General features: G+C 67.0%; 91 protein-coding genes, 1 tRNA gene, 1 other RNA gene, 1 pseudogene and 1 riboswitch. Of the genes and pseudogenes, 49 read left to right on the forward strand and 45 right to left on the reverse strand.

Annotation, left to right across the window (positions count from 1 at the left end):
* The 6 genes and pseudogenes from VK92_RS43175 to VK92_RS30305 all read right to left on the reverse strand — a co-directional run.
* A pseudogene (locus tag VK92_RS43175) lies at window positions 1-561 on the reverse strand (hypothetical protein); the annotation flags it as partial.
* Window positions 562-847: 286 nt separating this feature from the next.
* A complete protein-coding gene (locus tag VK92_RS30290) occupies window positions 848-1870 on the reverse strand; it encodes a HoxN/HupN/NixA family nickel/cobalt transporter (RefSeq protein WP_197092534.1) in 1023 nt (340 codons plus the stop codon).
* A gap of 162 nt (window positions 1871-2032) precedes the next feature.
* The gene (fusA, locus tag VK92_RS30295) at window positions 2033-4144 is read right to left on the reverse strand and encodes an elongation factor G (RefSeq protein WP_048022609.1); all 2112 of its coding nucleotides are present in this window, start codon (window positions 4142-4144) and stop codon (window positions 2033-2035) included.
* A gap of 223 nt (window positions 4145-4367) precedes the next feature.
* Window positions 4368-4868 carry a DUF192 domain-containing protein gene (locus VK92_RS30300; protein WP_027786657.1) on the reverse strand — a complete coding sequence of 167 codons (501 nt, stop codon included), beginning with the start codon at window positions 4866-4868 and terminating at the stop codon, window positions 4368-4370.
* A 160-nt stretch (window positions 4869-5028) separates the two neighbouring features.
* Window positions 5029-5244, reverse strand: coding sequence for a hypothetical protein (locus VK92_RS40895; protein ID WP_011352970.1), 216 nt, complete (start codon window positions 5242-5244; stop codon window positions 5029-5031).
* 280 nt (window positions 5245-5524) lie between these two features.
* The gene (locus VK92_RS30305) at window positions 5525-6103 is read right to left on the reverse strand and encodes a pseudouridine synthase (protein WP_048022608.1); all 579 of its coding nucleotides are present in this window, start codon (window positions 6101-6103) and stop codon (window positions 5525-5527) included.
* A 277-nt stretch (window positions 6104-6380) separates the two neighbouring features.
* On the opposite strand from VK92_RS30305, the gene icd reads away from it, so the two are divergent.
* Window positions 6381-7637, forward strand: coding sequence for an NADP-dependent isocitrate dehydrogenase (icd, locus tag VK92_RS30315; protein ID WP_006478026.1), 1257 nt, complete (start codon window positions 6381-6383; stop codon window positions 7635-7637).
* Between the two features lie 280 nt (window positions 7638-7917).
* Window positions 7918-10146, forward strand: a complete 2229-nt coding sequence (locus VK92_RS30320; protein ID WP_048022607.1) for an NADP-dependent isocitrate dehydrogenase — start codon at window positions 7918-7920, stop codon at window positions 10144-10146.
* Between the two features lie 123 nt (window positions 10147-10269).
* Here VK92_RS30320 and VK92_RS30325 read toward each other — a convergent pair whose 3' ends face one another.
* Window positions 10270-10494, reverse strand: coding sequence for a hypothetical protein (locus tag VK92_RS30325; protein WP_006490888.1), 225 nt, complete (start codon window positions 10492-10494; stop codon window positions 10270-10272).
* Between the two features lie 672 nt (window positions 10495-11166).
* Between VK92_RS30325 and VK92_RS30330 the strand changes: the two genes are divergently transcribed.
* A complete protein-coding gene (locus VK92_RS30330) occupies window positions 11167-12765 on the forward strand; it encodes a multicopper oxidase family protein (protein ID WP_048022606.1) in 1599 nt (532 codons plus the stop codon).
* Between the two features lie 182 nt (window positions 12766-12947).
* Here VK92_RS30330 and VK92_RS30335 read toward each other — a convergent pair whose 3' ends face one another.
* A complete protein-coding gene (locus tag VK92_RS30335; protein WP_006488945.1) occupies window positions 12948-13151 on the reverse strand; it encodes a cold-shock protein in 204 nt (67 codons plus the stop codon).
* A 545-nt stretch (window positions 13152-13696) separates the two neighbouring features.
* Between VK92_RS30335 and clpS the strand changes: the two genes are divergently transcribed.
* From clpS to VK92_RS30355, 4 genes are all read left to right on the forward strand, one after another.
* Window positions 13697-14011: an ATP-dependent Clp protease adapter ClpS gene (gene clpS / locus VK92_RS30340; RefSeq protein ID WP_006398529.1), complete on the forward strand. Its 315-nt coding sequence runs from the start codon at window positions 13697-13699 to the stop codon at window positions 14009-14011.
* Window positions 14008-16308: an ATP-dependent Clp protease ATP-binding subunit ClpA gene (gene clpA, locus VK92_RS30345; protein WP_048022605.1), complete on the forward strand. Its 2301-nt coding sequence runs from the start codon at window positions 14008-14010 to the stop codon at window positions 16306-16308. Before clpS ends, clpA begins: the two co-directional genes overlap by 4 nt.
* Before the next feature lie 103 nt (window positions 16309-16411).
* On the forward strand, window positions 16412-17791 hold the full coding sequence (locus VK92_RS30350) for an amino acid permease (protein WP_048022612.1): 1380 nt from the start codon (window positions 16412-16414) through the stop codon (window positions 17789-17791).
* Between the two features lie 138 nt (window positions 17792-17929).
* Complete coding sequence (locus VK92_RS30355) at window positions 17930-18700, forward strand: COG4705 family protein (RefSeq protein ID WP_048022611.1); 771 nt, start codon at window positions 17930-17932, stop codon at window positions 18698-18700.
* Window positions 18701-18752: 52 nt separating this feature from the next.
* Here VK92_RS30355 and dut read toward each other — a convergent pair whose 3' ends face one another.
* From dut to VK92_RS30380, 5 genes are all read right to left on the reverse strand, one after another.
* Complete coding sequence (dut, locus tag VK92_RS30360) at window positions 18753-19199, reverse strand: dUTP diphosphatase (protein ID WP_048022604.1); 447 nt, start codon at window positions 19197-19199, stop codon at window positions 18753-18755.
* Window positions 19200-19254: 55 nt separating this feature from the next.
* Entirely contained in the window at window positions 19255-20466 is a 1212-nt protein-coding gene (gene coaBC, locus VK92_RS30365; RefSeq protein ID WP_048022603.1) for a bifunctional phosphopantothenoylcysteine decarboxylase/phosphopantothenate--cysteine ligase CoaBC, read from the reverse strand.
* Between the two features lie 67 nt (window positions 20467-20533).
* Window positions 20534-21034 carry a signal peptidase II gene (lspA, locus tag VK92_RS30370; protein WP_021160743.1) on the reverse strand — a complete coding sequence of 167 codons (501 nt, stop codon included), beginning with the start codon at window positions 21032-21034 and terminating at the stop codon, window positions 20534-20536.
* A 2-nt stretch (window positions 21035-21036) separates the two neighbouring features.
* Window positions 21037-23874 carry an isoleucine--tRNA ligase gene (gene ileS, locus VK92_RS30375; protein ID WP_048022602.1) on the reverse strand — a complete coding sequence of 946 codons (2838 nt, stop codon included), beginning with the start codon at window positions 23872-23874 and terminating at the stop codon, window positions 21037-21039.
* 102 nt (window positions 23875-23976) lie between these two features.
* Complete coding sequence (locus VK92_RS30380; protein ID WP_021160745.1) at window positions 23977-24969, reverse strand: bifunctional riboflavin kinase/FAD synthetase; 993 nt, start codon at window positions 24967-24969, stop codon at window positions 23977-23979.
* Between the two features lie 122 nt (window positions 24970-25091).
* Between VK92_RS30380 and purN the strand changes: the two genes are divergently transcribed.
* The 6 genes from purN (at window position 25092) to nadC (ending at window position 32085) form a co-directional block, all read left to right on the forward strand.
* Window positions 25092-25754, forward strand: coding sequence for a phosphoribosylglycinamide formyltransferase (purN, locus tag VK92_RS30385; RefSeq protein ID WP_021160746.1), 663 nt, complete (start codon window positions 25092-25094; stop codon window positions 25752-25754).
* The gene (locus tag VK92_RS30390) at window positions 25751-27016 is read left to right on the forward strand and encodes an RsmB/NOP family class I SAM-dependent RNA methyltransferase (protein WP_021160747.1); all 1266 of its coding nucleotides are present in this window, start codon (window positions 25751-25753) and stop codon (window positions 27014-27016) included. Before purN ends, VK92_RS30390 begins: the two co-directional genes overlap by 4 nt.
* 18 nt (window positions 27017-27034) lie before the next feature.
* Window positions 27035-28399, forward strand: a complete 1365-nt coding sequence (locus VK92_RS30395) for a mechanosensitive ion channel family protein (protein WP_048022601.1) — start codon at window positions 27035-27037, stop codon at window positions 28397-28399.
* Between the two features lie 221 nt (window positions 28400-28620).
* A complete protein-coding gene (locus VK92_RS30400) occupies window positions 28621-29814 on the forward strand; it encodes a DesA family fatty acid desaturase (protein WP_027786669.1) in 1194 nt (397 codons plus the stop codon).
* 253 nt (window positions 29815-30067) lie between these two features.
* Window positions 30068-31204: a quinolinate synthase NadA gene (gene nadA, locus VK92_RS30405; RefSeq protein WP_021160750.1), complete on the forward strand. Its 1137-nt coding sequence runs from the start codon at window positions 30068-30070 to the stop codon at window positions 31202-31204.
* On the forward strand, window positions 31201-32085 hold the full coding sequence (nadC, locus tag VK92_RS30410; protein ID WP_021160751.1) for a carboxylating nicotinate-nucleotide diphosphorylase: 885 nt from the start codon (window positions 31201-31203) through the stop codon (window positions 32083-32085). The genes nadA and nadC overlap by 4 nt, the downstream gene beginning before the upstream one ends.
* Before the next feature lie 90 nt (window positions 32086-32175).
* On the opposite strand, the gene nadB is transcribed toward nadC, so the two are convergent.
* From nadB to radC, 4 genes are all read right to left on the reverse strand, one after another.
* On the reverse strand, window positions 32176-33762 hold the full coding sequence (nadB, locus tag VK92_RS30415; protein ID WP_048022600.1) for an L-aspartate oxidase: 1587 nt from the start codon (window positions 33760-33762) through the stop codon (window positions 32176-32178).
* A gap of 160 nt (window positions 33763-33922) precedes the next feature.
* Window positions 33923-34090: a 50S ribosomal protein L33 gene (gene rpmG / locus VK92_RS30420; RefSeq protein WP_006478046.1), complete on the reverse strand. Its 168-nt coding sequence runs from the start codon at window positions 34088-34090 to the stop codon at window positions 33923-33925.
* A 17-nt stretch (window positions 34091-34107) separates the two neighbouring features.
* Complete coding sequence (gene rpmB, locus VK92_RS30425; RefSeq protein WP_004186391.1) at window positions 34108-34341, reverse strand: 50S ribosomal protein L28; 234 nt, start codon at window positions 34339-34341, stop codon at window positions 34108-34110.
* Between the two features lie 237 nt (window positions 34342-34578).
* Window positions 34579-35352 carry a RadC family protein gene (radC, locus tag VK92_RS30430; protein WP_048022599.1) on the reverse strand — a complete coding sequence of 258 codons (774 nt, stop codon included), beginning with the start codon at window positions 35350-35352 and terminating at the stop codon, window positions 34579-34581.
* A gap of 135 nt (window positions 35353-35487) precedes the next feature.
* Between radC and VK92_RS30435 the strand changes: the two genes are divergently transcribed.
* The 8 genes from VK92_RS30435 to VK92_RS30470 all read left to right on the forward strand — a co-directional run bounded on the left by VK92_RS30435 (window position 35488) and on the right by VK92_RS30470 (window position 42700).
* The gene (locus VK92_RS30435) at window positions 35488-35943 is read left to right on the forward strand and encodes an FKBP-type peptidyl-prolyl cis-trans isomerase (protein ID WP_021160755.1); all 456 of its coding nucleotides are present in this window, start codon (window positions 35488-35490) and stop codon (window positions 35941-35943) included.
* Window positions 35944-35945: 2 nt separating this feature from the next.
* Window positions 35946-36926 carry a 4-hydroxy-3-methylbut-2-enyl diphosphate reductase gene (gene ispH / locus VK92_RS30440; RefSeq protein WP_021160756.1) on the forward strand — a complete coding sequence of 327 codons (981 nt, stop codon included), beginning with the start codon at window positions 35946-35948 and terminating at the stop codon, window positions 36924-36926.
* A gap of 204 nt (window positions 36927-37130) precedes the next feature.
* Window positions 37131-37874 (forward strand): amino acid-binding protein, encoded by a 744-nt coding sequence (locus tag VK92_RS30445; protein WP_197092533.1) that lies wholly within the window; start codon window positions 37131-37133, stop codon window positions 37872-37874.
* Window positions 37875-38085: 211 nt separating this feature from the next.
* Window positions 38086-39036: a branched-chain amino acid ABC transporter permease gene (locus VK92_RS30450; RefSeq protein ID WP_021160758.1), complete on the forward strand. Its 951-nt coding sequence runs from the start codon at window positions 38086-38088 to the stop codon at window positions 39034-39036.
* Between the two features lie 18 nt (window positions 39037-39054).
* Window positions 39055-40224 (forward strand): ABC transporter permease subunit, encoded by a 1170-nt coding sequence (locus VK92_RS30455; RefSeq protein WP_027786675.1) that lies wholly within the window; start codon window positions 39055-39057, stop codon window positions 40222-40224.
* 24 nt (window positions 40225-40248) lie between these two features.
* Entirely contained in the window at window positions 40249-41025 is a 777-nt protein-coding gene (locus tag VK92_RS30460) for an ABC transporter ATP-binding protein (protein WP_021160760.1), read from the forward strand.
* Window positions 41025-41741: an ABC transporter ATP-binding protein gene (locus tag VK92_RS30465; RefSeq protein WP_042975782.1), complete on the forward strand. Its 717-nt coding sequence runs from the start codon at window positions 41025-41027 to the stop codon at window positions 41739-41741. Before VK92_RS30460 ends, VK92_RS30465 begins: the two co-directional genes overlap by 1 nt.
* 287 nt (window positions 41742-42028) lie before the next feature.
* Complete coding sequence (locus tag VK92_RS30470; RefSeq protein ID WP_048022597.1) at window positions 42029-42700, forward strand: DUF2278 family protein; 672 nt, start codon at window positions 42029-42031, stop codon at window positions 42698-42700.
* Between the two features lie 24 nt (window positions 42701-42724).
* Here VK92_RS30470 and VK92_RS30475 read toward each other — a convergent pair whose 3' ends face one another.
* The 3 genes from VK92_RS30475 to VK92_RS30485 form a co-directional block, all read right to left on the reverse strand.
* Window positions 42725-43180: a GNAT family acetyltransferase gene (locus VK92_RS30475; RefSeq protein ID WP_021160763.1), complete on the reverse strand. Its 456-nt coding sequence runs from the start codon at window positions 43178-43180 to the stop codon at window positions 42725-42727.
* A 13-nt stretch (window positions 43181-43193) separates the two neighbouring features.
* Window positions 43194-44378: an acetylornithine transaminase gene (locus VK92_RS30480; protein ID WP_027786679.1), complete on the reverse strand. Its 1185-nt coding sequence runs from the start codon at window positions 44376-44378 to the stop codon at window positions 43194-43196.
* Between the two features lie 293 nt (window positions 44379-44671).
* Window positions 44672-45703 (reverse strand): CDP-6-deoxy-delta-3,4-glucoseen reductase, encoded by a 1032-nt coding sequence (locus VK92_RS30485; protein ID WP_021160764.1) that lies wholly within the window; start codon window positions 45701-45703, stop codon window positions 44672-44674.
* Window positions 45704-45810: 107 nt separating this feature from the next.
* Between VK92_RS30485 and VK92_RS30490 the strand changes: the two genes are divergently transcribed.
* A complete protein-coding gene (locus tag VK92_RS30490; protein ID WP_048022596.1) occupies window positions 45811-46848 on the forward strand; it encodes an NAD-dependent epimerase/dehydratase family protein in 1038 nt (345 codons plus the stop codon).
* On the opposite strand, the gene VK92_RS30495 is transcribed toward VK92_RS30490, so the two are convergent.
* On the reverse strand, window positions 46831-47019 hold the full coding sequence (locus VK92_RS30495) for a hypothetical protein (protein WP_021160766.1): 189 nt from the start codon (window positions 47017-47019) through the stop codon (window positions 46831-46833). The genes VK92_RS30490 and VK92_RS30495 overlap by 18 nt on opposite strands.
* 106 nt (window positions 47020-47125) lie before the next feature.
* Window positions 47126-47842, reverse strand: coding sequence for a pseudouridine synthase (locus VK92_RS30500; RefSeq protein ID WP_048022595.1), 717 nt, complete (start codon window positions 47840-47842; stop codon window positions 47126-47128).
* A gap of 114 nt (window positions 47843-47956) precedes the next feature.
* Here VK92_RS30500 and copC point away from each other — a divergent pair, with 114 nt between their 5' ends.
* The 4 genes from copC (at window position 47957) to VK92_RS30520 (ending at window position 50994) form a co-directional block, all read left to right on the forward strand.
* On the forward strand, window positions 47957-48331 hold the full coding sequence (gene copC / locus VK92_RS30505; protein ID WP_048022594.1) for a copper homeostasis periplasmic binding protein CopC: 375 nt from the start codon (window positions 47957-47959) through the stop codon (window positions 48329-48331).
* A 68-nt stretch (window positions 48332-48399) separates the two neighbouring features.
* Window positions 48400-48900 carry a DinB family protein gene (locus VK92_RS30510; protein ID WP_048022593.1) on the forward strand — a complete coding sequence of 167 codons (501 nt, stop codon included), beginning with the start codon at window positions 48400-48402 and terminating at the stop codon, window positions 48898-48900.
* Window positions 48901-49079: 179 nt separating this feature from the next.
* Window positions 49080-49853 carry an SDR family oxidoreductase gene (locus VK92_RS30515; protein WP_021160770.1) on the forward strand — a complete coding sequence of 258 codons (774 nt, stop codon included), beginning with the start codon at window positions 49080-49082 and terminating at the stop codon, window positions 49851-49853.
* A 211-nt stretch (window positions 49854-50064) separates the two neighbouring features.
* Window positions 50065-50994, forward strand: a complete 930-nt coding sequence (locus VK92_RS30520; RefSeq protein WP_048022592.1) for a LysR family transcriptional regulator — start codon at window positions 50065-50067, stop codon at window positions 50992-50994.
* A 98-nt stretch (window positions 50995-51092) separates the two neighbouring features.
* Here the strand turns inward: VK92_RS30520 and VK92_RS30525 are convergent, their stop codons facing one another.
* Window positions 51093-51989 (reverse strand): LysR family transcriptional regulator, encoded by an 897-nt coding sequence (locus VK92_RS30525; protein ID WP_048022591.1) that lies wholly within the window; start codon window positions 51987-51989, stop codon window positions 51093-51095.
* 106 nt (window positions 51990-52095) lie between these two features.
* On the opposite strand from VK92_RS30525, the gene VK92_RS30530 reads away from it, so the two are divergent.
* Entirely contained in the window at window positions 52096-52986 is an 891-nt protein-coding gene (locus VK92_RS30530; protein ID WP_048022590.1) for an alpha/beta fold hydrolase, read from the forward strand.
* Window positions 52987-53023: 37 nt separating this feature from the next.
* On the opposite strand, the gene VK92_RS30535 is transcribed toward VK92_RS30530, so the two are convergent.
* Both VK92_RS30535 and VK92_RS30540 read right to left on the reverse strand, forming a co-directional pair.
* The gene (locus VK92_RS30535) at window positions 53024-53923 is read right to left on the reverse strand and encodes an SDR family oxidoreductase (protein ID WP_048022589.1); all 900 of its coding nucleotides are present in this window, start codon (window positions 53921-53923) and stop codon (window positions 53024-53026) included.
* Window positions 53924-53963: 40 nt separating this feature from the next.
* On the reverse strand, window positions 53964-54701 hold the full coding sequence (locus VK92_RS30540; RefSeq protein WP_048022588.1) for an SDR family oxidoreductase: 738 nt from the start codon (window positions 54699-54701) through the stop codon (window positions 53964-53966).
* A gap of 117 nt (window positions 54702-54818) precedes the next feature.
* On the opposite strand from VK92_RS30540, the gene VK92_RS30545 reads away from it, so the two are divergent.
* Window positions 54819-55721, forward strand: a complete 903-nt coding sequence (locus VK92_RS30545; RefSeq protein WP_048022587.1) for a LysR family transcriptional regulator — start codon at window positions 54819-54821, stop codon at window positions 55719-55721.
* Window positions 55722-55757: 36 nt separating this feature from the next.
* Here VK92_RS30545 and VK92_RS42630 read toward each other — a convergent pair whose 3' ends face one another.
* The 4 genes from VK92_RS42630 to VK92_RS30560 form a co-directional block, all read right to left on the reverse strand.
* Window positions 55758-55925: a hypothetical protein gene (locus tag VK92_RS42630; protein ID WP_021160775.1), complete on the reverse strand. Its 168-nt coding sequence runs from the start codon at window positions 55923-55925 to the stop codon at window positions 55758-55760.
* Between the two features lie 148 nt (window positions 55926-56073).
* Window positions 56074-56158: transfer RNA gene (locus VK92_RS30550), tRNA-Leu, on the reverse strand.
* 96 nt (window positions 56159-56254) lie between these two features.
* Window positions 56255-57412 carry an ABC transporter substrate-binding protein gene (locus VK92_RS30555; RefSeq protein WP_021160776.1) on the reverse strand — a complete coding sequence of 386 codons (1158 nt, stop codon included), beginning with the start codon at window positions 57410-57412 and terminating at the stop codon, window positions 56255-56257.
* A 70-nt stretch (window positions 57413-57482) separates the two neighbouring features.
* Window positions 57483-58424, reverse strand: a complete 942-nt coding sequence (locus tag VK92_RS30560; RefSeq protein WP_014896306.1) for a CysB family HTH-type transcriptional regulator — start codon at window positions 58422-58424, stop codon at window positions 57483-57485.
* Window positions 58425-58638: 214 nt separating this feature from the next.
* On the opposite strand from VK92_RS30560, the gene VK92_RS30565 reads away from it, so the two are divergent.
* The 6 genes from VK92_RS30565 (at window position 58639) to cobA (ending at window position 64855) form a co-directional block, all read left to right on the forward strand.
* Window positions 58639-60318 (forward strand): nitrite/sulfite reductase, encoded by a 1680-nt coding sequence (locus tag VK92_RS30565; protein ID WP_021160777.1) that lies wholly within the window; start codon window positions 58639-58641, stop codon window positions 60316-60318.
* Window positions 60319-60343: 25 nt separating this feature from the next.
* Window positions 60344-60895, forward strand: coding sequence for a DUF934 domain-containing protein (locus VK92_RS30570; RefSeq protein ID WP_021160778.1), 552 nt, complete (start codon window positions 60344-60346; stop codon window positions 60893-60895).
* Window positions 60892-61641 (forward strand): phosphoadenylyl-sulfate reductase, encoded by a 750-nt coding sequence (locus VK92_RS30575; RefSeq protein ID WP_048022586.1) that lies wholly within the window; start codon window positions 60892-60894, stop codon window positions 61639-61641. The genes VK92_RS30570 and VK92_RS30575 overlap by 4 nt, the downstream gene beginning before the upstream one ends.
* Before the next feature lie 76 nt (window positions 61642-61717).
* Window positions 61718-62680, forward strand: coding sequence for a sulfate adenylyltransferase subunit CysD (gene cysD, locus VK92_RS30580; protein WP_021160780.1), 963 nt, complete (start codon window positions 61718-61720; stop codon window positions 62678-62680).
* Between the two features lie 22 nt (window positions 62681-62702).
* On the forward strand, window positions 62703-64019 hold the full coding sequence (locus tag VK92_RS30585) for a sulfate adenylyltransferase subunit 1 (protein ID WP_021160781.1): 1317 nt from the start codon (window positions 62703-62705) through the stop codon (window positions 64017-64019).
* A gap of 86 nt (window positions 64020-64105) precedes the next feature.
* Window positions 64106-64855, forward strand: a complete 750-nt coding sequence (cobA, locus tag VK92_RS30590) for a uroporphyrinogen-III C-methyltransferase (RefSeq protein WP_048022585.1) — start codon at window positions 64106-64108, stop codon at window positions 64853-64855.
* Between the two features lie 106 nt (window positions 64856-64961).
* Here cobA and VK92_RS30595 read toward each other — a convergent pair whose 3' ends face one another.
* Genes VK92_RS30595 through lptF form a run of 3 tightly spaced genes read right to left on the reverse strand, consistent with a single transcriptional unit; the run spans window position 64962 to window position 67616 of the window.
* Window positions 64962-65345: a sirohydrochlorin chelatase gene (locus tag VK92_RS30595; protein ID WP_048022584.1), complete on the reverse strand. Its 384-nt coding sequence runs from the start codon at window positions 65343-65345 to the stop codon at window positions 64962-64964.
* Between the two features lie 27 nt (window positions 65346-65372).
* Window positions 65373-66521 (reverse strand): LPS export ABC transporter permease LptG, encoded by a 1149-nt coding sequence (gene lptG / locus VK92_RS30600; RefSeq protein WP_048022583.1) that lies wholly within the window; start codon window positions 66519-66521, stop codon window positions 65373-65375.
* Between the two features lie 3 nt (window positions 66522-66524).
* The gene (gene lptF, locus VK92_RS30605) at window positions 66525-67616 is read right to left on the reverse strand and encodes an LPS export ABC transporter permease LptF (RefSeq protein WP_021160785.1); all 1092 of its coding nucleotides are present in this window, start codon (window positions 67614-67616) and stop codon (window positions 66525-66527) included.
* A gap of 122 nt (window positions 67617-67738) precedes the next feature.
* Between lptF and VK92_RS30610 the strand changes: the two genes are divergently transcribed.
* Genes VK92_RS30610 through VK92_RS30620 form a run of 3 tightly spaced genes read left to right on the forward strand, consistent with a single transcriptional unit; the run spans window position 67739 to window position 70500 of the window.
* Window positions 67739-69250 carry a leucyl aminopeptidase gene (locus tag VK92_RS30610; protein WP_021160786.1) on the forward strand — a complete coding sequence of 504 codons (1512 nt, stop codon included), beginning with the start codon at window positions 67739-67741 and terminating at the stop codon, window positions 69248-69250.
* Between the two features lie 34 nt (window positions 69251-69284).
* The gene (locus VK92_RS30615) at window positions 69285-69701 is read left to right on the forward strand and encodes a DNA polymerase III subunit chi (protein WP_021160787.1); all 417 of its coding nucleotides are present in this window, start codon (window positions 69285-69287) and stop codon (window positions 69699-69701) included.
* Window positions 69702-69726: 25 nt separating this feature from the next.
* The gene (locus tag VK92_RS30620) at window positions 69727-70500 is read left to right on the forward strand and encodes a DUF2486 family protein (protein WP_048022582.1); all 774 of its coding nucleotides are present in this window, start codon (window positions 69727-69729) and stop codon (window positions 70498-70500) included.
* A gap of 142 nt (window positions 70501-70642) precedes the next feature.
* Here VK92_RS30620 and VK92_RS30625 read toward each other — a convergent pair whose 3' ends face one another.
* Together VK92_RS30625 and ilvD are read right to left on the reverse strand one after the other, a co-directional pair.
* Window positions 70643-70969 (reverse strand): c-type cytochrome, encoded by a 327-nt coding sequence (locus VK92_RS30625; protein ID WP_021160789.1) that lies wholly within the window; start codon window positions 70967-70969, stop codon window positions 70643-70645.
* A gap of 127 nt (window positions 70970-71096) precedes the next feature.
* On the reverse strand, window positions 71097-72770 hold the full coding sequence (gene ilvD, locus VK92_RS30630) for a dihydroxy-acid dehydratase (protein ID WP_021160790.1): 1674 nt from the start codon (window positions 72768-72770) through the stop codon (window positions 71097-71099).
* A 135-nt stretch (window positions 72771-72905) separates the two neighbouring features.
* Between ilvD and VK92_RS30635 the strand changes: the two genes are divergently transcribed.
* A complete protein-coding gene (locus VK92_RS30635) occupies window positions 72906-73820 on the forward strand; it encodes a LysR substrate-binding domain-containing protein (RefSeq protein ID WP_048022581.1) in 915 nt (304 codons plus the stop codon).
* An 89-nt stretch (window positions 73821-73909) separates the two neighbouring features.
* Window positions 73910-74800 (forward strand): prolipoprotein diacylglyceryl transferase, encoded by an 891-nt coding sequence (gene lgt, locus VK92_RS30640; protein ID WP_048022580.1) that lies wholly within the window; start codon window positions 73910-73912, stop codon window positions 74798-74800.
* A 109-nt stretch (window positions 74801-74909) separates the two neighbouring features.
* Here lgt and VK92_RS30645 read toward each other — a convergent pair whose 3' ends face one another.
* From VK92_RS30645 to VK92_RS30660, 5 genes are all read right to left on the reverse strand, one after another.
* Entirely contained in the window at window positions 74910-75650 is a 741-nt protein-coding gene (locus tag VK92_RS30645) for an SIMPL domain-containing protein (protein WP_048022579.1), read from the reverse strand.
* A gap of 189 nt (window positions 75651-75839) precedes the next feature.
* Complete coding sequence (locus tag VK92_RS30650) at window positions 75840-76301, reverse strand: EVE domain-containing protein (protein WP_021160795.1); 462 nt, start codon at window positions 76299-76301, stop codon at window positions 75840-75842.
* A gap of 71 nt (window positions 76302-76372) precedes the next feature.
* Window positions 76373-76554: non-coding RNA, 6S RNA (gene ssrS, locus VK92_RS39245), on the reverse strand.
* 81 nt (window positions 76555-76635) lie between these two features.
* A complete protein-coding gene (locus VK92_RS30655) occupies window positions 76636-76950 on the reverse strand; it encodes a cell division protein ZapA (protein ID WP_011352906.1) in 315 nt (104 codons plus the stop codon).
* A complete protein-coding gene (locus VK92_RS30660) occupies window positions 76947-77297 on the reverse strand; it encodes a hypothetical protein (RefSeq protein ID WP_021160796.1) in 351 nt (116 codons plus the stop codon). Before VK92_RS30660 ends, VK92_RS30655 begins: the two co-directional genes overlap by 4 nt.
* 154 nt (window positions 77298-77451) lie before the next feature.
* Window positions 77452-77705, forward strand: a riboswitch (cobalamin riboswitch).
* A gap of 65 nt (window positions 77706-77770) precedes the next feature.
* Between VK92_RS30660 and VK92_RS42115 the strand changes: the two genes are divergently transcribed.
* The 6 genes from VK92_RS42115 to cobC are packed head-to-tail and all read left to right on the forward strand — an operon-like array spanning window position 77771 to window position 82242.
* Window positions 77771-77992, forward strand: a complete 222-nt coding sequence (locus VK92_RS42115) for a hypothetical protein (protein WP_131723238.1) — start codon at window positions 77771-77773, stop codon at window positions 77990-77992.
* On the forward strand, window positions 77989-78987 hold the full coding sequence (locus VK92_RS30665) for a FecCD family ABC transporter permease (RefSeq protein ID WP_021160798.1): 999 nt from the start codon (window positions 77989-77991) through the stop codon (window positions 78985-78987). Before VK92_RS42115 ends, VK92_RS30665 begins: the two co-directional genes overlap by 4 nt.
* Window positions 78984-79799, forward strand: a complete 816-nt coding sequence (locus VK92_RS30670; RefSeq protein WP_048022578.1) for an ABC transporter ATP-binding protein — start codon at window positions 78984-78986, stop codon at window positions 79797-79799. Before VK92_RS30665 ends, VK92_RS30670 begins: the two co-directional genes overlap by 4 nt.
* 52 nt (window positions 79800-79851) lie before the next feature.
* Window positions 79852-80907, forward strand: coding sequence for a nicotinate-nucleotide--dimethylbenzimidazole phosphoribosyltransferase (cobT, locus tag VK92_RS30675; protein WP_042975791.1), 1056 nt, complete (start codon window positions 79852-79854; stop codon window positions 80905-80907).
* Entirely contained in the window at window positions 80897-81673 is a 777-nt protein-coding gene (locus tag VK92_RS30680) for an adenosylcobinamide-GDP ribazoletransferase (RefSeq protein WP_042975792.1), read from the forward strand. Before cobT ends, VK92_RS30680 begins: the two co-directional genes overlap by 11 nt.
* Window positions 81658-82242 (forward strand): alpha-ribazole phosphatase, encoded by a 585-nt coding sequence (cobC, locus tag VK92_RS30685; RefSeq protein ID WP_048022577.1) that lies wholly within the window; start codon window positions 81658-81660, stop codon window positions 82240-82242. The genes VK92_RS30680 and cobC overlap by 16 nt, the downstream gene beginning before the upstream one ends.
* A 103-nt stretch (window positions 82243-82345) precedes the next feature.
* Here cobC and VK92_RS30690 read toward each other — a convergent pair whose 3' ends face one another.
* From VK92_RS30690 to cobU, 4 genes are read right to left on the reverse strand one after another with little or no spacing between them, the layout of a single operon-like run.
* Window positions 82346-83263 (reverse strand): cobalamin-binding protein, encoded by a 918-nt coding sequence (locus VK92_RS30690; protein WP_048022576.1) that lies wholly within the window; start codon window positions 83261-83263, stop codon window positions 82346-82348.
* On the reverse strand, window positions 83260-84279 hold the full coding sequence (gene cobD / locus VK92_RS30695; RefSeq protein WP_048022575.1) for a threonine-phosphate decarboxylase CobD: 1020 nt from the start codon (window positions 84277-84279) through the stop codon (window positions 83260-83262). Before cobD ends, VK92_RS30690 begins: the two co-directional genes overlap by 4 nt.
* Window positions 84272-85216: an adenosylcobinamide-phosphate synthase CbiB gene (gene cbiB / locus VK92_RS30700; RefSeq protein ID WP_048022574.1), complete on the reverse strand. Its 945-nt coding sequence runs from the start codon at window positions 85214-85216 to the stop codon at window positions 84272-84274. Before cbiB ends, cobD begins: the two co-directional genes overlap by 8 nt.
* Entirely contained in the window at window positions 85210-85764 is a 555-nt protein-coding gene (gene cobU, locus VK92_RS30705; protein ID WP_048022573.1) for a bifunctional adenosylcobinamide kinase/adenosylcobinamide-phosphate guanylyltransferase, read from the reverse strand. Before cobU ends, cbiB begins: the two co-directional genes overlap by 7 nt.
* A gap of 74 nt (window positions 85765-85838) precedes the next feature.
* Here cobU and VK92_RS30710 point away from each other — a divergent pair, with 74 nt between their 5' ends.
* The 4 genes from VK92_RS30710 (at window position 85839) to VK92_RS30720 (ending at window position 88953) form a co-directional block, all read left to right on the forward strand.
* Entirely contained in the window at window positions 85839-87341 is a 1503-nt protein-coding gene (locus VK92_RS30710; protein ID WP_048022572.1) for a cobyric acid synthase, read from the forward strand.
* Between the two features lie 81 nt (window positions 87342-87422).
* A complete protein-coding gene (locus VK92_RS42635) occupies window positions 87423-87563 on the forward strand; it encodes a hypothetical protein (protein ID WP_165589108.1) in 141 nt (46 codons plus the stop codon).
* A gap of 149 nt (window positions 87564-87712) precedes the next feature.
* Window positions 87713-88126, forward strand: a complete 414-nt coding sequence (locus VK92_RS30715; RefSeq protein WP_048022571.1) for a DoxX family protein — start codon at window positions 87713-87715, stop codon at window positions 88124-88126.
* A gap of 158 nt (window positions 88127-88284) precedes the next feature.
* On the forward strand, window positions 88285-88953 hold the full coding sequence (locus tag VK92_RS30720; RefSeq protein ID WP_048022570.1) for a ParA family protein: 669 nt from the start codon (window positions 88285-88287) through the stop codon (window positions 88951-88953).
* Between the two features lie 155 nt (window positions 88954-89108).
* Here VK92_RS30720 and panD read toward each other — a convergent pair whose 3' ends face one another.
* Complete coding sequence (gene panD, locus VK92_RS30725) at window positions 89109-89495, reverse strand: aspartate 1-decarboxylase (RefSeq protein ID WP_021164250.1); 387 nt, start codon at window positions 89493-89495, stop codon at window positions 89109-89111.
* Between the two features lie 44 nt (window positions 89496-89539).
* The gene (panC, locus tag VK92_RS30730; protein WP_048022569.1) at window positions 89540-90379 is read right to left on the reverse strand and encodes a pantoate--beta-alanine ligase; all 840 of its coding nucleotides are present in this window, start codon (window positions 90377-90379) and stop codon (window positions 89540-89542) included.
* Window positions 90380-90629: the final 250 nt, after the last annotated feature.

Consider the following 90629-nt stretch of genomic DNA (forward strand, 5'->3'; position numbering starts at 1 on the left):
GGACGAACCACCACCGGACGAACCGCCGCCGGAAGAACCACCACCGGAAGAACCGCCACCGGAGGAAACCCCACCGGAAGAACCACCCCCGGAAGAACCACCCCCGGAAGACCCTCCCGAACCACCGTTACCAGACGCGTTGCCACCGCGGCCCGAGCCACCCGAACCGCTCGTGCCGCCGGATGTTCCGCTCGTCGTTCCGCCGACGCCGGCAGGTCCGACGGTACCGTTCCCGTTGCTGCCGCTTCCGCCGCCATTGCCATTTCCGCTACCGGGGCTGCTGCCGCTGCCATTGCCGGTCGCACCTGAGCCATTCCCCCCGGCGCGCCCACCGGCGAAGACGTGCACCGAGCACGCAGCCGGATTCGCTGCGCACGGCGAAGCGTCGTCGACCAGCATCATGACGGCGTCCGCGCCGGCAACGGCATCGGGCGCGGAGTCCGGTGTCGCGTCCTGTGCGACGGCATACGAGCAGCAGCACGCGAACGCGGCTGCGGCGAACAAGGTTGCGCGATGGCACCGTCCCGTCGTGCGGAACGGTCGTTTCGACTTGAGCATCATGGCCTCCCCATGCGCGCGATGCCTCGTCGCCGCGCGGCAATCTACGTGTAGTGCAGGGGGCCGGTAAAGGTTCGTAGTCCTGTCGGCAGCCGATCGCCTTCGGGCCGGCGCTGGACGCCAGCCTCGATCGCGGAGCGGCATGCGGGCCCGCCGTGCGAAGCCCTAGCTGCCAGATTCGTGCCATCGGCCGCTTGAGCCCGCGGCACAAGGCGCGCGCAGCGCGCGACGGCGCATGCAACGTCTTTGGTAGGAGTTTTGTTTCCGGAATGAAACGTCTGAGCTAAGTTCAGCGCGCGGGCGCATCGGCCGCGCGCTGCCAGCGGTGGAAGAGGATTGATGCGATCCAGCAGACGAGGAACAGGGCGACGATGCCGTAGCCGATCGAGCCGAAGCGCTCGCCGACCGCATCGAGCGCGTCGCGCACGGGGCCCGTCAGCGACAGCTTGTCGGCCAGCAGGCCGGCTGCCTCGATCCCGCCGATCGCCAGCGCGACGGCCGCCGACACGAACGTGATGCTCGCGTTGTAGAGCAGCTTGCGCTGCGGATCGTCCATTGCCCAACCGTACGCGTGAATCATCAGCACGTTATCGGTCGAGTCGATCAGCGTCATGCCGGCGGTGAAAAGCGCGGGAAACAGCATGACCGCATAGACCGGCAGCCCCTGGCTCGCCTGTGCGGCCGCGATCGCGAGCAGGCCGATTTCGGTTGCAGTATCGAAACCGAGCCCGAACAGCACGCCGACCGGATACATGTGCCAGCTCTTCGACACGAACCGGAACAGCGGACGCAGCAGCCGGGACACGAGCCCGGCCGGGCGGTGCACATGCGCCGCATCGTGCGCGTGCCCATGCCCATGCCCGTGCGTGCCGCGATAGCGCCGCCACACGTCGCGCAGGATCGCCAGGTTCACGCACGCGAGCACGAGCAGGAAGGTGGCCGACACCGCCGTGCCGATCGTGCCGCCGATCTCGCGGAACGCATCGAACCGGTCGCGCAGCGCGAATGCCGTCAGCGCGATGCCGAGCGTCGCGGCGATCACGATCGTCGAATGGCCGAGCGAGAAGAACAGCCCGACGCTCACCGGACGCTGGCCGTCCTGCATCAGCTTGCGCGTCGCAACGTCGATCGCGGCGATGTGATCGGCGTCGACCGCGTGACGCAGCCCGAGCCCGTAAGCGATCGCCGCGGTGCCGAGCAGCAGTGGATGATCGCGCAACACGGCGAGCGCCCACAGCCAGACGGAGGCGTTCGCGGCGATCAGGCCGGCATAGAGGATCAGCAGGCGGCGCAGGGCAGGGGTGGGCGGCATCGGGATGGTTCCATCTGACGAATCGCGCTGCATTGTGGCACGCGAAAAAAATACCGGTCGTGCCGATCAAAAAGCCGCGCGCACGGCATGCACGCATGAAAAAAGGCCCGTCCGGTTCCGGACGGGCCTTGCTGCGTGCGACAGCGCGAGATCGCGCCGCGCTTACTTCACTTTCGCGCTGATCACGCCTTCCGATACGTTGGCCGGCGTTTCCGCGTACTGCTTGAACTCCATCGTGTAGGTTGCGCGGCCCTGCGTGGCCGAACGCAGCGATGTCGAATAGCCGAACATCTCCGCGAGCGGCACCTCGGCGCGCACGAGCTTGCCGCCGCCGCCCGCGATGTCTTCCATCCCCTGCACGATGCCGCGACGGCTGGACAGGTCGCCCATCACGTTGCCCATGAATTCCTCGGGCGTCTCAACCTCGACCGCCATCATCGGCTCGAGCAGCACCGGCTTCGCACGGCGCATCGCTTCCTTGAACGCCATCGAGCCGGCCATCCGGAACGCGTTTTCGTTCGAGTCGACGTCGTGGTACGAGCCGAACGTCAGGTGCACCTTCACGTCGACGACCGGGTAGCCCGCGAGCACGCCGCTCTTCAGCGTTTCGGTGATGCCCTTGTCGACGGCCGGGATGAATTCACGCGGAATCACGCCGCCCTTGATCTCGTCGAGGAACTCGTAGCCCTTGCCGGGGTTCGGCTCGAGCGTGATCACCGCATGGCCGTACTGACCGCGGCCACCCGACTGCTTGACGAACTTGCCCTCGACGTCGGACGCCGTCGTGCGCACCGTCTCGCGATACGCGACCTGCGGCTTGCCGACCGTCGCTTCGACGCCGAATTCACGCTTCATCCGGTCGACCAGGATTTCGAGGTGAAGCTCGCCCATCCCCGAAATGATCGTCTGGCCGGACTCTTCGTCGGTCTGCACGCGGAACGACGGATCTTCCTGCGCGAGACGGTTCAGCGCGAGGCCCATCTTTTCCTGGTCGGCCTTCGTCTTCGGCTCGACGGCCTGCGAGATCACCGGTTCCGGGAACTCCATCTTCTCGAGGATGATCGGCTTCGCCGGGTCGCACAGCGTGTCGCCGGTGGTCGCTTCCTTCAGGCCGACGGCCGCCGCGATGTCGCCGGCGCGCACTTCCTTGATTTCCTTGCGCTCGTTCGCGTGCATCTGCAGGATCCGGCCGAGCCGTTCCTTCTTGTCCTTGGTCGCGTTCAGCACCGTGTCGCCGGATTCGACGACGCCCGAATACACACGGAAGAAGATCAGCTGGCCGACGAACGGGTCGGTCATGATCTTGAACGCGAGCGACGAGAACGGCTCGTCGTCGCTCGGATGACGTTCCGCCGGCTTTTCCGGATCGTGGAAGTCGTGGCCGAGGATCGCGGGCACGTCGACGGGCGACGGCAGGTAGTCGATCACCGCGTCGAGCATCGCCTGCACGCCCTTGTTCTTGAACGCGCTGCCGCACAGCATCGGCACGATCTCGTTCGCGATCGTGCGCTGGCGCAGCGCGGCCTTGATCTCGTCCTCGGTCAGTGATTCATGGTCGTGCAGATACTTCTCGAGCAGTTCCTCGCTCGCTTCGGCCGCGGCCTCGACCATCTTCTCGCGCCATTCGTGCGCGAGCTCGACGAGGTTCGCGGGGATGTCCTCGTACGTGAACTTCACGCCCTGGCTTTCGTCGTCCCACACGATCGCCTTCATCTTCACGAGGTCGACGACGCCCTGGAAATGATCCTCCGCGCCGATCGGAATCTGGATCGGCACGGCGACGCCTTTCAGGCGCTCGCCGATCTGCCGCTGCACGCGGAAGAAATCGGCGCCGATGCGGTCCATCTTGTTGACGAACGCGATGCGCGGCACCTTGTACTTGTTGGCCTGGCGCCAGACGGTTTCGGACTGCGGCTGCACGCCGCCGACCGAGTCGTAGACCATGCACGCGCCGTCGAGCACGCGCATCGAGCGCTCGACTTCAATCGTGAAGTCGACGTGCCCGGGCGTGTCGATGATGTTGATCCGGTGCTCCGGATAGTTGCCGGCCATGCCCTTCCAGAAAGCCGTGGTCGCGGCCGACGTGATCGTGATGCCGCGTTCCTGCTCCTGCTCCATCCAGTCCATCGTGGCCGCGCCGTCGTGCACTTCACCGATCTTGTGGCTCACGCCGGTGTAAAACAGGATGCGCTCGGTCGTCGTGGTCTTGCCGGCATCGATGTGAGCACTGATCCCGATATTGCGATAGCGCTCGATGGGGGTTTTGCGGGGCACGTGAACCTCCTTAGGTTCGGATCGTAAGCGGGCCGGCTGGGCCGGCCCGGGCTGGACTAGCGAGATTTAAAGGATAGCGCTTGTCCGTGGCTTTTGCAGATGCGGGCAGTGTTTGCCGAATCAAGGCGGGCGCCGGCGGCGGCAGGCGAAAAAAAAGCCGGCGCGCAACGGGCGGCCGGCTTCGGTCGGTACGCGGCGCCGGTCGGCGGCGCGGCGATATCCGTTACTGGGCTTGCGGCAGCCCTTCGAGTTTCATGCCGGGCTTGATGCCCTTCGCCGCGAACCAGCCCTTGCTCATTTCGAGGGCATAGACGCCGTTGTTGCGCGGGCAGTGGTTGTCGGTCGTCTCGGCCTTCATCTCGTCGATGTCGGTGATCGTGCCGTCCGCGCGGATGAACGCGATCGACAGCGGGATCAGCGTGTTCTTCATCCAGAAGCAGTGCACCGCGTTCTCGTTGAACACGAACAGCATGCCTTCGTTCGGCGCGAGCTGCGAACGGTACATCAGCCCCTGTTCGCGGTCGGGGTCGTTCGCGGCGACGGCCGCGTCGATCACGTACATGCCGGCGCGCAGCTTCACGCGCGGGAATTCGCTCGGCTGCTTGGCGCCGGGCGGCACTTGCGCGCTGGCGGCCTGCATGCCGAGCGCGAGGACGGCGAGCGCGGCGGGAAACACGGCGGCGCGCGCAAGGCGGCCGAGCGACGAGCGCAGGGAGAATTGCACAGCAAGGCTCCTATCTGGAAAACAAGACCCGCATGGTACGCGATGCGCGCCGACGGGCACAAAAAAGAAAAAGGCAGATCGCCTTGCGGTGATCTGCCTTTCAACGCCGTAAGAACGGCAAGACTGCGTGTTCTTGACTGCGTTATTACAGCAAGCTTACTTAGTTCGAAGCAGCTGCCGGTGCTGCTGCGTCGCTTGCTGCAGCCTTCTTCGATGCCTTGTGGTGCTTCTTGGCTGCGTGGTGCTTCTTGGCAGCGTGCTTAGCCGGTGCCGAAGCAGCTTCAGCAGCAGCCGGAGCAGCTTCCGGAGCCGATGCTTGTGCGAATGCAGCCGTTGCGAAGAGGCCAGCGACCAGAGCGGCGATCAGTTTGTTCATGTTGTGTTCCTCAGCTTTAGTTAATTAACCAAATGACCCGGCAATAGGAGTCATGTCGTCTAACGGTGCCATCCACCTTTCGGTTGACAGACGCTTCGAGAAATTTCTCATTGCGCTGCGGGCGCCGAATCGTATTCGATAAAAACGTCGCTTTCGTGACGCAAACACGGCTCGGCTGCCAATGCCGGATAGCTAAGGTTGGCATCTGCGTGGTTTAACGCGCGATCTTCGCGGGCGGTTGACGAAAAAGATGACGAAAAATTCGCACGTCCCGAATCCGTCATCCGGCGGGCGCGAAACCGTCCCACGGCGCGCGCGGCGGCAGTGCGATTGTTTCTCCCGGTGCAATGTCGAGCGCGAATATATCCAGTGCGCCGATGCCGACGCGTACCAGGCGCAACGTCGGGAAGCCGACGGCCGCCGTCATCCGGCGCACCTGCCGGTTCTTGCCTTCGGTGATCGCGAGTTCGATCCACGTCGTCGGGATCGCGGCGCGGTAGCGGATCGGCGGGTTGCGCGGCCACAGCGTGTCGGGCGGTTCGATGAATTCGGCGCGGCATGGCCGCGTCACGTAGTCGCCGAGGTCGACGCCGCGCGCGAGCGCCTTCAGGTCGGCGGCGCCCGGCGCGCCCTCGACCTGTGCCCAGTAGCGCTTCACGAGCTTGTGGCGCGGCTCGGCGATGCGCGCCTGCAGCGCGCCGTCGTCGGTGAGCAGCAGCAACCCCTCGCTGTCCGCGTCGAGCCGGCCGGCCGCGTAGACGCCGGGCGTTTTTACCCAGTCGCCGAGCGACGGGCGCGTCTCGTGCGCGGAAAACTGGCAAATCGTGCCGAACGGCTTGTTGAGGGCGATCAGGTTCATGGCGGGTCGCGCGCCCGGCGCGCCGCGGGAGGCGGGGGCGGGCGGTCTATGGCAAATGGCGGAATCTTAATGCATAATACGGAACGCCAAGTCCTCTGTCTTATATAAGACATAAGTGGGGTCTTGATACGCAGTGCCGCGCTTCATGCCGAAGTGCCCGGTTGGGGCGCTAGAATAGCGGCTCGCTGTTGCCGTCACGGGGTGGCCATGCCGCGCCCCCGCCGCGCGCGCAGCTTCGACCAGCATCACCTGCTCAGCCACGTCACTGGAGTCGATCATGCCGTATCAGCACATCAAGGTTCCGGAAGGCGGTGACAAGATCACCGTCAACAAGGACTTCTCGCTCAACGTTTCCGATCAGCCGATCATTCCCTATATCGAAGGCGACGGTACGGGCTTCGATATCACGCCGGTCATGATCAAGGTTGTCGACGCGGCGGTCGCGCATGCCTACAAGGGCAAGCGCAAGATCCACTGGATGGAGATCTTCGCGGGCGAGAAGGCGACGAAGGTGTACGGTCCGGACGTGTGGCTCCCGGACGAAACGCTGCAGGTGCTCAAGGAATACGTGGTGTCGATCAAGGGGCCGCTCACGACCCCGGTCGGCGGCGGCATCCGTTCGCTGAACGTCGCGCTGCGCCAGGAACTCGACCTGTACGTGTGCCTGCGCCCGGTGCAGTACTTCAAGGGCGTGCCGTCGCCGGTGCGCGAGCCGCAAAAGATCGACATGGTGATCTTCCGCGAGAACTCGGAAGACATCTACGCGGGCATCGAATGGGCCGCGGGCTCCGAGCAGGCGAAGAAGGTCATCAAGTTCCTGCAGGACGAGATGGGCGTGAAGAAGATCCGTTTCCCGGAAACTTCGGGCATCGGCGTCAAGCCCGTGTCGACCGAAGGCACCGAGCGTCTCGTGCGCAAGGCGATCCAGTACGCGATCGACAACGATCGCAAGTCGGTCACGCTGGTGCACAAGGGCAACATCATGAAGTTCACGGAAGGCCTGTTCCGTGACGCCGGCTACGCGCTGGCGCAGAAGGAATTCGGCGGCGAGCTGATCGACGGCGGCCCGTGGATGCGCGTGAAGAATCCGAAGACGGGCAACGAGATCGTCATCAAGGATTCGATCGCCGATGCGTTCCTGCAGCAGATCCTGCTGCGCCCGGCCGAATACGACGTGATTGCCACGCTGAACCTGAACGGCGACTACATCTCTGACGCACTGGCCGCGCAGGTCGGCGGCATCGGGATCGCACCGGGTGCGAACCTGTCGGATTCGGTCGCGATGTTCGAGGCGACGCACGGCACGGCACCGAAGTATGCGGGCAAGGATTACGTGAACCCGGGTTCCGAGATCCTGTCGGCGGAAATGATGCTGCGCCACCTCGGCTGGACGGAAGCAGCCGACACGATCATCGCCGCGATGGAGAAGTCGATCCTGCAGAAGCGCGTCACGTACGACTTCGCGCGCCTGATGGAAGGTGCGACGCAGGTGTCGTGCTCGGGCTTCGGTGAAGTGCTGATCGAGAACATGTAAGTCCCCTTCCGGGGTGGGCCGGCAGGTTGCCGGCCGCCCCGGCGCTGACTGCCGGCGCCGGAGCGTTTCGTGGATGGCAGGTTTGTTGGCAGGGCGGTCCGGCGTGCGGGCCGCGGCGCCGCGATGCGGCCCGGAGGCCCTGCAAGGTAGAACATGACGGCCCTCGCAACACCACCGCCCGGCTGAGCCGGCGCGCCCCTTTCGCGACCGACCCGGTCGCTCCCCGCCGGTTACCGCCGGCGCTCCTCAGTCCAAATTTTCACGTAGCAACGCATCGACCATGTCCACTTCGCCCAAGATCATCTACACCCTCACTGACGAAGCGCCCGCGCTCGCGACCTATTCGCTGCTGCCGATCGTCAAGGCCTTCACGCGTTCGTCCGGCGTCGCCGTCGAAACGCGCGACATCTCGCTCGCCGGCCGCATCGTCGCCGCATTCGCAGACGACCTGCCGCCCGAGCAGAAGGGTTCCGACGATCTGGCCGAACTGGGCCAGCTCACGCTGAAGCCGGAAGCGAACATCATCAAGCTGCCGAACATCAGCGCATCGGTGCCGCAGCTCAAGGCCGCGATCGCCGAACTGCAGGCGCAGGGCTACGCGCTGCCGGCCTACCCGGAAGATCCGTCGACGGACGAAGAGAAGGCGGTCAAGGCCCGCTACGACAAGATCAAGGGCAGCGCGGTGAACCCGGTGCTGCGCGAAGGCAACTCCGACCGCCGCGCGCCGCTGTCGGTCAAGAACTACGCACGCAAGCATCCGCACAAGATGGGCGCCTGGAAAGCCACGTCGAAGGCGCACGTCGCGCACATGAGCGAAGGCGACTTCTACGGCAGCGAGAAGTCGGCGCTGATCGCCGAAGCCGGCAGCGTGAAGATCGAACTCACGACGACCGACGGCGCGAAGAAGGTGCTGAAGGAAAAGACGGCCGTGAAGGCCGGTGAAGTCATCGACGCATCGGTGATGAGCCGCAACGCGCTGCGCAGCTTCATCGAAGCGCAGATCGCCGACGCGAAGGCGCAGGACGTGCTGTTCTCGGTGCACCTGAAGGCGACCATGATGAAGGTCTCGGACCCGATCCTGTTCGGTCACTTCGTGTCGGTGTTCTACCGCGACGCGCTTGCGAAACACGCAGACGTGCTGGCGCAGGCCGGTTTCAACCCGAACAACGGGATCGGCGACCTGTACGCGCGCCTGAAGGACCTGCCGGCCGACACGCGCGAAGCGATCGAAGCCGACATCAAGGCCGAATACGCGGTGCGTCCGCGCCTTGCGATGGTCAACTCGGACAAGGGCATCACGAACCTGCACGTGCCGAGCGACGTGATCGTCGACGCATCGATGCCGGCGATGATCCGCGATTCGGGCGGCATGTGGGGCCCGGACGGCCAGCTGTACGACGCGAAGGCCGTGATTCCGGATCGTTGCTACGCCGGTGTCTACCAGGCCGTGATCGAGGACTGCAAGCAGCACGGCGCGTTCGATCCGGTCACGATGGGCAGCGTGCCGAACGTCGGCCTGATGGCGCAGGCGGCTGAAGAATACGGTTCGCACGACAAGACGTTCCAGATTCCGGCGGATGGCGTCGTGCGCGTCACCGACGAAGCGGGCAACGTGCTGCTCGAGCATGCGGTGGAATCGGGCGACATCTGGCGCATGTGCCAGACGAAGGACGCACCGGTGCAGGACTGGGTCAAGCTCGCGGTCAACCGCGCGCGCGCGACCGGCGCACCGGCCGTGTTCTGGCTCGATCCGGCACGCGCACATGACGCGCAGATCATCGCGAAGGTCGAGCGTTACCTGAAGGATCACGACACGAACGGCCTCGACATCCGCGTGATGACGCCGGTCGACGCGACGCGCTTCTCGCTCGAACGCATCCGTGCGGGCAAGGACACGATCTCGGTCACGGGCAACGTGCTGCGCGACTACCTGACCGACCTGTTCCCGATCATGGAACTCGGCACCAGCGCGAAGATGCTGTCGATCGTGCCGCTGATGGCCGGCGGCGGGATGTTCGAAACGGGTGCGGGCGGCTCCGCGCCGAAGCACGTGCAGCAGTTCGTCGAGGAAGGCTTCCTGCGCTGGGATTCGCTCGGCGAATTCCTCGCGCTCGCGGCATCGCTCGAACACCTCGGCAACGCGTACCAGAACCCGAAGGCACTCGTGCTCGCGAAGACGCTCGACCAGGCGACCGGCAAGTTCCTGGACGAGAACAAGTCGCCGGCGCGCAAGGTCGGCGGCCTGGACAACCGCGGCAGCCACTTCTACCTGTGCCTGTACTGGGCGCAGGCGCTGGCCGAGCAGACCGAGGACGCGGCGCTGAAGGCGCAGTTCGAAGGCGTGGCGAAGTCGTTGTCCGACAACGAAGCGCGCATTCTGGAAGAACTGGCTGCCGCGCAGGGCAAGGCGCAGGCCATCGGCGGCTACTACCGTCCGAACGTCGACCTGACGAGCCAGGCGATGCGCCCCAGCGCGACGCTGAACGCCATCGTCGACGCGGTCGCCTGACGCAGGCCGCGCGATCGCGCGGGTCGAAGCAAGTGACGGCGCGGCGGGCCAGGCTGCCCTCCGCCCGTTACAAGAAAAAAACGCCCCGGTCGCCCGGGGCGTTTTTTGTTGCAGGCTTGCCATTCAGACGTGAACGATTTCCCATTCGGCGATTTCGTGCGGCACTTCGAGCGTTGCCGTGTCCAGTTCGGACAGTTGCTCGCAGTCGCCGCGGGAGATGTGGTCGGCCGCCACTTCGGGGCACGAGAATGCGCCGAGCAGGGCGTTGCCGAACGTCGCTTCCCAGCCGCCGTTACCCGGCAGGATGTAGAACGACCCGAGCGCTGAACCAAAGCGAAATCCCTTCATTTCCGTTCTCCCTTTCTGATCACAAGCGATTCTGTTGTGCCGCCTGCCGGTTCGACCGGCTGTGGCCCGACCGGCTGCTTGCGCCGCGTTCCGTATCGAACGTCGTGGCGAAGCGTCAGTGCATGGGACAAAGTCTACGTCCGCGACCCGGTTGGATGGTGCATGTTGAACGGCTCCACTAAACAAAAATTCTCGTTAAAAAACAAATATTTATATTCGCCGTTTTGTATTGCGGAACGTTTTTTGGCATCGCGAAACGGGAAATTTGTGCCCTGCACCACGAATTTTTACAACGCAGAGACTTGTTCCGCATCGTGAAATATTGACGGGTTTGCGACCCGGTGACGCGTCCGACGCCGGGGCGCGGCTGAACGGCAGGCGCCGGGCGGCCGCCTGGAGACTGGATGGGGCGGGCGGCGACTGCTGTTGGGGGAGTGAGTCAAGGGCTGCGGATCGCCGATCGACGATGCTGGGCGATGCGTGCTGAATCCAGCGCGGCGTTGTCGATTGTGCGGCGTATCGCCGCCCGCCCGGCGGCGAAGCGTCTCGATATGAGCCTGCGGTTATGATGACGCGGGCATCAGGATTGGCGTCGCGCATCGGCGCTTCAGCCGGCCGGCGCGGGTGTCGCGGCGGCCGCGCGACGCAGCATGGATAACGAGGAACGATTTGATGATACGGAGAACCTTCCTGTCGCGCGCCATCGGAGTCGCGGCCGCGTCGCTGTTCGCCCGCACCGCGTGGGCGCAGCATGCCGGTCACGCCGGCATGGAATCGATGGACGACATGCCCGGCATGTCGTCCATGTCAGGAATGGCGGGTCACGGGCAGCACGGCAAGTCCGCCCCGGCCGCGCTCGCTGCCGCCGACGCGCTGCCGGCCGGCGCGCCGCTCGCGGCGCTGCGTACGCTCGCGAACGAAAGCCGCGAGCCCGGCACGTTCCGGGCCACGCTGGTGGCGCAGCCGGTGGCGCGCCCGATGCTGCACGGTGCGGGGCCGACCACGTTCTGGCAGTTCGGCGCGGGCACGCAGGGCCCCGTCGTGGGTCCGCTGATCGACGTGCGCGAGGGCGACACGGTCGAGATCAAGTTCGTGAACAAGCTGCCGCAACCGTCGACGATCCACTGGCACGGCCTGCCGGTGCCGCCCGACCAGGACGGCAACCCGTCCGATCCCGTCGCGCCCGGCGCGTCGCGCGTGTACCGCTTCACGTTGCCGAAGGGGAGCGCCGGTACCTACTGGTACCACCCGCATCCGCACATGATGACGGCCGAGCAGGTGTTTCGCGGGCTCGCCGGCCCGTTCGTCGTGCGCGCCGCGGACGATCCGCTGGCGGGCTGGCCCGAGCGCAACCTGTTCGTGTCGGACCTGAAGCTTGCGCGTGACGGCACGATTGCACCGAACGACATGATGGACTGGATGAACGGTCGCGAAGGCCAGTTCGTGCTGGTCAACGGCGCGCGCCGGCCGCGGATCGACGTCGCGGGCGACGAGCGCTGGCGCGTGTGGAACGCGTGCAGCGCGCGCTACTTGCGTATCGCGTTCGACGACGGCCGTGCATTCGAGCACGCGGGCACCGACGGCGGGCTGTTCGACGCGCCGCGCCGCGTCACGTCGCTGCTGATCGCGCCGGGCGAGCGTGCGGAATTGCTGGTGCGCGCCGGCGATCGCGCGTCGCGCGCGGTGCTGCAGGCGGCCGAATACGACCGCCGCAAGATGTCGATGTCGCACGATGACGGGCACGGCAGCCTGCCGGCCGATCCGGCATTGGCGCTGGCCGACGTCGCGTTTGCGCCGGCCACCGCACGTGTGTTGCCGACGACATTGCGTGCGGTGCCGCCGCTGGGCGAGCCGGTTGCGCACAAGACGGTCGCGTTCGGCGAGGAAATGGACATGGACGCGATGATGAAGGGGCCGGCGCACGGCCGTCCGGCCGGCATGCGTTTCACGATCAACGGCGAAACCTACGCGGCGCACCGCGCGACGCTGACGAGTCGTCGCGGCGACGTCGAACGCTGGGAGATTCGCAATACCACCGACATGGATCACCCGTTCCACCTGCACGGCACGCAGTTCCAGGTGATCGAGCGGGCATCGGGCGATTCGCGCACGAGCGAACCGTTCCGTGCATGGCGCGATACCGTGAACGTGCGCAGCGGCGAAACCGTGACGATTCTCGTCACGCAGGACATGCGTGGAGAGCGCATGTTTCATTGCCACATTCTCGAACACGAGGATCTCGGCATGATGGGCACGCTGAAGGTCGTGTAACGAAGTGACGATTATGTTTCACGTGCCGGATGAGTATCCGATCTGCGTGTGTGACAAGACAATACGTGTTCAATTATCGGGATTGAACGAAAAGGCCGGCCAATCGATAATCGACTGGCCGGCCTCGAAAAAAAAGAAACCCGGCGCAATGCGCCGGGTTTCTTCGTCTGATATCCGGTGCCTTATACGGCCTGGATGTTCGACGCTTGCTTGCCCTTCGGCCCTTGGACGACGTCAAAGCTCACCTTCTGGCCTTCCTTCAGCGTCTTGAAGCCATTCATGGTGATAGCCGAGAAGTGCGCAAACAGATCCTCACCGCCCTCATCGGGAGTGATGAAACCGAAGCCCTTCGCGTCGTTGAACCACTTAACGATACCAGTTGCCATTTCCTACTTCCCCTGTCACACAGTCGCTGCTACTTACCACGAGCACGCTCGAAAAGCTAAACGACCGGAAAATGCAGCCGTTCCCCCCTCACAAGCTCACCTCGGCCTCTTTCAACTTGCCAACCGGCGAATTGAAAAAAGTGCCAGCTTGATTGTTGGCGCTCTTTATTGGAGTGTCAAGCGGAATTTTTAGACGTTTAGAGGGACGTTGTAAAGAACCCATTTTCAGGGTTTTTCCGGCTTTGCTTGGCAGCACGCGGCCAAGCGCGAGGACTTGAAAAGCCGCATAATCGGCTCATATACCAGGCTCGAGTGACACGCGTTCGAGTCGTCCCGGCTTGTGGGATACTGGATGCGGACACGACGTTCCGGTGCGGTTCCCCCTGACGGTTCGTGTTCTGCGCCACGCGTGAAAGCCGGCACCGCAGCCGGCTTTCGTATGGCACGAAGAAGATCGCGTGTTCCGGGATACCGGGGAGGGCGCCGGCCGGTCGGTCGGGTAATGGCAGGATTGCGGGCCTGTCCGAGTTGTTTAGAATGGGTGTATGGCGATTATCCCGGACAAGCAGGACAGCACCGTCCTGGAACGCAAGCAGCAGAAGCTCAAGCCGCCTTCGATGTACAAGGTGGTGCTGCTGAACGACGACTTCACGCCGATGGAATTCGTCGTGATGGTGGTCCAGGAGTATTTCAAGAAGGATCGCGAGACGGCCACGCAGATCATGCTGAAGGTCCATCGCGAAGGGCGAGGGGTTTGTGGGGTCTATACGCGGGACATCGCGTCGACCAAGGTTGAGCAAGTCGTTACCCATGCGCGGCAGGCCGGGCATCCGCTGCAGTGCGTGATGGAGGAAGCATGATTGCCCAGGAATTGGAAGTCAGCCTGCACATGGCGTTCATGGAAGCACGCCAGGCGCGCCATGAGTTCATTACGGTCGAGCATTTGCTGCTGGCTCTGCTGGATAATCCGACGGCGGCCGAGGTGTTGCGCGCGTGCGCGGCCAACATCGAGGACTTGCGTCAGAACCTGCGCAATTTCATCCACGACAACACACCTACCGTCCCGGGCACCGACGATGTCGATACCCAGCCGACGCTCGGTTTCCAGCGCGTGATCCAGCGCGCGATCATGCACGTCCAGTCGACGTCGAACGGCAAGAAGGAAGTGACCGGCGCGAACGTGCTGGTCGCGATCTTCGGCGAGAAGGATTCGCACGCCGTGTACTACCTGCAGCAGCAGGGCGTCACGCGCCTCGACGTGGTGAACTTCATTTCGCACGGCATCGCGAAGACGAACAGCGGCGAAGCCGCGAAGTCGACCGACGCGAATGCGGAAAGCGAAGACGCGAACGCGCAGAAGGAAACGCCGCTCGCGCAATTCACGCAGAACCTGAACCAGATGGCGAAGGACGGCCGCATCGATCCGCTGATCGGTCGCGAGCCCGAAGTCGAGCGTGTGGTCCAGGTGCTGTGCCGGCGCCGCAAGAACAATCCGCTGCTCGTCGGCGAGGCCGGCGTCGGCAAGACGGCGATCGCGGAAGGGCTCGCCTATCGCATCACGCGCGGCGAAGTGCCGGACATCCTTGCGAACGCGCAGGTCTACTCGCTCGACATGGGCGCGCTGCTCGCGGGCACCAAGTACCGCGGCGATTTCGAGCAGCGTCTGAAGACGGTGCTGAAGGAGCTCAAGGAGCGTCCGCACGCGATCCTGTTCATCGACGAAATTCATACGCTGATCGGCGCGGGCGCCGCGTCGGGCGGCACGCTCGATGCGTCGAACCTGCTGAAGCCGGCGTTGTCGTCGGGCACGCTCAAGTGCATCGGCGCGACCACGTTCACCGAATATCGCGGCATCTTCGAGAAGGACGCGGCGCTGTCGCGGCGCTTCCAGAAGGTCGACGTGAGCGAGCCGACCGTCGAGCAGACGGTCGCGATCCTGCGCGGGCTGAAGTCGCGCTTCGAGGAGCATCACGGCGTCAAGTATTCGTCGGGCGCACTGTCGGCCGCGGCCGAACTGTCGGCGCGCTTCATCACCGACCGTCACCTGCCGGACAAGGCGATCGACGTGATCGACGAGGCGGGCGCCGCCCAGCGCATCCTGCCGAAGTCGAAGCAGAAGAAGACGATCGGCAAGAGCGAGATCGAGGAAATCATCTCGAAGATCGCGCGCGTGCCGCCGCAGAGCGTGTCGCAGGACGATCGCAGCAAGCTGCAGACGCTCGACCGCGACCTGAAGAGCGTCGTGTTCGGCCAGGATCCGGCGATCGACGCGCTTGCGGCCTCGATCAAGATGGCGCGCGCGGGCCTCGGCAAGATGGACAAGCCGATCGGCGCGTTCCTGTTCTCCGGCCCGACGGGTGTCGGCAAGACCGAAGTGGCGCGCCAGCTCGCGTTCACGCTCGGCATCGAGCTGATCCGCTTCGACATGTCGGAATACATGGAGCGTCATGCGGTGAGCCGGCTGATCGGCGCGCCGCCGGGCTACGTCGGGTTCGACCAGGGCGGCTTGCTGACCGAAGCCGTCACGAAGAAGCCGCACTGCGTGCTGCTGCTCGACGAAATCGAGAAGGCGCATCCGGACATCTTCAACGTGCTGCTGCAGGTGATGGACCACGGCACGCTGACGGACAACAACGGCCGCAAGGCGGATTTCCGCAACGTCATCATCATCATGACGACGAATGCGGGCGCCGAGTCGATGCAGAAGGCGACGATCGGCTTCACGACGCGCCGCGAGACGGGCGACGAGATGACCGACATCAAGCGCCTGTTCACGCCGGAGTTCCGCAACCGTCTGGATTCGATCATCAGCTTCCGCTCGCTCGATGAGGAAATCATCATGCGCGTGGTCGACAAGTTCCTGATCCAGCTCGAGGAACAGCTGCACGAGAAGAAGGTCGACGCGCTCTTCACCGACGCGTTGCGCAAGCATCTCGCGAAGCACGGCTTCGACCCGCTGATGGGCGCGCGGCCGATGCAGCGGCTGATCCAGGACACGATCCGGCGCGCGTTGGCCGACGAGCTGCTGTTCGGCAAGCTGCTGAACGGCGGGCACGTGACGGTCGATGTCGACGAAAACGACAAGGTGCAGTTGTCGTTCGACAAGCTGGCGAATCCGCCGCACAAGCCGAACGAAGAGACGGTCGAAGTCGAGTAAGCGATAATTCGTTGTTCATGCGAACGGCGCGGGAAGTTCTCCGCGCCGTTTCGTTTTATCCGGCGCCGGCGGCGCGATGGTGGTGCAGGGGAGTGGCAAGGCAGTGACACAACAACAACGGACGTTCGACGACATCGTCGCGCGCGAACAAGGGTTGCGCCATGCGCTGACGTCGGGGCAGATGGCGATGATCGCGATCGGCGGCGCGATCGGCACGGGCCTGTTCCTCGGCAGCGGGTTCGCGATCGGGCTCGCCGGCCCGAGCGTGCTGGTCTCGTATGCGATCGGCGCGCTGATCGCGCTGCTGCTGATGGGCGCGCTCGCGGAAATGACGGTCGCGCATCCGACCGCCGGCTCGTTCGGCGCGTATGCCGAGCACTACGTCGGCCCCCTCGCCGGCTTCCTGGTGCGTTATGCGTACTGGTTCGCGGTGGTGTTCGCGATCGGCACCGAGATCAGCGCGATCGCCGTGTTCATGAAGTACTGGTTCCCGGCCGTGCCCGGCTGGTACTGGGTGATCGGCTTCTCCGCGCTGCTGATCGCCGTGAATCTCGCGAGCGTCACGCTGTACGGCTCGGTCGAATACGCATTCTCGCTGCTGAAGATCGCGGCGATCGTCGTGTTCATCGTGCTTGGCGCGTATCTCGTGTGGTCGGCGCCGGCCGCATCCGGCATCGGGTTCGCGAACTACACCGCGCACGGCGGCTTCATGCCGAAGGGGCCGTGGGGCACCTGGGTCGCGGTGATCGTCGCGATCTTCAGCTACATGAGCATCGAAGCCGTCGCGATCGCGGCCGGCGAGGCGCGCGATCCGCAGCACGCGGTCACGCGCGCATTCCGCTCGACCGTGTTCCGGCTCGTCCTGTTCTACCTGCTGACGTTGTCGCTGATGCTCGCGATCGTGCCGTGGACGCAGGCCGGTACCGACGAAAGCCCGTTCGTGAAGGTGATGGCCGCGACCCACGTGCCGTACGCGGCGGGCGTGATCAACTTCGTGTTGCTGATCGCGGCGCTGTCGGCGATGAACAGCCAGCTTTACGTGACGACGCGGATGATGTTCAGCCTGTCGCGCGCGCGGCTCGCGCCCGCGGTGTTCGGCCGGCTCGGCACGAACGGCGTGCCGCGCGCGGCGCTGTGGATCTCGACCAGCGGCGTCGCGGTCGCGGCCGTGCTGGTCGCGCTCGCGCCCGACACGGCATTCACGGTGATGATGGCGATCGCGATGTTCGGCGCGCTGTTCACATGGTTGATGATCTTCGTCACGCACCTGCGCTTCCGTTCGCGGTACCGCGGCCCCGCGCTCGCTTTCCGGATGTGGGGGCACCCGTTCGGCAGCCTGCTCGGTGCGGGGCTCGTCGCGGCGATCCTGTTCACGACCGCGTTCACGCGCGAATTCCGGATGACGATGGTGGTCGGCGTCGTGTTCGTCGTGCTGCTCACGCTCGCGTACGCGCTGCATTACCGGCACCAACACGCTCGTTGACGGTACCGGCGCGGCCGCCCGCGCCGTTTTTTCCGGTCGCTAAGGTTCCGTTAAGCCCGCGACGACTACATTCGATCCTGCCTGCAAGGCGGGCGCGGCATGCGCCGGCTCGCCGCTTTCCTGCAAAAAGGGGTGCGAATGAACAAACTTCCCGAAATCACGCTTGCGTTCTGGATCATGAAGATCTGCGCGACGACGCTCGGCGAAACCGGCGGCGACCTGCTGTCGATGACGCTGAACGTCGGTTATGCGGTGAGCTCGATCCTGCTGTTCGGTTTCTTTCTCGTGACGCTGGGCGCGCAGCTCAGGACGACGCGTTATCGCCCGGCGATCTACTGGGCCGTGATCGTCGCGACGAGCACGGCCGGCACGACGATGTCCGATTTCATGGATCGCACGCTCGGCCTCGGTTATGCGGCCGGCTCGTCGATCCTGGTCGCGATCCTGCTGGCCATCTTCGCCGTGTGGCGGCTCAGCGGCGAATCGCTGTCGGTCGACCTGATCCGCACGCGCAAGGTCGAGCTGCTGTACTGGATCGCGATCCTGTTCTCGAACACGCTGGGCACCGCGCTCGGCGACTTCCTCGCGGACAGCTCGGGGCTCGGTTTCGGCGGCGGCGCGCTGCTGATCGGCGGGTTGCTCGCGGCGATCGTGCTTGCGCACTATTTCACGCGAATCTCGGGCGTGCTGCTGTTCTGGGCCGCGTTCGTGCTCACGCGGCCGTTCGGTGCGACGGTCGGCGATCTGCTGACGAAGCCGGTTGCGAAGGGTGGCCTCGCGCTCGGGACGATCGGTTCGTCGGCGGTGCTGCTCGGCGTGCTGGTCGCACTGGTGATCTACGCGATCGTCGCCCAGGCGCGGCAGCGCGACCTTGCGCCCGCGCGGATCGCGCAACCCGTCGAAGAGTGACGGAGACGGACAGGAAAAAAGGGGCCGCGAGGCCCCTTTGTCATTGCGCCGTTCAGTGACGGCCGGTGCTGCCGAAGCCGCCTTCGCCGCGATCGCTTTCCGCGAAGTCGTCGACGATGTTGAACTGCGCCTGCACGACCGGCACGATCACGAGTTGCGCGAGCCGCTCGAACGGATTCAGCACGAACTCGGCCTGGCCGCGGTTCCACGTCGAGACCATCAACTGGCCCTGGTAGTCGGAGTCGATCAGGCCGACGAGGTTGCCGAGCACGATCCCGTGCTTGTGGCCGAGGCCCGAGCGCGGCAGGATCAGCGCGGCGTAGCCCGGATCGGCGAGGTGAATCGCGAGGCCGGTCGGCACGAGCGTCGTTTCGCCCGGCTGCAGCGTGACCGGCGCGTCGAGGCATGCGCGCAGGTCGAGGCCCGCGCTGCCGGTGGTCGCATAGGCGGGCAGGTAGTCGCGCATGCGCGCGTCGAGAATCTTCAGGTCGAGTTTCATGCGGTCGTCGAATCGGTCGGGAAGGGCGCGGCAGCAAGCACCGCCGCGCGGGAGATCAGATCAGGCGGTTGTCGGGCAGGCGTTTCGCGATTTCCGCGACGAGCGTGTGCGCGAGTTCGTCTTTCGGTGCGCGCGGCAGGCGCGTGAGGCCGGTTGCCTCGAACAGCACGACTTCGTTGTCGTCGCGGCCGAACGTCAGCGGGCCGAGGTTGCCGACGAGCAGCGGCACGTTCTTGCGTTTGCGCTTCTCGTCGCCGTGCACGTCGAGGTCGCCGCTTTCGGCCGCGAACCCGACGCAGTACGGCGGATCGGGCAGCGCCGCGACCGACGCGAGGATGTCCGGGTTCTCGACGAATGCGAGTGCGGGCATCTTGCGGTCGGCCGTCTTCTTCATCTTGTGCTCGGCAGGCTGGGCGACGCGCCAGTCGGCGACCGCGGCCACCGCGATGAAGATGTCGGCGTCGTTCACGGCCTGCATCACCGCGTCGTACATCTGCTGGGCCGTCTGCACGTCCTGGCGGTAGACGCCCCACGGCGTATCGAGCGCGACCGGCCCCGCGACGAGATGCACGTCGGCGCCGGCCTGCTGCGCGGCGCGCGCGAGCGCGAAACCCATCTTGCCGCTCGAGCGGTTCGTGAGGCCGCGTACCGGGTCGAGCGGCTCGAACGTCGGGCCGGCCGTGATCAGCACGCGCCGGTGCGCGAGCACCTTCGGCGCGAAGTGCGCGACGATCGCTTCATAGATCGCCTCGGGCTCGAGCATGCGGCCGTCGCCGACTTCGCCGCACGCCTGCGCACCTGAATCCGGGCCGAGCACCGACACGCCGTCCGCGCGCAGTTGCGCGGCGTTGCGTTGCGTGGCCGGGTTCTGCCACATCTGGCGGTTCATCGCGGGGACGACGAGCAGCGGGCAATCGCGCGCGACACACAGCGTCGACAGCAGATCGTCCGCGAACCCGTGCGCGAGCTTCGCGAGGAAATCCGTCGACGCCGGCGCAATCACGATCGCGTCGGCTTCACGCGACAGGTCGATGTGCGCCATGTTGTTGTCGATGCGGGCGTCCCACTGGCTCGTATAGACGGGCCGGCCGGACAGCGCCTGCATCGTGACGGGCGTGATGAACTGGGTAGCGGCTTCTGTCATCGCGACCTGCACGGTCGCGCCTGCCTTCACGAGCAGCCGCGTGAGCTCGGCGATCTTGTAGCAGGCGATGCCGCCCGTCAGGCCGAGAACGAGGTGTTTTCCTGCGAGTTCTGCTTGTGCCAACTCAGGCCTCCAAGGGTCGAACGGAACGGCCGGCGCGAAGCCGACCGTCGACGCCGAGTATGCGCGCTTAGCGCGAGCCGCGCACGCGACGCAGTTCGTCGTAGATCAGCAGCACCGCGCCGATCGTGATCGCGGAATCGGCGAGGTTGAACGCCGGGAAGTGCCAGGCGCCGAGGTGGAAATCGAGGAAGTCGATCACGTGGCCGTAGACGAGCCGGTCGATCACGTTGCCGAGCGCGCCGCCGAGGATCAGCGCGAGCGACACGCTGAACAGCCGCTGGTGGCCGTGGCGCTTCAGCAGGAAGCAGATCACGAGCGTCGCGCCGATGCCGAGCGCGGTGAACGCCCAGCGCTGCCAGCCGCTCGCGGTCGACAGGAAGCCGAACGCGGCGCCGCGGTTGTACACCAGCACGAGGTTGAAGAACGACGTCAGCGCGTGCTGCGCGCCGTACACGAACGTTTTCAGGATCGCGATCTTCGACAGCTGGTCGAACAGGATCACGATCAGCGAAATGCCCAGCCAGGGCGCAAGCGCGCCGCTGGCCGGTTTCGACAGGGTTTTCGCCATATTCAAGCAGCGCTCCGGATTTCGCCGTTTTCGAACAGGTTGGAGAAGCAGCGGCCGCACAGCGTCGGGTGATCGGCGTGCGCGCCGACATCTTCGCGGTAGTGCCAGCAGCGTTCGCACTTCTGGTACTTCGACGCTGCGACGTCGACGCTTTCCTGCGCTTCGTCGTCGACCTTGACGACCGTCGCGGCCGACGTGATCAGCACGAACTTGAGATCGTCGCCGAGGCTCGTGAGCGCGTCGTAGCGTGCGCCGCTCGCATGCACGGCGACTTCGGCCTGCAGCGACGAACCGATGCGGTTCGCGGTGCGCGCTTCCTCGAGCGCCTTCGTCACGTTGCCGCGCACGTCGCGCAGCAGCGCCCACTTCTCGATCAGCGCGGCCGAGCCGGCGACTTCCGGATACGCGTAGTAGGTTTCCGTGAAGATTGTGTCGCTGGCCGGCTGGAACACCTTCCACGCTTCTTCCGCCGTGAACGACAGGAACGGCGCGAGCACGCGCAGCAGGCCGTGCGTGAGGTGGTACAGCGCGGTCTGCGCGGAGCGGCGCGCGCGCGAATCGGCCGCGCTCGTGTACAGGCGGTCCTTCAGCACGTCGAGGTAGAAGCCGCCGAGATCTTCCGAGCAGTACGTCTGCAGCTTCGCGACGACCGGGTGGAATTCGTACTTCTCGTAGTGGCCGAGCAGTTCCGTCTGCAGTTGCTGCGAGAACGCGACCGCATAACGGTCGATCTCGAGCCAGTCCTCGACGGGCACCGCGTGCTGCGCGAAGTCGAAGTCCGACAGGTTCGCGAGCAGGAAGCGCAGCGTGTTGCGGATGCGGCGATAGCCTTCGGTCACGCGCTTCAGGATTTCCTCGGAGATCGCGAGCTCGCCCGAATAGTCGGTCGATGCGATCCACAGGCGGATGATTTCCGCGCCGAGGCGGTTCGCGACTTCATGCGGATCGATGCCGTTGCCGAGCGACTTGCTCATCTTGCGGCCTTCGCCGTCGACCGTGAAGCCGTGCGTGAGCAGGCCCTTGTACGGCGCACGGCCGTCGATCATCGACGCGGTCAGCAGCGACGAGTGGAACCAGCCGCGGTGCTGGTCCGAGCCTTCGAGGTAGAGGTCGGCCGGGAACTGCAGCTGATCCTTGTGCGAGCCGCGCAGCACGTGCCAGTGCGTCGTGCCCGAGTCGAACCACACGTCGAGCGTGTCGCGGTTCTTTTCGTACAGGTTCGCGTCGTCGCCGATCAGCTCGCGCGGGTCGAGCGTTTGCCATGCTTCGATGCCCGACTGCTCGACGCGCTTCGCGACTTCCTCGAGCAGCTCGAGCGTGCGCGGGTGCAGCTCGCCGGTTTCCTTGTGCACGAAGAACGCCATCGGCACGCCCCATTGGCGCTGGCGCGACAGAGTCCAGTCGGGACGGTTCGCGATCATGCTGAACAGGCGCTGCTTGCCCCACGACGGGTAGAACGCTGTGGCGTCGATGCCTTCGAGCGCGGTTTCGCGCAGCGTCTTGCCGCCGTCGCGCGGCGTCACGTCCATGCCGGCGAACCACTGCGACGTCGCACGGTAGATGATCGCCGTCTTGTGACGCCAGCAGTGCATGTAGCTGTGCTTGTAGTGCTCGCTGCGCAGCAGCGAGCCGGCTTCGCGCAGCGCGTCGACGACCTTCGGGTTCGCGTCCCAGATCGACAGGCCGCCGAACAGCGGCAGCGATTCGATGTAACGACCGTCGCCCATCACCGGGTTGATGATGTCCGAGTCGGTCATCCCGTGCGCCTTGCACGACTGGAAGTCCTCGATGCCGTATGCCGGCGACGAGTGCACGACGCCGGTACCCGTGTCGGTCGTCACGTAGTCGCCGAGGTAGACGGGCGCGGTGCGCTTGTAGCCGGGGTGGGCCGATGCGAGCGGGTGGTGGAAGCGCAGGTTCGCGAGCTTCACGCCCGGCGCGGTTGCAACGACGCGGCCGGTCAGCTTGAAGTCGGCCATGCAGGCTTCGACGCGTTCTTCCGCGATGATCAGCAGCCCGCGCTCGGTGTCGACCAGCGCGTAGACGATTTCCGGATGGAGGTTCAGCGCCTGGTTCGCGGGGATCGTCCACGGCGTGGTGGTCCAGATCACGATGCCGCCGTCGGCGCGCGGCAGCGCCGGCAGGCCGAACGCCTGCGCGGTCTTTTCCGGTTCCGCGAACGCGAACATCACGTCGATCGTCGGGTCGGTGCGGTCCTTGTACTCGACTTCCGCTTCCGCGAGCGCCGAGCCGCAGTCGAAGCACCAGTTCACTGGCTTCAGCCCGCGATACACGTAGCCCTTCTCGATGATCTTGCCGAGCGCGCGGAGCTCTTCCGCCTCGTTGACGAAGTTCATCGTCTTGTACGGGTCGGCCCAGTCGCCGAGCACGCCGAGTCGCTTGAAGCCGACCTTCTGCTTCTCGATCTGCTCGGTCGCGTACGCGCGCGCCTTGCTCATCACTTCGGCCGCCGGCAGCGACTTGCCGAACTGCTTCTCGATCTGGATCTCGATCGGCATCCCGTGGCAATCCCAGCCGGGCACGTACGGCGCGTCGAAGCCGGCCATGTTGCGCGACTTGACGACGATGTCCTTCAGGATCTTGTTGACGGCGTGGCCGAGGTGGATGTCGCCGTTCGCATACGGCGGGCCGTCGTGCAGGATGAACTTCGGCCGGCCCTTGCTGGCCGCGCGGATCTTCTCGTAGAGGCCGCGTTCTTCCCATTCCTTGACCCACTGCGGCTCGCGCTTGGGCAGGTCGCCGCGCATCGGGAACGGCGTGTCGAGCAGGTTGACCGGATACTTGGCCTGCGGTTTCGAATCGGCTTTCTTGTTGCTCATGATGGGATCGCTATCTAAATCGGGAGACGCGCGAGCGTCGTGAATCGGGGATGCGCGCGAGTGAGCGGCGCGAGGGTGCGGCGCCAGGCGCCGCCGTCCGGATCAGCTAATTCGGTCGGTGGCCGACGTCGAGAAGCCCGTGGCGCGGCTGCCCGGCGCACGGTCGCGCTCGATGAAGTACGCGCGTGCATTCGCGACGTCCAGCGCGATCGCGCGCGACAGCGCCTCGAGATCGTCGAATTTCGCCTCGTCGCGCAGCTTTTTCAGGAATTCGACGCGGATGAGCTTGCCGTACGCGTCGCCGTGCCAGTCGAGCAGGTGGACTTCGAGCAGCACGCGGCCGGAATCGTCGACGGTCGGGCGCAGCCCGAGGCTCGCGACGCCCGGCAGCGGGGTGGGGCCGAGGCCGTGCACCTGCACGACGAAGATGCCCGCGAGCGCCGGACGCTTGTGCGCGATCGGCAGGTTCAGCGTCGGGAAGCCGAGGTCGCGGCCGAGCTTCAGCCCGTGCGCGACGTGGCCGCTGATCGCATAGCCGTGGCCGAGCGCCTGCGCGGCCGCGTCGAGATCGCCCGCGGCGAGCGCGGCGCGCACGCCCGAGCTGGAGATGCGCGTGCCGTCGCTGCCCGCGACCGTACCCATTTGCTCGACCTCGAAGCCGTACTGTTCGCCGGCCGCCTTCAGCGTGTCGAAGGTGCCTGCGCGCTTCGCGCCGTAGCAGAAATCGTCGCCGACCATCATCCAGCGCGTGTGCAGCCCGTTCACCAGCGTGCGCTCGACGAACGCCTGCGGCGACTGGCTCGCGAACGTGTGATTGAAGTGCTCGACGACGACGCGGTCGACACCGTGGTCGCGCAGCGCTTCGAGCTTGTCGCGCAGCATCGCGATGCGCGGCGGCGCGCCGGCGGGGTTGAAGAATTCGCGCGGGTGCGGCTCGAACGTCATCACGCACACGGGCAGGCCGCGCGCGTCCGCTGCCGCGCGCACGCGCGCGAGCAGGGCCTGGTGGCCGCGATGGACACCGTCGAAGTTGCCGATCGTCAGCGCGCACGGGGCGCGGCTCTCGGCGTTGGGCAGGCCGCGGAAGACTTTCACGATAGCGGATGCAGCGTCGGGGAATGGGCGGTGGGATGCCGCAAAGCAGAAGATTATAAACGTTCGGGCGGGCCGGCGGCCGAGAAGGCGGGAAACGCGGGGGCGAATGGTAAAATTCGCGGATGAAAAAACTCGTGATCCTGATTTCCGGTCGCGGCAGCAACATGGAGGCCATCGTCCGCGCGTGCGCGCAGGAACGCTGGCCGGCCGAGATTGCCGCCGTGATCGCCAACCGGCCCGACGCGGCCGGACTGGCTTTTGCCGCGTCGCACGGGGTGGCGACGGCGGTGGTCGACCACCGCTCGTTCGACGGCCGCGACAGCTTCGACGCGGCGCTCGCCGCCGAGATCGACCGGTTTGCGCCCGATCTCGTCGTCCTCGCCGGCTTCATGCGCATCCTCACGCCCGCATTCGTCAGACGATACGAAGGCCGGTTGCTGAACATCCATCCGTCGCTGCTGCCGAGCTTCAAGGGCATCCACACGCATCAGCAGGCGCTCGACGCGGGTGTCGCGCTGCATGGCGCGAGCGTGCATTTTGTCATCCCCGAGCTCGACAGCGGCGCGATCGTCGCGCAGGGCGCGGTGCCCGTGCGCGCGGGCGACGACGCGGCGGCGCTCGCGCAGCGCGTGCTGGCGGTCGAGCATGTGCTGTATCCGCGCGCGGTGCGCTGGTTCATCGAGGGCCGTTTGCGCCTCGAGAACGGCCGCGCAGTGGTGGCGCCGGAAGAGGCGCGCTGGATTTTCGCGGATCAACCGCATACCGAAACGAGTGAGGGCGTATGAAGCTGCACGGATTCCTGATCGGCCAGACCGAGACTTTGCTGGCCGAGGTGCTGAAGTTCGCCGGCCCCGCCGACGCGACGACGAGCCGGTTCTTCCGCGCGCACCCGAAGCTCGGGCATGCCGAACGCGGCGTGATCGCCGAGGCGGTGTTCGCGGTGCTGCGCCGGAAAATGGAGTTTTCGCACCTCGCCGAGAGCGGCACGGGTACGCCGGCACGACGCCTCACGCTGCTCGGCCTGATGCAGACGGTCGGCCGCAATGCGCTGAAGCCGTTCCTGTCGGACACCGAGTCGGCCTGGCTCGAGCACGTGTCGAAAATCGACCCGGCGAGCCTGCCGGTGCGCATTCGCACGAACCTGCCTGACTGGATTCACCAGGCGCTGTCGGCCCGTTTCGACGCCGACGAGCTCGCGCAGCTCGCCGCCGCGCTGAACTATCCGGCGCCGCTCGACCTGCGCGCCAATGCGCAGAAGGCGAGCCGCGACCAGGTCATCGACGGGCTGCGCGCGAGCGGCATCGACGCGGGCGCGACCCCGTTCGCGCCGTTCGGCGTGCGCGTGGTCGGCAAGCCGGCGCTGACGCGCCTGAAGCTGTTCGAGGAAGGCGCGATCGAGGTGCAGGACGAAGGCAGCCAGCTGCTGTGTTCGCTGGTCGCGCCGCGCCGCGGCGAGATGGTCGTCGATTTTTGCGCGGGCGCGGGCGGCAAGACGCTCGCGCTGGGCGCGATGATGCGCTCGACCGGGCGCCTCTATGCGTTCGACGTGTCGGAGAAGCGCCTCGCGAAGCTGAAGCCGCGTCTCGCGCGCAGCGGGCTGTCGAACGTGAACCCGGTGCTGATCGACAGCGAGCACGACGCGAAGATCAAGCGGCTCGCCGGCAAGATCGACCGCGTGCTGGTCGACGCGCCGTGCAGCGGCCTCGGCACGCTGCGCCGCAATCCGGACCTGAAGTGGCGCCAGACGCGCACCGCGATCGACGAACTCACGCCGAAGCAGGCGTCGATCCTCGCGAGCGCCGCGCGCCTGGTGAAGAAGGGCGGCCGGCTCGTCTACGCCACCTGCAGCGTGCTCGACGCCGAGAACGAACGCATCGTCGAGCAGTTCCTGGCCGATCATCCCGAGTTCGTGCTGGTGCCGGCGCAGAAGGTGCTGGATGACCAGCGCATCGCGCTCGAGACCGGCGACTACCTGTCGTTGTGGCCGCACCGTCACGCGACCGACGGCTTCTTCGCCGCGGTTCTCGAACGGCGCGCCGCGCAGTAACGACTGCACGGACTGACGATGGAAAACCTGCAGAGCCGCCTGCTGTCGCACCGGCTGGAATCGGTCATTCGTGACTTCCACCAGCCGGTGATGATCTGGCAGGCGGCGATCCTCGTCGGCGCGCTGTGTTTCGCATGGGTGACCGCGCGCTTCGTGCACGGCCGCATCGATGCACGCCGCCGGGCAGCCGGCCGCGCGCCCGGCGCGGGCGCGCAAAGCCTGAAGCGCGCGCTGTTCCCGTTGTTCGGCAGCGTCTTCGTCGGCGCCGCGCAACTCGCGTTCGACCCGTTCATGTCGACGTCGCTGCTGTCGCTGGCGCTCGTGCCGCTGTTCGGCATCGGGCTGATCTACGTGCTGTTCTTCTTCGCGCGGCGCGTGTTCGCGCGCGACGGCCACACGCATGCGTGGCTGTCGATCGTCGAGAAGATCGTGTCGACCGTCGTGTGGGCCGCGATGGTGCTGACCGTGCTGGGCATCCAGCGCGACGTGCTGGGCTGGCTCGACAGCGTGCAGTTCCGCGTCGCCAACGCGCACCTCACGCTGCTGTCGGTGATTTCCGGCGCGCTGTGGGTATGCGTGACGCTGATGGTCGCGATGTGGCTGGGCTCGGTGCTCGAGGACCGCCTCACGCGCGCAAGCACGCTCGACGCGAACCTGAAGGTCGTGCTGTCGCGGGTCGGCCGCGCGCTGCTGGTATTCGCGGCGATCCTGATCGGGCTGTCGCTGGTCGGCATCGACGTGACGGTGCTCGGCGTGTTCGGCGGCGCGGTGGGTGTCGGCCTCGGTTTCGGGCTGCAGAAGATCGCCAGCAACTACGTGTCGGGTTTCATCATCCTGCTCGACCGTTCGCTGCGGCTCGGCGACGCGATCAGCGTCGGCGGGCTGCAGGGCGTCGTCACGCAGATTCGCACGCGCTACACGGTCGTGCGCGGCCTCGACGGCAACGAGACGCTGATTCCGAACGAGAAACTGATCACCGACGTCGTGCAGAACCAGTCGTCGTACCTGACGCGCGGCTACGCGAAGGTCGCGGTGCAGGTCGCGTACACCAGCGATGTCGAGCACGCGCTCGTGTTGCTCGCCGAGGCGGCCAGGGACGTGCCGCGCGTGCTGGCGGAGCCGGCTCCGACCCCGTATCTGGTGGGTTTCGGTGCGGACGGGATCGACCTGGAGCTCGGTTTCTGGATCGAGGACTCGGCGAAAGGGACGTCCGGCGTGCGTTCGACCGTGAACCGCAATATCTGGCGGCTGTTCAGCGAGCACGGGGTTTCGATCCCGTTCCCGCAGCGCGAAGTGCGGGTCGTGGGGCTGCCGGACAGCTTTCCTGCCGCGGGCGTGGCGGCCGGCAACGGCGCGGTGGACGGGCGCGCACCGGCTGCGTAGCGCAAGCTGGCCGCCAAACGTATCGACCCCGCGGTCGAAACCGGATCGCGGGCCGTTCCGAGTCCGCCCATGGACTGCGCTGGTTGCGTCAGGGCAAGAAAATGTTCATTTTTTACAAAGACTTGGAACGGTTGAAGTAAAATTCTGGTCTACACGCGGTATGCTTTCATTTTTCTGACGCTTGGCGCGGGCCGGCGTCGCTCTCATCACAGGTAACTGCCTTGTTGAATTCCCTGCTCGATTTTCTTTCCCACGGGCTCCTGCATTTTTCGTGGTGGCAGGTCGCGCTGTTCGCGCTCGCCGTCACGCACGTCACGATCATCGGCGTGACGGTCTACCTGCACCGCTGCCAGGCGCATCGCGCACTCGAGCTGCATCCGATCGCGAGCCACTTCTTCCGCCTCTGGCTGTGGATGACGACCGGCATGCTGACGGGCCAGTGGGCCGCGATTCACCGCAAGCACCATGCGAAGTGCGAGACCGAGGAAGATCCGCACAGCCCGCAGACGCGCGGCATCTGGAAGGTGTTCCTCGAGGGCGCCGAGCTGTATCGCGCGGAAGCGAAGAATGAGGAGACGATGCGCAAGTTCAGCCACGGCACGCCGAACGACTGGATCGAACGCAACATCTACTCGAAGTACCCGATCCTCGGCGTGAGCCTGATGATGGTGATCGACGTCGCGCTGTTCGGCGTGCTCGGCCTGACCGTCTGGGCCGTGCAGATGGTCTGGATTCCGTTCTGGGCGGCTGGCGTCGTCAACGGCTTCGGTCACTTCTGGGGTTATCGCAACTTCAACTCGGCCGACGCGAGCACGAACCTGTTCCCGTGGGGCATCGTGATCGGCGGCGAAGAGCTGCACAACAACCACCACACGTTCGCGACGTCGGCGAAGCTGTCGAACAAGTGGTACGAGTTCGACATCGGCTGGATGTACATCCGCATCATGTCGGCATTCGGTCTCGCGAAGGTGAAGAAGGTCGCACCGACGCCGCGCCTGAACAAGCCGAAGACGGTGCTCGACCAGGAAACGCTGCAGGCCGTGCTGTCGAACCGCTACGAAGTGATGGCGCGCTACGGCAAGGCCGTGAAGCGCGCATACCGCCAGGAGCTTGCGCACCTGAAGGAAATCGGCGGCGAGAAGTACCAGCTGATGCGTGGTGCGCGCAAGTGGTTCCACAAGGATGCCGACGGCCTCGACGAGCCGCAGAAGAAGCTGCTGCCGGAAATCTTCGCGAACAGCCAGAAGCTGCACACGTACTTCCAGCTCCGCCAGGATCTGGCCGCGATCTGGGATCGTTCGACCGCATCGCGCGAACAGCTTCTCGCGCAATTGCAGGATTGGTGCCATCGCGCAGAACAAAGCGGCATCAAGGCGCTGCAGGAATTCGCGACGCGCCTGCGCCGCTACGCCTGATTCGAAATCGATTAGAATCTAAGGACGTCAAAAACCCCGCGTTGGCGGGGTTTTTTATTTGGACTTCCGGTTTTTGAAGGTGACCGGTTGGGCCGGATTTGTATGAGGCTTGGGGCGGCGGCGAATGGTTGCCCCGGGGCGAGCACAGGGGTGAGGCCGGAGGGGGCGCGAAGGCGCTGATGCTGGTCGACCGCGAAGCATGGGATCCAAGTAAGCGCTAAAGCGCTAACTTGGATCGACAGGAGATATGGAGATGCAATCGACGATCAAACCCGTCGAATACGATCGGCCCGTCGCAGCAGGGACCGTGTGCGGCGTGGGGCAGGCATGGGCCAAGGTGCCCGACGCACCGTCCGCCGAAGAGCGCGCTGCACTGAAGGCACGTATCAAGGCGCTGCTCGTGCGTGAAAAGGCCGTCCTGGTCGCGCACTACTACGTCGACGCCGAATTGCAGGAACTGGCCGACGAAACGGGCGGCTGTGTCGCCGACTCGCTCGAAATGGCCCGCTTCGGCCGCGATCACGACGCGCAGACACTGGTCGTCGCCGGCGTGCGCTTCATGGGCGAAACCGCGAAGATCCTGAGCCCGAACAAGCGGATCCTGATGCCCGACCTCGATGCGACCTGCTCGCTCGACCTCGGCTGCCCGGTCGACGAATTCTCGGCGTTCTGCGATGCGCATCCCGACCGTACCGTCGTCGTCTACGCGAATACCAGCGCCGCCGTGAAGGCGCGCGCGGACTGGATGGTCACGTCGTCGATCGGCCTCGAGATCGTGGCCGACCTGCATGCGCGCGGCGAGAAGATCATCTGGGCACCGGATCGCCATCTCGGCAGCTACATCCAGAAGAAAACCGGCGCGGACATGTTGTTGTGGCAAGGCTCGTGCCTCGTCCACGACGAGTTCAAGGGCATCGAACTCGACCTGCTGCGCGCCGAGTATCCGGACGCGAAGGTGCTCGTCCACCCCGAATCGCCGGAAAACGTCGTCGCACAGGCGGACGTCGTCGGCTCGACGACGCAATTGATCGACGCAGCCGTGAAATTCGACGCGACGCGCTTCATTGTCGCGACCGATCTCGGCATCCTGCACAAGATGCAGCTCGCGGCGCCGGGCAAGACCTTCATCGCCGCACCGACGGCCGGCAACAGCGCAACCTGCAAGAGCTGCGCACATTGCCCGTGGATGGCGATGAACGGCCTCGCGAACCTCGCCGACGTGCTCGAACGCGGTCACAACGAGATCTTCGTCGATCCCGCGATCGGCGAGCGTGCACGTCTGCCGATCGACCGGATGCTCGATTTCGCAGCGGCCCACAAGAAGCGCGTGCAGGCGAGCGGCGATCTGCAGCGCGACCAGCAACTGTTTGCGAACGTGGGGGCTGCATGACGAACGCAGCCGTATCCCCGCTGTTCGACGTCGTCCGTGAGCAATACGGCGCGGCATTCGACGACGCGATTGCGCGCAACGTGGCCGATGCGATCGCGGAAGACGTCGGCACGGGCGACCAGACCGGGCGGCTCGTGCCGGCCGGCGGGCGTCGCCGGGCGCGCATCATCGTGCGGGAAGACGCCGTGCTGTGCGGTGTACCGTGGTTCGAGGCCGTGATTGCGCGAATCGATCCGGCGATCGTCGTGCAATGGCGCTATCGCGAAGGCGACCGGATGACGCCCGATTCGACCGTCTGCGAACTCGAAGGGCCGGCGCGTGCACTGCTGACGGCCGAGCGCAACGGACTGAACTTCCTGCAATTGCTGTCGGGGGTCGCGACTGCGACGCGCCGTTACGTCGAGCGCGTCGAAGGCACGCGCGCGAAGATCCTCGATACGCGCAAGACGCTGCCGGGCCTGCGGCTCGCGCAGAAATACGCTGTGCGTGTCGGCGGCGGCGAGAACCAGCGCCTCGCGCTGTATGACGGCATCCTGATCAAGGAGAACCACATCGCAGCGGCAGGCGGTGTCGGCGAGGCGCTCGACGCGGCGTTCGCGCTGGAGTCGGGCGTGCCCGTGCAGGTCGAAGTCGAGACGCTCGCGCAACTCGATACGGCGCTCGCGCATCGCGCGCAGTCGGTGCTGCTCGACAACTTCACGCTCGACATGATGCGTGAAGCGGTGCGTGTCGCGAACGGCAAGGCTGTGCTCGAAGTGTCGGGCGGCGTCAATTTCGATACGGTGCGTGCGTTCGCGGAAACGGGTGTCGACCGTATCTCGATCGGCGCGCTGACGAAGGACGTGCGCGCGACGGACTATTCGATGCGGATCGTCGACTGACCGCGCGACATACCGTCTGACGAAAAAAAGCCGCTGGCGCGCAAACGCCAGCGGCTTTTTTGTGGGCCGCGGCCGGGAACGGCGTGGCGGTCAGCGGCGCGAGCGGGGCGTGAGCACGCTCGGCAGTGCCTTCGGCAGCGTGCTCGGCCAGTCGCGGCTGTAGTGCAGCCCGCGGCTTTCGCGGCGCGAGTACGCGCTTTTCACGATCAGTGTCGCCACGTCGACGAGGTTGCGCAGTTCGAGCAGGTCGCGCGTCACGCGGAAGTTCGCGTAGTACTCCTGGATCTCGTCGCGCAGCAGCGACAGCCGGTGCTTCGCGCGTTCGAGGCGCTTGTCGGTACGCACGATGCCGACGTAGTTCCACATCAGGCGGCGCAGCTCGTCCCAGTTGTGCGCAACGACGACTTCCTCGTCCGCATCCGACACGCGGCTTTCGTCCCACGCGGGCAGCGTGGCGGGCGTTTCGGCATCGAAACCGGCCGCCTCGATCGCCCCGGCCGCCGCGCGGCCGATCACGAGACATTCGAGCAGCGAGTTGCTCGCGAGCCGGTTCGCACCGTGGAGCCCGGTGTACGACGTTTCGCCGACCGCATACAGGCCCGCGAGATCGGTGCGCCCGGCGAGATCGGTGACGACGCCGCCGCACGTGTAGTGTGCGGCCGGCACGACGGGAATCGGCTGCTTCGCGATATCGATGCCGAATTCGAGGCAGCGCGCGTGGATCGTCGGGAAGTGCTCGCGCAGGAACGCTTCCGGCTGGTGGCTGATGTCGAGATATACGCAGTCGATCCCGCGCTTCTTGATCTCGAAGTCGATCGCGCGTGCGACGATGTCGCGCGGTGCGAGTTCGGCGCGAGGATCATGCGCGGGCATGAAGCGCGTACCGTCGGGCAACTTCAGCAGGCCGCCTTCGCCGCGCACGGCTTCCGAGATCAGGAACGACTTTGCATACGGATGGAACAGGCAGGTCGGGTGGAACTGGATGAATTCCATGTTGGACACGCGGCAGCCCGCGCGCCACGCCATCGCGATGCCGTCGCCGGTCGCGGTGTCGGGGTTCGTCGTGTACAGGTAGACCTTGCCGGCGCCGCCGGTCGCGAGCACCGTATGCGGCGCCTCGATCGTGATCGTGCGGTCGTTGTCGACGTCGAGCGCATACAGGCCGTGACAGCGGCGGCCGGGCAGGCCGAGGCGGTCCGACGTGATCAGGTCGATCGCGTGGTGGTTCTCGAAGAACGTAATGTTCGGATGCTGGCGCGCCCGCGCCGACAGCGTCGCGAGCACCGCGTGGCCGGTCGCGTCGGCCGCGTGGATGATCCGGCGGTGGCTGTGGCCGCCTTCGCGCGTGAGGTGGAAGCCGAGCTCGGCAGCGTCGTCCTTCGTGAACGGCACGCCCTGGGAGATCAGCCATTCGATCGCTTCGCGGCCGTGCTCGACGATGTAGCGCGTCGCGCCTTCGTCGCACAGCCCGCCGCCGGCGACCAGCGTGTCGTCGACGTGGTTCTCGATGCTGTCCGCCGAATCGAGGACGGCCGCGATGCCGCCTTGCGCGTTATCGCTTGCCCCCTCCATCATCGAACGTTTCGCGATCAGCGCGACACGTCGCGTGCTGGCCAGGTTGAGTGCGACCGACAGCCCTGCCAGGCCGCTGCCGACGATCGCCACGTCGAATTTCATGCTGCATCTCCATCGTTACGCTTTTGATCTTGTGCGTTCCGGCGGCCGCAGCCGCGGAAAGGGGAGAGCATACCGCGTCGCGCCGGAGCGTGCGCGCAAAACAAAAAGCCCCGCATGTGCGGGGCTTTTCGGTCGCCGTCAGGCTGGCAGAAACCGGAGATTACTTGATCTTGGTTTCTTTGTATTCCACATGCTTGCGGACGACGGGATCGAACTTCTTGATCGCCATCTTTTCCGGCATGTTGCGCTTGTTCTTCGTGGTCGTGTAGAAGTGACCCGTACCAGCGGTCGACTCGAGCTTGATCTTGTCGCGTGCGCCTTTTGCCATGATTGTGCTCCTTGGGCTTAGGCTTCGCCGCGTGCGCGCAGGTCAGCGAGCACGGAATCGATGCCGTTCTTGTCGATCAGGCGCAGGCCGGCGTTCGAGACGCGCAGGCGCACCCAGCGGTTTTCGCTCTCTACCCAGAACCGGCGGTTTTGCAGGTTCGGCAGGAAGCGGCGCTTCGTCTTGTTGTTGGCGTGGGAAACGTTGTTGCCGCTCATCGGCGCTTTCCCAGTTACTTGGCATACGCGTGCCATGAGAGCACTCCTAATACGCTAAATTCGGGGTTCGATCGCCGATGAAGGTTCCATCGTACCGCCACGTGATCCATGGCTGCACTCAGAACGCCGAAGCCCTTACAGACAAGGCCCTTCGATGGCTAGAACTGGTTGGAAAAAAGACAGACGGCGATTCTAGCAGAAAAAGTTCAGAAAAATCAAACCTAATTTCGCATCGCCGTTGCGGCGCCCTCAGGCGGGCCGCAACCGCACAGTCTACAGCCAACCGGCCCGTGCGAACGAAAAAGTATCACTGGTGCCGATGACGACGTGATCGAGCAGCTGAACGTCGACGAGCGCGAGCGCGTCGTGCAGCACGCGGGTCAGGCGCCGATCCTCGGCGCTCGGCTGCACCGCGCCCGACGGATGGTTGTGCGCGACGATCAGCGCGGCGGCGTTGTGCGCCATCGCGCTGCGCACGATCTCGCGCGGGTAGACGGCCATGCGCGTCAGCGAGCCGCGCGTGATTTCCTCGGTGTCGATCAGGCCGTGGCGCGCGTCGAGGTAGACCGCGGCGAACACTTCGTACGGGCGCGCGCCGATCTTCATCCGCAGATAGTCCTCGACCGCGCCGGGCGAATCGATCAGCCGCTTCTCGCGCGCTTTCTCCTTCAGTACGCGCCGCGCGATCTCGGTGACCGCAACCAGCCGCGCGGAGCGCGCGGGGCCGATGCCGGGGTGCGCCTCGAAATCGTCGGCGGTTGCCTCGAGCAGCCCGCGCAACGTCTTGAACTGCCCGACCAGCGCGCGGGCCGTGACGAACACGTCGTGCCCCGGCTTGCCGGTGCCGAGCAACAGGGCGATCAGTTCGTCGTTGGTCAGCGCGGCCGGCCCGCGCTCCAGCAATCGCTCGCGCGGCCGCTCGGGCCGCCAGTCGCGCGGGCGGCGCTTGCGCCGGCGGATCGGGAGGCCGCGGCCGGGCGGATCGGCCGGCAGATCGGCGGTGTCGCGGCATTCGACGGGCGGCAGGGTGAGGCAGGGTGACAGCATGCTCGAAACTCCATTGGCGGCGGGCGGTATGCGCGACGTCGTCGCACTTTCCGCCTTGCGCGCTCAGGTGACTTACAATATTGGCTTTGCGCCGGGCCTTTCGGCCGTATCGGGCGCCGACCGAACGAGTAATTCATGAGCCTCATCGATCTATCCGAAGTGAAGCCCGGTTCCCACGTCACGTTGCATTACCGGCTGGCACTGGCCGACGGCGCCGACATCGTCAACACCTTCACCGACAAGCCGGCCACGCTGCTGCTCGGCGCGGGGCAACTGGCGCCGTCGCTGGAACAGATTCTGATCGGGCTCAGGGTCGGCGACCATTCGACTTTTCAGCTATCGCCCGAACAGGGGTTCGGTCCCCGCAATCCCGACATGCTCCAGCGCGTCACGCTGTCGACGCTGCGCGAGAACGGGATGGTCGGCGACGATTTCACGCCGGGCGAACTGATCGAGTTCAATGCACCGGACGGCGGCCGGTACGCGGGGGTGCTGAAGGAAGTCAGCGAGACCTCGGCACTGTTCGACTTCAATCATCCGCTCGCGGGCCAAGCGCTCACGTTCGAAGTGAAAATCATCGGAATCCTGTAATCATGAGCACCACCGATACGCTGTCCGGGCAGACCGTCGCAGCCGACGCCGAAATCCTGCTGGCCCAGCCGCGCGGTTTCTGCGCGGGCGTCGATCGCGCGATCGAGATCGTCGAGCGCGCAATCGCGATGCACGGTGCGCCGATCTACGTTCGTCACGAAATCGTCCACAACAAGTACGTGGTCGAGGATCTGAAAAAGAAAGGCGCGATCTTCGTCGAGGAACTCGAGGAAGTGCCGGCCGGCAATACCGTGATCTTCAGTGCGCACGGCGTGTCGAAGGCCGTGCGCGACGAGGCCGACGTGCGCGGGTTGCGCATTTACGACGCAACCTGCCCGCTCGTCACGAAGGTGCACGTCGAAGTGGCGAAGATGCGCCAGGATGGCGTCGACATCGTGATGATCGGCCACAAGGGCCATCCGGAAGTCGAAGGCACGATGGGTCAGGTCGAGCGCGGCATGCATCTCGTCGAGAGCGTCGAGGACGTGCAGAAGCTCGAGCTCGCCGATCCCGAGCGCATCGCGCTCGTCACGCAGACGACGCTGTCCGTCGACGATGCAGCCGAGATCATCGGGGCGTTAAAGGCCAAGTATCCGAAAATCCGCGAGCCGAAGAAGCAGGACATCTGCTACGCGACGCAGAACCGCCAGGACGCAGTGAAGTTCATGGCGCCGCAATGCGATGTCGTGATCGTCGTCGGCAGCCCGAACAGCTCGAATTCGAGCCGCCTGCGCGAAGTGGCCGAGAAGCGCGGCGTGGACGCCTACATGGTCGATGCGCCCGACCAGATCGACCCGGCATGGGTCGCGGGCAAGCGCCGCATCGGCGTGACGGCCGGCGCGTCGGCACCTGAAGTGCTCGCCCAGGCCGTGATCGCGCGCCTGCGCGAGCTCGGTGTGCGCAACGTCCGCGCGCTCGAAGGCATCGAGGAAAACGTGTCGTTTCCGCTGCCGCGCGGGTTGAACCTGCCGCCCGCCGCCTGATTGACGCAGCGCACCTGCGGACACACCGAAGCGCGCCTCCCGGCGCGCTTTTTTTTACCCGTCGGAATTGCAATCGCAACCATTCTCCGCATTCATGGTGCAACCGGGTTGCTCCCATCGTTTTCAAGCGTCTCTCAAAATTGGTTGCAATGCAGGAAAACCCCATCGAATCAGGATTATTGGCGTCCTATAAATGGAGTTACAATGCGCCCGTTTTCAGGCCTGAATGGCTTTGAAATCGGGTTTTGGCAAGGCGCGGGAGACCATTCGATGCATGTGAAGTTGGCTTACGCCGTGTCCGTCGCCGCACCGGTTGCAATGCTTGCCGGCTGCAGCAAAAAGAGCGACGGCGGGGCGGGGAGGGAGGCTGCGGTGTTCGCGGCACCGCCGGCCAGCGGCGTGCGCGTCGCCGGAACCGGTCGTGCGGCACCGTTCGCGTGCCGCATCGCGCAATTGGGCAAGGACAAGGAAAACGGGGCACGTTTGGCGATCGAGGAAATCAACGCGCTTGGCCTGGCGAAGGGCCAGGCAGCGGGCACGCAGGTTGCAGCGCAGCAAGCCGCCGGTCGTGGCGTGACAGCGACCGTGCGCGCCGATCGACGCAGGCCGGCCATGGTGCCCGGCGCTGCGGGCAGCGTGCCGATGTCGCCGGCCCCCTTTCATTTCGATTCGACGAAACAGCGTGTTGCCGCGAGCCATGATGTCGCGGCGCGCGGTCTGGTTCGTACGATGGATTCCGACGCAGTCCTGACGAATGTCGGGCACGGCGTTCGCGGTGCCTTGCGGGGCGGCGCGACACGGAATCCGATCTGCCCGGATGCGGGGCTCGCCTCGCGCCGGACGGGAAAAGGCACGGATGCCGGGCAACCGGACGATGGCCGTCTCGGCATGCTGCCCCACGACTTCAAGGAGGCCACGAACACCGTCCTCGATGTCGTGACGATTTAGCGACGGGACTCATGACGGCACCGGAACAGTGCGGTGCCGTTTCTGTATCCGCTCCGGCGGCAGGTCCGGCCGTACAGGCCGGGCGGCGCGCGCCGGGACGATCCACCCTTACCGGTATCGACTAGTACCCGCAGTGTCGCCGAGAAGGCGCGATTCCTCGCTTACCCGCGGGGCGCAGCGTCCTCCGGCAGCACGGGCCAAGGAGCTTTAAATGGATATTTTCGTCCAGCAGGTTCTCAACGGGCTGGTGCTCGGCAGTGTCTACGCCATCATCGCGTTGGGCTACACGATGGTGTACGGCATTCTCGGCATCATCAACTTCGCGCACGGCGACGTGCTGATGATCGGCGCGATGGTCGCCTTGTCGGCCATCACCGTGCTGCAGAACCATTTCCCCGGACTCGGCAACGTCGCGACGCTGACGATCGGCCTGGGCATCGCCGCCGTCGTCTGTGCGTTCGTGGGCTTCACGATCGAGCGGGTCGCATACCGGCCGCTGCGCCGCGCACCGCGCCTCGCCCCGCTGATCACCGCGATCGGCGTGTCGATCCTGCTGCAGACCGCCGCGATGATCATCTGGTCGCGCAACCCGCTGCCGTTCCCGCAATTGCTGCCGACCGATCCGATCAACGTGATCAAGGCGACCGACACGACGCCGGGCGCCGTGATCTCGGTCACTGAAATCGTGATCATCGCGGTGGCGTTCCTCGTGATGGGCGGCCTGCTGCTGCTCGTGCACAAGACCAAGCTCGGCCGCGCGATGCGCGCGATCGCCGAAAGCCCGAACACCGCGAGCCTGATGGGCGTGAACCCGAACTTCGTGATCTCGGCGACGTTCATGATCGGCTCCGCGCTTGCCGCGCTTGCCGGCGTGATGATCGCGTCCGAATACGGCAACGTGCACTTCTACATGGGCTTCATCCCCGGCATGAAGGCATTCACGGCCGCGGTGCTGGGCGGGATCGGCAACCTCGGCGGCGCAATGGTCGGCGGCGTGCTGCTCGGCCTGATCGAGCAGCTCGGGGCCGGCTACATCGGCAACCTCACGGGCGGTGTGTTCGGCAGTAACTACCAGGACGTGTTCGCCTTCGTCGTGCTGATCATCGTGCTGGTGTTCCGTCCGTCCGGCCTGTTGGGCGAACGTGTCGCGGATCGCGCGTAACGGAAGGGAGCAAACAACATGACATCCATTCAACCGATTGAATCCTCGACGTCGCTCGTCGAAGAGCGCAACACCGCCAAGACCGTCATCATCGGCATCCTGACCGCTGCGTTCGTGATCGCCGCGCCGATCATCATCGGCTCGGCCGGCGGCAACTACTGGGTCCGCGTGCTCGACTTCGCGATGCTGTACGTGATGCTCGCGCTGGGCCTGAACGTGGTGGTCGGCTTCGCCGGCCTGCTCGACCTCGGCTACATCGCGTTCTACGCGGTGGGCGCGTACACGGCGGCATTGCTGAGCTCGCCGCACCTGACCTCGCAGTTCGAGTGGATCGCGGCGCTCGCGCCGAACGGCCTGCACATCCCGTTCCTGATCATCGTGCCGATCGCGATGGCACTGGCGGCGACCTTCGGGATCCTGCTCGGCGCGCCGACGCTGCGCCTGCGCGGCGACTACCTCGCGATCGTGACGTTGGGCTTCGGTGAAATCGTCCGGATCTTCATGAACAACCTCGACCGTCCGGTGAACATCACCAACGGCCCGAAGGGGATCACGGGCATCGATCCGGTGCACGTCGGCGGCTTCAACCTGTCGCAGACGCACTCGCTGTTCGGCCTGCAGCTGCCGTCGGTCTACATGTACTACTACCTGTTCGTGCTGTGCTCGCTGCTGGTGATCTGGGTGTGTACGCGCCTGCAGCACTCGCGTATCGGCCGTGCCTGGGCAGCCATCCGCGAAGACGAAATCGCGGCGAAGGCGATGGGCATCAACACCCGCAACGTGAAGCTGCTCGCATTCGCGATGGGCGCGTCGTTCGGCGGCCTGTCGGGCGCGATGTTCGGTGCGTTCCAGGGCTTCGTGTCGCCCGAGTCGTTCACGTTCTGGGAATCGATCGTCGTGCTCGCCTGCGTGGTGCTCGGCGGCATGGGCCACATCCCGGGCGTGATCCTGGGCGCGGTGCTGCTCGCGATCTTCCCGGAATTCCTGCGCTCGACGATGAGCCCGCTGCAGCACGCGCTGTTCGGTCATGACGTCGTCGATACGGAAGTGATCCGTCAGGCGCTGTACGGCCTCGCGATGGTGGTCATCATGCTGTACCGCTCGGAAGGCCTGTGGCCCGCGCCGAAGCATGAGGACAAGATCGCGAAACTGGCGAAGCGCAACAGCAAGAAGCCGGTGCGCGCTTAACCTACGGACACAGGGGATATACACATGAGCGACAAGCAAATCCGACTGTCCGTCAAGGGCGTGAACAAGCGCTTCGGTGGCCTGCAGGCGCTGTCCGACGTCGGTCTCGAGATCAAGGAAGGCGAGATCTACGGGCTGATCGGCCCGAACGGCGCCGGCAAGACGACGTTCTTCAACGTGATCACGGGCCTCTACACGCCGGACTCCGGCGAGTTCAAGCTCGACGGCTCGGAATACAAGCCGACCGCGGTGCACCAGGTCGCGAAGACGGGCATCGCGCGCACGTTCCAGAACATCCGCCTGTTCGGCGGGATGACGGCGCTCGAGAACGTGATGGTGGGCCGCCACGTGCGCACCAAGCACGGGCTGCTCGGCGCGGTGTTCCAGACGCCGGCCGAACGCCAGGAAGAGCGCGAGATCAAGGAACGCGCGATCGAGCTGCTCGAGTACGTCGGCGTGCTGCAGTACGCCGACTACACGTCGCGCAACCTGTCGTACGGCCACCAGCGCCGGCTGGAAATCGCACGCGCGCTGGCGACCGACCCGAAGCTGCTCGCGCTCGACGAGCCGGCGGCCGGGATGAACGCGACCGAGAAGGTCGAACTCACGCGCCTGCTCGACAAGATCCGTTCGGACGGCCGCACGATCCTGCTGATCGAGCACGACGTGAAGCTCGTGATGGGATTGTGCAACCGGATGACGGTGCTCGATTACGGCAAGGTGATCGCCGAGGGTCTGCCGCAGGACGTGCAGAAGAATCCGAAGGTGATTGAGGCATATCTCGGCGCAGGGGTGCACTGATGGCAGCGGCAATGTTGAAAATCAAGGGCTTGCAGGTCAACTACGGCGGCATCCAGGCCGTCAAGGGCGTTGACATGGAAGTCCGTCAGGGCGAGCTCGTGACGCTGATCGGCGCGAACGGCGCAGGCAAGACCACGACGATGAAGGCGATCACGGGTCTCAAGGCGTATTCGGCGGGCGACATCGAGTACGACGGCAAGTCGATCAAGGGCGTGCCGACTCACGAACTGCTCAAGCGCGGCCTCGCGATGGTGCCGGAAGGCCGCGGGATCTTCGCGCGGATGTCGATCGTCGAGAACATGCAGATGGGCGCGTACCTGCGCAACGACACCGAGCAGATCAAGAAGGACGTCGACCGCATGTTCGGCTTCTTTCCGCGCCTGAAGGAGCGTGCGACGCAGCTCGCGGGCACGCTGTCGGGCGGCGAGCAGCAGATGCTGGCGATGTCGCGCGCGATCCTGTCGAAGCCGAAGCTGCTGCTGCTCGACGAGCCGTCGATGGGCCTGTCGCCGATCATGGTCGAGAAGATCTTCGAAGTGGTGCGCGAGATCTCGAAGGAGGGCATCACGGTGCTGCTCGTCGAGCAGAACGCACGCCTCGCGCTGCAGGCGGCCGACCGTGGTTACGTGATGGATTCGGGCACGGTCACGATGGAAGGCGATGCGAAGCAGATGCTCGACGATCCGAAGGTGCGTGCCGCGTATCTCGGTGAATGAGTGAGTGAATGAGCGGGCCCGATGGCGCGCGACGGCAGGTGCCGGGCGCGTCGCACACGGGCTTTCGAAAGGCTGTCACGGGATGCCGTGACAGCCTTTTTTTTCGTGTCGTGCCATTCGGATCGAACTTGTGCGTTCGGATGCGACTCCATTCGACTGTTACGCCGCGCACGCGGCGCGGGGGCGATGGGGCGGCCACCCGCAGCCGGTCGCCCGAAGCCGGTCGCCCACAAACCGACACACGGGCCGTGTAGCATCGACGGCCCCTCGGGACACGGAGAGCACGCATGAGTCTGGACTACGGTTTCGTGAAGGCGAAGGTGACATCGGTGGCGAAGCTGAAGGCTTCGCCGCACGGCAGCGAGATCCAGTATCACATCCACCTGACGCTGGCGTTGCCGGGCGGCAACTGGGACGTCGCGATCAACGTCGGCACCAGCGACGCGGACGACTTGCTGAACTACAAGCTCGTCTACGATTTCCACCACCCGATCACGCAGACGCTCGCGGCCGCGACCGAAGGTTATACCGACCTGACGGGGCAGGCCGCATTGCCCGCGCTCGACTACCTGCGCAGCGACATCCTGAACGAAACGGGGGCGTGGCGCGCGAGCGCCGTGATGGACGGCACCGAGAATCCGGAGCCGATCCCGTCGCTGCTGCGGCTCGTGAACGCCGCGCAGTCGCAGGGGCTCGACGTCGTCGTGTTCGGCCGCTCGTATGCCGAAGGCAACGGCATCCACGACACGCACATGAACCAGGGTTCGACCGGCTCGAACTACGTGCACCGTGCGGGCGACGACCACAACGACCACAACGACGTCTGGCAGGACGGCGCGCTGATCGTGCGCGTGAGCGACACGCAGTGGGCTGCCTATTTCGCCGCGTTCGAGCAGCAGGCCGTGCCGACCGACGCGCTCGGCAATCCGCTGCCGGGCGCGGGGCCGATCACGCGCTGAGATCGCCGGCGGCCGGCTGTCGCGTCATGCGGCCGGCAGCGTCTTGCCGAACGAGATGCGCTCCTCGACGCGGTAGCCGAGCGCCGCGTAGAAGCGGCACGCGTCGTCGTTGCCCGGCAGCACCTGCAGGTTGATCTTCAGGCAGCCGCGCGCGGCGAGCGCGCGTTCCGCATGCGCGATCAGCGCGCGGCCGATGCCGAGCCGCCGCGCGTCGTTCGATACGCCGAACGAGTAGAGCCAGCCGCGATGTCCGTCGAAACCCGCCATCAGCGTGCCGACGACGCGTGCGCCGCTGGTCGCGACGAAAAACAGCTCCGGCTGCGTCGCGAGCTTCAGCTCGATCGATCGCAGCGGATCGCGGTGCGGCGGCGCACCGGCTTCGTCGTACTGCGGGAACGCATCGCGCCACACCGCGAGCACGGCATCGGTGTCGGCGCGTTCGAACGGGCGGATTGCGACAGCATCGGCGGCGGCATCCATCGGCGGGCTCTCCTCAGAGCGTGTCGAGAACCGACCGCAGCATCGCCATCATCTGGTCGATCTCTTCAGTCGTCACGTTCAGTGCGGGCATGAAGCGCAGCAGGTTCGGCCGCGCGGCGTTCAGCAGCAGGCCGTCGGGCTGCATGTCGCGTGCCTTCTCGACGATCTGCGGGCCGATGTCCTTGCCGAGCAGCAGCGCGCGCAGCAGGCCTTCGCCGCGTTCGCCTTCGAAACCGCGCTCTTCCGACAGTTCGAGCAGCTTGCGCTTCAGGTATTCGCTGCGCGCGCGCACGCCTTCGAGGAAGCCGGGCGCGACGAGCTGCGAGATCACCGAATAGCCGACCGCCGTCATCAGCGGGTTGCCGTTGTACGTGCCGCCCTGGTCGCCGGCCTCGAACACCGCGACCTCGGCCTTCGACAGCAGCGCGCCGAGCGGGGCGCCGCCGCCGATGCCTTTCGCGAGCGTCATGACGTCCGGCTCGATGCCGGACAGCTCGTATGCGAACAGCGTGCCCGCGCGGCCGCAGCCGCTTTGCACCTCGTCGACGATCAGCAACAGGTTGTGCTGTTTCGTCAGCGCGCGCAGCGCCTGCATGAATTCGCGCGTCGCCGGAATCACGCCGCCTTCACCCTGGATCGGCTCGAGCATCACCGCGACGGTCTTGTCGGTGATCAGCCTCTCGACCGAGTTGATGTCGTTCAGCTCGGCCTTCGGGAAGCCCGGCACCTGCGGTGCGTAGATCGTGTCCCAGCCCGGCTTGCCGCTGGCCGACATCGTCGCGAGCGTGCGGCCGTGGAAGCTGTGGTCGAACGTGATGATCTCGTAGGCGCCGTTCTTGAACTTGCGGCCCCACTTGCGCGCGAGCTTGATCGCGCCTTCGTTTGCCTCCGCGCCGCTGTTCGTGAAGAACACCTTGTCGAACACGCTGTGCTGCGTGAGCAGGCCCGCGAGCTTCGCCATCGGTTCGTTGTAGAACGCGGGCGACGGGTTCAGCAGCTTTTCCGCCTGCGTCTTCAGCGCCTCGACGATGCCGTCGTTGCAGTGGCCGAGGCTGTTGACGGCCCAGCCCTGGATGAAGTCCAGGTAGCGCTTGCCCGTGTGATCGTAGAGCCACGAACCCTTGCCGTGCGTAAACACGATGTCGGGGCGGTTCGTGATGTACATCAGCGAGTCGATCGGATAATCGTTCAGGGGCATGGCAGCAGACTCCAGCGGGCGTTGAAAGGGAAACAGGCAATAAAAAAGCCACGGAAGGCCGTGGCTGGTGGGTCGAACAGCTTGTGCGTAACCGGTGAAGCGGTGTGAGGGTTACGCGCGAGTCCGTGACGAGCCTGCGGCATCCGGGCGGAGCGGCGAGCGGCGACGTCGAAGGGCGGACAGGTAGCAGTTCATGTGCGCAAGCATAAGGCATCCCGCGCCTCACTGTAAACCGCCGCGATGCCACGGATGTGACATCGCGGTGCGCGACGCGGGACGCGGATGCGCGGGTGTCAGACCGGATGCGCGAGATCGGCGGCGCTCGTGAACGAGTCGGCGTAGAACTCGTCAGCCGGCAGCGCGTGATGCTGCGTGAAGTCGCGTTGCGCGGATTCGACCATCACCGGCGCGCCGCACGCGTACACCTGGTAGCCCGACAGGTCGGGCAGATCCTCGATCACCGCGCGATGGACGAAGCCGGTGCGGCCCGTCCACTGGTCGCCGGCGTCCGGCTCGGACAGCACCGGCACGTACTTGAAGTTCGGGATCTCGCGTGCCCACTGCTCGGCGAGCTCGTCGAGGTAGATGTCCTTCTTGCGGCGCGCGCCCCAGTAGAGCGTCATCGGGCGCGTGATGCCCGTGTGCTTCACGTGCTCGATGATCGCCTTGATCGGTGCGAAGCCCGTGCCCGATGCGAGCAGCACGATCGGCTTGTCGGAATCCTCGCGCAGGAAGAACGTGCCGAGCGGGCCTTCGAAGCGCAGGATGTCGCGCTCCTTCATTGCGCCGAACACGTGGTCGGTGAACTTGCCGCCCGGCATGTGGCGGATGTGCAGCTCGATCGGGCCTTCCTCGTGCGGCGCGTTCGCCATCGAGTAGCTGCGGCGCGAGCCGTCTTTCAGGATGAACTCGACGTACTGGCCCGCGAGATACTGCAGGCGTTCGTTGGCGGGCAGCTGCAGCTTCACGACCATCACGTCGTCGGCCTTGCGTTCGAGCGCGGCGATCCGGCACGGCAGCTTCTTGACCTGCACGCCGTCGACGCCGGCGATTTCGCGCACGTCGATTTCGAGATCGCACTGCGCCTTCGAGCAGCACAGCAGCGCGAGGCCGCGCGTGCGCTCGTCGTTGGACAGCGCCGACGCGGCGTGCGGGCCCTGTTCGATCTGGCCCGACACGATCTGGCCCTTGCAGGAGCCGCACGCGCCGTTCTTGCAGCCGTACGGCAGATGGACGTTCTGGCGCAGCGCAGCCGCCAGCACGGTTTCGTCCGACTCGACCTGGAATTGCCGGCCGCTTTGCTTGAGAGTGACGTTGAATGCCATAGAACCAAACTAGAACAAAATGTGGGGACCGTGCATGTCGGGCACGGCAGCTACAATGCAAGCCCGTTGCGCGTCGCGCAACGGTGGCTACTGATTTCGCAACCAACATGATCGCGACTCGAATCCTGCGCCGGCCGCGCGCACTGATCGTCGGCTGCGGCGACGTCGGCATGCGCTGCGTGGCGCAATGGCGCGACACGCACCGCAACCTGCGGATCTTCGCGCTGACGAGCCACCCGGCCCGCCGCGACGAACTGCGTGCCGCGGGCGCGACGCCGATCGTCGGCGACCTCGATCGCCGGGCGACGCTCGGCCGCCTCGCGGGCCTGGCCCGCACGATCCTGCATCTCGCGCCGCCGCAATCCGACGGCCGCGACGACCGGCGCACGCGTGCGCTGATCGCCGCAACGACCGTGCCTGCGCATCGTCCATCGACTCCGCCGGCACCGGCGGTCGGCCGGCTCCGAACGCTGCGCACCGCTGCACGGCAGGTCGGCGCACCCGTTCGGGGAGCGCGTATTGTACCCGACGGCCTTCGCGCGCCGAGGCTCGTCTATGCGAGCACGACGGGCGTATACGGCGACTGCGGTGGCGCGCGCATCGACGAGACGCAGCCCTTGCGCCCCGCGAATCCGCGCGCGTTCCGACGCGTGTCGGCCGAGCGGCAACTTCGCGCGGCGACGGTGCGCGGCGTGCTGTCCGCGCGCATCGTGCGCATTCCGGGCATCTACGCGGCGAACCGCCTGCCGGTCGCACGGCTCGAGCGCGGCACGCCGGCACTCGAACCGGCCGACGACGTCTACACGAACCACATCCACGCGGACGATCTCGCGGCGATCCTGCGCCGCGCGGCCGAACGCGGCAAGCCGGCGCGCGCCGTGCACGCGTCGGACGACAGCGAACTGCGGATGGGGGAATATTTCGACCGGGTCGCGCAGGCGCTCGGCCTGCCGAGGCCGCCACGCGTCAGCCGCGCGGACGCCGAGCGCCAGCTCGAGCCGACCCTGCTGTCGTTCATGCGCGAGTCGCGGCGCCTGTCCAACGCACGGCTCAAGGCCGAATTGTGCGTGACGTTGCGGTATCCGACCGTAGACGATTTCCTTCAAACGCTCGCGCCGGGCAGCGCATCAGGTCAGCGCCGGTAATGCCTCGATCAGCAGGAAGCACAGCAGCGCGCCGATCAGCGCGCCAATCAGGTTCGGATGATATTTGTGCTTCGCGTGCATCATGGCCAGCAGGCCGCCGATCACGATGACACCGACGACCGCGAACGCGATCATCATGTACGACAGTTCGAAAGTATGGTTGACGTTCATGGTATCTCCCCCTGCATCGCTGCTCGTGCAGCTTGTGATTTCAGTATAGCGGGGGAACATGCGGCCGAGACGCGGCCGGGCACCGAACGGTCGTGCGGATTTTCCCTTACAGGGTTTCGACGGGATTGCGCAGCGCTGAAAGGTCGGCGTCATCGAGCCAGCGCCACGCACCCGGCGCGAGATCGCCCGGCAGCGCGAAGCCGCCGATGCTTTCGCGATGCAGCGCTTCGACGCGATTGCTCGCCGCCGCGACCATGCGCTTGACCTGGTGATACTTGCCTTCGAGGACGGTCAGCGCGAGCGCATGCGGTGCGCGCGCGTCGGCGGCGACCGCCGCGATCGGCTTCGGCTCGCCGTGCAGCTGCACGCCGGTGCGCAGCGCATTCAGCTGCGCGTCGTCGAGCGGGTGGCGCACGGTCGCCACGTAGGTTTTCGGCACCTTGCGCTTCGGCGACGTGTACGCGTGCACGAACTGGCCGTCGTCCGACAGCAGCAGCAGGCCCGTCGTGTCCTGGTCGAGACGTCCGACGCACTGCACGCCGCGCGCGACGAGCGGCGCGGGCAACAGGCTGAACACGCTCGCGTGGTGTTGGGGGTCGCGCGAACACTCGTAGCCGGCCGGCTTGTTGAGCGCGAGATATGCGCGCGCGTGGAACGGCCACGCCGTATCGTCGACCGAGAACACAAGGCCGTCGGTATCGAACGCGGCGTCGGGGTCGGTCGCGCACGCGCCCGCCACGCTGACGCGGCCCGCTTCAATCAGGCCGCGGCACTGGCGGCGCGAGCCGAAGCCCTGGGTGTAGAGAATGCTTTCGAGATCCATAGCGCGCGCATTCTATCAAGCGGCGGCGCGCGGCCGGCGTGAACCCGCATGCGCTGGTAAGCTGCCGGTACGCCGCGCGGGGCGCGGCGCCCGTTCACTCTTCACGGAAAGTCCATGCCTTTCGCTTCGTTCCCGTTCGGCCGCAAGGCTGCCGCCGTCATCCTCGCCGCAACCGTCTCGTCGGTTGCGTTCGCGCACGCGCATCTCGCGAAGAGCGACCCGGCGGCGGGCGCGGCGGTGGCCGCCGCACCGGCAGCCGTCACGATCGATTTCACCGAGCCGCTGGAGCCGGCGTTCAGCTCGATCGTCGTCGTCGACGGCAACGGCAAGACGGTGTCGGACGGCCGTGCGCGCGTCGACGCGTCAAACCGCAAGCGGATGACGGTGCCGCTCACGGCGGCCGGCACGGGCGCCTATACGGTGAAATGGGTGGCCGTCGCGCCCGACGGGCACCGCACGCAGGGCGCGTACGGCTTCAGCGTGAAGTGACGTGACGCAACGGCGGCGGCAGGCCCGTGCCAGGGCTGCCGTCGCTTCCATTCGACAGGGAGTCCCGCATGAATCCGACGACGCTCGACGCACTCGCCGATTTTCCCCGTCAGCTCGAAGCGCATTTCGCGGCCGTCCCCGACGGCTACGCGCGCTGGACGCCCGGCGACTGGGCCGGAATCCCGAGCGAGCACTTCTCGCCGCTCGGACAGCTCTGCCACGTGCGCGACATCGAGACCGACGGTTATCACGTGCGGCTGCGGCGGATGCTCGACGAAGACCGGCCGCTGCTCGTGTCGATCGATGGCGACGCGCTCGCGATCGAGCGCCGCTACAACGACGCGTATGCGTCCGACGTGCTCGCGGCGATCCGCGAAGCACGGCGCGAGACGCTCGACCTCGTGTCGCGCCTCACGCCCGAGCAGCTCGCACGCACCGGGGAGTTCGACGGTTACGGCTCGCTGACCGTGCGCGGGCTCGTCCACTACCTGTGCAGCCACGACCAGCAGCATCTGGCCGGCATGCAATGGCTGCTCGGCAAGATCGACGCGACGCTGTACGCGCGCTGAGCCGGCCGGCATCCGCGGCATCGATCGGCGATTCCGGAAATCCTGTCGGTGCGGCAGGCCACATTACGTTGCGGCGATTGGACAGATTTTCTGGATAATCCATCCAGCCGTGGCCTGCTGACCGGTGCGTCGCGCATGCCTACACTCCAGGATTCGTTCATCGAGAAAAGGAGTCCACCGTGGCAATTCATACGCTCGCAGACAAGGTCGTCCTGATCGCAGGCGGCGCAAAGAATCTCGGCGGCCTGATCGCCCGGGATTTGGCGAGCCACGGCGCGAAGGCAGTGGCGATTCACTACAACAGCGCCGCATCGCAGGCACAGGCCGAGGAGACGGCCGCCGCGGTGCGCGCGGCCGGCGCGGAGGCTGCCACGTTCCAGGGCGACCTGACGACGGCCGCCGCGGTCGAGAAGCTGTTCGACGACGCGAAACAGCGCTTCGGCAAGATCGACATCGCGATCAACACGGTCGGCAAGGTGCTGAAGAAGCCGTTCACCGAGATCAGCGAGGCCGAGTACGACGAGATGTTCGCGGTCAACAGCAAGTCGGCGTTTTTCTTCATCAAGGAAGCGGGGCGGCACCTCGAGGATCACGGCAAGCTCGTCACGCTCGTGACGTCGCTGCTCGGCGCGTTCACGCCGTTCTATGCGGCGTACGAAGGATCGAAGGCGCCGGTCGAGCATTTCACGCGTGCGGCGTCGAAGGAATACGGCGCGCGCGGGATCTCGGTGACGGCCGTCGGGCCGGGTCCGATGGACACGCCGTTCTTCTATCCGGCCGAGGGCGCCGATGCGGTCGCGTATCACAAGACGGCGGCCGCGCTGTCGCCGTTCAGCAAGACGGGGCTGACCGACATCGAGGACGTCGTGCCGTTCATTCGCCATCTCGTCACCGACGGCTGGTGGATCACGGGCCAGACGATCCTGATCAACGGCGGCTATACGACCAAATAAGCGACCAAGTAACCGGCCAAGTAACCGGCCGGGCAACGCGCCGCTTCGGCGGACGTCGCGGGGTGCGGCGTGCACCGCAATGGCGCGTTTGCGTGGACAATGGACGGGCGTGCGGCCTTGCGGCTGCGCGCCCGTTTTTCTGTGCCGCCGAACCTTGCCGCGACGCGCGACAGCCGGCGGCGACGCGTTTCCGAACCTACGTTCCCTGCCGATGGACAAGCTGGATCAGGTCAGAATCTTCCTGCAGGTTGCCGAGATGGGCAGCTTCATCAAGGCCGCGCACGCGCTCGACGTGCCGCGCGCGACCGTGTCGGCGGCCGTCCAGCAGCTCGAGACGGGGCTCGGCACGCGCCTCCTGCATCGCACGACGCGCCAGGTGCAGCTGACGGCCGACGGCGCGTTGCTGCTCGAACGCGGCCGGCGCCTGCTCGCGGAAGCCGACGAACTCGACCGCTTGTTCCGCCGCCGCGACCGCGACGTGATCGGCCGGCTGAACGTCGACGTGCCGAGCCGGATCGCGCGCCGCATGGTGGCGCCCGCGCTGCCGTCGCTGTTTCGCCGTTACCCGAAGCTGCAACTGTCGCTCGGCTCGACGGATCGGTCGATCGACCTGGTGCAGGAGGGCGTCGACTGCGCGATCCGCGTCGGGCGGCTCGCGGACAGCAGTCTCGTCGTGCGGCCGCTCGGGCAGTTCACGCTGATCAACTGCGCGAGCCCCGACTACCTGCGCGAATGCGGCGTGCCCGAGCATCCGGATGCGCTCGCGCACGGACACTGGGCGATCGGCTATGCGTCGCCGACGACCGGGCGTGAACTCGACTGGGAATACTGTTCGGACGGCCAGCGGTACACCCTCACGCTGCCGAGCCGCGTGATCGTCAACAACGCCGAAACCTATATCGCCAGCTGCATCGCCGGGATGGGGCTGATCCAGATTCCGCGCTTCGACGTCGAGCATCTGCTCGACAGCGGCGCACTCGTCGACGTGATGCCCGGCCACCGTGCCGCGCCGATGGACGTGTCGGCCGTGTATCCGCATCGCCGGCACCGGTCGAGACGGCTCAACGCGTTCATCGAATGGTTCGCGGAGTTGATGGCGGATGCGCTGAATGGCACGGGCGCGACCGCGACCGGCGACTGAAGACCGGCGACCGAAAGGGGCGCCGCGCCCGCACGCGCCGACCGCGATCGGCGGGGGCGCGCCGGCGGCATTCGACATCCATTGCGACCGGCGCGCGTTCAGTCGGCGTGTGCGGAGAACTGCCGCGTGCGCCCGGTGGCCCGCACCGCGTCGATCAGCGCGGCGCCGGCGCCGTCGGGCTTCGACGCGAACGCGTAAAAGCGCGCGGCCGGCAACGCCGGCAGGCCGTCTTGCGGCCCGCATTCGCGCAAGCCGTCGCGCAGCTGGCTGCGCGCCAGCGCGGTGACCGCGAAGCCGGCGAGCGCGGCCGACACGCAGCCGGCCATGCTGCCGCTCTCGAACAGCACGCGAAACGGGCGCAGCGCGGCGGCGAGTGCCGCGACGGCGGCTTCGCGATAAACGCACGGCTGCGGAAACAGCGCGAGCGGCACGTCGCCGCCGGCATCGAGCGTGCGATCCGACGCGAACGCCCACACGAGCGGCTCTTCCCACAGCAGTTCGCCCGGCGTGTCGACCTGCCGGCACTGCTTGCCGAACACGACGTCGAGCCGGCCGAGCGTCTGCTCGCGCAGCAGCGACGCGGTGATGCCGACCTTCAGTTCGATCGACGTGCGCGGATGGCGGTCGCGAAACGTGCGCAGCACATGCGGCAGCCACGCGCCCGCGAAATCCTCCGACGCGCCGACCCGCAGCGGCCCGTGCGCCGGCGCGCCGCGCAGCCTCGCGCGCACTTCGCGCTCCATGTCGACGATGTTGCGCGCGTACGCGTACAGCGTGTCGCCGGCCGGCGTGAGCGCGATGCGGCGCGTGGTGCGCGCGAGCAGCACCGTGCCGGCCGCCTGTTCGAGCCGCTTGATGTGGCCGCTGACGGCGGACGGTGTCAACGCAAGCCGTTCCGCGGCCGGCGCGAACCCGCGGCTGTCGACGACTTCGAGGAAGGTGCGCAGCAGCGTGATGTCGAGCGCGCTCGACGCGGGATCGGTCAGCGGTTCCATGGTTCGATTCAACACAATATGCGAAGAGTGAACAATGATACTCCGCGAATCGTGATGAACGACCGGCCTACCATCGTCCACTCGGATCGACCCAACGGAGTGCACGATGACGACCTACGCGCATGCGACGACCGCGTCGCTCGATATTGCCTATCTCGAATGGAACCCGCGCGGCGAGCGCGTGGCGGTACTGCTGCACGGCTGGCCGGACAGCCCGATCGGCTGGGGCGCCGTGGCGGCGACGCTTGCCGCGCGCGGCTACCGCGTGCTTGCGCCTGCGCTGCGCGGCTTTGCGCCGACGCGCTTTCGTGACGCATCCGTGCCGCGCAGCGGCCAGCTCGCGGCGCTCGGTCGCGATGTGCTCGACTTCGTCGATGCGCTCGGCCTCGAGCGACCCGTGCTGGTCGGGCACGACTGGGGCGCCCGGGCGGCCGCGAACGCGTGCGGGCTGCGCGATGACGCCGCATCGCATCTCGTGATGCTGTCGGTCGGATACGGCACCAACGACCCCGGGCAGCCGCTGTCGCTGCAGCAGGCGCGCAATTACTGGTATCACTGGTTCATGGCGACGCCGCGCGGCGAGCAGGCGTTGCGCGACGATCGCCGCGCGTTTGCCCGTTTGATGTGGGACACGTGGTCGCCACCGGGCTGGTATCGCGACGGCGATTTCGAGGCGGCGGCAGCCGCGTTCGACGGGCCCGACTGGATCGATGTCGTCCTGCACTCGTATCGGCATCGGTGGGGATTCGCGCCGGGCGCGCCGGCCCACGCCGGTGACGAAGCGCGCTTGAATCCCGCGCCGGTGCTGGCATTGCCGACGCTGGTGCTGCACGGCGGCGCGGATACCTGCAATCATCCGGACAGCTCGGCCGGGCGTGAGCGCTTCTTCATGGGCCGCTACGCGCGGCAGGTGCTGGACGGTGTCGGCCACTTTCCGCAGCGCGAGGCGCCGGCGGCCGTTGCGGAAGCGATCCTCGGGTTCTGCGAGCCGCGCTGATGCGCGCCGGCGTGCCCGGCGCCGGGCGCGCATCGGATCAACTGCCGACGCGGGCGGCCAGCAGGTCGGCGAGGCCGATGTTCCTGAACATCTCGCGGCGCACGCGATCGCCGACGCGGAACACCTCCTCCGCGCCGTCCTGCGACGGATCGACGAATACGCGGTACGGACGCTTGCCGGCGGGCGCGGCGACGATGTCGGCAATCGCCGTCGCGACGGTGCCGGCATCGGCGTCTGCCGGTTCGAGCGCGGCGAGGCCCTGCAGCGCCTGCCCGGCGACGCCCGCATAGGGGCCGTCGTCGTACGCGGCCTGCACGGCCGCATCGGCCGGCTTGCCCGCATGGGCGAAGTGATTCGTGCCATGGGTGAAGGCGCCCGGCACGACGATCGACGTCTCGATACCCCAGCGGGCGAGTTCGGCGGCATAGGACACCGCGAGCGAATCCATCGCGGCCTTCGCGGCAAAGTAAGGGGCGAGGAACGGCGGCGTGCCGCCGCGTGCGGAGGACGACGACACCCAGACGAGCAGGCCGCGGCCCTGACGGCGCAGGTGCGGCAGCGCCGCGCGGTTGACGCGCTGGGTCGATACGACGTTGATGTCGTAGAGCTGGGCGATCTGCTCGGGCGTGAACGCTTCGGCCGGACCGAACACCATGTGGCCGGCATTGTGGACGATGACGTCCAGGCGGCCGTTGTCCGCGATCACGCGATCGATGGCGGCAGCGACGGACGCGTCGTCGCCGACGTCGAGCTCGACGGTGCGCAGGTCGACCCCGTGCGCCTGCGCGTAGGCCGCAATGGCGGCGACGCGCGGCGCGTTGCGGCCGCTGCTTTCGCGCATCGACGCGTAGACGGTATGGCCGGCGCGGGCGAGCGCCTGGGCCGTCAGCAGGCCGAAGCCGCTGGACGCACCCGTGACGAGAATGACTTCCTTCATGATCTTTCTCCGGTAAGCGAGGGGCGAGGCAGGCGGCCCGTCAGCACATGCCGCCGTTGGCGCGCAGGATCTGGCCGTTGACCCACGCGCCGTCGGGGCCGGCGAGGAATGCGACGACGCGCGCGATGTCGTCGGGCTGGCCGAGCCGCTCGAGCGGGTTCAGCTTCGCGAGCCGCTCGACGAGTTCGGGGCTCTTGCCCTGCAGGAACAACTCGGTTGCGACCGGTCCCGGCGCGACGGCATTCACGCGAATGCCGCGCCCGCGCATTTCCTGCGCGAGCACCTGAGTCAGGCTTTCGACTGCCGCCTTGCTGGCGACGTACACGCCGTAAGTCGGCATGCGCATGCCGATCACGCTGGTCGACAGGTTGATGATGCGTCCGCCGTCGCGCACCCGCCTGGCCGCTTCGCGGCATACGTTGAAGGTGCCTTTCACGTTGATGGCGATCGTTTCGTCGAAGAGTGCATCGTCGCAGTCGGCGATGGTCGCCAGCTTCATCACGCCCGCGGAATTGACCACGACATCCACGCTGCCGAATGCCTCTTGCGCGGCGTCGAACAGCGCGGCCACGGCCGCCGGGTCGGCGACGTTCGCCTGCACCGCGACGGCATGGCCGCCGTCGGCGACGATCGCGTCGACCACTTCGCGGGCCGGGCCGGCGCTCCCTGCATAGTTGACGATGACCCGGAAGCCGTCCCGGGCGAGCTGGCGCGCGATTTCCGCGCCGATGCCGCGCGACGAACCCGTGACGAGGGCGACCTGTTGCGATGTGCTCATGTCCTGCTCCTTGGTTTGTGAGTGCCGTGCGATCCGGCGACAGGACTAATGTAGGCTTCCTCGGTCAATAAAAATAATGAATAATCGGAAGATCAAGAATGACTGAAAGTATGTCTTATGGCATTCGACAGCAGGCTTTTGAGCGGGATCGGCGTGCTCTCGGCGGTGATCGAGGCGGGCACCTTCGCGCGCGCCGGCGAGGCGATGGGGCTGACGCAGCCGGCGGTGAGCCGTGCCGTTGCCCGGCTGGAAGAGCGCGTCGGCATCCGGATCTTCAACCGCACGGCGCGCGCGATCACGCTGACCGACGAGGGCCGGCGTTTCTATGAGGCGGTCGCGCCGCTGCTGGCCGGCATCGAGGAGGCGGCGATCGACGCCGGCCAGTCGAAGGCGCGTGTCAGGGGGCGGCTGCGCGTCAATGTCGACGCGACCTTCGGTCACTACGTGCTGGCACCGAAGATGGCGGAGTTTCTCGACCGCTTCCCCGACCTGTCCGTCGAGATCAGCGTGCGCGACCGGATGGGCGACCTCGTCGCAGACGGGTTCGACGTGGCCGTGCGATTCGGCATTCCGGAACCGTCGTCGTATCGTGCGCGGCTGCTGCTGGAAACGCGCGTGCTCACCTGCGCGTCGACAGCCTATGTCGCGCGTCATGGCGAACCGCGGCATCCGCGGGACCTCGCGGACGGGCACCGTTGCGTGCTGATCCGCGACCCGGTGACGGGGCGGCCATTCGAATGGGAATTCCATCGCGGCAAGGAAGTGGTGCCGTTCGATGCCGCCGGCCGGCTGATGGTCAACGATACGGGCATGCTGCTCGGTGCGTGCCTGGGCGGCGTGGGGATTGCGCAATTACTGGAACTCTATGCGCGGGACATCCTGGCTGAAGGGCGGCTGGTGCTGCTGTTGCCGGAATGGGCGGACGAGACGTTCCCGCTTTACGCGTATCACCACGCGTCAAACCTCGTCTCGGCGAAGGTGAGGGTGTTTCTCGACTTCGTTCGCGAACTGATGGCCTGAGCGCGAGGCACGGCAGGCGGCAGGCCGGCAGGCGCTTCATTCGGTGCGATGCGGGATGTTGTCCGGGAACGGATACGGTGCGTGCGGGCCCGGCCAGTCAGGCACCGGCGGCGCGGTCAGGACGTCGCATCCGCCCAGCACGAGCACGAGCGCCACGGCGAGCACGCGGCGGCGGAGCGGGGATGAAATCGTGCGCATGGACATGGCGTGCCTCCGTGCCGCGCATCCTCATGATGCTTGGACTGTTGCGCGGGGGCGCGCGTTGCGGCGCGTGCGGCAAAAAACAAAAAACCCGCGAAGCGGCGAGCTTGCGCGGGTTTCGACAGATGCAGCGCACGACGCTGCGAAATACTGGTGCCCAGGGCCGGAATCGAACCGGCACGCCTTGCGGCGGGGGATTTTGAGTCCCCTGCGTCTACCAATTTCACCACCTGGGCTTGATCCTGGCCGCGCATGCGATTGTGCGCGGCGAAACGCGGATTATGTCTGAAATCCCGACGCCGGGCAAGCTGCCCCGGTGCCGGTCGCGCACGTTACTGGCTCAGGTAGACGAACCGGCCCTGCTTGACGATCCCCATCACGCTCGCGCGCTGATCGAGCCCCACATGATCCTTGTCGCTGGTATTGACGACGCCGTTCGGCACGACGAGCTCGTGCGCGCGTTCCAGTTCGCGCCGCAGCGCCGCACGGAACGCGGGCGTGCCGGGCTGAGCGGCCTTCAGCGCGCGGCCGACCGCATCGGCGAGGCGCGGGTAGACGCCCGCCGCGTCGCCCGCGAACTGCGTGACCGTGCCGGCGCCGTATTTCGCCTCGTACGCGTCGACGAACGCGAGCGCGGCCTTGCGGGCCGGATGATCGGCCGGCAGCGTGCGCGCGACGACCACCGGCTGGGTCGGGAACAGCGTCCCGTCGACGTCCTTGCCGCCGAGCTTGATGAATTCCGGCGTCGCGATCCCGTGCGTCTGGTAGACCGGGCCCTTGTAGCCGCGCTCGATCAGCGTGCGCTGCGGCAGCACGGCCGGCGTGCCCGAGCCCGCGATCAGGATCGCGTCGGGTTTCGCCGCGATCAGCTTCAATGCCTGGCCCGTGACGCTCGCGTCGGTGCGGTTGTAGCGCTCGGTCGCGACGACGCGGATCTTGCGCAGGTCCGCGAAGCGCGTGAACTCGTTGAGCCAGCTGTCGCCGTAGCTGTCCGCGAAGCCGATGAAGCCGACCGTCTTCACGCCGTGGTTCGCCATGTAGCGCGTCATCACGTCGGCCATCGCGCGGTCGCTCTGCGCCATCTTGAACGCCCAGGTCCGCGCGCCTTCCTGCGGCTCGACGATCGCGCCGGAACCGACCAGCGTGATCATCGGCGTCTGCCCGGCCGCGACCGCGTCGAGCGCCGCGAGCGCGGCCGGCGTGATGTTCGGCCCGACCACGACGTCGACGTGATCCTCGTCGACCAGCTTGCGGATGTTGCGCACCGCGGTGCCCGGGTCGGATGCATCGTCGAGTACCGTCACCTGCACGGGCTGCCCGGCGATCGTCTTCGGCCACATCAGGATGGCGTTCTTGCTCGTGATGCCGATCGCGGCGGCCGGGCCGGTCGACGACAGGTCGACGCCGACCTTCAGGTCGGCATGGGCGGCGGCACAGGCGAGCGCGAGCGCGCCGGCGGCGGCGCGGCGCAACAGGGCGGGAAGCGTCATGCGGGATTCTCCGTCGGGCAACGAAAAGGGGCGCGGTTCGGATTCGCGCCCCTGTGTTTATACAGGCCGGTCAAAGCTCGTACGATTCGGATTCGCCCTTGAGCGCCTGTTCGATCAGCTTGCGGTTCAGCGTCGGCGACAGCAGTTCGACGAGCGTATACACATAGCTGCGCAGGTAGGCGCCCTGCTTGAGCGCGACACGCGTCACGTTGCTGCCGAACAGGTGGCCGACCGGGATCAGCCGCAGGTTGCGGTCGCGCTCGGGATTGAACGCGATGTCGGCCATGATCCCGACGCCGAGACCGAGTTCGACGTAGGTCTTGATCACGTCGGCATCGATCGCCTCGAGCACGATGTCCGGCGACAGCCCGCGCAGCGCGAACGCATGGTTGATCTTCTTGCGGCCCGCGAACGCGTCGTCGTACGTGATCAGCGGGTACTGGGCGAGATCGTCGAGCGTGACCGGCTTGCGTTCGAGCAACGGGTGGTCGGCCGGCACGACGGCCGCGTGATGCCACTGGAAGCAGGGCAGCGACACGAGCTCCTTGTAGTCGGAGATCGCCTCGGTCGCGATCGCGAGATCGGCCTGGTCGTGGATCACCATCTCGGCCACCTGCGTCGGGCTGCCTTGCAGGATCGACAGGTGCACCTTCGGGAAGCGCTTCTTGAATTCGGCGATCGCGGCCGGCAGCGAGTAGCGGGCCTGCGTGTGGGTCGCGGCGATGGTCAGGTTGCCCTGATCCTGTGCTGCGTAATCTTTCCCGACCCTTTTAAGGCTTTCAACCTCCTGAAGAATCCGCTCGACCGACGCGAGGATGATCCTGCCCGGCTCGGTGAGCGAGCGCACGCGCTTGCCGTGCCGCGTGAAGATCTCCACGCCGAGCTCGTCCTCGAGCTCGATGATCGCCTTCGATACCCCCGGTTGCGACGTGTAGAGCGCCTTGGCGGCCTCGGTGAGGTTGAAATTCTGCCGGACGGCCTCGCGCACGAAGCGAAATTGGTGCAGGTTCATTTATAACCCTTCCGCATATCAACAGAATTTTTTAGTCGTTTGAAATATAAGGCGAGTTTATTACGATTCACCGGAGTTTTTCAAATATGGATATCTGTTTTCGTCATTAGCAATCCATCCGCCAGCGGATGGGGGCGGTGACGGCGGAACGGAGATTCGGGCGCGACGTGGCTAGGACGTCGCGCGGTCACCACGAAAACCCTGGGGTCCCCGAATGTATCAGTACGACCAATACGACCAGACGATCGTCGATGAGCGTGTCGCGCAGTACCGCGATCAGGTGCGCCGCCGGCTGTCGGGCGAGTTGAGCGAAGAAGAATTCCGTCCGCTGCGCCTGCAGAACGGCCTGTACATGCAGCGCCACGCGTACATGCACCGCATCGCGATTCCGTACGGCAACCTGCGCAGCGACCAGCTCCGGATGCTGGCGCGCATCGCCCGCGAACACGACCGCGGCTACGGCCACTTCTCGACCCGCTCGAACATCCAGTTCAACTGGATCAAGCTCGAGGAGACGCCCGAGATCCTCGCGAAGCTCGCGTCGGTGCAGATGCACGGCATCCAGACGTCGGGCAACTGCATCCGCAACATCACGGCCGACCAGTTCGCCGGCGTCGCCCAGGACGAAGAGATCGATCCGCGCCCGTGGTCGGAAATCCTGCGCCAGTGGTCGACGTTCCATCCCGAATTCGCGTGGCTGCCGCGCAAGTTCAAGATCGCGGTGTCGGGCTCGAAGGACGACCGCGCGGCCGTGCAGATTCACGACCTCGGCGTGTACCTGAAGAAGAACGCGCAGGGCGAAGTGGTCGCGAGCATCCTCGCGGGCGGCGGCCTCGGCCGTACGCCGATCATCGGCGCGGTGATCAAGGAAGACCTGCCGTGGCAGCACCTGCTGACCTACTGCGAAGCCGTGCTGCGCGTGTACAACCGCTACGGCCGCCGCGACAACCTGTACAAGGCGCGCATCAAGATCCTCGTGAAGGCGCTGTCGCCCGCGAAGTTCGCGCAGCAGGTAGAGGAAGAGTGGCAGCACCTGAAGGACGGCCCGTCGACGCTCACGCAGGCGGAAGTCGATCGCGTGTCGCAGTACTTCCAGCCGCCCGTCTACGAGAAGCTGGCCGACACCGACGCATCGTTCGAACAGCACCTGCTCGAGAACAAGGCGTTCGCGCGCTGGGTCGAGCGTAACGTCGCACCGCACAAGGTGGCCGGTTATGCAGCCGTCACGCTGTCGCTGAAGGATCACCGCATCGCGCCGGGCGATGCGACCGACCAGCAGATGGACCTGGTGGCCGACTGGGCCGACGCCTACTCGTTCGGCGAGCTGCGCGTGTCGCACGAGCAGAACCTGATTCTCGCGAACGTGAAGAAGCGCGACCTGTTCGAGGTGTGGGAAAAGGCGAAGGCGGCCGGTTTCGCGACGCCGAACATCGGCCTGCTGACCGACATCATCGCGTGCCCGGGCGGCGACTTCTGCTCGCTCGCGAACGCGAAGTCGATCCCGATCGCGCTGGCGATCCAGCAGCGCTTCGACGATCTGGACTACGTGTACGACCTCGGCGACCTGTCGCTGAACATTTCCGGTTGCATGAACTCGTGCGGTCACCACCACGTCGGCAACATCGGCATCCTCGGCGTCGACAAGGACGGCGCCGAGTGGTACCAGGTGTCGCTCGGCGGCGAGCAGGGCACGGGCCGGAACGGCGCGCGCCTCGGCCGCGTGATCGGGCCGTCGTTCTCGGCGGAGGAAGTGCCCGATGTGATCGCGAAGCTGATCGACACGTTCGTCGAATCGCGCGTCGACGGCGAGCGCTTCGTCGACACGTACGACCGCATCGGCATCGCGCCGTTCAAGGAGCGCGTGTATGCGGCGCGCCAGGCAGTGAACGCGTAACCAACCGGGTAGAAGGAATTAGCAGATGGCTTCGATTATCAAGAACCGCGCAGTGATCGACGATGCATGGCAGGTCGTGCGCGCGGCGGAAGACGGTGCACTGCCCGCGGTCGACGCGTTGCCGGCCGGCAAGGTGCTGGTGCCGTTCGCGTTGTGGCAGGCCGAGCGCGCGGCGCTCGTCGCCGCGAAGACGAAGGACGAGCTCGGCGTGTGGCTCGCCCCGGACAGCGAGCCGGCCGATCTCGTGGCCGACTTCGGCGCGATTTCGCTGGTCGCCGTCGACTTCCCGCGCTTCGCGGACGGCCGCGGCTACAGCATCGCGCGCCTGCTGCGCGAGCGCCACGGCTGGACGGGCGAACTGCGCGCGATCGGCGACGTGCTGCGCGACCAGTTGCTGTACATGTCGCGTTGCGGCTTCGACGCATTCGCGGTGCGCGCCGACAAGGACATCCACGACGCGCTGAACGCGTTCACGGAATTCACGCAGCGTTATCAGGGCGCGTTCGATCAGCCCGAACCGCTGTTCCGCCGCCGCGCCGCGGCGGCTGGCGTGGCTGAAGCGAAGGTGGGCGCATGAGCACCGCCGCCGCCACCGCGCTGAGCCCGGAACTCGCCGCGAAGGTCGAGCGCCTCGACGCGCTGCTCGCGCAGATCGGTGCGCGTCACGACAAGGTGAAGTTCGCGAGCAGTCTCGCGGCGGAAGACATGCTGCTGACGCACGCGATCCTGTCGAAGGGCGTCCGGATCGGCATCTTCTCGCTGAACACGGGCCGCCTGCATGCGGAAACGCTCGGCATGATCGACCGCGTGCGCGAGCGCTACGGCTACGAGATCGAGCAGTTTCACCCGCAGCAGGACGCGGTCGACCAGTACGTCGCCGAGCACGGCCTGAACGCGTTCTACGAAAGCGTCGAGCTGCGCAAGTCGTGCTGCCACATCCGCAAGGTCGAGCCGCTGAATCGCGCGCTGGCCGACGTCGGGGCATGGGTCACGGGCCAGCGCCGCGAGCAGTCGGTCACGCGTGCCGAGCTGCACGAGGAAGAGCAGGACGAAGCGCGCGGGATCGCGAAGTACAACCCGCTCGCCGACTGGACGGAAAGCGACGTGTGGGCGTACCTTAACGCGTTTGACGTGCCGGTGAACCCGCTGCATGCGCGCGGCTATCCGAGCATCGGCTGCGAGCCCTGTACGCGGGCGATCCGCCCCGGCGAGGACAGCCGCGCGGGCCGCTGGTGGTGGGAGTCGCGCGACACGAAGGAATGCGGACTGCACATCACGATCACGCCGATTCCCGCGGACGCCGTTGCCGGCGCCACGCACTGAAAGCCTGACAAGAAACTGAATATTGCGCCGCCCGCGACAGCGGGCGGCACGAACCCAGAAGAGAAGGACTGAAATCATGAGCACGACGCTCGAGCAATCCGCCTTTGCCCCGCCCGCCGGTGCCGACAACCGCATGGGCCACCTCGACTGGCTCGAAGCCGAGTCGATCCACATCCTGCGCGAACTGGTCGCCGAATGCAGCAAGCCGGCGCTGTTGTTCTCGGGCGGCAAGGATTCGGTCGTCGTGCTGCACCTGGCGCTGAAGGCGTTCGGCCTCGGCGCGAACCGCAAGACGACGCTGCCGTTCCCGCTCGTGCACATCGACACGGGCCACAACTACGAAGAAGTGATCGACTTCCGCGACCGCCGCGCGAAAGAACTCGGCGCCGAGCTGGTCGTCGGTCACGTCGAGGATTCGATCAAGCGCGGCACGGTCGTGCTGCGCCGCGAAACCGATTCGCGCAACGCCGCACAGGCCGTCACGCTGCTCGAGACGATCGAACAGTACGGCTATACGGCGCTGATCGGCGGTGCGCGCCGCGACGAAGAGAAGGCACGCGCGAAGGAGCGGATCTTCTCGTTCCGCGACGAATTCGGCCAGTGGGACCCGAAGGCGCAGCGCCCGGAACTGTGGAGCCTGTACAACGCCCGCCTGCACAACGGCGAGCACCTGCGCGTGTTCCCGATCTCGAACTGGACGGAACTCGACGTGTGGCAGTACATCGCGCGCGAGAACCTCGAACTGCCGTCGATCTACTACGCGCACCAGCGCGAGATCGTGCGCCGCAACGGCCTGCTCGTGCCGGTCACGCCGCTCACGCCGATGCGTGACGGCGAGACCAGCGAGCTCGCGCAGGTGCGCTTCCGTACCGTGGGCGACATCAGCTGCACGTGCCCGGTCGAGAGCGACGCGGACGACGTCGAGAAGATCATCGCCGAGACGGCGGTGACCGAGATCACCGAACGCGGCGCGACCCGGATGGACGACCAGGCGTCCGAAGCCGCGATGGAACAGCGCAAGAAGCAAGGTTATTTCTGAAGCACACGAGGACATTCACATCATGAGCATCATCGAGAACACCGAAGACCTCGGCGTGTTGCGCTTCATCACCGCAGGCAGCGTCGACGACGGCAAGAGCACGCTGATCGGCCGCCTGCTGTACGACAGCAAGGCCGTGCTGTCCGACCAGCTGTCCGCGCTGTCGCGCGCGAAGAACAAGCGCACGGTCGGCGACGAGCTCGACCTCGCGCTCCTGACCGACGGTCTCGAAGCCGAGCGCGAGCAGGGCATCACGATCGACGTCGCGTACCGCTACTTCGCGACCGCGAAGCGCAAGTTCATCATCGCCGATACGCCGGGCCACGAGCAGTACACGCGCAACATGGTGACGGGCGCATCGACCGCGCACGCGGCGATCATCCTGATCGACGCGACACGCGTGACGGTCGAGAATGGCGTCGCCGACCTGCTGCCGCAGACCAAGCGTCACAGCGCGATCGTCAAGCTGCTCGCGCTGCAGCACGTGATCGTCGCGATCAACAAGATGGACCTCGTCGACTACAGCGAAGCGCGCTTCAACGAGATCCGCGACGCGTACGTCACGCTGGCGAAGCAGCTCGGCCTCACCGACGTGCGCTTCGTGCCGGTGTCGGCGCTGAAGGGCGACAACATCGTCGGCGCGAGCGAACGCATGCCGTGGTACGCGGGCGAACCGCTGCTCGACGTGCTCGAATCGCTGCCGGTCGAGACGCAGGCGCATGACGCGCTGCGCTTCCCGGTGCAGTGGGTCGCGCGCCAGGACGGCAGCTCGGCCGACGATTTCCGCGGCTACATGGGCCGTATCGAGTCGGGCGAGGTGAAGGTCGGCGACGAGATCGCCGTGTTGCCGTCGAACCGCACGGCAACGGTCGCCGAGATCGTCGCGCCGGTGCCGGGCGGCACCGCGTCGGTCGCGCACGCGTTCGCGGGCCAGACCGTGACGATCCGCCTCGCGGAAGACGTCGACGTGTCGCGCGGCGACATGTTCGTCACCTCCGGCGAGCCGGTTGCACCGGCGAAGAAGCTCGAAGCCGATCTGTGCTGGTTCGACGAGACGCCGCTGTCGCCGCAGCGCAAGTACCTGCTGAAGCAGACCACCAGCACGGTGTTCGCGAAGATCGGCGGCGTCAAGCAGGTGCTCGACGTGCACACGCTGTCGCATGCGACCGACCGTCACGACCTGAAGATGAACGACATCGGCCGTGTCGCGCTGACGCTGCAGAAGCCGATCGTCTGCGACACGTACGACGCGCATCCGGGTACCGGTGCGTTCGTGCTGATCGACGAGGCGACGCATCACACGGTCGCCGCGGGCATGATCCGGGCGTTCTCGGCGTAATCGTCAATCTGCGCGGCAAACCGCGCCGCCACACGGCGGCGCGGGCCGTAAGCAAACGTCCGCACGGACGAAGCGAAGCGACAAACATGGGCAAGGTGTATCTGATCGGAGCAGGGCCGGGCGCGGCGGACCTCATCACGGTGCGTGGCGCGCGGCTGCTCGCGCAGGCGGACGTCGTGCTGCACGACGCGCTCGTCGAGCCCGCGATGCTCGACTACGCGCCGAACGCGCGCCGGATCGCGGTCGGCAAGCGCTGCGGGCAGCGCTCGACCGCGCAGCACTTCATCAACAAGCAGATCGTCGATGCGGCGCGCGAGCACGCGTGCGTCGTGCGGCTCAAGGGCGGTGACCCGATGCTGTTCGGTCGTGCCGAAGAGGAGATGCGCGCGCTGGAAGCAGCCGGCATCGACTACGAGGTCGTGCCGGGCATCACCGCGGCACTGGCCGGCGCGGCGACGCTGAAGCGTTCGCTGACGCTGCGCGGCGTGTCGCGCAGCGTTGCGTTCGCGACGCACAGCCGCGCGCCGGGCAGCGACGAGATCCGCGAAGCCGCGCGCGCCGATTCGATCGTCTACTACATGGGCCGCGACAGCGCGCCCGGCATCGCGCAGGAACTGATCGACGCAGGCCGTGCGCCGGCGACGCCCGTGGCGATCGTCGAGGCGTGCAGCACCGCGCGCGAGCGCACGCTGACCCTGACGCTCGCGCAGATGGCGGCGGGCGACGCGCAGGCGTGGCTCGATCCCGCGGAACCGAGCCTGCTGATGATCGGCGATGCGTTCGCCGAGCGCGCCGGACAGGCGAAAGAGGGCGATTCGCTGCGAAATGCGGCCTGAGCGGGGCGGCCTGAGCGGGATCCCGCCGCAGTCCGAAACAAAAAAGCGCCGGCTTCATCAAGCCGGCGCTTTTTCTTTGTGCAACGCTGACCGCTAACCGCGCGGCTCACGCGTTGCCGTCGATCTGGTCGATACAGTAGCGCGCGATCGCGTCGAGCACGCCGTCGTCTTCGCCGACGGCCGTCGCGCAGCGGATCTCGATGCCCGGATGCGCGGCGCGGCACGCATCGACGAGTTGCGGCAGATCGCGGCGGACATGGCCGCCCTGGCCGAAGAACACGGGCACCACGGTGATGTGCGAGCAACCGGCCGCGACCTGCGCGGCGACCGCGTCACCGAGCGTCGGCGTCATCAGTTCGAGGAACGCGAGCGACACGTGGGCCGCGGGGGAGGCGGCGCCGCGCAGCCGCGCGGCGAGCCGCTCGAACGGCTCGGCCCAGCGCGGGTCGCGGGCGCCGTGGCCGAACAGGACGATGCCGTGCGAACTCATGTCGAAGCCTCCGTCATGACGCGGCGCTCAGTGCCGGTCGACCCACTTGAGCGCGAACAGGCCGAGCGCGAGATAGATCAGGCCCGGCGTCGCGGCAGTGAGCGGCGCGGGCCACGTGTTCAGCGTGCCGATGTGCGAGAACAGCGTGTTGAGGAGCTGGAAGCTCATGCCGAGCATGATGCCGCCGAACACCTTCACGCCGACCACGCCCGCCCGCGTGTGCAGGTAGGCGAACGGCAGCGACAGCACGAGCATCACGAACACGGCGAACGGATACAGCAGCTTGCGCCACAGTGCGATGTCGTAGCGCTGCGTGTCCTGCTGGTTCTCGCGCAAATGCTGGATGTAGCGGAACAGGTTGATGATCGACATGCGCTCCGGCGACACGAGCAGCACCGACAGGATCTGCGGCGTCAGGTCCGAACGCAGCCGGTATTCGGGCAGCGATACCTGCTGCGAGCGGTACACCGGGTTGAGCGCGTCGGCCGGCTGGCCGCTGATCGGCTTGATCTGCGTCAGCTCGGTCTCGGAGACGCCCTTCAACAGCCAGTGGCCGGGCGGCTCGTAGCGTCCCGTCTGCGCGATCCGCACGTTCTGGAGCTGGAACTTCGAATCGAATTCGTAGATGCGCACGTTGCTGATCGTCGAGTCGGGCGACAGGCTGCCGACGTTGACGAAACGCGTGACCTGCTCGCCGTTTTCGCGGGCCGCGAGCGTGTCCTTCACCCACACGCCAGACTGGAAGTTCGACGATACCGATGCGCCCAGCGCCTGCAGCCGCACGCGCTCGGACAACTGATCGGCGTAGGGGCCGACGAATTCGCCGATCAGGTAGGTGACGATCACGAGCGGAATGCCGATCTTCAGCAGCGAGCGCAGCGCCTGGTTGGTCGCGAGACCCGACACGCGGAAGATCGTGAATTCCGAGTTCGCGGCCATCTGCGCGAACACGTAGATCGCGCTGATCAGCGCGGCGACCGGGATGATCTCGTAGAAGCGCGACGGGGTCTGCAGCGCGACGCGCAACACCGCGTAGCCGAACTTGTAGTTGCCGTGCCCGACCGAGTTCAGTTCGCTGATCAGGTCGAAGAAGAAGAACAGGCCCGAGAACGCGAACAGGATGAAGACGAACGTGACGTAGATCTGTCGCGCGAAGTACTTTTCATAGAGCCGCATCGATCATGCTCCCGAGCGGCCGAACAGCGCGCGTGTAAACAGCGGACGATTGCGCACGCGCAACCAGAAGATGAACGCGACGATCGCGGCGACGACGAGGTGCAGGCCGACCAGGCCGACGCCGAACGACATCTTGCCCTGCTCGATCTGCGCCTGCACGACGTTCAGCAGGTTCGAGTACGTGAGGTAGATCAGCACGGCCATCACGAGGTTGATCGTGCGGCTGCGGCGCGGGTTCTGGTACGACAGCGGAATGCCGAGCACCAGCAGGTTGATCGCGATCAGCGGCAGCCCCGCGCGCCACGCGAATTCCGCGAGGTTGTCGCGCGTCGGGTTGCGCAGCAGGTCCGGCGTCGGCGTGCTGTTCGTGGTCGGCACGTTGGTGACCGGCGTGCTCGTGATCTTCACGCCGTAGCGCTCGAACTCCATGATCTTGAAGTTCGGCTGGCCGGGCGTGCCGTCGTAGCGGCGGCCGTCTTCCAGGACGACGAAGCGGCTGCCGTCGCGCGTTTCCGTGTGACCCGTCTGCGATACGACCACGTTGACCTTGCCGTTCTCGGTCGACGTGACGAACACGTTCTGCACCTTGCTCTGGTCGGGCGTCATCTTCTCGATGAAGAACACGCGGTGGTTCGTGGCCGACTCGCGGAACTGGCCCGGCGCGAGCAGCGAGATCTCGTCGCGCTGCTGGAAGCGTGCCTTGATCATCTTGCTTTGCTGGTTCGACCACGGCCAGCCGACGAACGCGAAGAAGGCGATCAGCAGGATGATCGGCGTGGCGAACACGCCGATCGGCTTGATGAGGCGCGTGAGGCTTACGCCCGACGCGAGCCACACGACCATTTCGGAGTCCCGGTACCACCGGGTCAGCACGAACAGGATCGACACGAACAGCGTGACGACGAGCATCACGGCGAGGTAGCCGATCACGGTGAGGCCGATCAGCACGAGGACGTCCCGCGGATCGATTTCACCGGACGCGGCGTAACCGACGATGCGGATCATCATCGTCGTGAGCATGATCGTGAGCAGCACCATGAACACGGCGCCAGCCGTATACGCAAGCTCGCGCTGGAGGGAGCGTTCGAAGATCATTCTTGAAGAGAAGAGGGCGGGAGGCTGCGCACGCGTAGCGGAGCGCTCGCGCCGCCACGGGAAAAATAGCGGATAATTGCGGCTTTCATCCTTAGCCCAGATTTTATCCGAGGACAAGCGCGATGGACTTTAGCATAAAAGGCTGTGATTGGAGCAAAGGCGAGGCGAAGGGGTTCCTGACCGGGAAGTCCGATTGCATCGTGCTCGGCATCTTCGAGGCGCAGACCCTCTCGGGCGCGGCGCTCGACATCGACACGGCCACCAAGGGACTGATTTCGCGCGTGGTGAAGGCCGGCGACATGGACGGCAAGCGCGGCAAGACGCTGTTCCTGCACGAAGTGTCGGGCATCGGCGCGTCGCGCGTGCTGCTCGTCGGCCTCGGCAAGCAGGATGCTTTCAACCAGAAAGCCTATAACGACGCAGCGACGGCCGCGTGGCGCGCGCTGCTGGCGACCAAGGTCGTCCAGGTCACGTTCACGCTCGCGCAACTGCCGGTCGACGAGCGCAGCTCCGACTGGGGCGTGCGCGCGGCGATTCTCGCGCTGCGCAACGAGACCTACCGCTTCACGCAGATGAAGAGCAAGCCGGAACCGGCGTCGCACACGCTCAAGCGCGTCGTGTTCAGCGTCGATCCGTCCGACGAAAAGGCTGCGAAGGTCGCGGTCAAGCAGGCCGTCGCGCTCGCGAACGGGATGGATCTCACCCGCGACCTCGGCAACCTGCCGGGTAACGTCTGCACGCCGACCTACCTCGGCAACACCGCGAAGAAGATCGCGAAGGATTGGGGCCTGAAGGCGGAAGTGCTCGGGCTCAAGCAGATCCAGGCGCTGAAGATGGGCTCGTTCCTGTCGGTCGCGCGCGCGTCGGTCGAGCCGCCGCAGTTCATCGTGCTGCACTACCAGGGCGCCGCCGCGAAGGCCGCGCCGGTCGTGCTGGTCGGCAAGGGCATCACGTTCGACACGGGCGGCATCTCGCTGAAGCCGGGCGAGGGCATGGACGAGATGAAGTACGACATGTGCGGCGCCGGTTCGGTGCTCGGTACGATGCGTGCGGTCGCCGAAATGGGCCTGAAGATCAACGTCGTCGCGATCGTGCCGACCTGCGAGAACATGCCGGGCGGCAACGCGACGAAGCCGGGCGACATCGTCACCAGCATGAAGGGCCTGACGATCGAGGTGCTGAACACCGACGCCGAAGGGCGCCTGATCCTGTGCGACGCGCTGACGTATGCCGAGCGCTTCAAGCCGGCCGCCGTGATCGACGTCGCAACGCTGACGGGCGCGTGCGTGATCGCGCTGGGCGGCCACAACAGCGGCCTGTTCTCGACGAACGACGCGCTTGCGGGCGAACTGCTCGACGCGTCGCGCGAGGCGAACGACCCGGCATGGCGCATGCCGCTCGACGACGAGTACCAGGATCAGCTGAAGTCGAACTTCGCGGATCTCGCGAACATCGGCGGGCGCCCGGCCGGCGCCGTGACCGCCGCGTGTTTCCTGTCGCGCTTCACCGACAGCTATCCGTGGGCGCACCTCGACATCGCGGGCACCGCGTGGAAGGGCGGCGCGGCGAAGGGGGCGACGGGCCGCCCGGTGCCGCTGCTCGCGCAGTTCCTGATCGACCGCGCCGGCCAGTGATGGCGGTGTTGACGACGCTGCGGGTACGCGGGCAATGACGCGGATCGATTTCCACTCGAACGTCGGCGATTCGCTCGCGTACGCGTGCCGGCTGCTGCGCAAGGCCTACCAGGCCGGGCAGCCGGTCGTCGTGCTCGCCGAGCCCGCGCGCCTGCGCGCGCTCGACGAGCGGCTCTGGACGTTCTCGCCGCTCGATTTCATCCCGCATTGCGGTGTCGACAGCGAGCACGCAGCCGGCACGCCGATCGTGCTGGCCGCGGATCTCGACCGCGCACCGCATCATCACGTGCTGCTGAACCTCGGCGCGGCCGTGCCTGCGCAGTTCGCCCGCTTCGAGCGCCTGCTCGAAGTGGTCGGCAACGCGCCGGACGAGCTGGCCGCGGGCCGCGACCGCTACCGGTTCTACCGCGACCGCGGATACGCGCTGAACAACTACAAGCAGGGCAGCTAGCCGCAACCGTCGACGGAGTGTTCCCGTGACAGAAGCCGATTCATCCTCGATCCCGACGCTGACCGACGTGCTGGTGCCGGGCAAGCCGGTGCCGGCGCGCGGGCCCGCGCCCGACGCTGCGCAGCCGCCTGCCGGCGCGGCGATTCCGGTGCTGACCGACGTGGTCGCGCCGCGCACCGCGGGTGCGGCGCCGGCCGATTCCATGCCCGACGCGCTCGCCCCCGATTCCGTCGTGGTCGAACCCGTGCCGACGCCGCACGTGCCGGTGGTCGAACTGCCGGGCGACGAGGCGGTGGAGACTGCGGCTGTCGCCGCCGCCGCGCTTGGCGAGACCGATGCGCCGGCGGAGCCCGGCGCCGCGGAGCACGTGGTTGCCGAAGACTCGGCGGCGATGAGTGCGCCGCTGCGCTCGTCGCTGGCCGACGACGATGTGATGCCGCACGCGTTCGTCGCGGTGGCGCGTGAGGCGGTCGGGCACGCGCGGGAGGCGCACGTGCCGGAGGCCATCGCAGCGGCCGCCGCGCCGCAGCAGGATGCGCAGGCAGTGGCCGGACTGACGCCGGAAGATGCCCAGCACATCGCCGAGCGCCTGCGCAATCGCCTGACGAACTATCTGACCGGGGACGGGCGCGACGCCATCGAGGCCCGTTGTCGCGACGCGCTGCACGAGCATTCGGCCTGGCTGGTCGGCCAGATCACGCGCGAAGTGGCGCTGGCGCTGGAAACCGAGGTGATGGACTGGGTTCGCGACGCGGTCGACGAAGAAATCGCACGCCGCCGCGCCGGTCATGCCGGTTGAGTGCGCGGCCGTACAGGTGAAAAACGGGGTGCGATTCCAGTAAAGGCCGGTGAAGCGGCCGGCGAGGTGCAGGTCGGCCCTCGGCGGGCCTGCCTGCCGGCGGAGCCCCGCGTGACGGCGGTTTCCGCCCGTTGAACCCGGGTCAGCGTACCGACAGCGCCCATTGCGCGAGTGTGTGGGCTTCGGTGCTCGTCAGTTGCGTATTGGCGGGCATCGGCACACTGCCCCACACGCCGACGCTGCCTTTCACGATCGATTGGGCGAGGTAATCGACGGCGTCGCCGCGCGCCGCATACTTGCCGGCGATGTCGCGGAACGACGGGCCCATCAGCGGTTTGCCGATCGCGTGGCAGGCCATGCAGTTCTTGCGCTGGGCAAGCGCGAGCCCGTCGGCCTGGTCGGCGCGCGCCGCCGCCCCGCTGCCGATCAGCAGCGTGGCGAGCAGGACGCGCAATATCGAGTGTTTCATGCGGATCTCCGCCGGCGGGGACGGCCGGCTTCATGACCCGCGCATTATAAAAGCAAAGGGAAAGCGCGTTTTGCGCGTTCCCCCGGCGGTCATGTTTAACGGGGTCGCATGCGCTGATGTACCCGTGTCAACCTGTGACGGCACCCTGGTTCGCGGGCCGGGCGAGTGCCGCGAATTTCGCGAGCACGCCACGCGTGTAGCGCGGTGCCGGCTGTTGCCACGCGGCGCGGCGGCGCGCGAGTTCCGCGTCGTCCACGTTCAACTGCAGCAGCAGCCGGTGCGCGTCGATCGTGATCGAGTCGCCTTCCTGCACGAGCGCGATCGTGCCGCCGACGAACGCCTCGGGCGCGACATGGCCGACCACCATGCCCCAGGTGCCGCCCGAGAAGCGGCCGTCGGTGATGAAGCCGACCGATTCGCCGAGCCCCTTGCCGATGATCGCGGACGTCGGCGCGAGCATTTCGGGCATGCCGGGGCCACCCTTCGGGCCGAGATAGCGCAGCACGAGGATGTCGCCTGCCTGGATCCGGTCGCCGAGAATCGCATCCATCGCGCTCTGCTCGTCGTCGAACACCCGCGCCGGGCCCGTGATCACGGGGTTCTTCAGGCCGGTGATCTTCGCGACCGCGCCGTCTTCCGCGAGATTGCCTTTCAGGATCGCAAGGTGGCCTTCCTTGTACAGCGCGCGGTCGATCGGGAAGATCACGTCCTGGTCCGCGCGCGGCACGGCGGGCACGTCCTTCAGTTCGTCGGCGATCGTGCGGCCGGTGATCGTCATGCAGTCGCCGTGCAGCAGCCCCGCGTCGAGCAGGATCTTCAGCACCTGCGGAATCCCGCCGGCCCGGTGCAGGTCGGTCGCGACGTACTTCCCCGACGGCTTGAGGTCGCAGATCACGGGCACGCGCTTGCGGATGCGCTCGAAGTCGTCGATCGTCCAGTCGACCTCGGCCGCGTGCGCGATCGCAAGATAGTGCAGCACGGCATTGGTCGAACCGCCCGTCGCCATGATCACCGACACCGCGTTCTCGATCGATTCCTTCGTGATGATGTCGCGCGGCTTCAGGTCGCGCTTCACGGCCTCGACGAGCACGCGCGCCGACTCGGCGGCCGAATCGACCTTCTCCTGGTCGGGGTTGGCCATCGTCGACGAGTACAGCAGCGACATCCCGAGCGCCTCGAACGACGAACTCATCGTGTTCGCGGTGTACATCCCGCCGCACGAACCCGACGTCGGGCATGCGTTCTGCTCGACCCCTTCGAAATCCTCCTGCGACATCCGGCCCGCGGTGAATTCGCCGACGGCCTCGAACGACGAGACGATCGTCAGGTCGCGGCCTTTCCAGTGGCCGGGGCGGATCGTGCCGCCGTACACGTAGATGCCCGGCACGTTCAGGCGCGCGAGCGCGATCATCCCGCCCGGCATGTTCTTGTCGCAGCCGCCGACGACGACCACGCCATCCATCCATTGCCCCTGCACGCAGGTCTCGATGCAGTCGGCGATCACCTCGCGCGACACGAGCGAGTACTTCATGCCTTCGGTGCCCATCGACATGCCGTCCGAAATCGTCGGCGTGCCGAAGATCTGCGGGTTCGCATCGGATGCCTTCACGGCCGCGACGGCTGCGTCCGACAGGCGCTGCAGGCCCGAATTGCACGGCGTGATCGTCGAATGGCCGTTCGCGATGCCGATCATCGGCTTGTCGAAATCGTCCTTCTGGTAACCGAGCGCGTAATACATCGAGCGATTCGGCGATCGGGCCACGCCTTGCGTAATGTGCCTCGAGCGGCGGTTGTAAGCCATGGGGGACTCCATCGTTGTCTGGGCAGCGCCGGTGAACGGTGCGCCGGTTCGGATCAGTCAAGCATGGAGTTTCCGGATTGGGATGTCCAATATATTATTTGTGGCCTATTAAGTCGTTTCCTGAATGAAGGACGCATGGCTGATCCGACTCCCGACCTGCGCCAGTGGCGCTATTTCGCGACCGTTGCGGACGAGCGCCATTTCGGCCGCGCGGCCGAACGCCTGTCGATGACGCAGCCGCCGCTGTCGCAGGCGATCCGCGCGCTCGAGGACACGCTCGGCGTCGCGCTGTTCGCGCGCAGCAAGCGTTCGGTGGCGCTGACGGCGGTTGGTGCCGCACTGTTGCCCGATGTGCGCCGGCTGCTTGCGTCGGCCGATGCGTTGCCGCCGCTGGCGCGACGGCTCGCGCGCGGCGAGGCCGGCTCGTTGTCGCTCGCGTTCGTGTCGACCGCCGATTACGGGCTGCTTCCCTCGCTGCTGCGGGCGTTCGGCGCGCGTTATCCGCAGGTGCGCCTGCAACTCGCGGAGGCGACGAGCGACGTGCAGATCGACGAACTCGTCGCCGGCCGCATCGATGCGGGGCTCGTCATTCCGCCCGTGCCGCCGCGCCACGCGGCCGGGCTGTCGTACCTGCCCGTCCTGCGCGAGCCGCTGGTGATCGCGATGCCGGCGGCCGCGAGCGACGCGCCTGAAGACGAGCCCGTCCATCTCGCGGAAGTCGCCGCGTTGCCGCTCGTGATCTTTCCGCGTCGTTTGGCGCCCGGCTTTTATGACATCATTACGGGCTGCTACGGCGCGGCGGGGGAAACCCCGTGCATCGGCCAGGAGGCGATCCAGATGCAGACGATCGTCAGCCTCGTGTCGGCCGGCATGGGCGTCGCACTGGTGCCGCAATCGCTGCGTAACCTGCGGCGCACCGGCGTGGTCTACCGGCCGCTCGCCGGTCACGCGCCGGTCGTCGAGACGGGCCTCGTGTGGCGTACCGGCGACGTGAGCCCCGTGCTGGCCGGCTTCCTCGACGTCGTGCGCGCGCAGGGGCTCGCCACGTGACGTGAACGATGGCGCGCCGGTGCCGTCCAACGCGCGGTGCTGCGCGTGTGCGACGGCCGTACCGCATTCGAAAACTTCTTCGCTAACCCATGATCATTCACCCGAATTTCGACCCCGTTGCGATCCATCTCGGGCCGCTGGCCGTGCGCTGGTACGGGCTCATGTATCTCGTCGGCTTCATCGCGGCGATCGTCGTCGGCCGGATCCGCCTGAAGCTGCCGCACGTCGCGGCGCAGGGCTGGACCGTGAAGGACATCGACGACATGATGTTCTACGGCGTGCTCGGCACCGTGCTCGGCGGCCGCCTCGGCTACGTGCTGTTCTACAAGGCCGATTTCTACTTCTCGCATCCGCTCGACGTGTTCAAGGTGTGGGAGGGCGGCATGTCGTTTCACGGCGGCTTCCTCGGCGTGACGCTCGCGATGATGTTGTTCGCGTGGCAGCGCAAGCGCCATTGGCTGCAGGTCACCGATTTCGTCGCGCCGATGGTGCCGACGGGGCTCGCGGCCGGGCGGCTCGGCAACTTCATCAACGGTGAACTGTGGGGCCGCGTGACCGATCCGTCCGCACCGTGGGCGATGCTGTTCCCGGGCGCGATGCGCGACGATGCGGCATGGTTGCCGAAGCATCCGGAACTCGTCGAGAAGTGGCATCTCGCCGACGTGTTCATGCAATACCAGATGCTGCCGCGTCATCCTTCGCAGCTCTATGAAATTGCGCTCGAAGGCATCGTGCTGTTCTTCGCGCTGTTCCTCTTCGCGCGCAAGTCGCGGCCGATGGGCGCCGTGTCCGCGCTGTTCCTGATCGGCTACGGCCTCGCGCGCTTCACGGTGGAGTTCGCGCGCGAACCCGACGATTTCCTCGGCCTGCTCGCGCTCGGCCTGTCGATGGGGCAGTGGCTGTCGCTGCCGATGATCATCGCGGGCATCGCGTTGATGGTCTGGGCGTATCGCCGCCGCGCGGCGAATGCCGTTGCGTGAGGTGATGGCGATGCACGCGCGATCGGCGCGTGCATGGTCCCACGCATTGAAATGAAAACGCCGGCCTTCGGGCCGGCGTTTTTCATTTCGGACTGCCGCGCGCTGCGCGTTACTTCATCTGCACGGAACCGTTGACGGTGACCGACACGGTGGCCTTGCCGCCTTCGACCGCGATGGGTGCGCTCATCTTCGCGCTGTCCATCGGTGCCGCGGCCATTGCCATCATGCGCGGATACGGCTGCACGTTGCGGCCGCCGCCGACGTTCACGTCGCGGATCGTGTAGCTGCTGTAGCCGAATGCCTTCGCGGCTTCGTCCGCGCGGGCGCGGAACGACTTGATCGCCTCGGTCGTCAGCTTCTGCTCGGCTGCGCGCTGCGCTTCGGGCGACAGCGAGAACTCGACGTTCGCGACCTGCATCAGGTTCGACAACTGGCCGGCCAGCTTCGACGCCGCGGCGAAATCGCGCGATTCGAGCGCGACCTCGGTGCGGCCGCGCCATGCGGAAATCTTGCCGTCGCGATCGGTGCTCGGATAGACGGAGAATGCGCCCGTGTGTGCCGTGACGCCCGATACGCTTTTCGCCTGCGACAGGGCGGCGTCGGCGCGCTGGTTCAACTGCGCGGTGAGGCTGCCCGGATCCTTGGCCTGCTGCTCGTAGAACAGCGTGATGTGGATGATGTCCTGCGGCACGTCGGCGCTGGCCTGCGACGACAGCGACAGCACGCCTGCCGGCTCCGGAAAGTGCGGGTTCGCGGCCTGCGCGTGCGCGGCGGGTGACGCGAGCGTCAGCGCGACGGGAACGGCGGCGGCAAGGGCGAGCGACAGCGCGAGTGCGGATTTCTTGGTCATTGTTGGACTCCTTGTGCGAGGGCGCGCACGCGGATCACGCGTGCGCGACGCGGGCGTACCGCGCGACGAAAAGAACGACGGCCGGCTTGATCGGCCGGCAGCGGTTGCTTAGGCCGCGCGAAAGTGCCGCGAGTTCCGTGGCAGCAGCGCATACTGACCAGATTTGACGTTTGGCGTGCGCCTGCTTGCCTACTTCATCAGCTTTTCGGTGATGAACCGCCATTCGGCGCGCGTGACGGGCGTGATCGACAGCCGGTTGCCGCGCGCGAGCACGCGCATGTCGGCGAGTTCGTCGTGTTCGCGCAGCGCAGCGAGCGGCACGAGCGGCGATTTTTTCACGTAGCGCACGTCGACGAGCAACCATCGCGGCGCTTCCCGGGTCGACTTCGGATCGTAATAGGGGCTTTTCGGATCGAACTGCGTGGGGTCGGGGTAGGGCGTCGACGATACTTCGGCGAGGCCCGCGATGCCCGGCTCGGGGCAGCTCGAGTGATAGAACAGCACGCCGTCGCCGATCTTCATCGTGTCGCGCATGAAATTGCGCGCCTGATAATTGCGCACGCCCGTCCACGGCAGCGAGCGCTGCGGTGCGTTGGCGAGATCGTCGATGCTTGCTTCGTCCGGTTCGGACTTCATCAGCCAGTATTGCATGGATCGTGATCGACGCAGAAAGAGGCTGCTACAAAAGAAAACGGCACCGGGCTTCGCCCGATGCCGTTGGATAGGCCCCCGCCTTGGCCGCTAGGCCGGCATCCTGAACCTGAGGTTCAGAATTGGTCGCAGTTAGCAGCACTTCGGGTACATCAGACAGAGTGACGCGCGCGCCCGTGCTACAAATTTCCGCAACCGTGCACATGGCATTGGTTCAAGGAATATATGACCTTGGCGAACCAGGCAGGGAAGCTGACTGAACTGTGATTCGATGCGCCAATTTGACCACCGTTGATCGCCGAGATCAAGGGGAATCGACGCATCGATTAAAACGTTACTGCGTCTCGTGCTGTGCGAGCACCGCGCCGAGCTGTTCATTCATCTGGTGCATTGTACGACGGATTTCCTCCGCCGGAAATGCTTCACCGTGCCGCACGCTCGTTTGCAGCCGCAGCAATTCGGACGCGAGCGACAGCGCCGCCATCACGGCGATGCGATCGGTGCCGCGTACCGAGCTGTTCGAGCGGATTTTCGACATTTCGGCGTCGACGCGCGCGACCGCTTCGAGCAGTGCCGCTTCGGTCTCGGCCGAGCAGGCGAGCCGATAGGCCTGACCGAGAATCGAGACTTCGATCTGCTTGGTGCTCATGCATGTTCTCCGTGGCTGGCCGCGTCATCGCCATCCGTACGCGCCTGCGCATCCAGCAGGTCGAGCTGGTTGTCGGCTTGCTCCGCACTTTTCGAGCGCGGCAGCTTTTCGAGAATCGCGTTCAGTTTCACCTGGGCGTCGTCGATCTTTGCCGACAGCGTGTCGCGCTCGGCCGCGAGCGCATTGCGTTCGTCGCGCAGTTGCGCGAGTTCCGCGCGGACCGTGTCCGCGTCCGCGCGCAATTGCGCGACCTGCTCCTCGAGCGCGAGCCGTTCCGAGTGATAGCGCTTGTTCAGCGAAATCAGACGGCCAATATTTTGAGATAGGGTTTCGAGTTCGTTGAGCATTTGCTGCGTCCTCTAAAGACCCAGCATTTTAGCGCGGAATAACGCGCAAACCGACATCTGTAACGTTTCCAGTCGTAACACCCCTGCTTCTTGCCGCGAATCGGCGCGTCACGTGCGTGTCCGGATGCTTCCTTGACGCTCGTGCGGCCCGCTCCTAAACTGGCGCCGCCTCGGTGCTCGCGCGTGCAACGCGCGGTTAAACGGGAAGCAGGGCGCGGGCTCCGCCAGGACGCCGCCAACCTGCGCTGCCCCCGCAACGGTAAGCGGCCGCGTTGCATGACGCAGGCCGGCTCGGGCGCGTTTCGCATGCACGTTTCGCATGCGGACGCGGGCCACTGCGCGTCTTCGCGCGGGAAGGCGAGCCGGATCGCCGCCAGCCCGGATACCGGCCGAGGCGGGGAGCCCGCACGGGCTTCGTGACGCACGGCCCGCGGGGAAGCGGGGCGTGCAGTGCTTCACGGGATTGATCTTCGATGCTGACCCCAATCGTCGGCGGCGCCGATTTCTGCCATCTTGATGACGTTCTCGAACCGGGCGACCACCGGAAGGTCGTCGCGCGCGTCGACCACCTGACCGCAAGGATCACGAGCTTGGCTATGCCTGCAACACGCTGCACTGCGCCGATGTCGCGCCCGGCCCGCAGCGGTGGCGCGCCGATGTGCACTGCATCGGCCGTCGCGCGGAGTGCCGCATGAGCGCCGCACGCGCCACCGCGATCTGGGCCGCATTGGCCGCGGCGGTCGCGTTGCTGTTCGTCGCGTCGCTGTCGATCGGCAGCGTGCCGATGTCGCCGTGGCAGGCGCTCGCGTCGCTCGTGCCGCATGGCGGCGACGCGCTGTTCGCCGACATCGTCCGCACGCTGCGCCTGCCGCGCGCGCTCGCGGGCTTCGCGTGCGGTGCGCTGCTCGCGCTGGCCGGCTCGTTGTTGCAGGTGTTGCTGCGCAACCCGCTCGCCGATCCGTACGTGCTCGGCGTGTCCGGCGGCGCGGCCGGCTTCGCGCTCGTCGCGATGATCGCGGGCGGCGCATGGTGGCTCGTCGATGTGTCGGCGTTTGCCGGCTCGCTCGTGTCGGTCGCGCTCGTGCTCGGACTCGCGCGCCGCGAGCTGGGGCGCGGCGAGTCGCGCGATGCGTCGCCGCGGCTGCTGCTCACGGGCGTCGTGATCGCGGCAGGGTGGGGCGCGCTCGTCACGCTGCTGCTGTCGCTCGCGCCCGATGCGCGGCTGCGCGGCATCATCTTCTGGCTGACGGGCGACCTGAACGGCGTGAGCACACCGTGGTTCGCGTGGGGCGCGCTGCTGCTGGCCGCGTGCATCGCACTGCCGGCCGCGCCGCAACTGAACGTGCTGCTGCGCGGCGATGCGACGGCGCTCGCGCTCGGCGTGCCGGTCGCGCGCCTGCGTGTGCGGATCTATCTCGTCGCGTCGCTGGCCGCCGCGGCCGCAGTGACGACCGCCGGCACGATCGGCTTCGTCGGCCTCGTCGTGCCGCACGCGCTGCGGCTCGCATTCGGCAACGACCAGCGGATGTTGCTGCCGGCCGCGATGCTCGCGGGCGGCGGCGGCGTGATGGCCGCCGACCTGCTCGCACGCACCGCGATCGCGCCCGCGCAACTGCCGGTCGGCGTGATGACCGCGTTGATCGGCGTGCCGGTGTTCCTGTGGATGTTGCTCAGGAGGCCGATGCGATGACCCGTGCCGCATTGCGCGCCAGCGGCGACGAGATGAGCTGCGCGGCCGTCGGCCTGACGCTGAAGGCTGGCGCGCGCACGCTGCTCGACGGCTTCACGCAGGCGTTCCGTCCGGGCGAGATCTGGTGCATCGCCGGGCCGAACGGCGCAGGCAAGACGACGCTGCTTGCGACCCTCGCGGGGCTGCAGCCGCCGGCCGGCGGACACGTCGCGATCGACGGCCGCCCGCTTTCCGCATGGCCGCCCGCGCAGCTCGCGCAGCGCCGCGCGCTGATGCCGCAGCAACTGCACGACGCATTCAGCGCGACCGTGTTCGATACGGTGTTGCTCAACCGCTTTCCGTATCTCGGCGGCTGGGGCTGGGAGCGCGACGGCGACCGCGCGGCCGCGCGCGACGCGCTGGCGACCTTCGACCTGACCGCGCTTGCGTCGCGCGACGTGCTGTCGCTGTCGGGCGGCGAGCGGCAGCGCGTCGCGCTGGCCGCGACGCTGTGCCAGGACGCGCCGTTGATGCTGCTCGACGAACCGCTCGTGCATCTCGACCTGCATCACCAGATCGATTGCCTGACCGCGCTGGCCGCCTGGCTCGACGCGGGCCCGCGCACGGTGCTGTTCTCGTGCCATGATCTGAATCTCGCGCGGCGTTTCGCGACGCATGCGCTGTTGCTCGACGGCCGTGGCCACGCGTGGGCCGGCCCCGTGCACGACGTGCTGACACCCGAGCGCGCGAGCGACGCGTTCGGTTATCCGCTCGTGCTGATCCGCGAGAAAGGCCGCGACGCGCTGCTGCCGGCGTGGCCCGAGCGACAATGACGTTTCCTTTTCCGATGCGCGGTGCACGCCGCGCCCACGACACGGCTTCCCGATGACGACCCCGACCCACTTCCCGCCCGCGATCGCACCGCTCGACGACGTGCTGCGCAAGCGCCTGCAGCATGTGATCGACCACAAGACCAAGCCGCCCGGCAGCCTCGGCCAGCTCGAGGCAGTTGCGCTGCAGGTCGGCCTGATCCAGCACACCGAGCGGCCGGTCGTGCAGCGTCCCGTGATGATCGTGTTCGCCGGCGATCACGGGATTGCCGCCGAAGGCGTGAGCCCCTATCCGCAAGCGGTGACCGCACAGATGGTCGCGAACTTCCTCGCCGGCGGCGCGGCAATCAACGCGTTCTCGGGCGTCGCGCAGAGCACGCTCGAGATCGTCGATGCGGGCGTCGCGTCGCCGCTGCCGCTGTCCGACCGCCTGGTGTCGCTGCCGGTCGCGCGCGGCACGCGCAACTTCGCGACGGAACCGGCGATGACGCGCGACGAGGCGATGACGGCGCTCGCAGCGGGTGCGGCGCGCGTGCGCCTGCATGCGTCGCTCGGCACGAACGTGATCGGCTTCGGCGAGATGGGGATCGCGAACACGTCGTCGGCCGCGTGCCTGATGAGCCGCCTGCTCGGCGTGCCGATCGACGCGTGCGTCGGGCGCGGCACGGGCCTCGACGACCAGGGCCTCGCGCACAAGCGCGCGGTGCTCGGCCGTGCGCTCGTCAAGCACTCGCACGCGATTGCGCCGCTCGACGTGCTCGCGACGTTCGGCGGCTTCGAGATCGCGATGATGACGGGTGCGTATCTCGCGGCCGCGAGCGAACGGATGACGATCCTCGTCGACGGCTTCATCGCGACGGCCGCATTGCTCGTCGCCGAGCGCATCGCGCCCGGCGTGCGCGACTACTGCGTGTTCTCGCATACGTCGCACGAGGCCGGGCACCGGCGCATGCTCGAGCATTTCGGCGCGAAGCCGCTGCTCGCGCTCGACCTGCGGCTCGGCGAAGGCACGGGCGCGGCGCTCGCGCTGCCGCTCGTGCGTGCGGCTGCCGCGTTCCTCACGGAAATGGCGAGCTTCGAATCCGCCGGTGTCGACGATCGTGACGCCTGATCGCGCGCGCGGCGTGCGGGCCGAACTGCGCTACTTCTTCGTCGCGCTCGGCTACTTCACGCGCGTGCCCGTGCCGCGCGCGATCGGCTACGCGGCCGGCGATCTCGACCAGGCCGCGCGATATTTCCCGCTCGTCGGCGCATGCGTCGGCGCGTGGGGCGCGCTCGTGTATCTGGTCGCGCTGCGCGCGCTGCCCGTGTCGATCGCGGTCGGGCTGTCGATGGCCGCCACGCTGCTCGCCACGGGGGCCTTCCACGAGGACGGCCTCGCCGACAGCTGCGATGCGTTCGGCGGCGGCTATACGCGCGACGACGTGCTGCGCATCATGCACGACTCGCGGATCGGCACGTTCGGTGCGGTCGCGCTCGTGATCGCACTCGGCGTGAAATGGCAGGCGCTCGCGTCGATGCTGCCGTTGCGTGCCGCATGGACGATGATCGCCGCGCACGCGGCGAGCCGCGCGGCGGCCGTGAGCCTGCTGATGACGCTCGACTACGTGCGGCCCGAAGGCAAGGCGAAACCGGTCGCGCAACGGATGGGGGCGCGCGCGGCGTGTGTCGCCGCGCTGTTCGGATTACCGTGGCTGTTCTGGCCCGACTGGCGCATGGGCGTCGCCGCCTGCGTGGCGCTCGTACTCGTGCGCGCGTGGGCAGCCCGCTATTTCGTGAAGCGGATCGGCGGTTATACCGGCGACTGTCTCGGCTTCACGCAACAGCTGTGCGAACTGGCGATCTATCTCGTGGTGCTCGGATGGACGTCGTCCTGATCCGTCATCCGGCCGTCGGTGTCGAGCCGGGCATCTGCTACGGACGCAGCGACGTGCCGCTCGCCGCGCCGGCCGACGCCGGCGCGCAGGCCGTGCGCGCACATCTGTCGCTACTCGGCGCGCCGCTTCCCGAACAGGTCTGGACGAGCCCGCTGACGCGCTGCGCGTCCGTTGCCGAGCGGATCGCGCAGGCATGCGGCGTGCCGCTGCAACGCGATGCGGACTGGCAGGAAATGGATTTCGGCGCGTGGGAGATGCGGCGCTGGGACGATATCGATCGCGCGGCACTCGATGCGTGGGCGGCCGACCTGATGCATGCGTGCGCGCATGGCGGCGAAAGCGTCGCGCGGTTCGCTGCCCGGGTCGCCCGGCGGGCCGATGCCGTCGCACGGTTCGACCGGCCGCAATGGGCGGTCACGCATGCGGGCGTGATCCGCGTGTTCGCGGCGCATGTACTGTGCGTGCCGCTCGATACGCTGTTGTCGCGGCCGGTGCCGACCGGTGGTGTCGTCTGGTTGCGCGCGGAGGCCGCCACGGGAGCGTGGGAAGTGGTGCACTGGGATGAATAGGCGCACCGGCGTCCGCATCTGAACGACGCGGCGCGCGGTCGATCTGTCTCGAACACCGACGCATCGGGTTCAGATGCGCGACGGGCGCGCAAGCCGCCGGAACTCAGCGCGCCGGCCGCCGCCCACGCGCGGCTTCGAGATCCTCGCACAGCGCGGCCGCGCCCTGCGCGATCCGCGGCGACGGCCGCGTCAGCAGATCGCCGTCGATCGCGAACAGGTTGTTGCGCGCCACGGCCGTCAGCGCGGGCCACGTGCGCCAGCGCGCCAGGCTCGGCAACGGTTCGTCCGTACGCGATGCCCCCGCGCTCGTCGTCACGATCGCCTCCGGATTGGCCGCGAGCACGGCCTCGTCGGTGACGGTCGGCACGAGCGGCCTGAGCGACGCGAACACGTTGCGGCCGCCGCACAGCTCGATCACGTCGTTGATCAGGTGCGCGCCATTGAGCGTCATCAGCGGCCGGTCCCAGACCTGGAAGAACATCGTGACGGGCGCCCGCGCGGCATAACGTGCGCGCAGCGCCGCGATGTCGCGCGTATAGGCGGCCGCGGCCGCATCGGCAGCCGGTTGCGTGCCGAGCAGCGTGCCGAGCCGGCGCAGCGACGACGATACGTCGTCGAGGTGCTTCGGTTCGCTGAAGAACAGCGGGATATGCAATGCGCGCAGCGCGTCGGTCTGCCGCTCGGCGTTGCCGTGCCGCCAGACGACGATCAGGTCGGGCTTCAGCGCGGCGATCCGCTCGAGGTCGAGCGCCTTGTTGTCGCCGACGCGCGGTATCGCTTGCGCGGCAGGCGGATAGTCGCTGTACGTGACCGTGCCGACGAGCTTTGCGCCGCCGCCGGCCGCATAGATGAGCTCGGTCGCGTGCGGCGCGAGGCTGATCACGCGCCGCGCGGGTGCAGGCAGCGTGACGGTGTTGCCGGCGTCGTCGCGCGTCGTGACGTCGGCGTGGACGAGCGGTGCGTGAGCGAGTGCGGTCAGCATCGCGACCGGTGTCAGCCGGCGCAACAGGCGCGCAATCATGCGGATTCCCGTTGTAGCAGCGGCACGCAGTGCGCGAGTGCGTCGCGGAGGCGCTGCCATTCGGCTTCGCTGCCCGGCAGGCCGACGCGTACGCTCGACGGTGTCGGGAAGTACCGCGTCCAGATTCCGCGTGCCGCGAGTGCCGCATGCAGTGCCGCTGCCCGCGGGTCGTCGGTCCAGCTGAAGAGCGGCGTCGCGCGGGCAGCGAAGCCGTGCGCGCGCAGCAGTGCGGCGAGCCGCTCGCCGTCGGCCGCGAGCCGCTCGCGGGCGGCGGCCTGCCATGCGCGATCGGCGAACGCCGCGGCGACCGCATGGCGTGCGGGGCCGCCGACCGTCCAGGCGCCGAGCATGTCGCGCAGCGCGACGATCTGGCCGGGGCACGCGAGCACGAAGCCTGCGCGGATGCCGGCGAGCCCGAAGAACTTGCCGACCGAACGCAGCACGACGAGCCCCGGGCGATCGACCTGCGGCGCGAGCGACTGCGTCGCGCCCGTATCGGCGAACGCCTCGTCGACGATCAGCGTGCCGCCGCGCGCTACCAGTTGCGCATGCCAGCCGAGCAGGCGTTCGGGCGGCACGAATTCGGCGGTCGGATTATTCGGATTCCCGACGATGACGTGGCGCAGCGTCGCAGGCAACGTATCGGTGCCGACGTCGAGCGCGACGACGCGATGGCCGTGTCGCGCGAAAGCGGGCGCGTATTCGCCGTACGCGAGCGTCGCGACGCCGGCGTCGCCGGCCGGCAGCAGCGCGGGCAATGCGCGGATCGCAGCCTGGCTGCCGGCCACCGGCAGCACGTGCGCGGGATCGGGCGCGTGGTAGTACTGCGCGGCGCGGGCCGCGAGGCCGTCACCGTCGTCGGGCAGCCGGCGCCATGCGTCGGCCGGGACGGGCGGCACCGGATAGCCGACCGGATTGATGCCGGTCGACAGGTCGAGCCACGTGTCGTACGGAATGCCGTGGCGGCGTGCGGCTTCATGCAGGTTGCCGCCGTGCGTGATGCGGGTGTCAGACATGATGGGTGGCCATGACGAGTGCGCCGCTCGCGACCAGCAGCGCGAGCCACAGGGCAAGCGTGCGCGTGACGAGCGACAACGCGGCGACGATATGGACGGCGCTCGCCGTCGCGCCGGTGCCGAGCGCCGGACGATCCTCGATCTCGCCGTGATAGACGGCCGGGCCGCCCAGCTGCACGTTCAGGCTGCCGGCGCCGGCGGCCATCACCGGGCCCGCGTTCGGGCTGTCCCAGTGGCGTGCCTGCGTGCGCCAGCAGCGCCATGCGGCGGCCGTGTCGCCGAGCAGCGCGTAGCTCGCGGCCGTCAGGCGCGCGGGAAACCAGTTGAGCGCGTCGTCGAGGCGCGCGGCGGCCCAGCCGAAGGTCAGGAAGCGCGGCGTGCGGTAGCCCCACATCGCGTCGAGCGTGTTCGCGAGCCGGAACAGCAGCGCGCCGGGGCCGCCTGCGACGACGAACCAGAACAGCGCGCCGAAGATCGCGTCGTTGCCGTTCTCGAGCGCGGATTCGACGGCCGCACGCGACAGCGCGCCTTCGTCCGCGTCGCTCGTGTCGCGCGACACGATGCGCGCGGTGAGCGTGCGGGCGGCGCCGAGGTCGCGCCGCAGCAGCGCCGCGGCGATCGGCGCGACGTGGTCGGCGAGGCTTTTCGCGCCGAGTGCGAACCACAGCAGGGCGATGTGCAGCGCGGCCGCGAGCGGCCATGGCAGCACGGCCGCGAGCCATGCCGCGACGGCGACCGGCGGCACGACCGCCGCGATCCATGCGGCGACGCCGCTCACGCGGCCGCGCCGGCCCGTGTTCAGCGCGCCTTCGATGCGCGCGGCGAGGCGGCCGAACGCGACGAGCGGATGCCAACCGGCCGGTTCGCCGATCGCGCGGTCGATGATCGCGGCCGCAACCGCGAACATCGCGACTACGGGCAGCGACAGCATCAGCATGACGGCGCTCCCGTCTTGAGGTCGAGCGTCAGCCCGGCGACGAGCAGCGTCACGCGCGTCGCAAGCGCGGCGACACGCTGGTTCAGGCGCCCGAGTTCGTCGACGTAGCGGCGCGTGACCGACCCGAGCGGCACGACGCCGAGCCCGATCTCGTTGCTGACGACGATCACCTTCGCGCGCGCGCCGCGCAACGCGTGCTCGAGCCGGTCGACCTGCGCCGCGTACTGCGCATCGTCGAGCGGTTCGCCGTCGGCCGGGCACAGCAGGTTCGTGAGCCACAGCGTCAGGCAGTCGACGAGCAGGCACGCGTGCGGATCGTCGAGCCGCGCGAGCGTGCCGGCGAGGTCGACGGGTGCGTCGGCGAAGCCCCAGGCGGCCGGCCGGCGCGCGCGATGGTGCGCGATGCGCTGCGCGAATTCGGCATCGGCGGCGGTTGCGGTGGCGATGTAGGTGACGGGGCGGCCGCTGTCGGCGGCGAGGCGCTCGGCGTGCGCGCTCTTGCCCGAGCGTGCGCCGCCGAGGACGAAGGTGAGGTCGTGCGGAATCATCGCGTGATTGTAACGGCGCGGGCACACCGGCGCGGGGGATAATGCGGCCTTTGCTTCGCGACGACCTTTACACGATGAATGCACCCGAGCCGCGGCCGCGCGGCACGCTGATGATCCAGGGCACGACGTCCGACGCGGGCAAGAGCACGCTGGTCGCGGGCCTGTGCCGGCTCGCGCGCCGCGGCGGCGCGCGTGTTGCGCCGTTCAAGCCGCAGAACATGGCGCTCAACAGCGCGGTGACGGCCGACGGCGGCGAAATCGGCCGCGCGCAGGCACTGCAGGCGCTGGCCGCGGGCGTTGCGCCGCATACGGATTTCAACCCCGTGCTGCTGAAGCCGACGAGCGACCGCGGCGCGCAGGTGATCATTCACGGCAAGGCGCGCATGAACCTCGATGCACGCGCGTATCACGGCTACAAGCCGGTCGCGTTCGAAGCGGTGCTCGAGTCGTACGCGCGCCTGCGCGCCGGCTACGACACGGTGATCGTCGAGGGCGCGGGGAGCCCGGCCGAGATCAACCTGCGCGAAGGCGACATCGCGAACATGGGGTTTGCCGAACGCGTCGACTGCCCGGTCGTGCTCGTCGCCGACATCGACCGCGGCGGCGTGTTCGCGCACCTCGTCGGCACGCTCGCGTGCCTGTCGGACAGCGAGCGCGCACGCGTGCGCGGCTTCGTGATCAACCGCTTCCGCGGCGACGTCAAGCTGCTCGAACCGGGGCTCGACTGGCTGCGTGCGCAGACGGGCAAGCCCGTGTTCGGCGTGCTGCCGTACCTGCACGGCCTGCTGCTCGACGCCGAGGACATGCTGCCCGCACAGGCGCGCAGCGCCGCCGCACGCGGCGATGCCGGCCTGCTGCGCGTCGTCGTGCCGGCGCTGCCGCGCATCAGCAACCACACCGATTTCGACCCGCTGCGCGCGCATCCGCAGGTCGAATTCACGTACTGGAAGAGCGGCCCTGTCCCGGATGCCGACCTCCTGATCCTGCCCGGTTCGAAGAGCGTGCAGCGCGATCTCGCATGGCTGCGCGACGCGGGTTGGGACACGCTGATCCGTCGCCATCTGCGCTACGGCGGCAAGGTGATCGGCATCTGCGGCGGGATGCAGATGCTCGGCCGCACGCTCGACGATCCGCTCGGCCTCGAAGGGGCGCCCGGCAGCGTGCCGGGGCTCGGGCTGCTCGATTTCGACACGACCCTGCAGCGCGACAAGACGCTGAAGAACGTGTCCGGGCATCTCGCGCTGCCGGGCGGGGCGGCCGTGCGCGGCTACGAGATCCACATGGGCGACACGCACGGGCCCGCGCTCGCGTCGCCCGCGCTGACGCTGGCAGCCGACGCCGCACCCGACGCCACACGCCCGGACGGCGCGGTGTCCGCCGATGGCCAGATTCTCGCGACCTACGTGCACGGGCTGTTCGACTCGCCCGACGCATGCGCGGCGCTGCTCGCGTGGGCCGGGCTCGACGGCGCGGAGCGCATCGACTATCCGGCATTGCGCGAGGCATCGCTCGAGCGGCTGGCCGACTCGTTCGCCGACCATCTCGATCTCGACGCGCTGTACGCCGAGTTTCGTTGACGCGGGCCGGGCCATGCTCGCTTTTTCCGCCGGATCGCATACAACACAGGAGGGCGGATGTCCGCCTGGAGGAGTGCGACGATGAAGGCTCGATGGTGGTGGGGCATGCTGCTCGCGGCGCTGCTGGGCGTGTCGGCGGTTGCGCATGCGTGCGATTCGTCCGTACCGGGCGGCGCCCAGTCCGGTTCCGGCAACGCCACACAAGGCAAGAGCGGTTACTGAAGCAGGTCGCGGGGCATGATCGGTCATGCCCCTTTTTACGTCTCGATTGATTCCATTGGGGAATGAGTTAAAGCGAATTGGCGCGTTTATCGGTCGAATCGATTCGAATAGAGTGCGATCCATTCACACCACTCACGAAGGAATTCGCCATGAACCCCAATCGCCTCAACGATTTCGCCGCGACCCTGCTGCGCGTCGCGCTCGGTGTGCTGTACCTCGCGCACGTCGCGCAGAAGGTGTTCGTCTTCACGCTGCCCGGCACCGCGCAGTTCTTCGCGTCGATCGGCCTGCCGGGCTGGCTCGCGTACCTGACGACGTTCGTCGAACTGGCCGGCGGCCTGGCGCTGCTCGCGGGCTTCCGCGTGCGCGTCGCCGCGCTGGTGCTGCTGCCGTTCATGCTCGGCGCGACCGCCGCGCATCTGCCGAACGGCTGGAGCTTCGCGTCGCCGAACGGCGGCTGGGAATACCCGGCGTTCTGGGCCGTCACGCTCGCCGTGCAGGCGCTGCTGGGCGGCGGCGCATTCGCGCTCGGCGCACGGGAAGCCTCGGTTCAGCGTGCGTAATGGGGTAAGTGGGTAAGTCGGCGGGGTAAGCCGGCGTACGCAACGCGGCGCAACCCGTTTCGGTGACACCCCGTTTGCCGATATCATCGCTCCCTGTATCCGCAATCGAGCGGCGCCTGCCCCGCGGCAGGGGCCGCGCGGCTTTTTCGGGGGAATTCATGACGGTGATCGTGGTGGCGAATCCGAAGGGCGGCGTGGGGAAGAGCACGCTGTCCACCAATCTTGCCGGCTATTTCGCGGCGCAGGGCGCGTGGGTCGCGCTCGCCGACCTGGACCGGCAGCAGTCCGCGCATGCGTGGCTCGACCAGCGGCCGGCCGGACTGCCGGCAATCGAGGCATGGGAACTCGATCCGGACGCGCCGACGAAGCCGCCGCGCGGCCTCGAATATGCGGTGATCGATACGCCGGCCGGGCTGCACGGCAACCGGCTCAACGTCGCGCTGCAACTGGCCGACAAGGTGATCGTGCCGCTGCAGCCGTCGATGTTCGATATTCTGGCCACGCAGCAGTTTCTGGAGCGCCTCGCCGGCGAGAAGGCCGTGCGCAAGGGCAGCGTCGAGGTCGGGATCGTCGGGATGCGGGTCGATGCGCGCACGCGCTCGTCGGACCAGCTTCACCGGTTCGTCGAAGGGCTCGGCCTGCCGGTGCTCGGCTACGTGCGCGACACGCAGAACTACGTGCAGATCGCCGCGCACGGCCTCACGCTGTGGGACGTCGCGAAGAGCCGGGTCGAGAAGGATCTCGAACAGTGGCGGCCGATCGTCGAATGGGCCGAACGCCGCGCGCCGAAGGCCGAGAAGACGGAGAGGGCCGCCAAGGCGTCCTGATCGCGCGGCCGCCGGGCCGGTACGCGATGAAATGAGAAAGGGCCGGATCCCGTGGCATACGGCATCCGGCCCTTCGATCCTTCGACCCTTCGACCGCAAGCGGCACGGCCGCTCCGCGCGCCGCGGCACGCGGGCGGCCGGCCAGTCAGGTCAGGTCAGGTCCAGTTCTGCGTCGGCACGTGATCGCGGTGGCCCTTGATCTTGTTGCCGTCGTCGATGAACACGAGCTTCGGCTTCCAGCCGGCCTGAATCTCGGCTTCATCGACCATCGCGAATGCGGCGATGATCACGAGGTCGCCGAGCTGCGCGCGACGCGCGGCCGAGCCGTTCAGCGAGATCATCCCGCTGCCGCGCTCGCCCTTGATCGCGTAGGTCGAGAAACGCTCGCCGTTGTTGATGTTCCAGATGTCGATCCGTTCGTTTTCGATGAGGCCGGCCGCTTCGAGCAGGTCTTCGTCGATCGCGCACGAGCCTTCGTAGTGCAGCTCGCAGTGCGTGACGGCCGCGCGGTGGATCTTCGATTTGAGCATGTGGCGCTGCATGGTGTCTCCGTGATGCGTCGTGAGAGGCGCGGGCGGGCGGCCCGTCAGATTTCCAGGTTGTCGATGAGGCGCGTCGCGCCGAGCTTCGCGGCCGCGAGCACGACGAGCGGCTCGCCGGCTTCGAGTTCGGCGGCGCTCGGTGCGATCAGGTTCGCGCGGCGGCGGATCGCGATGTAGTCGGGCAGCCAGCCGCGCTCGGCCAGGTGCGTGCGCGCGTGATGCTCGAGCTTGCCGAGGTCGCGCTCGCCGCCGAGCACGCTGTCGCGCACGCGCTGCAGCGTTTTCGCGAGTTCGGGCGCTTCCTTGCGCTCGTCGGTCGTCAGGTAGCGGTTGCGCGACGACAGCGCGAGGCCGTCCTCGTCGCGCACGGTTTCGGCCGCGATGATCTCGACCGGCAGCGCGAGCTGCTGGCACATCCGGCGCACGATCATCAGCTGCTGGTAATCCTTCTTGCCGAACACGGCGACGCGCGGCTGCACGCAGGACATCAGCTTCGTGACGACCGTGCACACGCCGGCGAAGAAGCCGGGCCGGAATTCACCCTCGAGAATCCCGCCGAGATCGTCCGGCGGCAGCACGCGGTATTCCTGCGGTTCCGGGTACATGTCGCGTTCGGTCGGCGCGAACAGCACGTAGACGTTTTCCTGCTGCAGCTTCTCGATATCGTCCTGGAGCGTGCGCGGATACTTGTCGAAATCCTCGTTCGGGCCGAATTGCAGCCGGTTGACGAAGATGCTCGCCACGACCGGGTCGCCGTGCTGGCGCGCGAGGCGCATCAGCGACAGGTGCCCTTCGTGCAGGTTGCCCATCGTCGGCACGAACGCCGTGCGGTTCTGTCCGCGCAGCTGGTCGCGCAGTTCATGGATCGAGCTGATGACTTTCATGATCGGGTAGCGGGTTCCTCGCGCTGGCGCGCGTTGGCGCCGCAGCAGCGGCGTCGGGGTCGAAGCGGAGAACGCCGGCGCGCGGGCGGCGCATCGGGCGTCGGCGGATTGTAGAGGATTTGGCCGCCAAACGCATCGAAAAAAGTACGGTCGTTCACTTTTTAAGAGAGCGTGCCGGCAGCGGCCCGCGCAGTCGCGTCGGGCTGCGGCGAGGCGGCATGTGTGCCGGAATGAATCGGGAGGGCGGGAA

This window comes from Burkholderia sp. LK4, from assembly GCF_001043615.1.
Taxonomy (GTDB): Bacteria; Pseudomonadota; Gammaproteobacteria; order Burkholderiales; family Burkholderiaceae; genus Burkholderia; species Burkholderia cepacia.

Bases quoted from the DNA above. Each gene is read 5' to 3' on its own strand.
- VK92_RS30290 (WP_197092534.1), bottom strand. From the start codon at position 1,870: ATGCCGCCCACCCCTGCCCTGCGCCGCCTGCTGATCCTCTATGCCGGC.
- VK92_RS40895 (WP_011352970.1), bottom strand. From the start codon at position 5,244: ATGAACAAACTGATCGCCGCTCTGGTCGCTGGCCTCTTCGCAACGGCT.
- VK92_RS30305 (WP_048022608.1), bottom strand. From the start codon at position 6,103: ATGAACCTGATCGCCCTCAACAAGCCGTTCGGCACGATTTGCCAGTTT.
- icd (WP_006478026.1), top strand. From the start codon at position 6,381: ATGCCGTATCAGCACATCAAGGTTCCGGAAGGCGGTGACAAGATCACC.
- VK92_RS30320 (WP_048022607.1), top strand. From the start codon at position 7,918: ATGTCCACTTCGCCCAAGATCATCTACACCCTCACTGACGAAGCGCCC.
- VK92_RS30325 (WP_006490888.1), bottom strand. From the start codon at position 10,494: ATGAAGGGATTTCGCTTTGGTTCAGCGCTCGGGTCGTTCTACATCCTG.
- VK92_RS30330 (WP_048022606.1), top strand. From the start codon at position 11,167: ATGATACGGAGAACCTTCCTGTCGCGCGCCATCGGAGTCGCGGCCGCG.
- VK92_RS30335 (WP_006488945.1), bottom strand. From the start codon at position 13,151: ATGGCAACTGGTATCGTTAAGTGGTTCAACGACGCGAAGGGCTTCGGT.
- clpS (WP_006398529.1), top strand. From the start codon at position 13,697: ATGGCGATTATCCCGGACAAGCAGGACAGCACCGTCCTGGAACGCAAG.
- clpA (WP_048022605.1), top strand. From the start codon at position 14,008: ATGATTGCCCAGGAATTGGAAGTCAGCCTGCACATGGCGTTCATGGAA.
- VK92_RS30355 (WP_048022611.1), top strand. From the start codon at position 17,930: ATGAACAAACTTCCCGAAATCACGCTTGCGTTCTGGATCATGAAGATC.
- dut (WP_048022604.1), bottom strand. From the start codon at position 19,199: ATGAAACTCGACCTGAAGATTCTCGACGCGCGCATGCGCGACTACCTG.
- lspA (WP_021160743.1), bottom strand. From the start codon at position 21,034: ATGGCGAAAACCCTGTCGAAACCGGCCAGCGGCGCGCTTGCGCCCTGG.
- ileS (WP_048022602.1), bottom strand. From the start codon at position 23,874: ATGAGCAACAAGAAAGCCGATTCGAAACCGCAGGCCAAGTATCCGGTC.
- purN (WP_021160746.1), top strand. From the start codon at position 25,092: ATGAAAAAACTCGTGATCCTGATTTCCGGTCGCGGCAGCAACATGGAG.
- VK92_RS30390 (WP_021160747.1), top strand. From the start codon at position 25,751: ATGAAGCTGCACGGATTCCTGATCGGCCAGACCGAGACTTTGCTGGCC.
- VK92_RS30395 (WP_048022601.1), top strand. From the start codon at position 27,035: ATGGAAAACCTGCAGAGCCGCCTGCTGTCGCACCGGCTGGAATCGGTC.
- nadA (WP_021160750.1), top strand. From the start codon at position 30,068: ATGCAATCGACGATCAAACCCGTCGAATACGATCGGCCCGTCGCAGCA.
- nadC (WP_021160751.1), top strand. From the start codon at position 31,201: ATGACGAACGCAGCCGTATCCCCGCTGTTCGACGTCGTCCGTGAGCAA.
- nadB (WP_048022600.1), bottom strand. From the start codon at position 33,762: ATGAAATTCGACGTGGCGATCGTCGGCAGCGGCCTGGCAGGGCTGTCG.
- rpmG (WP_006478046.1), bottom strand. From the start codon at position 34,090: ATGGCAAAAGGCGCACGCGACAAGATCAAGCTCGAGTCGACCGCTGGT.
- rpmB (WP_004186391.1), bottom strand. From the start codon at position 34,341: ATGGCACGCGTATGCCAAGTAACTGGGAAAGCGCCGATGAGCGGCAAC.
- radC (WP_048022599.1), bottom strand. From the start codon at position 35,352: ATGCTGTCACCCTGCCTCACCCTGCCGCCCGTCGAATGCCGCGACACC.
- VK92_RS30435 (WP_021160755.1), top strand. From the start codon at position 35,488: ATGAGCCTCATCGATCTATCCGAAGTGAAGCCCGGTTCCCACGTCACG.
- ispH (WP_021160756.1), top strand. From the start codon at position 35,946: ATGAGCACCACCGATACGCTGTCCGGGCAGACCGTCGCAGCCGACGCC.
- VK92_RS30445 (WP_197092533.1), top strand. From the start codon at position 37,131: ATGCGCCCGTTTTCAGGCCTGAATGGCTTTGAAATCGGGTTTTGGCAA.
- VK92_RS30450 (WP_021160758.1), top strand. From the start codon at position 38,086: ATGGATATTTTCGTCCAGCAGGTTCTCAACGGGCTGGTGCTCGGCAGT.
- VK92_RS30455 (WP_027786675.1), top strand. From the start codon at position 39,055: ATGACATCCATTCAACCGATTGAATCCTCGACGTCGCTCGTCGAAGAG.
- VK92_RS30460 (WP_021160760.1), top strand. From the start codon at position 40,249: ATGAGCGACAAGCAAATCCGACTGTCCGTCAAGGGCGTGAACAAGCGC.
- VK92_RS30465 (WP_042975782.1), top strand. From the start codon at position 41,025: ATGGCAGCGGCAATGTTGAAAATCAAGGGCTTGCAGGTCAACTACGGC.
- VK92_RS30470 (WP_048022597.1), top strand. From the start codon at position 42,029: ATGAGTCTGGACTACGGTTTCGTGAAGGCGAAGGTGACATCGGTGGCG.
- VK92_RS30475 (WP_021160763.1), bottom strand. From the start codon at position 43,180: ATGGATGCCGCCGCCGATGCTGTCGCAATCCGCCCGTTCGAACGCGCC.
- VK92_RS30480 (WP_027786679.1), bottom strand. From the start codon at position 44,378: ATGCCCCTGAACGATTATCCGATCGACTCGCTGATGTACATCACGAAC.
- VK92_RS30485 (WP_021160764.1), bottom strand. From the start codon at position 45,703: ATGGCATTCAACGTCACTCTCAAGCAAAGCGGCCGGCAATTCCAGGTC.
- VK92_RS30490 (WP_048022596.1), top strand. From the start codon at position 45,811: ATGATCGCGACTCGAATCCTGCGCCGGCCGCGCGCACTGATCGTCGGC.
- VK92_RS30495 (WP_021160766.1), bottom strand. From the start codon at position 47,019: ATGAACGTCAACCATACTTTCGAACTGTCGTACATGATGATCGCGTTC.
- VK92_RS30500 (WP_048022595.1), bottom strand. From the start codon at position 47,842: ATGGATCTCGAAAGCATTCTCTACACCCAGGGCTTCGGCTCGCGCCGC.
- copC (WP_048022594.1), top strand. From the start codon at position 47,957: ATGCCTTTCGCTTCGTTCCCGTTCGGCCGCAAGGCTGCCGCCGTCATC.
- VK92_RS30510 (WP_048022593.1), top strand. From the start codon at position 48,400: ATGAATCCGACGACGCTCGACGCACTCGCCGATTTTCCCCGTCAGCTC.
- VK92_RS30520 (WP_048022592.1), top strand. From the start codon at position 50,065: ATGGACAAGCTGGATCAGGTCAGAATCTTCCTGCAGGTTGCCGAGATG.
- VK92_RS30525 (WP_048022591.1), bottom strand. From the start codon at position 51,989: ATGGAACCGCTGACCGATCCCGCGTCGAGCGCGCTCGACATCACGCTG.
- VK92_RS30530 (WP_048022590.1), top strand. From the start codon at position 52,096: ATGACGACCTACGCGCATGCGACGACCGCGTCGCTCGATATTGCCTAT.
- VK92_RS30535 (WP_048022589.1), bottom strand. From the start codon at position 53,923: ATGAAGGAAGTCATTCTCGTCACGGGTGCGTCCAGCGGCTTCGGCCTG.
- VK92_RS30540 (WP_048022588.1), bottom strand. From the start codon at position 54,701: ATGAGCACATCGCAACAGGTCGCCCTCGTCACGGGTTCGTCGCGCGGC.
- VK92_RS30545 (WP_048022587.1), top strand. From the start codon at position 54,819: ATGGCATTCGACAGCAGGCTTTTGAGCGGGATCGGCGTGCTCTCGGCG.
- VK92_RS42630 (WP_021160775.1), bottom strand. From the start codon at position 55,925: ATGTCCATGCGCACGATTTCATCCCCGCTCCGCCGCCGCGTGCTCGCC.
- VK92_RS30555 (WP_021160776.1), bottom strand. From the start codon at position 57,412: ATGACGCTTCCCGCCCTGTTGCGCCGCGCCGCCGCCGGCGCGCTCGCG.
- VK92_RS30560 (WP_014896306.1), bottom strand. From the start codon at position 58,424: ATGAACCTGCACCAATTTCGCTTCGTGCGCGAGGCCGTCCGGCAGAAT.
- VK92_RS30565 (WP_021160777.1), top strand. From the start codon at position 58,639: ATGTATCAGTACGACCAATACGACCAGACGATCGTCGATGAGCGTGTC.
- VK92_RS30570 (WP_021160778.1), top strand. From the start codon at position 60,344: ATGGCTTCGATTATCAAGAACCGCGCAGTGATCGACGATGCATGGCAG.
- VK92_RS30575 (WP_048022586.1), top strand. From the start codon at position 60,892: ATGAGCACCGCCGCCGCCACCGCGCTGAGCCCGGAACTCGCCGCGAAG.
- cysD (WP_021160780.1), top strand. From the start codon at position 61,718: ATGAGCACGACGCTCGAGCAATCCGCCTTTGCCCCGCCCGCCGGTGCC.
- VK92_RS30585 (WP_021160781.1), top strand. From the start codon at position 62,703: ATGAGCATCATCGAGAACACCGAAGACCTCGGCGTGTTGCGCTTCATC.
- cobA (WP_048022585.1), top strand. From the start codon at position 64,106: ATGGGCAAGGTGTATCTGATCGGAGCAGGGCCGGGCGCGGCGGACCTC.
- VK92_RS30595 (WP_048022584.1), bottom strand. From the start codon at position 65,345: ATGAGTTCGCACGGCATCGTCCTGTTCGGCCACGGCGCCCGCGACCCG.
- lptG (WP_048022583.1), bottom strand. From the start codon at position 66,521: ATGCGGCTCTATGAAAAGTACTTCGCGCGACAGATCTACGTCACGTTC.
- lptF (WP_021160785.1), bottom strand. From the start codon at position 67,616: ATGATCTTCGAACGCTCCCTCCAGCGCGAGCTTGCGTATACGGCTGGC.
- VK92_RS30610 (WP_021160786.1), top strand. From the start codon at position 67,739: ATGGACTTTAGCATAAAAGGCTGTGATTGGAGCAAAGGCGAGGCGAAG.
- VK92_RS30615 (WP_021160787.1), top strand. From the start codon at position 69,285: ATGACGCGGATCGATTTCCACTCGAACGTCGGCGATTCGCTCGCGTAC.
- VK92_RS30625 (WP_021160789.1), bottom strand. From the start codon at position 70,969: ATGAAACACTCGATATTGCGCGTCCTGCTCGCCACGCTGCTGATCGGC.
- ilvD (WP_021160790.1), bottom strand. From the start codon at position 72,770: ATGGCTTACAACCGCCGCTCGAGGCACATTACGCAAGGCGTGGCCCGA.
- VK92_RS30635 (WP_048022581.1), top strand. From the start codon at position 72,906: ATGGCTGATCCGACTCCCGACCTGCGCCAGTGGCGCTATTTCGCGACC.
- lgt (WP_048022580.1), top strand. From the start codon at position 73,910: ATGATCATTCACCCGAATTTCGACCCCGTTGCGATCCATCTCGGGCCG.
- VK92_RS30645 (WP_048022579.1), bottom strand. From the start codon at position 75,650: ATGACCAAGAAATCCGCACTCGCGCTGTCGCTCGCCCTTGCCGCCGCC.
- VK92_RS30650 (WP_021160795.1), bottom strand. From the start codon at position 76,301: ATGCAATACTGGCTGATGAAGTCCGAACCGGACGAAGCAAGCATCGAC.
- VK92_RS30655 (WP_011352906.1), bottom strand. From the start codon at position 76,950: ATGAGCACCAAGCAGATCGAAGTCTCGATTCTCGGTCAGGCCTATCGG.
- VK92_RS30660 (WP_021160796.1), bottom strand. From the start codon at position 77,297: ATGCTCAACGAACTCGAAACCCTATCTCAAAATATTGGCCGTCTGATT.
- VK92_RS42115 (WP_131723238.1), top strand. From the start codon at position 77,771: ATGCTGACCCCAATCGTCGGCGGCGCCGATTTCTGCCATCTTGATGAC.
- VK92_RS30665 (WP_021160798.1), top strand. From the start codon at position 77,989: ATGAGCGCCGCACGCGCCACCGCGATCTGGGCCGCATTGGCCGCGGCG.
- VK92_RS30670 (WP_048022578.1), top strand. From the start codon at position 78,984: ATGACCCGTGCCGCATTGCGCGCCAGCGGCGACGAGATGAGCTGCGCG.
- cobT (WP_042975791.1), top strand. From the start codon at position 79,852: ATGACGACCCCGACCCACTTCCCGCCCGCGATCGCACCGCTCGACGAC.
- cobC (WP_048022577.1), top strand. From the start codon at position 81,658: ATGGACGTCGTCCTGATCCGTCATCCGGCCGTCGGTGTCGAGCCGGGC.
- VK92_RS30690 (WP_048022576.1), bottom strand. From the start codon at position 83,263: ATGATTGCGCGCCTGTTGCGCCGGCTGACACCGGTCGCGATGCTGACC.
- cobD (WP_048022575.1), bottom strand. From the start codon at position 84,279: ATGTCTGACACCCGCATCACGCACGGCGGCAACCTGCATGAAGCCGCA.
- cbiB (WP_048022574.1), bottom strand. From the start codon at position 85,216: ATGCTGATGCTGTCGCTGCCCGTAGTCGCGATGTTCGCGGTTGCGGCC.
- cobU (WP_048022573.1), bottom strand. From the start codon at position 85,764: ATGATTCCGCACGACCTCACCTTCGTCCTCGGCGGCGCACGCTCGGGC.
- VK92_RS30710 (WP_048022572.1), top strand. From the start codon at position 85,839: ATGAATGCACCCGAGCCGCGGCCGCGCGGCACGCTGATGATCCAGGGC.
- VK92_RS42635 (WP_165589108.1), top strand. From the start codon at position 87,423: ATGAAGGCTCGATGGTGGTGGGGCATGCTGCTCGCGGCGCTGCTGGGC.
- VK92_RS30715 (WP_048022571.1), top strand. From the start codon at position 87,713: ATGAACCCCAATCGCCTCAACGATTTCGCCGCGACCCTGCTGCGCGTC.
- VK92_RS30720 (WP_048022570.1), top strand. From the start codon at position 88,285: ATGACGGTGATCGTGGTGGCGAATCCGAAGGGCGGCGTGGGGAAGAGC.
- panD (WP_021164250.1), bottom strand. From the start codon at position 89,495: ATGCAGCGCCACATGCTCAAATCGAAGATCCACCGCGCGGCCGTCACG.
- panC (WP_048022569.1), bottom strand. From the start codon at position 90,379: ATGAAAGTCATCAGCTCGATCCATGAACTGCGCGACCAGCTGCGCGGA.